The 115,343-nt window shown below is 35.4% G+C and carries 104 protein-coding genes and 1 pseudogene (2 of these 105 cut by a window edge); 46 read left to right on the plus strand and 59 right to left on the minus strand.

Annotated features, from left to right (window positions below; all coding sequences use genetic code 11):
* Nucleotides 1–786: the 5' portion of a c-type cytochrome gene (locus BW983_RS11090; protein WP_076552019.1), read on the minus strand. Its footprint begins 573 nt before the window's first position; the window shows 786 of its 1,359 coding nt (coding positions 1–786); its start codon is at nucleotides 784–786; the stop codon falls past the left edge of the window.
* Between the two features lie 184 nt (nucleotides 787–970).
* Here BW983_RS11090 and BW983_RS11095 point away from each other — a divergent pair, with 184 nt between their 5' ends.
* A complete protein-coding gene (locus BW983_RS11095) occupies nucleotides 971–1,528 on the plus strand; it encodes an SPOR domain-containing protein (protein ID WP_076552020.1) in 558 nt (185 codons plus the stop codon).
* A 56-nt stretch (nucleotides 1,529–1,584) separates the two neighbouring features.
* On the opposite strand, the gene BW983_RS11100 is transcribed toward BW983_RS11095, so the two are convergent.
* From BW983_RS11100 to BW983_RS11120, 5 genes are all read right to left on the minus strand, one after another.
* Complete coding sequence (locus BW983_RS11100; protein ID WP_228408999.1) at nucleotides 1,585–2,862, minus strand: DUF6080 domain-containing protein; 1,278 nt, start codon at nucleotides 2,860–2,862, stop codon at nucleotides 1,585–1,587.
* A gap of 70 nt (nucleotides 2,863–2,932) precedes the next feature.
* The gene (locus BW983_RS11105) at nucleotides 2,933–4,474 is read right to left on the minus strand and encodes a protein adenylyltransferase SelO (protein ID WP_076552021.1); all 1,542 of its coding nucleotides are present in this window, start codon (nucleotides 4,472–4,474) and stop codon (nucleotides 2,933–2,935) included.
* Nucleotides 4,475–4,549: 75 nt separating this feature from the next.
* Complete coding sequence (locus tag BW983_RS11110; RefSeq protein WP_076552022.1) at nucleotides 4,550–6,928, minus strand: transglycosylase domain-containing protein; 2,379 nt, start codon at nucleotides 6,926–6,928, stop codon at nucleotides 4,550–4,552.
* Nucleotides 6,929–6,934: 6 nt separating this feature from the next.
* A complete protein-coding gene (locus BW983_RS11115; RefSeq protein ID WP_076552023.1) occupies nucleotides 6,935–7,399 on the minus strand; it encodes a gliding motility lipoprotein GldH in 465 nt (154 codons plus the stop codon).
* Nucleotides 7,392–8,807: a PSP1 domain-containing protein gene (locus BW983_RS11120; protein WP_076552024.1), complete on the minus strand. Its 1,416-nt coding sequence runs from the start codon at nucleotides 8,805–8,807 to the stop codon at nucleotides 7,392–7,394. The genes BW983_RS11115 and BW983_RS11120 overlap by 8 nt, the downstream gene beginning before the upstream one ends.
* A gap of 477 nt (nucleotides 8,808–9,284) precedes the next feature.
* Here BW983_RS11120 and BW983_RS11125 point away from each other — a divergent pair, with 477 nt between their 5' ends.
* The 5 genes from BW983_RS11125 to BW983_RS11145 all read left to right on the plus strand — a co-directional run bounded on the left by BW983_RS11125 (nucleotide 9,285) and on the right by BW983_RS11145 (nucleotide 15,243).
* Nucleotides 9,285–10,523: an OmpP1/FadL family transporter gene (locus tag BW983_RS11125; protein ID WP_076552025.1), complete on the plus strand. Its 1,239-nt coding sequence runs from the start codon at nucleotides 9,285–9,287 to the stop codon at nucleotides 10,521–10,523.
* A gap of 15 nt (nucleotides 10,524–10,538) precedes the next feature.
* The gene (locus BW983_RS11130; RefSeq protein WP_076552026.1) at nucleotides 10,539–11,987 is read left to right on the plus strand and encodes an SGNH/GDSL hydrolase family protein; all 1,449 of its coding nucleotides are present in this window, start codon (nucleotides 10,539–10,541) and stop codon (nucleotides 11,985–11,987) included.
* A gap of 86 nt (nucleotides 11,988–12,073) precedes the next feature.
* On the plus strand, nucleotides 12,074–13,012 hold the full coding sequence (locus BW983_RS11135; RefSeq protein ID WP_076552027.1) for a ribose-phosphate pyrophosphokinase: 939 nt from the start codon (nucleotides 12,074–12,076) through the stop codon (nucleotides 13,010–13,012).
* A gap of 55 nt (nucleotides 13,013–13,067) precedes the next feature.
* Nucleotides 13,068–13,721, plus strand: coding sequence for a 50S ribosomal protein L25/general stress protein Ctc (locus BW983_RS11140; protein WP_076552028.1), 654 nt, complete (start codon nucleotides 13,068–13,070; stop codon nucleotides 13,719–13,721).
* Nucleotides 13,722–14,022: 301 nt separating this feature from the next.
* Nucleotides 14,023–15,243: an aminotransferase class V-fold PLP-dependent enzyme gene (locus tag BW983_RS11145; RefSeq protein ID WP_076552029.1), complete on the plus strand. Its 1,221-nt coding sequence runs from the start codon at nucleotides 14,023–14,025 to the stop codon at nucleotides 15,241–15,243.
* Nucleotides 15,244–15,334: 91 nt separating this feature from the next.
* Here the strand turns inward: BW983_RS11145 and hemE are convergent, their stop codons facing one another.
* From hemE to hemA, 4 genes are read right to left on the minus strand one after another with little or no spacing between them, the layout of a single operon-like run.
* The gene (gene hemE, locus BW983_RS11150) at nucleotides 15,335–16,366 is read right to left on the minus strand and encodes a uroporphyrinogen decarboxylase (RefSeq protein ID WP_076552030.1); all 1,032 of its coding nucleotides are present in this window, start codon (nucleotides 16,364–16,366) and stop codon (nucleotides 15,335–15,337) included.
* A 44-nt stretch (nucleotides 16,367–16,410) separates the two neighbouring features.
* Nucleotides 16,411–17,094, minus strand: a complete 684-nt coding sequence (locus BW983_RS11155) for a uroporphyrinogen-III synthase (protein ID WP_076552031.1) — start codon at nucleotides 17,092–17,094, stop codon at nucleotides 16,411–16,413.
* Between the two features lie 60 nt (nucleotides 17,095–17,154).
* A complete protein-coding gene (gene hemC, locus BW983_RS11160) occupies nucleotides 17,155–18,063 on the minus strand; it encodes a hydroxymethylbilane synthase (RefSeq protein WP_076552032.1) in 909 nt (302 codons plus the stop codon).
* Nucleotides 18,050–19,324, minus strand: coding sequence for a glutamyl-tRNA reductase (hemA, locus tag BW983_RS11165; RefSeq protein WP_076552033.1), 1,275 nt, complete (start codon nucleotides 19,322–19,324; stop codon nucleotides 18,050–18,052). Before hemA ends, hemC begins: the two co-directional genes overlap by 14 nt.
* Nucleotides 19,325–19,687: 363 nt before the next feature.
* Here hemA and BW983_RS11170 point away from each other — a divergent pair, with 363 nt between their 5' ends.
* The 6 genes from BW983_RS11170 to BW983_RS11195 all read left to right on the plus strand — a co-directional run bounded on the left by BW983_RS11170 (nucleotide 19,688) and on the right by BW983_RS11195 (nucleotide 26,027).
* Nucleotides 19,688–20,713, plus strand: coding sequence for a rod shape-determining protein (locus BW983_RS11170; RefSeq protein WP_002982450.1), 1,026 nt, complete (start codon nucleotides 19,688–19,690; stop codon nucleotides 20,711–20,713).
* A 28-nt stretch (nucleotides 20,714–20,741) separates the two neighbouring features.
* Nucleotides 20,742–21,596: a rod shape-determining protein MreC gene (mreC, locus tag BW983_RS11175; protein ID WP_076552034.1), complete on the plus strand. Its 855-nt coding sequence runs from the start codon at nucleotides 20,742–20,744 to the stop codon at nucleotides 21,594–21,596.
* Nucleotides 21,589–22,095, plus strand: coding sequence for a rod shape-determining protein MreD (locus BW983_RS11180; RefSeq protein ID WP_065395698.1), 507 nt, complete (start codon nucleotides 21,589–21,591; stop codon nucleotides 22,093–22,095). The genes mreC and BW983_RS11180 overlap by 8 nt, the downstream gene beginning before the upstream one ends.
* A complete protein-coding gene (locus BW983_RS11185; RefSeq protein ID WP_076552035.1) occupies nucleotides 22,092–24,137 on the plus strand; it encodes a peptidoglycan D,D-transpeptidase FtsI family protein in 2,046 nt (681 codons plus the stop codon). The genes BW983_RS11180 and BW983_RS11185 overlap by 4 nt, the downstream gene beginning before the upstream one ends.
* Nucleotides 24,134–25,363 carry a rod shape-determining protein RodA gene (rodA, locus tag BW983_RS11190; RefSeq protein WP_076552036.1) on the plus strand — a complete coding sequence of 410 codons (1,230 nt, stop codon included), beginning with the start codon at nucleotides 24,134–24,136 and terminating at the stop codon, nucleotides 25,361–25,363. Before BW983_RS11185 ends, rodA begins: the two co-directional genes overlap by 4 nt.
* Nucleotides 25,364–25,445: 82 nt before the next feature.
* Nucleotides 25,446–26,027, plus strand: coding sequence for a pentapeptide repeat-containing protein (locus BW983_RS11195; protein ID WP_076552037.1), 582 nt, complete (start codon nucleotides 25,446–25,448; stop codon nucleotides 26,025–26,027).
* A 219-nt stretch (nucleotides 26,028–26,246) separates the two neighbouring features.
* Here the strand turns inward: BW983_RS11195 and BW983_RS11200 are convergent, their stop codons facing one another.
* Both BW983_RS11200 and BW983_RS11205 read right to left on the minus strand, forming a co-directional pair.
* Nucleotides 26,247–26,957 carry a C40 family peptidase gene (locus BW983_RS11200; protein ID WP_076552038.1) on the minus strand — a complete coding sequence of 237 codons (711 nt, stop codon included), beginning with the start codon at nucleotides 26,955–26,957 and terminating at the stop codon, nucleotides 26,247–26,249.
* A gap of 498 nt (nucleotides 26,958–27,455) precedes the next feature.
* The gene (locus tag BW983_RS11205; RefSeq protein WP_065395703.1) at nucleotides 27,456–29,651 is read right to left on the minus strand and encodes a glutamine synthetase III family protein; all 2,196 of its coding nucleotides are present in this window, start codon (nucleotides 29,649–29,651) and stop codon (nucleotides 27,456–27,458) included.
* Nucleotides 29,652–29,957: 306 nt separating this feature from the next.
* On the opposite strand from BW983_RS11205, the gene BW983_RS11210 reads away from it, so the two are divergent.
* From BW983_RS11210 to BW983_RS11225, 4 genes are all read left to right on the plus strand, one after another.
* Entirely contained in the window at nucleotides 29,958–31,649 is a 1,692-nt protein-coding gene (locus BW983_RS11210; RefSeq protein ID WP_076552039.1) for a DUF6909 family protein, read from the plus strand.
* Nucleotides 31,650–31,883: 234 nt separating this feature from the next.
* Nucleotides 31,884–33,722, plus strand: a complete 1,839-nt coding sequence (locus tag BW983_RS11215; RefSeq protein ID WP_076552040.1) for a M1 family metallopeptidase — start codon at nucleotides 31,884–31,886, stop codon at nucleotides 33,720–33,722.
* Nucleotides 33,723–33,825: 103 nt separating this feature from the next.
* Nucleotides 33,826–34,584, plus strand: coding sequence for a type III pantothenate kinase (locus BW983_RS11220; protein WP_065395706.1), 759 nt, complete (start codon nucleotides 33,826–33,828; stop codon nucleotides 34,582–34,584).
* A 21-nt stretch (nucleotides 34,585–34,605) separates the two neighbouring features.
* Nucleotides 34,606–35,151 carry a GNAT family N-acetyltransferase gene (locus BW983_RS11225; RefSeq protein WP_084184437.1) on the plus strand — a complete coding sequence of 182 codons (546 nt, stop codon included), beginning with the start codon at nucleotides 34,606–34,608 and terminating at the stop codon, nucleotides 35,149–35,151.
* Nucleotides 35,152–35,200: 49 nt separating this feature from the next.
* Here BW983_RS11225 and BW983_RS23855 read toward each other — a convergent pair whose 3' ends face one another.
* The 17 genes from BW983_RS23855 to BW983_RS11300 all read right to left on the minus strand — a co-directional run bounded on the left by BW983_RS23855 (nucleotide 35,201) and on the right by BW983_RS11300 (nucleotide 44,350).
* Nucleotides 35,201–35,383: a hypothetical protein gene (locus tag BW983_RS23855; protein ID WP_123862161.1), complete on the minus strand. Its 183-nt coding sequence runs from the start codon at nucleotides 35,381–35,383 to the stop codon at nucleotides 35,201–35,203.
* 31 nt (nucleotides 35,384–35,414) lie between these two features.
* A complete protein-coding gene (locus BW983_RS11230) occupies nucleotides 35,415–35,606 on the minus strand; it encodes a hypothetical protein (RefSeq protein ID WP_065395708.1) in 192 nt (63 codons plus the stop codon).
* Nucleotides 35,607–35,697: 91 nt separating this feature from the next.
* A complete protein-coding gene (locus BW983_RS11235) occupies nucleotides 35,698–36,129 on the minus strand; it encodes a nucleoside deaminase (RefSeq protein WP_076552042.1) in 432 nt (143 codons plus the stop codon).
* 7 nt (nucleotides 36,130–36,136) lie between these two features.
* Nucleotides 36,137–36,652 carry a hypothetical protein gene (locus BW983_RS11240; RefSeq protein WP_076552276.1) on the minus strand — a complete coding sequence of 172 codons (516 nt, stop codon included), beginning with the start codon at nucleotides 36,650–36,652 and terminating at the stop codon, nucleotides 36,137–36,139.
* Nucleotides 36,653–36,815: 163 nt separating this feature from the next.
* Entirely contained in the window at nucleotides 36,816–37,736 is a 921-nt protein-coding gene (locus BW983_RS11245; RefSeq protein ID WP_065395710.1) for a helix-turn-helix transcriptional regulator, read from the minus strand.
* A gap of 100 nt (nucleotides 37,737–37,836) precedes the next feature.
* Nucleotides 37,837–38,127, minus strand: a complete 291-nt coding sequence (locus BW983_RS11250) for a hypothetical protein (protein ID WP_076552043.1) — start codon at nucleotides 38,125–38,127, stop codon at nucleotides 37,837–37,839.
* Between the two features lie 49 nt (nucleotides 38,128–38,176).
* Nucleotides 38,177–38,731 carry a hypothetical protein gene (locus BW983_RS11255; RefSeq protein ID WP_076552044.1) on the minus strand — a complete coding sequence of 185 codons (555 nt, stop codon included), beginning with the start codon at nucleotides 38,729–38,731 and terminating at the stop codon, nucleotides 38,177–38,179.
* Nucleotides 38,732–38,743: 12 nt separating this feature from the next.
* Nucleotides 38,744–39,037 (minus strand): hypothetical protein, encoded by a 294-nt coding sequence (locus tag BW983_RS11260; RefSeq protein ID WP_076552045.1) that lies wholly within the window; start codon nucleotides 39,035–39,037, stop codon nucleotides 38,744–38,746.
* A 28-nt stretch (nucleotides 39,038–39,065) separates the two neighbouring features.
* Nucleotides 39,066–39,524 (minus strand): hypothetical protein, encoded by a 459-nt coding sequence (locus tag BW983_RS11265; RefSeq protein ID WP_076552046.1) that lies wholly within the window; start codon nucleotides 39,522–39,524, stop codon nucleotides 39,066–39,068.
* 36 nt (nucleotides 39,525–39,560) lie between these two features.
* Entirely contained in the window at nucleotides 39,561–39,968 is a 408-nt protein-coding gene (locus BW983_RS11270; RefSeq protein ID WP_076552047.1) for an SMI1/KNR4 family protein, read from the minus strand.
* 37 nt (nucleotides 39,969–40,005) lie between these two features.
* Nucleotides 40,006–40,416, minus strand: a complete 411-nt coding sequence (locus tag BW983_RS11275) for a hypothetical protein (protein ID WP_139329259.1) — start codon at nucleotides 40,414–40,416, stop codon at nucleotides 40,006–40,008.
* Nucleotides 40,417–40,433: 17 nt separating this feature from the next.
* Complete coding sequence (locus BW983_RS11280; protein WP_076552049.1) at nucleotides 40,434–40,985, minus strand: hypothetical protein; 552 nt, start codon at nucleotides 40,983–40,985, stop codon at nucleotides 40,434–40,436.
* Nucleotides 40,986–41,158: 173 nt separating this feature from the next.
* Nucleotides 41,159–41,386 carry a hypothetical protein gene (locus BW983_RS11285; RefSeq protein ID WP_076552050.1) on the minus strand — a complete coding sequence of 76 codons (228 nt, stop codon included), beginning with the start codon at nucleotides 41,384–41,386 and terminating at the stop codon, nucleotides 41,159–41,161.
* Nucleotides 41,377–41,859 carry a hypothetical protein gene (locus BW983_RS11290; protein ID WP_076552051.1) on the minus strand — a complete coding sequence of 161 codons (483 nt, stop codon included), beginning with the start codon at nucleotides 41,857–41,859 and terminating at the stop codon, nucleotides 41,377–41,379. Before BW983_RS11290 ends, BW983_RS11285 begins: the two co-directional genes overlap by 10 nt.
* A 255-nt stretch (nucleotides 41,860–42,114) precedes the next feature.
* Nucleotides 42,115–42,285 (minus strand): hypothetical protein, encoded by a 171-nt coding sequence (locus BW983_RS24035; RefSeq protein ID WP_167369981.1) that lies wholly within the window; start codon nucleotides 42,283–42,285, stop codon nucleotides 42,115–42,117.
* Between the two features lie 233 nt (nucleotides 42,286–42,518).
* Entirely contained in the window at nucleotides 42,519–43,556 is a 1,038-nt protein-coding gene (locus BW983_RS11295) for a patatin-like phospholipase family protein (protein ID WP_076552052.1), read from the minus strand.
* A gap of 293 nt (nucleotides 43,557–43,849) precedes the next feature.
* Nucleotides 43,850–44,350, minus strand: coding sequence for a M15 family metallopeptidase (locus BW983_RS11300; protein WP_076552053.1), 501 nt, complete (start codon nucleotides 44,348–44,350; stop codon nucleotides 43,850–43,852).
* A gap of 264 nt (nucleotides 44,351–44,614) precedes the next feature.
* On the opposite strand from BW983_RS11300, the gene BW983_RS11305 reads away from it, so the two are divergent.
* Complete coding sequence (locus BW983_RS11305; protein WP_076552054.1) at nucleotides 44,615–45,886, plus strand: Y-family DNA polymerase; 1,272 nt, start codon at nucleotides 44,615–44,617, stop codon at nucleotides 45,884–45,886.
* Nucleotides 45,887–45,922: 36 nt separating this feature from the next.
* On the opposite strand, the gene BW983_RS11310 is transcribed toward BW983_RS11305, so the two are convergent.
* The 4 genes from BW983_RS11310 to BW983_RS11325 all read right to left on the minus strand — a co-directional run bounded on the left by BW983_RS11310 (nucleotide 45,923) and on the right by BW983_RS11325 (nucleotide 50,385).
* Nucleotides 45,923–46,534 (minus strand): YdeI/OmpD-associated family protein, encoded by a 612-nt coding sequence (locus BW983_RS11310; RefSeq protein ID WP_076552055.1) that lies wholly within the window; start codon nucleotides 46,532–46,534, stop codon nucleotides 45,923–45,925.
* A 5-nt stretch (nucleotides 46,535–46,539) separates the two neighbouring features.
* Entirely contained in the window at nucleotides 46,540–47,673 is a 1,134-nt protein-coding gene (locus BW983_RS11315) for a serine hydrolase domain-containing protein (protein ID WP_084184439.1), read from the minus strand.
* A gap of 236 nt (nucleotides 47,674–47,909) precedes the next feature.
* Nucleotides 47,910–48,737: a hypothetical protein gene (locus tag BW983_RS11320; protein WP_076552056.1), complete on the minus strand. Its 828-nt coding sequence runs from the start codon at nucleotides 48,735–48,737 to the stop codon at nucleotides 47,910–47,912.
* Nucleotides 48,738–48,843: 106 nt separating this feature from the next.
* Nucleotides 48,844–50,385: a glycine--tRNA ligase gene (locus BW983_RS11325; protein ID WP_065395720.1), complete on the minus strand. Its 1,542-nt coding sequence runs from the start codon at nucleotides 50,383–50,385 to the stop codon at nucleotides 48,844–48,846.
* A gap of 204 nt (nucleotides 50,386–50,589) precedes the next feature.
* On the opposite strand from BW983_RS11325, the gene BW983_RS11330 reads away from it, so the two are divergent.
* Nucleotides 50,590–51,285: a pseudouridine synthase gene (locus BW983_RS11330; RefSeq protein WP_076552057.1), complete on the plus strand. Its 696-nt coding sequence runs from the start codon at nucleotides 50,590–50,592 to the stop codon at nucleotides 51,283–51,285.
* 427 nt (nucleotides 51,286–51,712) lie between these two features.
* The gene (locus BW983_RS11335) at nucleotides 51,713–52,750 is read left to right on the plus strand and encodes a quinone-dependent dihydroorotate dehydrogenase (protein WP_076552058.1); all 1,038 of its coding nucleotides are present in this window, start codon (nucleotides 51,713–51,715) and stop codon (nucleotides 52,748–52,750) included.
* 390 nt (nucleotides 52,751–53,140) lie between these two features.
* On the opposite strand, the gene BW983_RS11340 is transcribed toward BW983_RS11335, so the two are convergent.
* Both BW983_RS11340 and BW983_RS11345 read right to left on the minus strand, forming a co-directional pair.
* Nucleotides 53,141–54,031 (minus strand): alpha/beta hydrolase family protein, encoded by an 891-nt coding sequence (locus BW983_RS11340; RefSeq protein ID WP_076552059.1) that lies wholly within the window; start codon nucleotides 54,029–54,031, stop codon nucleotides 53,141–53,143.
* Nucleotides 54,032–54,056: 25 nt separating this feature from the next.
* Nucleotides 54,057–55,301, minus strand: coding sequence for a DUF445 domain-containing protein (locus BW983_RS11345; RefSeq protein WP_076552060.1), 1,245 nt, complete (start codon nucleotides 55,299–55,301; stop codon nucleotides 54,057–54,059).
* A gap of 118 nt (nucleotides 55,302–55,419) precedes the next feature.
* Between BW983_RS11345 and msrB the strand changes: the two genes are divergently transcribed.
* Nucleotides 55,420–55,947, plus strand: coding sequence for a peptide-methionine (R)-S-oxide reductase MsrB (gene msrB, locus BW983_RS11350; RefSeq protein ID WP_076552061.1), 528 nt, complete (start codon nucleotides 55,420–55,422; stop codon nucleotides 55,945–55,947).
* Nucleotides 55,948–56,076: 129 nt separating this feature from the next.
* Nucleotides 56,077–56,838 carry a murein L,D-transpeptidase catalytic domain family protein gene (locus tag BW983_RS11355; RefSeq protein ID WP_076552062.1) on the plus strand — a complete coding sequence of 254 codons (762 nt, stop codon included), beginning with the start codon at nucleotides 56,077–56,079 and terminating at the stop codon, nucleotides 56,836–56,838.
* A 15-nt stretch (nucleotides 56,839–56,853) separates the two neighbouring features.
* On the opposite strand, the gene BW983_RS11360 is transcribed toward BW983_RS11355, so the two are convergent.
* Nucleotides 56,854–58,233 (minus strand): sensor histidine kinase, encoded by a 1,380-nt coding sequence (locus BW983_RS11360; protein WP_076552063.1) that lies wholly within the window; start codon nucleotides 58,231–58,233, stop codon nucleotides 56,854–56,856.
* A complete protein-coding gene (locus BW983_RS11365) occupies nucleotides 58,230–58,916 on the minus strand; it encodes a response regulator transcription factor (protein ID WP_076552064.1) in 687 nt (228 codons plus the stop codon). The genes BW983_RS11360 and BW983_RS11365 overlap by 4 nt, the downstream gene beginning before the upstream one ends.
* Before the next feature lie 240 nt (nucleotides 58,917–59,156).
* Between BW983_RS11365 and BW983_RS11370 the strand changes: the two genes are divergently transcribed.
* Genes BW983_RS11370 through BW983_RS11380 form a run of 3 tightly spaced genes read left to right on the plus strand, consistent with a single transcriptional unit; the run spans nucleotide 59,157 to nucleotide 61,416 of the window.
* Nucleotides 59,157–60,485, plus strand: a complete 1,329-nt coding sequence (locus BW983_RS11370) for a hypothetical protein (RefSeq protein ID WP_076552065.1) — start codon at nucleotides 59,157–59,159, stop codon at nucleotides 60,483–60,485.
* Nucleotides 60,486–60,496: 11 nt separating this feature from the next.
* A complete protein-coding gene (locus BW983_RS11375) occupies nucleotides 60,497–60,916 on the plus strand; it encodes a Dabb family protein (protein ID WP_076552278.1) in 420 nt (139 codons plus the stop codon).
* Nucleotides 60,917–60,936: 20 nt separating this feature from the next.
* The gene (locus BW983_RS11380; protein ID WP_228394027.1) at nucleotides 60,937–61,416 is read left to right on the plus strand and encodes a cupin domain-containing protein; all 480 of its coding nucleotides are present in this window, start codon (nucleotides 60,937–60,939) and stop codon (nucleotides 61,414–61,416) included.
* Nucleotides 61,417–61,576: 160 nt separating this feature from the next.
* On the opposite strand, the gene fabF is transcribed toward BW983_RS11380, so the two are convergent.
* The 4 genes from fabF to BW983_RS11400 form a co-directional block, all read right to left on the minus strand.
* Entirely contained in the window at nucleotides 61,577–62,818 is a 1,242-nt protein-coding gene (gene fabF / locus BW983_RS11385; protein ID WP_076552066.1) for a beta-ketoacyl-ACP synthase II, read from the minus strand.
* A gap of 190 nt (nucleotides 62,819–63,008) precedes the next feature.
* Nucleotides 63,009–64,277, minus strand: coding sequence for an acetyl-CoA C-acetyltransferase (locus tag BW983_RS11390; RefSeq protein ID WP_076552067.1), 1,269 nt, complete (start codon nucleotides 64,275–64,277; stop codon nucleotides 63,009–63,011).
* Nucleotides 64,278–64,287: 10 nt separating this feature from the next.
* On the minus strand, nucleotides 64,288–64,893 hold the full coding sequence (locus BW983_RS11395) for a TetR/AcrR family transcriptional regulator (RefSeq protein WP_076552068.1): 606 nt from the start codon (nucleotides 64,891–64,893) through the stop codon (nucleotides 64,288–64,290).
* A gap of 119 nt (nucleotides 64,894–65,012) precedes the next feature.
* Nucleotides 65,013–65,429, minus strand: a complete 417-nt coding sequence (locus BW983_RS11400) for an OsmC family protein (protein ID WP_065395734.1) — start codon at nucleotides 65,427–65,429, stop codon at nucleotides 65,013–65,015.
* A gap of 244 nt (nucleotides 65,430–65,673) precedes the next feature.
* On the opposite strand from BW983_RS11400, the gene BW983_RS11405 reads away from it, so the two are divergent.
* The 11 genes and pseudogenes from BW983_RS11405 to BW983_RS11455 all read left to right on the plus strand — a co-directional run bounded on the left by BW983_RS11405 (nucleotide 65,674) and on the right by BW983_RS11455 (nucleotide 84,058).
* Nucleotides 65,674–66,552, plus strand: a complete 879-nt coding sequence (locus BW983_RS11405; RefSeq protein ID WP_076552069.1) for an AraC family transcriptional regulator — start codon at nucleotides 65,674–65,676, stop codon at nucleotides 66,550–66,552.
* Between the two features lie 396 nt (nucleotides 66,553–66,948).
* Complete coding sequence (locus tag BW983_RS11410; protein WP_084184443.1) at nucleotides 66,949–69,909, plus strand: SusC/RagA family TonB-linked outer membrane protein; 2,961 nt, start codon at nucleotides 66,949–66,951, stop codon at nucleotides 69,907–69,909.
* A gap of 17 nt (nucleotides 69,910–69,926) precedes the next feature.
* A complete protein-coding gene (locus tag BW983_RS11415; protein ID WP_076552070.1) occupies nucleotides 69,927–71,555 on the plus strand; it encodes a SusD/RagB family nutrient-binding outer membrane lipoprotein in 1,629 nt (542 codons plus the stop codon).
* A 272-nt stretch (nucleotides 71,556–71,827) separates the two neighbouring features.
* Nucleotides 71,828–72,905, plus strand: a pseudogene (locus BW983_RS11420) (MFS transporter).
* 43 nt (nucleotides 72,906–72,948) lie between these two features.
* Nucleotides 72,949–73,920 carry a glycoside hydrolase family 130 protein gene (locus BW983_RS11425; RefSeq protein WP_076552071.1) on the plus strand — a complete coding sequence of 324 codons (972 nt, stop codon included), beginning with the start codon at nucleotides 72,949–72,951 and terminating at the stop codon, nucleotides 73,918–73,920.
* 122 nt (nucleotides 73,921–74,042) lie between these two features.
* Entirely contained in the window at nucleotides 74,043–76,274 is a 2,232-nt protein-coding gene (locus BW983_RS11430; protein ID WP_076552072.1) for a GH92 family glycosyl hydrolase, read from the plus strand.
* Between the two features lie 32 nt (nucleotides 76,275–76,306).
* A complete protein-coding gene (locus tag BW983_RS11435; RefSeq protein ID WP_076552073.1) occupies nucleotides 76,307–77,734 on the plus strand; it encodes a glycoside hydrolase family 125 protein in 1,428 nt (475 codons plus the stop codon).
* A gap of 113 nt (nucleotides 77,735–77,847) precedes the next feature.
* Nucleotides 77,848–80,250: an endo-beta-N-acetylglucosaminidase H gene (locus BW983_RS11440; protein ID WP_076552074.1), complete on the plus strand. Its 2,403-nt coding sequence runs from the start codon at nucleotides 77,848–77,850 to the stop codon at nucleotides 80,248–80,250.
* Nucleotides 80,251–80,365: 115 nt separating this feature from the next.
* Nucleotides 80,366–81,232: an ROK family protein gene (locus BW983_RS11445; protein ID WP_076552075.1), complete on the plus strand. Its 867-nt coding sequence runs from the start codon at nucleotides 80,366–80,368 to the stop codon at nucleotides 81,230–81,232.
* Between the two features lie 16 nt (nucleotides 81,233–81,248).
* Nucleotides 81,249–83,531 (plus strand): GH92 family glycosyl hydrolase, encoded by a 2,283-nt coding sequence (locus BW983_RS11450; RefSeq protein ID WP_076552076.1) that lies wholly within the window; start codon nucleotides 81,249–81,251, stop codon nucleotides 83,529–83,531.
* 29 nt (nucleotides 83,532–83,560) lie between these two features.
* Nucleotides 83,561–84,058 carry a cupin domain-containing protein gene (locus BW983_RS11455; protein WP_076552077.1) on the plus strand — a complete coding sequence of 166 codons (498 nt, stop codon included), beginning with the start codon at nucleotides 83,561–83,563 and terminating at the stop codon, nucleotides 84,056–84,058.
* Nucleotides 84,059–84,310: 252 nt separating this feature from the next.
* On the opposite strand, the gene BW983_RS11460 is transcribed toward BW983_RS11455, so the two are convergent.
* From BW983_RS11460 to BW983_RS11480, 5 genes are all read right to left on the minus strand, one after another.
* On the minus strand, nucleotides 84,311–87,016 hold the full coding sequence (locus tag BW983_RS11460; protein ID WP_076552078.1) for a TonB-dependent receptor domain-containing protein: 2,706 nt from the start codon (nucleotides 87,014–87,016) through the stop codon (nucleotides 84,311–84,313).
* Nucleotides 87,017–87,085: 69 nt separating this feature from the next.
* Nucleotides 87,086–87,448 (minus strand): hypothetical protein, encoded by a 363-nt coding sequence (locus tag BW983_RS11465; protein WP_076552079.1) that lies wholly within the window; start codon nucleotides 87,446–87,448, stop codon nucleotides 87,086–87,088.
* 19 nt (nucleotides 87,449–87,467) lie between these two features.
* Nucleotides 87,468–88,112: a hypothetical protein gene (locus tag BW983_RS11470; RefSeq protein ID WP_076552080.1), complete on the minus strand. Its 645-nt coding sequence runs from the start codon at nucleotides 88,110–88,112 to the stop codon at nucleotides 87,468–87,470.
* 71 nt (nucleotides 88,113–88,183) lie between these two features.
* Complete coding sequence (locus BW983_RS11475) at nucleotides 88,184–88,870, minus strand: response regulator transcription factor (RefSeq protein ID WP_002982671.1); 687 nt, start codon at nucleotides 88,868–88,870, stop codon at nucleotides 88,184–88,186.
* 152 nt (nucleotides 88,871–89,022) lie between these two features.
* The gene (locus tag BW983_RS11480) at nucleotides 89,023–90,561 is read right to left on the minus strand and encodes a sensor histidine kinase (protein WP_076552081.1); all 1,539 of its coding nucleotides are present in this window, start codon (nucleotides 90,559–90,561) and stop codon (nucleotides 89,023–89,025) included.
* Between the two features lie 200 nt (nucleotides 90,562–90,761).
* Between BW983_RS11480 and BW983_RS11485 the strand changes: the two genes are divergently transcribed.
* The gene (locus tag BW983_RS11485; protein WP_076552082.1) at nucleotides 90,762–91,259 is read left to right on the plus strand and encodes an SRPBCC family protein; all 498 of its coding nucleotides are present in this window, start codon (nucleotides 90,762–90,764) and stop codon (nucleotides 91,257–91,259) included.
* Nucleotides 91,260–91,382: 123 nt separating this feature from the next.
* On the opposite strand, the gene BW983_RS11490 is transcribed toward BW983_RS11485, so the two are convergent.
* The 8 genes from BW983_RS11490 to BW983_RS11525 form a co-directional block, all read right to left on the minus strand.
* On the minus strand, nucleotides 91,383–92,210 hold the full coding sequence (locus tag BW983_RS11490; protein WP_076552083.1) for a hypothetical protein: 828 nt from the start codon (nucleotides 92,208–92,210) through the stop codon (nucleotides 91,383–91,385).
* A 1-nt stretch (nucleotide 92,211) separates the two neighbouring features.
* The gene (locus tag BW983_RS11495; RefSeq protein ID WP_076552084.1) at nucleotides 92,212–93,051 is read right to left on the minus strand and encodes a hypothetical protein; all 840 of its coding nucleotides are present in this window, start codon (nucleotides 93,049–93,051) and stop codon (nucleotides 92,212–92,214) included.
* Nucleotide 93,052: 1 nt separating this feature from the next.
* Nucleotides 93,053–93,940, minus strand: coding sequence for a hypothetical protein (locus BW983_RS11500; RefSeq protein WP_076552085.1), 888 nt, complete (start codon nucleotides 93,938–93,940; stop codon nucleotides 93,053–93,055).
* A gap of 556 nt (nucleotides 93,941–94,496) precedes the next feature.
* On the minus strand, nucleotides 94,497–94,835 hold the full coding sequence (locus BW983_RS11505; protein ID WP_076552086.1) for a hypothetical protein: 339 nt from the start codon (nucleotides 94,833–94,835) through the stop codon (nucleotides 94,497–94,499).
* A gap of 56 nt (nucleotides 94,836–94,891) precedes the next feature.
* Nucleotides 94,892–96,937: a S9 family peptidase gene (locus BW983_RS11510; protein ID WP_076552087.1), complete on the minus strand. Its 2,046-nt coding sequence runs from the start codon at nucleotides 96,935–96,937 to the stop codon at nucleotides 94,892–94,894.
* Between the two features lie 128 nt (nucleotides 96,938–97,065).
* Nucleotides 97,066–99,006: a T9SS type A sorting domain-containing protein gene (locus BW983_RS11515; RefSeq protein WP_076552088.1), complete on the minus strand. Its 1,941-nt coding sequence runs from the start codon at nucleotides 99,004–99,006 to the stop codon at nucleotides 97,066–97,068.
* Nucleotides 99,007–99,176: 170 nt separating this feature from the next.
* Complete coding sequence (locus BW983_RS11520) at nucleotides 99,177–99,917, minus strand: uroporphyrinogen-III synthase (RefSeq protein WP_076552280.1); 741 nt, start codon at nucleotides 99,915–99,917, stop codon at nucleotides 99,177–99,179.
* Nucleotides 99,918–99,929: 12 nt separating this feature from the next.
* On the minus strand, nucleotides 99,930–100,598 hold the full coding sequence (locus BW983_RS11525; RefSeq protein WP_084184445.1) for a DUF4271 domain-containing protein: 669 nt from the start codon (nucleotides 100,596–100,598) through the stop codon (nucleotides 99,930–99,932).
* Nucleotides 100,599–100,839: 241 nt separating this feature from the next.
* Between BW983_RS11525 and BW983_RS11530 the strand changes: the two genes are divergently transcribed.
* The 4 genes from BW983_RS11530 to BW983_RS11545 all read left to right on the plus strand — a co-directional run bounded on the left by BW983_RS11530 (nucleotide 100,840) and on the right by BW983_RS11545 (nucleotide 104,237).
* Nucleotides 100,840–101,556 (plus strand): polyprenol monophosphomannose synthase, encoded by a 717-nt coding sequence (locus tag BW983_RS11530; protein ID WP_076552089.1) that lies wholly within the window; start codon nucleotides 100,840–100,842, stop codon nucleotides 101,554–101,556.
* The gene (locus tag BW983_RS11535) at nucleotides 101,553–101,921 is read left to right on the plus strand and encodes a DUF4296 domain-containing protein (protein WP_076552282.1); all 369 of its coding nucleotides are present in this window, start codon (nucleotides 101,553–101,555) and stop codon (nucleotides 101,919–101,921) included. The genes BW983_RS11530 and BW983_RS11535 overlap by 4 nt, the downstream gene beginning before the upstream one ends.
* 65 nt (nucleotides 101,922–101,986) lie before the next feature.
* Complete coding sequence (tgt, locus tag BW983_RS11540) at nucleotides 101,987–103,117, plus strand: tRNA guanosine(34) transglycosylase Tgt (protein WP_065395758.1); 1,131 nt, start codon at nucleotides 101,987–101,989, stop codon at nucleotides 103,115–103,117.
* Between the two features lie 7 nt (nucleotides 103,118–103,124).
* Nucleotides 103,125–104,237, plus strand: a complete 1,113-nt coding sequence (locus tag BW983_RS11545; protein WP_076552090.1) for an LptF/LptG family permease — start codon at nucleotides 103,125–103,127, stop codon at nucleotides 104,235–104,237.
* Here BW983_RS11545 and BW983_RS11550 read toward each other — a convergent pair.
* Nucleotides 104,231–104,944, minus strand: coding sequence for a biotin--[acetyl-CoA-carboxylase] ligase (locus tag BW983_RS11550; protein WP_076552091.1), 714 nt, complete (start codon nucleotides 104,942–104,944; stop codon nucleotides 104,231–104,233). The two genes, BW983_RS11545 and BW983_RS11550, sit on opposite strands and share 7 nt — an antisense overlap.
* 87 nt (nucleotides 104,945–105,031) lie before the next feature.
* Here BW983_RS11550 and rsfS point away from each other — a divergent pair, with 87 nt between their 5' ends.
* The 5 genes from rsfS to BW983_RS11575 all read left to right on the plus strand — a co-directional run bounded on the left by rsfS (nucleotide 105,032) and on the right by BW983_RS11575 (nucleotide 109,711).
* Nucleotides 105,032–105,397 (plus strand): ribosome silencing factor, encoded by a 366-nt coding sequence (gene rsfS / locus BW983_RS11555; RefSeq protein ID WP_065395761.1) that lies wholly within the window; start codon nucleotides 105,032–105,034, stop codon nucleotides 105,395–105,397.
* A gap of 21 nt (nucleotides 105,398–105,418) precedes the next feature.
* Nucleotides 105,419–107,440 carry an ATP-dependent zinc metalloprotease FtsH gene (gene ftsH / locus BW983_RS11560; protein WP_076552092.1) on the plus strand — a complete coding sequence of 674 codons (2,022 nt, stop codon included), beginning with the start codon at nucleotides 105,419–105,421 and terminating at the stop codon, nucleotides 107,438–107,440.
* Nucleotides 107,441–107,574: 134 nt separating this feature from the next.
* Nucleotides 107,575–108,156 carry an LUD domain-containing protein gene (locus tag BW983_RS11565; protein ID WP_076552093.1) on the plus strand — a complete coding sequence of 194 codons (582 nt, stop codon included), beginning with the start codon at nucleotides 107,575–107,577 and terminating at the stop codon, nucleotides 108,154–108,156.
* 24 nt (nucleotides 108,157–108,180) lie between these two features.
* Nucleotides 108,181–109,053, plus strand: coding sequence for a phosphatidate cytidylyltransferase (locus BW983_RS11570; RefSeq protein WP_076552094.1), 873 nt, complete (start codon nucleotides 108,181–108,183; stop codon nucleotides 109,051–109,053).
* A gap of 4 nt (nucleotides 109,054–109,057) precedes the next feature.
* A complete protein-coding gene (locus tag BW983_RS11575) occupies nucleotides 109,058–109,711 on the plus strand; it encodes a phosphatidylserine decarboxylase family protein (RefSeq protein ID WP_076552095.1) in 654 nt (217 codons plus the stop codon).
* A gap of 139 nt (nucleotides 109,712–109,850) precedes the next feature.
* Here BW983_RS11575 and BW983_RS11580 read toward each other — a convergent pair whose 3' ends face one another.
* The 4 genes from BW983_RS11580 to BW983_RS11595 form a co-directional block, all read right to left on the minus strand.
* Nucleotides 109,851–110,201 carry a hypothetical protein gene (locus tag BW983_RS11580; protein ID WP_076552096.1) on the minus strand — a complete coding sequence of 117 codons (351 nt, stop codon included), beginning with the start codon at nucleotides 110,199–110,201 and terminating at the stop codon, nucleotides 109,851–109,853.
* Between the two features lie 20 nt (nucleotides 110,202–110,221).
* Complete coding sequence (locus tag BW983_RS11585; RefSeq protein WP_076552097.1) at nucleotides 110,222–112,060, minus strand: ABC transporter ATP-binding protein; 1,839 nt, start codon at nucleotides 112,058–112,060, stop codon at nucleotides 110,222–110,224.
* A gap of 342 nt (nucleotides 112,061–112,402) precedes the next feature.
* Nucleotides 112,403–113,323: a M28 family metallopeptidase gene (locus BW983_RS11590; protein ID WP_076552098.1), complete on the minus strand. Its 921-nt coding sequence runs from the start codon at nucleotides 113,321–113,323 to the stop codon at nucleotides 112,403–112,405.
* A gap of 107 nt (nucleotides 113,324–113,430) precedes the next feature.
* Entirely contained in the window at nucleotides 113,431–113,820 is a 390-nt protein-coding gene (locus BW983_RS11595; RefSeq protein WP_076552099.1) for a DUF4293 family protein, read from the minus strand.
* Nucleotides 113,821–113,964: 144 nt separating this feature from the next.
* On the opposite strand from BW983_RS11595, the gene rho reads away from it, so the two are divergent.
* A protein-coding gene (rho, locus tag BW983_RS11600; RefSeq protein ID WP_076552100.1) for a transcription termination factor Rho crosses the window boundary here: on the plus strand, nucleotides 113,965–115,343 show its 5' portion. The gene runs 436 nt beyond the window's last position; only the first 1,379 of its 1,815 coding nucleotides appear in the window; the start codon lies at nucleotides 113,965–113,967; its stop codon lies off the right edge, out of view.

The following is a 115,343-nucleotide window of genomic DNA, read 5'->3' on the forward strand; positions in this document are numbered from 1 at the left end:
GTGACATAATTGACAGTCAATTTTTTGTTCTCCAGCGTGGATTTTGTGTGAGAAGTAGATAGGCTGCTCAGGCTTATAACCTTTGTAAACACCGATCCACATTAGCCAGTTCCAAACTCCGTAAGCAGCAAGAATAGCAAGAATAGCTATTAATCCTTTTCCTACATAGTGGAACTTCTCATACATTTCCTTGAACGAACGAACTCTCGTTTCGTTAAGCCCTGTCAGTTCTTCAGATTGACCCAGTTTCACTAATTGTCTTAGTTTCACCAAAATCCAAACTAATAAACCAGCGATTGCTAATAAGGAAATGATTACAATGTTTGTAGTAGATTTGTCTGCAGGAGCTGCTGTATCAGCGCCAGCTGCAGGAGTTGCTTCCGTTTTTTTCTCTTCCGGAGCTGGTGGATTAGTAGTGAAAGCTAAAATGTCGTCTATATCCTTATCTGTAAGATTTGGAAAGACCTGCATTTCAGTCTTATTATACTTTTCAAAAATCTCATTGGCGTATTTATCCCCAGAAGCTCTAAGAGCTTTGTTGTCTTTGATCCACTTGTGAAGCCAATCTTTGTCTACACCACCTTCTGTCTTTACACGTTCTACAACCCCTTTTAATGGAGGTCCTACAACTTGTTTGTCCAGCGCGTGACATGCAGTACAATTCGCTTTGAAAAGTTTCTCTCCGTTTTTAGGATCGCCGTCTTGCCCGTAAAATGAAGCACTGGTTGATAGCAATAAGCCTATTGCGATCAACGTTTTTTTATAATGCTTTCTCCAACTAATCATTTAAATTATCTTATGTTAGTAAATTATTGAACATTCAATCAATTCCGCAAAAATAATATTTTTAACAGAAATTTAACGGCATATCTAAAAGGGAAAATATCATTTACGTTTAATTTGTATTGATTCTAAATAACCTGTTTGGTATAGTTTTTTAATTTGTATAAATTTGCGGAAACAAGTTTAAATGAGAAATTTGATCAAAATATTTTCGATATTATCATTATTTGGTTTTTATAGTATTGAAGCCCAGCAGGTTGTTAAAAAAGATACGCTTTCAGGAACGGAGCTTGTCATGACAATGGATTCTAAAATAAGTGCAGCCTTGGAAGGAATCGAAGGCAAATGTTCTAAGGTGGCTACAAATAATTCCACCAAAGATTATAGCAATAATGATTCTGCTATCTCTTCAGGAGCGATTACCAAACCTCCAAAGATTTATGTACCGAATAGGGAATTGACTAACGCTGAAATCTGTAAGAAAAATCCTAGAATTTTGGGATATAAAATTCAGATTACAACGGTGAAAAGTAATGAAGAAGCAAACGAAGTAAAGTCTTATTTCAGGAAGAGATTTCCTAATCTGAAAGTAGAAACAGATGCTTCTTTAAGACCGAATTATAAAATTCTGGCAGGAAGTTATTTCACTAAACAAAGTGCTTCTGGAGATCTTTCAAGAATCAGAGAATACTTCAAATCTGCGGTTGCTGTACAATATAGAATTTTCTGTGCTGAAGCAAAATAGAATGAATAAATTTAGGTGTAAGAAATATAAAAGCTGAGAATTTTCTCAGCTTTTTTTTATTGATAATAAGTTTCTAAAAACCAAAAAAATTCTGACATTCTAGTGATGTTATTTGAAAGTAAATAGACGAATAATATACTGACTGTTAAAGTTAAGAATGCAGTCATTTTTGATGATGATCTGTAAGTGTAGAACAGCCATCCTATGAGTATTGGGTATACGAAAACGAAGTGTCCGCCATAGATATAAGAAGTATGCAACCCGAATCTCATGATGCAATGAATGATGATGTCTATGAAAAATGAAATGGCGATTATCTGCACCCATTTATTTTTAAAATTCTTTATATAACTCCAACTTACCAGCAGTAATATTACGGATACAAAAATATAAGGAAATACTGATGAATAAAGGTCCATATAAAGAGCTTTAAAGTGAAATCCTTTCATATTGTGCTTGTCTGAAATAATGAAACTCGGAAATAATATATTGCCTCCGAAAAAGAAAGAAATAATCATGTCCCAGGTTGGCATAGACTCTACATTGGAAAACTTTTCATATTGTTGGTTTGTCTTTGAAAAGATATTCTGATACTTGAAATCAATTCTGTTGAGATAGAGTAATGCGTATATGATGATAGCGATTGATCCTCTTAAAATGGCGCTTGCTATTTTCTTCCAATCTTTAAAAAGTTCTTTTTCAAATAATACAGGAATAAAAACTTTTACAATGTTTGTAACGGTAAGTCCCCCGATCGTAATACTTGCCATTGATAGTGCTCCTGCAGGTATTTTTTGTTCCCTTTTTAGCTTTATGGCAGCGTAGTAATTGTAAAGTGAAAGGAAAAATAGGGTGTAAGTAAAATTTTCCGGAGTAAAAGAAAGAATAATATTTGTTGAAAATATTCCGAAGAATAAAGTAATCAAAAGACTGTAAAATAAGGGAAGCCGGATAATGTTCTTTAGGTATTTAAAGATCTGAACAATATTTAACGTAATGATAATATTGCTCAACCAAGCTAATGTAAGTCTGAAATTTACATCCATTTTTCCACCTGATATGAAAAGACAGAATTCTCTGATCCAATTGAAAAAATAATAAGAGAGCGGGTGTCTTTCAAAACTACCTCCGGTCATTAGAATTGATTTGTTATCAAAGCTGAAATAGGCATCCCATGGAATTCTGCTGTCAAAGATGATTCTGTAATGGACAGCAATGTAAGAACCCAAAATTCCATAACAGGTAATGAAAAAAAGGAAAACAGCTAATTCTGTATAGGAGGATGGGAAAACCAACCTGAAAAAATGAATGAATTTTGTTTTGATAAGAGACACGGGTCAAATTTTTTGCAAAAGTAAAATAAAAAACCACCAAAGTAGGTGGTTTTATTAATATTGTTAATTACTAAGAGCTGCAAGAAAGAGTAGAGCACCCCGCTGTGTCATCATAACCGGAAGGTCTTTTGGAGGAAAACTCAGGGAATAACTCCTGATATGGATTTTTAAGCGCCTTGGTTAATTTTTCAAGCAGTTCTGTTTTTCCGTTTTCAATTTCCTCAATGCATTCATAAAGAAGATAATTTCTCAAAGTGAATTTTGGATTCGATCTTTCCATCATTTTTAGAGATTCTTCTCTTGAAATTGTATTAGATTTCAATCGTGATTCGTAGCTTTCAATGAAGTTTTTAAGTTTATTACTATTTTCTTCATTCAAAAAAGTGTAGGAAGCATTACTGAAATGCTCTTTGATGTCAACGTTTGAAGTTAATTTTTCCAATTGATTAAAAAATAGGGTGTAGTCAAATTGAAGTTCCTGCATCAATCCCTGCCAGTTGGTGAAAAATTCTTCATCGTTTTTTTTCAGTTCATCAAAGCCGAATTTTCTGCAAAGCATTTTGTCGTGGGCTTCCCAGAAATAATTTCCATATCTGTTTAAAGTGTCTTCCAAAAATTTTTCATCTTTGATCATAGGGTGGAGTGCATTGGCGAGTTGCCAAAGATTCCACTGGGAAATCTGTCCTTGTTTTCCAAAGGCATATCTTCTTCCCGGAAGATCGGTGGTATTTGGTGTGAAATTTAAATCATATTCATCCATCATTGAATAAGGACCATAATCGATCGTTAATCCTAAAATGGACATATTATCGGTATTCATAACACCGTGTACGAATCCTACTCTGAACCATTCTACCATAAGGTTGGCAGTTCGGGTACAGATATTTTCAAAAAAGTCCTTGTATTTTTGGGAGTCTGTGGAAGTAATTTCAGGAAAATAATTTTCAATGGTAAAATCCAGCAATTCTTCCAGGGTGTTGTATTCTCTTTGGGCAGACATGAGTTCAAAATGACCAAAGCGCAGAAAACTTTCAGCTGTTCTTATGACTACTGCTCCTTTTTCCAATTGAGGATTTCCGTTATACATAATATCACGAACGACCTCTTCACCTGTGAATGCAAGGCTTAAAGCTCTTGTTGTAGGAACTCCTAAATGAAACATTGCTTCACTCATCAGATATTCTCTTACCGAAGATCTGAGAACGGCTCTTCCGTCTGCATGTCTGGAATAAGGTGTCGCGCCGGCTCCTTTCCATTGGATTTCTGTTCTTTTTCCTGCATCATTTGTAATCTCTCCCGCTAAAATTGCTCTTCCGTCTCCAAGTTGTCCTGCCCAGTTTCCAAACTGATGTCCTGCGTAGGCTGTAGCATAGGTCTGAATATTTTCAGGAAGATGATTTCCAACGAGAAAATCAAGGTCTTTTTTTTCGTACTTTCCTAATCCTATTTCTTCTGATAATGCTTCATTAAAAGCTATTAGCTGTGGTTTTTCAAAGCCGGCCGGCTTAATTGTAGAGAATAAAACTTTTGGAGTATTTCTCTGCATTGGATTGTTGGAAGTGTCTCCTGGAAATATTTTGATGAAAGGCTGTTGGATGCGTTCGATATTCATACATCAAAGGTATTAATTATAAAAGAAAAGACCTTCCAAATTATTGAAAGGTCTTATGTATATCTAAAAGAGAATTTATTTATTGAAGTCTACCTCATCGTTAGAATGAAGGTTTTCATTGATGTTTTCTTCTTTCTTTTCTGTAGGTTTCTTGGGAGTAGGGTCTGCTGCTCTTGGATTTTTGATCTCGTCAATCGTTTGAAGACTTCCGTCATCGCCGTATCCGCCGCCTAGTCCTTTAAGGTTTGAACAGCCGTCTTTCCAGTCAGAAGGCTTGATAAACTTATCATCAGGAGTTACTCCCAGTGTTTTGTCTGCCCAAACTTTCTTCATGAAGATTGCCCAGATTGGTAATGCCATTCTCGCACCCTGTCCTTCACCGGTTCCGAAGAAGTGGGTTGCTCTGTCTTCCCATCCAACCCAAGCTCCTGTTGCCAGTTTTGGTGTAATACCCATGAACCAACCGTCTGAGTTATTCTGTGTAGTACCCGTTTTGGCAGCAATTTCAACTGCTTTTGAGATTCCTCTTCTTCCAAGTTCTCCTGATGCAGTACCGTATTGTGCAACACCTTTCATCAATTCGATCATTGTGTAGGCATACATTGGGTTCATTACTTCTTTAGGCTCTACGTTTACCTCTTTGATAACTCTACCATTGGCATCTTCAATTCTCCAGATCATTTCCGGTTTGTTGTGGTTACCGTAGTTTGCGAAGGTACTGTAGGCACCTAGCATTTCGTAGATTGTAATATCTGATGAACCTAAGGCGATGGTATTGTTTCTAGGAATATCTTCCGTTACTCCTAGATCTCTTGCTGTCTGGATAACGGCATCTACCCCTGTCATTTCAATAAGTCTTGCTGCAATCGGGTTTTGAGAGTGTGCTAAACCATCTTTTAATGTAAGCATTCCTCCTCTTCCCGGTACATGCCATCCGTTGTGGTCATATGTTCCGTTGGAAACTGTAGAACAAGGTGTCATGCCTAATTTCATAATTGCTGTTGCATATACGAAAGGCTTGAAGGTAGATCCTACCTGTCTTTTACCTTGTTTAATGTGATCATATTGGAAGTGTTGCCAGTCAATACCACCTACCCAAGCTTTGATCTCTCCGGTTCCTGGAACCATTGACATTAAACCTGCCTGTGCAATTTGTTTGTGGTATCTGATAGAGTCCCAAGGTGACATTTCAACCTCTTCCTCACCATTCCATGTAAATCTTGAAGTTTTGATAGGCTTTTTGAATTCCATCATAATGGAATCATCCGGCATGCCATCAGCTTTTAACAGTTTGTAACGTCCGGTTCTTTTCATTGCCTGAACCATTACATCTTTGATTTGTTTATCTGTAAGGTAATAGAAAGGTCTGTTCTTTCTTCCTCTTTGTTCAGCATCAAATCTTTTCTGAAGATCAGTTAAGTGCTCCTTGATTGCTTCTTCTGCATATTTTTGCATTTTAGAATCAAGAGTAACATAGATTTTTAAACCGTCTTTGTAAAGATTAAGTTTTTTACCTGTTTCTTTTTCGTGAGATTCAAGGTATTTATCAATCTCTTTTCTAAGATAGAACTTATAATAAGCGGAATATCCGTCAGTAATGCTCTTAATAGGGTGGAAGTCTACTTCAATAGGAGTGTTCGCTGCTTTTTCATAAGTTTCAGCATTGATATATCCGGTTTTCTGCATCTGATCCAATACCACATTTCTTCTTTCCTTTGCTCTTTCAGGATATCTGTAAGGGTTGTTTTTTCTTGGGTTTTCAAGCATTGCTACAAAAGTTGCAGCTTCCGGTAATGTAAGCTCAGAAGTTTTCTTATTGAAGTAAACTCTTGATGCCATTTCAATACCGTTTGCATTGAATAAGAAGTCGAACTTATTGAAGTAAAGAGTGATAATTTCTTCTTTAGTATATCTTTTTTCAAGACTTACTGCCACTACCCATTCTTTTAACTTTTGAAATGCTCTTTCAAATTTGTTTTGAGAAGCTGTTCCTGTGAAAAGAAGTTTAGCAAGCTGCTGAGTAATGGTAGATCCACCACCACGACCACCACCGTACACTACGGCTCTGGCAACTGAGTATAAGTCAATTCCTGAGTGCTCTTTAAAACGCTCATCTTCTTTAGCCTGAAGGGCATAGATAAGGTAAGGAGGAAGATCCTTATAAACGATAGGCTGAGTTTTTTCTTTCTCAAATTTACCTAATGTTACCCCGTCTGAAGAAATAATTTCAGAAGCAACAAAGATGTCCGGGTTTTCAAGTTCTTTTACATCTGGCATTTCTCCAAGGAATCCTTGAGAAACAGAAAAGAAAAGTCCTGAAACTCCTAAAACTACCGCAATGAGTGCAATCCAAATAAATGAAACCCATTTTTTCCAGGAGGTATCTTTCTTTTTTTTGGGAGGCAGAGGAAATGTTTTCCCCTTGCTTCCTGCATTTTTTTTGTTTTCTTCCATTTATGGTTACGGTTTAGCCGTTTCTATTTTTATCCCAACATCCTCAATTCCCGGAAGGTTATCATTTCTCATTGCCTGTGTAAGATCAATTTCATATTTTCCTTTACCTTGGAATTTGTAATTTACTTTGTATTGAAACAATGTTTCCTTCGTATCACCAAAGCCTGTACCAAGCCATTCTCCGTTTGGTTTTGCCAGAACATAATTCAGGGTGTCTGTTTCCTTTTTCTTGCTCTGTAGGTTTGTGAAATTCACAATAAATCTTATATTACTATAAGGATAATTGTTGTTGTTTCTTACGACAAATATAATATTTTTAGGATTCTGCGGATCTGAAATTTCAAGATTAAATTTCTGTTCACTTTTCTTATTCCACTTATTGTCAACGGAATTCATGATTACATCCTCTCCTGAAGAAGAGTTGCAGCTAAAGAAAAGAATAAAGGTCAGTAATCCTAAAAATTTACTCATTTTTATCTTTTTTGGGAGGATATTTCTTTTTAAATTTTTTCTTGTTCGGGTTGCTTTGTGGTGCTTTCTCTGTACCAGGATTAGTTTCAGCTTTTACCTTTTCCACAGGTGCTTTTGGCTGTTGCTGTGGCTTGGGTTGTCTCGGCTGATTTCCGGAATTAGCATTAGCAATAGGGTTTTCAGGCTTTTCAGATCTGTTAGGTCTCTCTTGTCTTTCAGGTCTGTTTTTCTTTGGTCCTTGTCCTTGAGGTTGCGCTCCTTGTCCCTGATTGTTATTATTTGGCTTATTCTGGTTGTTTCTGTTTCTATTGTTTCTGTTTTTCTTTTCGAAACGGTCCACATTATTTTCCTGAATAAGATCAATGCTTTGGTGTGATGTCTCAGGTTGTTTCAGGTCTTCTAAAGGAAGTGTTTTTTCACCTCTTTTATTCTTTGAAATTAATTTCTTAACAAGATCAATATCAAAGTCATACCAAGCGATAGAGCTTTCAACGTAGGCAAACCACATTTTCTTTTTAAAGACATCTATTTTGATGCAAAATGCTTTTCCTTTTTCGGTTTCCAGAGTGGTAGACGAAGAAGGGAAGTTGCTTAATGCATCCAGATAGCTATCAAGTTCGTAGTTAAGACAACATTTAAGCTTACCACATTGTCCCGCAAGTTTCTGAGGGTTAATGCTTAATTGTTGGTATCTTGCCACATTAGTGTTTACAGATCTGAAATCTGTAAGCCATGTTGAACAGCAAAGTTCACGTCCACAAGATCCGATTCCTCCTACTTTTGCCGCTTCCTGTCTGAACCCGATCTGCTTCATGTCGATCTTTGTTCTGAAAGCTCCTGCGTAATCTTTGATTAATTGTCTGAAATCTACTCGGTTATCAGCTGTGTAGTAGAACGTGATCTTTGAAGAATCACCCTGATATTCAACATCTGTAACTTTCATTTCAAGACCAATTCTTTGAGCTATTTTTCTAGCCTCCAGCTTTACTGCGTCTTCTTTTTTTCTAACTTCCTGCCATACCTCAAGATCCTTTTGGTTGGCTTGTCTGTATATTTTAAGTGCCAATTCTTCAGAAAATTTCTTCTTTTTCATCTGAATTTTTACTAATTCTCCCGTAAGGCTTACTACGCCTACATCGTGTCCCGGACTAGATTCTACTGTAACTACGCTACCTATATGTAAAGGAATATTATTTACATTCTTATAAAACGATTTCCTGTCATTTTTAAATCTAACTTCTACAAAATCACACCTGTTTGGTGCCGGATTGTTGATGTTAGAAAGCCAGTCAAAAACACTTAATTTATAACTATTCCCGCAGGTATTTACATTTTCACAACCAGTTGCGGTTTTTTTAGGACCGCAAGAATGTGCAGAATCGCCGGATGTTTTACATCCACAACTCATATTACTATTATTTATAATCTTGCAAATTTATGTATTTTTATCTTTATGCAATTCTAAAATACTGAAATAACCTGAATTCGGATAAAACATTTCTGTATTTTAAGAATGGATAGAAGTTTTGGTCTGGTAGAAAACAAGTTATGAGTACTTTAAAGAAATAATTGTTTTGCTGTTTCTCAAGATTTAAAAAGTTTTACCAGATAAAATTTTCATTTATAGTTTTTCTTTCTCAATTCCAATTTTAAGCTTTAGGAAAATATTAACATGATTTTGTTAAACGATAGTTTAATATTAAACAGTTGAATAATGTTTGTTTTATTGTTTAATTAAATGCTTATTATATATTGTTTTATGGTTTATTATGTTTAGGATGTTATTTTAAACATAGTTTTCTTTTGGCTTATTGTTTAAAATATTAGGAAATATTAACAGACGTATTCAAAATAATTTTATATTTGAATTATATAATAATAGTCTATGAAAAAAATATTAGTATCAACTGCTTTATTGGCGGGCGTTCTATCTTACGCGGGAGGCTTCAGAGTTTCCTTGCAAGGGGTAAAACAATTGGCAATGGCGCATACTAGTGCTCATGCCGAAGATGCGAGTGTGACATTCTTTAACCCGGCGGGTATGTCATTTATCCCTACAAAGCTGAGTGTAGTAGCTGGAGGGTTTGGCGCAGGTAATAAAGTTACTTTTCAAAACTTAAATACCTTACAGAGTACAGAGACGGATAATCCAATAGGAACCCCAATCTATGCAGCGATTACTTATAAACCAATAGAAAATCTTTCCGTAGGTTTTAGTTTTTCAACTCCTTTTGGAAGCACAATTAAATGGCCTGAAAACTGGGAAGGCAGAGAGCTTGTACAGAAAATGGAACTGAAAAGTTACTACTTCCAGCCAATGGTTTCTGTAAAACTGGCGGATTGGGTATCTTTCGGAGCGAGCTATATCTATGCTAGAGGAAAGGTAGATTGGGATAAGGCTGTTACACAATTCAGCGGACAGGTAAATATCAATGATGAAAAAGCAAGCGGACATGGATATGGTTTCGGTTTCTATTTCAGACCTGATCCAAAATTGGATGTTAGTATTGCGTACCGTTCAGCAATCGATATGAAAGCAAAGAATGGAACAGCTACATTCAAATTCCCAACACAATCTCCTTATTCTTTATTAAAATTAAACGCTGCGGGACAGGATGCTTTCACTGCAACCCTTCCTTTAGTTGAGGAGTATACAATTGGTTTAACGTATAAGATTACTCCAAAATGGTTAGTGTCAGCAGACTTTAACTATCACGGATGGGAAAGATACAGTAAACTTACTTTAGATTTTGCGAATGCACCTATCGGAAACCAACCTTCAGATCCTACGGTTCTTGTAAACCCTAAGAATTTTAAAAATTCAAAAACATTCAGATTGGGTACTCAGTATGCATTCTCTAGTATAATTTATGGACGTTTAGGAGCTTATTATGATGAGGCACCTTATACTACAGATAATTTTATTCCTGAAACACCTTCATTCGATACATTTGTGCTTACAGGTGGGGTAGGATTTAAGTTGAAACAATTCGGAATTGATGTAGCAGGAGGATATGCAATGCCTAAGTCCAGAGATGTGAACAATGCTAATATTGGATTTTATGGACAGGCTAAGGCAACAGCATTTTACTTTGGTCTAGGTTTATCTTATAACCCTTTTTAAATTAAAAGAAAGACTATGAAAAAAATTATAATGTCAACAATCGCAGTATCTGCAGTTCTTTTTACTCTATCCAGCTGTAAAACAGATTTTGATACTGATGTAAAAGATATTCAGGTAACAAGCGGAGAAGCGGATTTTTCAAGATATATTTCATTAGGAAACTCATTGACAGCAGGATATAGAGACGGTACTCTTTATAGCAGTGGACAAAGTGAATCTTATCCAAGTATGATTGCAGGACAAATGCAATTAGCAGGTGGAGGAGCTTTCAAACAACCTATGATGCCTAATGATGTAGGAGGGTTTACAGGAATTCCTGGTTTTTCAGGAAAATTGACTCTTCAGATGGTTAACGGAAGCTTAGTGCCGGTAGAAAGTGCTCCAGCAGCAGCATTAGATAATGTTACAGCAGGTGGTCCGTACCAAAATATGGGGGTGCCTGGGGCAAGAGTAGCACATTTATTGGCTGATGGATATGGAAACCCTGCGGGATTGAATCCACTTGCACCTACTGCAAATCCATATTTTGTAAGATTTGCATCTACACCTGGTACTTCTGTGGTGAAAGATGCTTTAAAACAAGATCCTACTTTTATTTCTTTATGGATTGGTAATAATGACGTCCTATTATATGCTACTTCCGGCGGAGCAGATCCTAATGCACCGATCACTCCTGTAGATGGACCGGTAGGTGTTGGATTTAGCAATACATATGCATTTTTAGCAGATCAATTATTCCCTGCAGGAACAAAAAGAAAGGGTGTCGTTGCGAATATTCCGACAGTGACCAATGTTCCTTACTTTACAAGAGTTCCGGCTATGCCACTTACTGGATTAACGGACGCTCAGGTAAATCAATTGAATACAGGATATGCTACATATAATGCAGGTTTGCTTCAGGCAAAAAGCTTAGGAGCTATCAATGATGCTGAATATCAGAAAAGACTTATCAAGTTTACGGCAGGTGCTGTAGCTAACGGTGCTGTTATTGTAGATAAAGATTTATCAACTGTTCCTGGGCTTCCAAAATACAGACAAACTACAGTTAAAGATTTAATTCTTTTACCAGCAAGTAAAGTTCTTACTCCACAAGCAGGAGGTGGAACATCAGTTCCTTTAGATGATAAATATGTATTGACTGAAGTTGAAACAGCAAAAGTATTGACAGCTACCACTGCATATAATGCAGCTATTAGGAAAGCAGCTACAGATAAAAATCTGGCTTTTGTAGATATGGACGCTAAAATGAAAGAACTAAACTCTCAGTCCGGAATTATCTGGGATGGTGTAAGATATACTGCAGCATTCGTTACAGGAGGAGCTTTCTCTCTTGATGGAGTTCACCTTACGGGTAGAGGATACGGTATTGTTGCAAATGAATTTATTAAGACGATCAACATGAGGTATAAATCTACATTACCACAGGTAAATCCAAGTAAATATTCAGGAGTTACATTCCCATAATTATTTGATTAAATAAAAACTTAAAAACCACAGGAGTAAATCTTGTGGTTTTTTTTTAAATTTGCAAAATCTTTTAAAAAGTAAAAATGGCCGATCAGTTAAGTTATCTATTTTGTACAAGAACCAGCAGGGACTTGGCAGAGAAAATTGCCCAGAGTTATGGGAAAGAATTAGGGAAAATCAACTTTCAGGAGTTCAGCGACGGGGAATTTGAGCCTGTTTTGGACGAATCTGTAAGAGGAGGAAGAGTTTTCCTAATCGGATCTACGTTCCCACCTGCAGACAATCTTTTAGAGCTTCTTCTAATGATTGATGCAGCGAAAAGAGCTTCTGCAAAGAGCATTACCGTTGTAATTCCTTACTTCGGACTTGCCAGACAGGACAGAAAAGACAAACCAAGAGCGCCGATCGGTGCTAAGTTAGTTGCAAACCTTCTTACTGCAGCGGGAGCAACAAGAGTGATGACAATGGATCTTCACGCGGATCAAATTCAAGGATTCTTCGAAATTCCTGTAGATCACCTTTATGCATCTACGATTTTCGTTGATTATATTAAATCCTTAAATCTTGACAACCTTACCATTGCTTCTCCGGATATGGGAGGTGCAAAAAGAGCGAAAAACTACGCAGGTCACTTAGGTGCAGAAGTAGTAATTGCTTATAAGGAAAGAAAGAAAGCAAATGTTGTAGAAGAAATGTTCCTTATTGGGGATGTGACAGGAAAGAACGTAATCCTTATCGATGATATGATTGATACTGCAGGGACACTTTGTAAAGCAGCAGACATCTTAATTGAAAAAGGAGCAAAAACAGTAAGAGCAATGGCAACTCACGGAGTGCTTTCAGGAAAGGCTTACGAGAATATTGAGAACTCAAAAATCTTGGAAGTTATTGTAACTGACTCAATTCCTGTTAAAAATAATTTGTCAACTAAAATAAAAGTGCTATCTTGCGCCCCATTATTCGCGGACGTTATGACAATGGTTCATGAGCACAAATCAATTAGTAGTAAATTTGTTATTTAATTGATTTTAAATAGTTTGCAAATTAAAATTAGAACAATTTTTTAAATTTTTATAAATGAAATCTATTACAATTCAAGGTACAAAAAGAGAAAGCGTGGGCAAAAAGTCTACAAAAGCTTTACGTGATGCTGAATTAGTTCCTTGTGTTGTTTATGGAGGTGAGGCACCTTTAAACTTCTCTGCTGAAGAGAGAGCTTTCAAAGGATTAGTATACACTCCTGAAGCACACACGGTATCTATTGAAATTGACGGGGAAACTATTCCTGCTGTTCTTCAAGATATTCAGTTCCACCCAATTACGGACAAAATTCTTCACATTGACTTCTATCAATTATCTGACGATAAGCCAGTTGTTATGGAAGTTCCAGTAAGAATTACAGGACGTTCTAAAGGTGTTGTTGCTGGTGGTGTTTTACGTCAGTCTTTCAGAAAACTAAAAGTAAAAGCTATCCCTGCTAACCTTCCTGACGAAATCGTTGTTGATGTTACTCCATTGAGAATCGGAAACAAACTTTATGTAGGAGGAATCAAAGCTGAAGGATATTCTTTCATGCACCCAGACAACGCAGTAGTAGTTGCTGTTAAGATGTCTAGAAATGCAATGAAAGGTGGTGCTGCTGCAATGGATGATGAAGATGAAGAAGAAGCAGAAGAAGTTGCAACTCAATCTCCTGACGTTCCAACAACAGAAGAGAAATCTGCAGAATAAGAATTGCTTATTTCAACAAAATAGAACCCGTCATTTTTTGGCGGGTTTTTTTATTGAATTGACAATAAAAAATAAAAGGAGTTTAGATAGGTAGAGAAGGTAAATGTAGTAAGGTTTTTATTGAAACAATATTTTATATTTCTTAGATTGCCCTTCCCTCATCAGCTTTCTTTATTATAAACCATCGAATATTTCTATCAGCTGACAACTATCACCCTTCAACTCCATGCTTCCTTTCAAAAAAAAAGCCGTAAATTTGAAGGGTTCTAAATAAGAACGTTTTAATTTAAAAAATAAATAAATGTTTGACATTCAGGAAATAAGAAGCCAGTTTTCTATATTGGACAGAGAAGTGAACGGTAAACCATTGGTTTATCTGGATAATGCAGCTACATCTCAAAAGCCAAATTCGGTTTTAGAAGTCTGTCACGCATACTATACGGAGCTTAATGCTAATGTTCACAGAGGAATTCACACATTAAGTCAATTAGCAACAGAAGAAATGGAGCTTTCCAGAAGAAAGATCCAGAAGTTCATTAATGCTGAACATGATTTTGAAGTAATCTTTACCAAAGGGACAACAGAAGGGTTGAACCTTATTGCCTATATTTTAACACAAAAATTGCAGAAAGACGATGAGATTATCATTTCATATCTTGAGCATCACTCTAATATTGTTCCATGGCAAATGCTTTGTGAAAGAACAGGAGCAAAACTTCGTGTTATTCCTATTGACGAAAATGGAGTTCTTCAATTAGATTATCTTGACCAGTTTCTAAGCGAAAAAACGAAGGTTGTTTCTGTAAACCAAGTTTCTAATGCATTGGGAATTGTAAATCCTATTGAAGAGATTATTGCTAAAACCAGAAAGAATTCAGATGCGTATATTGTAATTGATGGTGCTCAGTCTGCTCCACATTTCAATATTGATGTTCAGAAAATGGATTGTGATTTCTTTGTTTTCTCAGGACATAAAATGTATGCTCCGATGGGAACAGGTGTTTTGTACGGAAAACGTGAAATTCTTGAAGCCTTACCGCCATTCCATGGAGGGGGAGAGATGATTGCAACATGTTCTTTTGAAGGAACAACATATGCAGGACTTCCATTTAAATATGAAGCGGGTACTCCGAACGTAGGAGGGAATATTGCTTTAGGTGCAGCCGTTGACTTTATGCAGAAAGTGGGTCATCAGAATATTCAGAATCATGAAAATGCATTATTGGAATATGCTCAAAGACAGCTTTTAGAACTTGAAGGAATTAAAATCTACGGTGAAAAAGCTCATAGAACAGGAGTAGTTTCCTTTAATCTTGAAGGAATCGGTATTTCTTCCGATGTAGGAATGATCCTGGATAAAATGGGGATTGCAGTGAGAACAGGACACCATTGTACACAACCGATCATGAACTTCTTTAATATTGCAGGTACGGTAAGAGCGAGTTTTGCTGTTTATAATACTTTTGAAGAGATTGATGCCTTGGTAGAAGGTGTTAAAAAAGCTCAGAGAATGTTAAGCTAGTTTTAGAGAAAATATATAACAAAGCCCTGTCAGTAATGATAGGGCTTTGTTTTTTTATTCTAAACTCTCTTTTTGAAAGTTAAATTTTATTTTATAGGTTTGGTTTCCAGTCCACAACGGCTCTGATGAATGCCTCTGCATTTTCTACAGGTACATTTGGAAGAATACCATGTCCTAGGTTGGCGATATATCTGTCCTTTCCGAAACGGTTAATCATTTCAGTAACCATTTTCTTGATTGTTTCAGGAGTAGAATGCAGCCTTGCAGGATCAAAGTTTCCTTGAAGAGTCATTGTATGGTTTGTTAAAGTTCTTGCGAATTCAGGTTTGATTGTCCAGTCAACACCAAGAGCAGACGCTTTAGACATCGTCATGTCTTCTAATGCAAACCAGCATCCTTTTCCAAATACGACAACATGAGTAAGCGGACTTAATGCTTCAACGATTTGATTGATGTATTGCCAAGAGAATTCCTGGTAATCTGTTGGGGAAAGCATTCCACCCCAAGAATCAAAAATCTGAACCGCAGAAACACCTTTTTCTACTTTTCTCTTTAAATAAGCAATAGTCGTATCAGTGATCTTCTGAAGTAATAAATGAGCAGCTTCAGGTTGTTGGAAACAGAAAGATTTTGCAATATCAAATGCCTTACTTCCTTTTCCTTCTACACAATAGCAAAGAATCGTCCATGGAGATCCAGCAAAACCGATCAATGGTATTTCATTGTCTAATTTCAGAAGAGTAAGTTCAATAGCATCAAAAACGTATCCTAAAGTATCATTCACATCCGGAGTTTCGATATTCTGAACCTGTTCCATTGTTCTGATCGGAGTATCCAACCAAGGACCAACGGATTCTTTCATTTTGAAATCGATTCCCATTGCCTGAGGAACTACCAAAATATCAGAAAACAGAATCGCAGCATCTAAAGGAAATCTGCGGATAGGTTGTAATGTAATTTCAGCAGCAAGTTCAGGTGTCTGACATCTTGTAAAGAAATCATATTTGTCTCTTAAAGCAATGAATTCCGGCAGATATCTTCCAGCCTGCCTCATCATCCAGACAGGAGGTCTTTCAACGGTTTCTCCGCGAAGTGCTTTTAAATATAGGTCGTTTTTTATCATAATCTATTAAACTAATATTACCGTCATTTCCGGTAACAGATATTTTAAAATCTACTTCCAATTTCCTTTTTTATCAATCCGAAGATCGATGTCAAGGTGTTTTCTTCAGAAGTGAAAATATTATTATGGGTATATTTTCTCAATTCCCCGGATGTGGTTTCTCCTATAGAAAACAGCTTCATCTCTTTCAGGGAATTTTGCTTTGCAAAACTACGAACTCCGCTTGGACTAAAAAATACTGCAGCATGATATTTTTCAGGTATTAAAGGATTGATTTCCTCCGTGTTGTAGATCGTAATTTTTTTATACTTAATATTCTGAAGCGGAAGTTCCTTGTCCAGTACATTGATCGCCAAGTTACCACAAAAGTGAAGAAACTGTTCGTGCTGGCAGTTTCCGATAATGAATCTGGAAAGTGTGTCAGCATTTTTCAATACCTTAAATGTTCCAAAGCCGTGTCTTCTCAACGCTTTCTTTGTCTTTTCACCCACGCAGTAAATCTTGTTGTAATTTTTTGCCGTGAAATTTTCATTAGGCTTGAATCTGTTTTTAAAAAACGAAGCCACGCCATTCACGCTGGTGAAAATCAGAGAGTAGTTTTTAAGATCAAAAGGGCTAATCATGATAGGTTTGGTCTTAATTACCTCAACACAGTCAACCAAGATATCCTCTCCTAATTCTTTGGATATAATTGACGGGTCTATATTTTTGGTAAATAAGATTTTCATGACTGTTGGGTTAGAAAATGAAAAGAAATAAAAAAAGAATTGATAAATATAAGGTAACCCTTAGATTTGGCTTTTGATTTCTGCCATTAATTCTTTTCCACCATTTTCAAGAACAACTTTCGCAAACTTCTCTCCAAAATTTTCCGATGGATCATATTCGAAGTTCTCATCGATAGCAATGCAGTTTTTACCATCTAAAGAACAAAGCGATGCTGTAAAACGAATCTGATCTTCAATAATTTCAGCAAAAGCTCCGATAGGTGCTGTACATCCTCCTTCTAATGTGCTTAAGAAGTTTCTTTCGATCTCTACACAGATCTGAGTAGGTGCGTGGTTGATTTGTTTCAGTATTTCATTGATCTCTGGCTTATCAGAATGTCCTGCAACGGCAATTACGCCTTGTGATGGTGCAGATATCATTACCGGAAGCATTTCATAATCAATTTCCATTTTCATTCTTTTGATTCCTGCCAAAGATAATATGGTAGCATCAAAATCTCCATCTTCAAGTTTTTGAAGGCGAGTCTGAATATTTCCACGGATGTCTGAAAATTCGGTAGTAGGGAAGTGTCTTAGCCAGAAAGCTCTTCTTCTCAAACTACTTGTAGCAAGTTTAAGTTCGTGAAGTTCTTTATTTTTAGCTGATTCTTTTCTGATCAGGATATCTTGAGGGTAATCTCTTTCCAGATAAGCAATCATCTCAATATTATGAGGTAATTGAGTAGGAACATCCTTTAAAGAATGAACGGCAATATCTATTTCATCATTCAATAAGGCTACATCAAGGTCTCTTGTGAAAACCCCTGTGATACCCAGTGAATATAATGGTTGATTAAGGTTCTTATCGCCAGAAGAAACGATAGGAACGATTTCCGTTAAATAATTATTGTTCTGAAGATGTCTCGCGACTTCTCTAGCCTGCCAAAGTGCAAGTGCGGAATTTCTTGTTCCGATTCTAATGCTTTTCATTGAATTCGTTGTTTGGTTGTTCAACTAATATTTCGTGCATTAATTTACTAATTTCTTCAGCTTTTAAAGGATTGTCTATGATATATTTTGCAAAACGGTTGGTGATTTTCTGAATCATTTTGTCTGAAAGTTCCATATCCGTGATACCTATATACTTGTTTTTCTTATAAAAGTTATGCATTTCATTGCGTTCCATGTTCTTTAAAACCGCTTTGAAATGATGAATATTTGGTGCTAGTTTTCTTTTTTTCTCCCATTCAATGAAGTCTTTCATCAGTTCCTTGATAATTTTTTCAGCTTTTGGAATTTCTCTTTCTCTTTGCTGAATTGTTTCCTGGATCTGTTTTGAAAGCTCATCCACATCAATGAGCGTTACATTTTCATTTTCCGTCACATTCTTTTCAACGTTATGTGGAATAGAAAGATCAATCACTAATGTTTCCTTTCCGTTAGGGAAATGAGACCGATTGATAATAGGGTGTTTTGCTCCCGTTGCAACGATAAGAATGTCTGTATTTTTTAATTCCTTGTCAAAATCAGAATAATCAACGTGAGGAATATTATATTTCTCGGAAATCTTTTCTGCTTTCTCCTGAGTTCTGTTCGCAATTTTAATTTTTGGCTGATAAACATGTTTTACCAGATTATCGACAGTATTCTGCCCGATTTCACCAACGCCTAAAAGAAGAATGTTTTTTTCAGTAATTCTCTTCTGGCTGTTTAAAATATAATGAACTGCTGCATAAGAAACAGATGCCGCTCCATTAGAAATTCCGGTTTCATTCTTGATCCTTTTTGAAATCTGAATCGCGGCATTAATCGCTCTTTCCAGATAAGGATTAGAATTCTGTCTTTCCTTTTTGAAACGGTTGTATGCTTTTTTGATCTGCCCGATAATTTCAAAATCTCCAATGATTTGACTCTCAAGTCCGGCTGCTACTCTGAAAAGGTGAATCAAAGCCTCTTCTTTGGTAAGGATATTGGCAAACTGAAGAAAATCCGTAAGGTTTACTCCGATAGTTTTGCAATATTCTTCAGCCACTAAAAGATAATTGGAAGATGTTGTATAGATTTCGGTCCTGTTACATGTGGAAACCACAAATGCATCTCCCAGATCTTCGTTATGAACCCTGGAGACAAAGTTTTTGATGTTTTCATCAAAGAATGCAAATTTTCCTCTCGTTTCTACATCAGCCTTTTCGTAGCTGATAGAAAGCACGGCAAAATTCGATGTTTGATGGATGTTGGAATACTGTAACATAAGCAGTCGCAAATTTACGATTTTTTTAATTAATCACCCTCTGAAAGTGTATATGATAATTATCGTAAAAAACTATATTGTGAAAAGTAAATTTTGTCAAAATGAAAAGCTCAAAAGTAAAGCTGGCAAAGGTCTTTTTCTAAATCTGTGTATTGAGCTGTTTGTTTTCTTTGTTTTTCTTCATGTTTTCATGGTCAAAATCCTTCGTTAATTTTGGTTGAAATCAAACTCTGTAATTGTCTAAACAGAAAGTTAATAAAGAATTATAAATTTTAATAAAATTTTAACCAAATTATGTTGTGTGGAAATTTCTTTCGTAGTCTTAAATTTATATCTTTGTAAACTTAAAATCAGAAGAAAAATATGAGTTTATTTGATATGTTTACGCAAGAAATTGCGATAGACCTGGGAACAGCTAATACCCTTATCATCCATAATAATAAAATTGTTATAGATCAACCTTCGATTGTTGCAATCGAACGTTCGTCGGGTAAACCTATTGCTGTGGGTGAACAGGCTAAACATATGCAAGGTAAAACTCATGAGGATATCAAGACAATCCGCCCTTTGAAAGATGGGGTAATTGCAGATTTCCACGCTTCTGAACATATGATTAAGGAATTTATCAAAAAAATTCCTGGAATTAAAGGTAAATTCATACAGCCTGCATTAAGAATTGTAATCTGTATCCCTTCTGGTATTACTGAAGTTGAAAAAAGAGCGGTAAGAGACTCCGCTCAGAAAGTAAACGCAAAAGAAGTAAGATTGATCTACGAACCAATGGCAGCCGCTATAGGAGTTGGAATCGATGTACAGAAGCCTGAAGGAAATATGATCATCGATATAGGTGGTGGTACTACAGAGATTGCTGTTGTTGCTTTAGGAGGTATTGTATGTGACAAATCTGTGAAAATCGCAGGTGATGTATTTACAAATGATATTGCTTATTACTTAAGAACTCACCATAATCTTTACATTGGAGAAAGAACTGCCGAAAGAATCAAAATTGAAGTAGGTTCAGCTGTAGAAGATCTTGATGTAGATATTGAAGATATCCCGGTACAAGGTAGAGACCTTATCACTGGTAAGCCTAAAGAAATTATGGTTGGATACAAAGAGATTGCACGTGCATTAGACAAATCTATTATCAGAATTGAAGATGCTGTAATGGAAACACTTTCTCTTACTCCACCGGAATTGGCAGCTGATATTTATAAAACAGGTATTTATCTAGCAGGAGGAGGTGCGTTACTAAGAGGTCTTGCGGACAGAATTCACAAAAAGACAGGTCTTCCTGTATTTGTAGCTGAAGACCCGCTAAGAGCTGTAGTTCGCGGAACTGGTATTGCACTTAAGAATATGGATAAATTCAATTTCTTAATTAAATAATTTTAACTTTTTACGACTATATATCTGAATGGGATTTTTGCTGAGATTATTTTCGAAGAACACACTCTTTGTCTTCTTTATATTCCTGCAAATTATTGCTCTGGTTCTGATATTCTCTAGAAACGCCATGCAGAAATCCTGGATTGCCGGGCAAACTGCTGCATTTAATTCGTGGGTTTCAGGATATATTGATGAAGGAGTGTCTTATCTGAAGCTAAAACAGATCAACGAAGATCTTGTAGTTCAGAATAAAGCCCTTATGACTGAACTCTACGGAAAAGATGGGGCCAAAAATCCAGTTTTCAAAAGAGTTCACGATACTATCGGAGGTGGTCAGATCTATACTTTTGTTGATGGAGAAATTGTTTTCAACAGTATCAACAGAAGAAATAATTATTTTACAATTAACCGTGGTCGCAGAGATGGTGTTTTCCCACAAATGGGGGTAATGGCACCAAGAGGGATTGCGGGGATCGTTATTAATTCTACTGACAGCTATGCGTTGGTTCAATCTGTATTAAGTGTAAACAAGATCAGAATTAATGCAGCACTGAAAAACTCAGGATATTTTGGTACTTTAACCTGGAATGGAGATAATTCAAGGGTAATGCACCTCGCTGATATTCCTAAATATGTTGCTTTGAAAGTAGGTGATACCGTTGTTACAGACGGGAAATCTGCGATCTTCCCGAAGGGAGTGGCAATAGGAACCATTGCAGGATATTCGGTAGATAATAAAACCGGCTTTTGGGATATTTCCGTAGAGCTGAGTGAAAAGATGGGAGCGTTGAATAAAGTGTATGTAGTAAAGAATCTTAAGAAAGCAGAAGTGCAGAAGATTCAGGATACTATGCAAGCTGTAATAAAAAAAGAAAATGATTAGCAGGACTTTATTTACCGACATATTGATTATGATTTTTCTTGTGGCATTACAGGTTTTTGTATTGAACAGGATTACTCTTTTCGGGAAATATACTCCGGTATTATATCCTGTGTTCGTCATGTTTTATCCTTTCTTTAGAAATAAATTCCAATTTCTTGCTTTAAGCTTTTTAATGGGGTTGGCTATTGATGGATTCCTTTACTCATGGGGAATCAATGCTTTTGCAACAACCTTAATTGCTTACTTTAGAACCTTAATATTCAGGACGTCTACAGATACGTCTACAGACTTTTTCTCTTTTCAGTCCCTTCAATGGGCGCAGTTTTTGCTGTTTTTATTTTCAAGTATTTTCCTGCATCAGCTTTTAGTACAGTATATTGAGTTCTTTAAGTTTAGCAGGTTTTTTGAAATATTATTTAATGTGTTGGTGACAAGTGTAATTTCATTTATATTTATAGTTATTTACGCATTAATATTTAAAATCAAACAAAAAGTTTGAACACACGTTATTTAAAAATCTTTTCCGTCCTTGTTGTAATCGCCCTTATTTTTGTGGCGAGGCTTGCTTATTTGCAGTTGTTTACAGATCGTTATGCGCTGAATGCAGCCAATACTTCTATTAAAATTGAATATGTAATTCCCCAACGTGGAGTTATTTTTGACCGAAACGGAAAGATCATGGTAGGAAATCAGCCTGCTTATGAAGTTTCTTTTACTCAGGCTTTAATGAAACCTGATTTTGATACATTAGGCTTTTGCAGTCTGATGAAGATCAATAAAGCGGATTTCATCAACAGGATCAATATTATTAAAAAAGAAAAATACTATTCTAAGCTGACTCCTATGACTTTTTTAAAGGATCTCAGCAGAGAAGATATTGCAAGAGTACAGGAGATTATTTTTAAATATCCTGCATTTAATATTGTACAGAGACCTCAGCGTCAATATGAAGTTTCTACTTCCGGAAACCTTTTAGGGTATACCAGTGAAGTAAACGAAAGAGAAATTAAAAAAGACTCAATTTACTATTTACCAGGTGATTTTATCGGGAAAACCGGAGTAGAAAAATCTTATGAAAAGGAACTTCGTGGGGTGAAAGGAATGAAGTACATTCAGAAAGATATCAGGCTACGAAACATCGGATCTTATAAAAACGGAGCTCTGGATAAGGATGTGATTACCGGTAAAGACATTACTTTAACCATTGATTACGATCTTCAGAGAACCGCTGAAGAAATGCTGGTTAACAAACACGGAGCAATTGTAGCTATCGACCCTAATAACGGGGAAGTATTAGTTGCTGCTACCGGACCGGATATTGATCCCAATCTATTTACCGGACCATATAAATCTAAAAATTTATACGCCTTATCAAAAGATACACTTTATGAAAATAAGCCTACTTTTGATCGTTCTTTACAGGCGGGCTATCCTCCAGGTTCTACCTTCAAACTGTTAACTGCTTTGGCAGCTATGCAGATGGAAGTAATGGATGAAAAGACTATTTTCCCTTGTGGTGGAGGTTTCTTCTATAAAGGTAAAAGAATCAAAGGTCATGGTGGAGCAGATCCGCTAATCCCTTCTATTCAGGTTTCCAGTAACTGTTTTTTCACATATGCATTTATTGCAATCATCAAAAAATATCCGGGAAACCCCTCAAAAGGTGTTGATGAATGGAAAAAGATCATGAGCAGCTTTGGAGTTGGAGAGTTTTTAAATAATGACTTTGCGGTGGGAGCGAAGGGTAGAATTCCTTCCGGAGACTTTTACGAAAAAAGGTTTAAAGCCATCATGAAAGCAAGCGGATCCCAAAGAACTGATTTTAAAAACTGGGATGAAATGTCAACCGGTGCTATTTATAATGGAATGGGACAGGGAGACGTCTTGGTAACGCCTATTCAGCTGGCCAATTATGTGGCTGCTATTGCCAACAGAGGATGGTACTACACACCTCATATCGTAAAAGCAATTGACGGAAAGGCAAATCCTGATCCAAGATTTAAGGTTAAGCATCAGACTTTGGTAGATCCAAAACACTTTGATCCTGTTTTAAAAGGGATGGAAGCCGTAGTTCTGAGAGGAACAGCAAGAGGATTGAAATCCAATGATTTTACACAATTAGCTAAGACAGGTACAGCACAGGTTCCACAAGGAAAGGATAATTCCATCTTTGTATTGATTGCTCCTGCCGATAAACCGAAAATTGTTGTAGTTGCAGTAATGGAACACGCCGGATTTGGTGCTACGTGGGCAGGACCAGCTTGTACAGTGATTGCTGAAAAATATATTACCGGAGATCTGAAAAGAGAGAATCTGTATAAGAAAATGATTACCTCGAGTTTCATGCCGGAATACAAAAGACAATGGATTGCAGATTTGAAACGTAAAGGACTTTATAAAGACCCTAAACCGGATTCAATAAAGCAAAAAAGGATAAAGGACAGCCTGGAGCTTGTAAAACAACAAAAAGCCAAGCTTCAAAAGAAAATAGAAGACGAAGCCAAAAATAATAACACTGCTAAAAAACCTACTAAGCAATGAAATGGACAGAAGGAATAGATAAACTAGGTCTTGGACTGTATTTCCTGCTTTGCATTTTTGCCATTGCCAATATTTACAGTGTTGATCAGAAGCTGGGAGAAAAACAGTTGATGTTCTTCTGTATATCCGTTTTTGTAGGATTGGTCATATTTGTAGGAAGAAGTAAGTTCTTTGAAAATATGGCTGGAATCATTTACATAGGAGGTGTTTTGCTGTTAATCGGGCTTTTCCCTTTTGGTAAAGAAATCTTGGGGCAGAAGAACTGGTATAAATTCGGAAGTTTTACTATGCAGCCCGTGGAGTTTGCAAAAATCGGAACTGCATTGATGCTTGCCAACTATGTTTCAGGACCGGACTTTAATCTCAAAAACAGGAAGTCTTTATTAACAGCCTTAGGAATTATCGGTGTTCCGGCAGCTGTAGTGCTAGCTATTCCTGATGTGGGATCTATGTTGGTATTTATTGCATTCTTTATCGCTTTGTACAGAGAAGGATTAAGTGGAATGCTGTTTGGGATAGGCTTTATTTTTGCTGCTGTTTTTTTAGTAGCTCTAGCAATTCCTCCAGTATATGTAGCTGCCGCTATTTTAATTATTGCCGGTGTTCTGATTGCTATGAATTATCATAGAATGTCCTGGGATGTAATCTCTATTTCAGGGATTTCAGGATCTATTCTTTTACTTTGCGGACTGGCATTCGGTTCTCCATATATTTTAGAAAAACTTCCAAAACACCAGAGAGAAAGAATTGAGGTTCTTTATAAAGGGGAAAAAGCATTCAGAGATACATCGGGATACAATTTATTATATTCTAAAACAGCAATCGGTTCCGGAGGGCTTATGGGAAAAGGATATCGAGAAGGTTCCGTTACCCAGGGAAAATTTGTTCCCGAGCAGGAAACCGATTATATTTTTTGTACTGTAGGCGAAGAATGGGGATTTATCGGAAGCGCCGTTCTTGTTTTGTGTTATATGGTATATATTGGACGAATCTATTATCTTGCTGAGAGACAGAAATCCACTTTTAATCGTGTATTTGGGTATTGCTTTGCTTCGATTCTTTTAATGCACTTTTCGATCAATTTAGGGATGGTTATGGGGCTTTTTCCAACGGTAGGGATTCCCCTTCCTTATTTTAGTTATGGAGGAAGTTCTTTACTTGCCTTTTCTATTATGACCTTTATTTTCTTTAAACTTAATTATTCTGACAAAAACAGTTTAGTATAATTTTCAGACTTAAAATTAAAAGTTATCTTATTTCCGTATTTAGCGGAGAGTATCATTGTATCCATTAATCATTTATTCTATTATGAAAGAAGCTTATGTCTTAGATCAAAACTTTGAAAGTACAGATTTTACTCAGCTTCCTTTGGAAAAAGGAGAATATGAAAACTGTACGTTTAGAAACTGCAATCTTGAATTTGTGGATTTATCAGGCTTCAGCTTTACAGGTTGTGAATTTATAGAATGTAATCTCAGTATGGCAAGGCTTGCAGGAACAGCATTTCGAGATATTATATTTAAAGAATGTAAAATGCTTGGTCTGCAGTTCAGTGATTGTAATCGATTTGGTTTGTCTTTCCGATTTGATGGCTGTATTCTTAATAATTCAACTTTCTATCAAACGACAATCAGAAAAACAGTTTTTAATAATTCCAGACTGATTGAAGTTGACTTTACGGATTCCGATTTATCTAATTCAATAATTTTTGGCTGTGATCTTTCAGGCGCAGTTTTCGATACTACTAACCTTGAGAAGGCAGATTTGAGAACATCAGTCAATTATATGATAGATCCTGCTTTAAATAAGCTTAAAAAGGCTAAGTTTTCGCTTTCAGAAGTACATGGACTCCTGTATAAGCTAGATATTGAAATAGACAGGAATGGCTAGGTTCTAAAGGCTGATGCTGGTTGCTGATATTTCTGAAACCCTTTTTTAACCAAAGGTATTTAACCGTTAATCATCAAATTCAATAAAAGAGGAATTTAGCTCACTTTTTTATATCAATATGTTCCATTGGCTTTAGCCAAAATTTAATAGGAAGTATGATACATAAAAAAGCCATCAAAATCTTGATGGCTTCATTATTTAAATCAATTATTTATAAAATTAAAAATTTGCTGGTGTAGCTGAAGTAACAGCGGCTAGGTTGTTGTAAGCTTCTCCTTGTTCGTTAATTACTCTTTTTGCGAATCTGTATTTAGGTCCCCAATAAGAATCATTAAGTGAAGAAACCATTACACCTTTAGAGGTTGCTGCGTGGATAAATTTAATCTCTCCTTCTTCAGTAACACTTTCTACAATACCTACGTGAGAAATTCTTCTTCCGTGAGAAAAGAAAATCAAATCTCCTTTCTGTAGGTTTTCTTTTTCAATTCTTTCACCTTCCTGAGCCTGAGAAGCAGCTACTCTTGGTAAAGTAAGACCTGCAGCAGCTCCGAATACAGAAAGAACAAAAGCTGAACAATCAATACCTCTTCTTGTAGTTCCTCCATATCTGTAAGGAGTTCCTAGGTATGTTTCAGCTTCAGTAAGAATACCATCAATGGTTTTATTATATTTGATTGCTTTTGCAATCTCAGAATTCTTAATTGCTTTTTTAGCATTTGCTATAGATGCAGCCTTTTCAGCTAAGAAAGAGTCGATAAGTTTCTGCTTATCCTGCTCCATTTTTTTGTTATCTATAGAAGCTAGTTTGGCATCTGTTTTGTATTCTTTTGTGTAAGTTGCTGGTTTTGAAACCACATAATTTGTAGCACACGATTGCAATGATACTGTAGTAACTAAAGCAACTAAATAAAACAAAACTCTTTTCTTCATATATATTTGATTATCCGTGTTAAAAAGGAATATTTATTTTCAAAAGCATTACAAAAGTAGAGATTCCGAGCAAAAGACCCCTGATATGATAATTGTCAGGAACTTATTTTAACACTATTTAACATATTAATTACATATGTTAAAGAAAAATAAACCGCAACAGCCTATTTTTGGTAAGTGTGCGGTTTTTTTTATTAAGATTCTTTAACAAACTCTATCGATATTCTTCTATAAATCGGGATTTGTGATCTAAAACTCTAATTTTCAGGGCTGTTAAAAAAACAAAATGAATTTAATGAAAACATTGTATTGATAGTGCTTTTAGCGTTGTTTCGGTTATTTTCCCAAATTATATCTCATATTACTGTATGAATAGAATTTGAATTAATGTTTTTGTTTAACAAACTATAAATATTAACAAATAGAATTGGTCTGGGATATAATAAAAATTCCCCGGAAAAACCGAGGAATTTAAACTAATATGGAACTTTACAGATGTTATTTTGTAAACAACATTTCTCTGTATTTTGTCATCGGCCAAAGCTCGTCATCTACCATCATTTCAAGGTTGTCAGAAGCATCTCTGATCCCGTCAAATAAAGGTTTTACTTTGTTACAATATGCTTCTGCCTGCTTTTGGCTGTCTGTTATGCTTTTTGCTGCTTCTCTGGCTTTAAGAAGTTCTTCAACGCCAAGTTTAATTATAGAAACATTTTCAGAAATGCTGGTAATTAAGCTCATTTGTTCTTTTGCTAAAGATTTGAATTCTTTATCTCCAAAGATTTCTTTAAGACCTTTTACGTTTTCAATTAATCTGTTCTGATAATTTAAAGCTGAAGGAATGATGTGATTTCTTGCGATATCACTTAATACTCTCGCTTCGATATCGATTACAGTAGAGTACTTTTCTAATTTGATTTCGTTTCTTGCTTCAACTTCTCTGTGGTTAAAGATTCCCATTTCCTCATAAAGGTCAAGGAATTTTTTGTCCATTTCCTGTTTTAAAGCTTCAGGAGTTGTTTTAAGGTTGTTCAATCCTCTTTTCTCGGCTTCTTTTGCCCAGTCATCAGAATATCCATCTCCTTCAAACATAATGTTTTTACACTGCTTGATGTATTCTCTCAATACATTAAAGATAGCTTCGTCTTTCTTAAGACCTGTTTCAATTAAAGCATCAACTTCTTTTTTGAAATCATTAAGCTGTTTTGCGGCAATCGTATTCATTACCGTCATAGATTCTGCGCAGTTTGCAGATGATCCTACGGCTCTGATCTCAAATTTATTTCCTGTAAATGCAAATGGAGAAGTTCTGTTTCTATCTGTGTTATCTAATAGAATTTCAGGAATTTTTCCAACAACATTTAATTTTAATTCTGTTTTCTCTTCCGGAGATAGTTTTCCGTTCGTTACTTTTTCAAGTTCTTCTAAAACGCTGAATAACTGGCTTCCGATAAATACAGAAATAATTGCCGGTGGAGCTTCGTTGGCACCTAATCTGTGATCGTTGCTTGCAGAGGCAATACTTGCTCTTAAAAGGTCTGCATATTCATGTACAGCTTTAATAGTATTCACGAAGAATGTTAAGAACTGTAGGTTTTTCTTAGGGTTTTTTCCTGGGCTTAATAGGTTTTCCCCAGTGTCAGTAGCTAAAGACCAGTTGTTGTGCTTCCCGCTTCCGTTTACACCAGCAAATGGTTTTTCGTGGAAAAGGATGTGGAAGTGGTGTTTGTGAGCCACTCTCGCCATGATATCCATCAATAAAGAGTTGTGATCCACAGCAACGTTTACTTCTTCAAACATTGGAGCCAGCTCAAATTGGTTTGGAGCTACCTCATTGTGTCTTGTTGTTGCAGGAATTCCAAGCTTCATACATTCGATTTCCAATTCTTTCATGAAGTTCATTACCCTTGTCGGGATAGAACCGAAATAGTGGTCATCCAATTGTTGTCCTTTTGCAGGAGAATGTCCTAATAAAGTCTTTCCTGTTAATACAAGGTCAGGACGAGATTGGTATAATGCTGAGTCAACCAGGAAATATTCTTGCTCCCAACCTAAAGTAGGAGTTACTTTCGTTACATTTTTATCAAAATACTGCATTACATTAGTTGCAGCCTCATCTACAGCATTCAAAGCTCTTAATAATGGAGCCTTATAATCTAATGTTTCTCCCGTATAAGAAATGAAGATCGATGGAATACATAAAGTTGTTCCCATGATAAATGCAGGAGATGTAGGATCCCAAGCAGTATATCCTCTTGCTTCAAAAGTATTTCTGATTCCTCCGTTCGGGAAAGAAGATGCATCCGGTTCCTGTTGGATCAATAAGTTTCCACTGAATCTTTCGATTGCTCTACCTCCTTCAATAGGTGTAAAGAATGAATCATGCTTTTCAGCAGTAGTACCTGTCAAAGGCTGAAACCAGTGAGTATAGTGAGTTACTCCTTTGCTCATTGCCCAATCCTTCATTGCTACAGCAACCTGATCTGCAATGTGCCTCTGGATTTTAGTCCCTTTTTTTACTGCATCCATAATAGACTGGAATGCTTCTTTCGTTAAATATTCTCTCATTGTTTCTTCTGAGAAAACATTTTGGCAGAATAGTTCTGACAATTTCGCTGGGATTTCGACATTGTTGTCTTTTCTGAAATCCTTAAATGGAAGGGTTTCTAATGCTTTGAATCTTAAGGTTGACATATTTGGATGAATTTTGATAGGGCAAATTTACAAAAAAAATGAAACGAAAATGATTTGACCCTAAAAAATTTAGGGGTGTTTTCAAATTTTACACAAATTAAACAATTGTTTGGTGTGTTTTTGATAGGGGTTGTCTGTTGTTTCTTGTTTAAAGCTGAATATCCAAGGCACTTTTAAAAGAGACGAGTCTGGTAAATACATTTTACATGATACATCATGGAATCCTGTGCGAATAAGGTGGTTTAATTAAAAGATAGTTAAAATAAAATGGGCAAAGATTTTGTATATTTGTGTGAAATTTATTTTATGACAAATTCTAGAGCAAGAGAAACAACAGAAGCTATTGAAAGACTATATATCTCTATGAGACACTTATTTTATAGAGGATTTTTCAAGCCGGCTGGGGTTTCAGGAGAAAGTATCAGAAGCTTGTTGAAAACCATCAATCCGGAAATTTATGGAACCATGAATATTCCAAGTAAACTTGAACTTGATGGTTTAATGTATGTATTAGACAGGCTTCCGGAAGGGATTGAGGAATGTGCTTTTATTCATCTTACATCAGATGAAGGGTTTGATAAAGGAAGTTTCGAACCTATTGTTCCAAAAAAGAGAAGAAGAAACTGTTATAGAATAGACGAACACCAGATGAATATAGAAGTTCTTTTGGGACGTTCTGAAATTTATGACATTCTTACCCACCTTACGTTCCTATTTATAGAAGCAGATAAAATCCGTCACCTGGCATTCATCCAAGATGAAAACTGGAAGCCTACACGTGCTTTTAAGATTATTGAAGAGGTAGTAAAGGGAGAAAAGAAATTCAGCAGAAAAGAAAAAGAAGTGGCATTGATCCACCTTTCTTCTTTAATAGGTAGATCTTTTGATGAAACATTAAGAGCTTATAATACTTTTGGTGATGATAATAATCCTGACCGTTTATTCAAGATCATCTACAACCTTGGTAAAGTAAGTCTTGAAGATGCTAAAGGTGCCAGAGAAAGAGAAATTTATTTCAGTGCTATATTAAAAGAAAGAGTAGGACATCACTATTTTGGTGAGAAATGGGCGAATAAAGTAAAAGAAGTTTTATTTGAGAATAATCTTCACATGCGTCCATTACATATTATTTCGGCAAATATGCACTCGGTAAAAAATATGCTGTATGCCAATGAGGCTCTTAAAAAGAAGCATAATAATGAGGTGGATTATAAACTGTATGAAGAAATTTCAAATAAGAAAGACCTTCGTGATAAAGTATTGAAGTATGCTTTAGATGAAGGAATGATTCATATTGCAGATAAAAGCGGAAGTAATATCGATGTTCAGATCATTGACCTTAGCAAAATGAACCTAAAGAATACTCCATTTGCAGATTGTAAGTTTTCCGGAGATGATGTTGTGATGGTATTTGACTATGCATTCGGAGAGCAGGCTTTTGAAGTAATGGATGAGCTGTTGAAACCTTTTGAACATAAAGGAGAGGTATACATGATGCATGTGAAATCTGTGTCTATTATGGGGAAAGCAGGGATTCTTACAGGAGAAAAAGGAGATATCATGATTCCGACTTCTCATATTTTTGAAGGAACTGCAGATAACTATCCTTTTGAAAATGCATTGAAGCTTGATGATTTTGTAGATGATGAGCTGAAAGCTTTTGAAGGTCCTATGATTACAGTTTTAGGAACATCACTTCAGAATAAAGACATTCTTTCCTACTTTATGAATACTTCTTGGAAGGCTATAGGTCTTGAAATGGAAGGAGCGCATTACCAGAAAGCAATTCAGGTAGCATCTAAGATCAGACATCATATCTCACCGGATTTATTCGTTTGTTATGCTTATTATGCTTCGGATAATCCTTTGGAGACAGGAAGTACATTATCTTCAGGTGGTTTAGGTCTTACGGGTGTAAAACCAACTTATCTGATTACTTTAAGAATTCTTGAAAAGATTTTAAGAAGCGGGAAAAAAGAAGCTTCTGCAAAGAAGTAATCTTAATTTTCTATTAAAATATAAACCTCAGCTGTTTCTATAGCTGAGGTTTTTTTGTTGCCACTTTATTCTCTGTAAAATAAGTAAGGATTTAAAAAAGACACAATCTTATTTAACAAATCAAATAAAAAAGTATCTAAAATCATATTAAAAAGAGAACAAAAACCCTGTTATAACTCCACGTTTGAGGGTTTTGTTTAAAATACCTACCTTTAGAAAAAAATAAAATTTTAAATGAGAAAATCGGCTGCAATCATTTTTGCGTTTATCATTTCACAATTTCATGCTCAGCAAGGAGCTTATTATCAGCAGGCTGCAAAGTACAAGATGGATATCGATGTGAATGCTGAAAAATTTACCTACCAGGGAAAACAAACCTTAGAATACACGAATAACTCACCCGATGAGTTGAATGTGGTATATTTCCACCTGTATTGGAATGCTTTTAAGCCAAATTCCATGATGGATCAGAGAGTGTCTTCGCAAGGGAAAAATGGTGACGGAAGATTGCAAAAAAACGGTATTTCAACACTTTCTTCTATTCCGAAAGATCAGGAAGGTTCCCAAAATATTCACTGGATAAAACAGAACGGGAAGGATCTGAAATTTGAAGTTCAGGAAACTATTATGAAGGTTTATCTTGCAGAATCTATTAAACCAAATTCTACAACAATTTTTACGATGGATTGGGATGCTGTAATTCCTCAGCAGATCAGAAGAAGTGGGAGAAACAACAGAGAAGGAGTAGATATGACGATGACGCAATGGTATCCAAAAATTGCAGAATATGATTATGACGGATGGGCTACTTTTGATTATCTGGGAAGAGAGTTTCATGCACCATTCTCAGATTTTGATGTAACCATTAAAATTAATAAAGACTATGTAGTAGGTGCTGGTGGTATCCTTGAAAACCCAACAGAGGTAAAGGGATATGATGCCGCAGCTAAGATAAAAACAGAAAAAGACAAAAAAACAACCTGGAAATGGACTGCAAAAAATATCCTTGATTTTGCATGGAGTGCAGACAGAGATTATTCTGTAGAAAGTTTCAATGTTCCGGAAGGTCCTAAAGTCTATTTGGTATATCAGAAAAATGATAAAACTAAAGCTTGGGGAGAATCTCAGCCTTATATCACCAAGTATTTCCAGATCATGAACAATCATTTTGGGAAATATGTATATCCTACGTATGCTTTCATTCAAGGAGGTGATGGCGGAATGGAGTACGGAATGTGTACGATGATTCTTGGAGAAGCTAAAAATATTAAAGACTTAATGGGCTTAATGGCTCACGAAGGGTCTCACTCTTGGTATCAGCAAATGCTTGCTACGAATGAATCTGTACGTCCGTGGATGGATGAAGGGTTTACAAGCTACGCAGAAGGCTACACTATGTACCAGTTATTCCCTGAACAACTACCAAATCCTTTCATTGAAAGATTGAATGCTTACAGAAACTTTGTTAAAAAAGGAATCGAAGAACCTGCCGTATGGTTAGGAGATCACCATGACAACGGAACAGCTTACACATATGCATCTTATGTAAAAGGAGAATTGTATCTTGTACAGTTAGGTTACATCATGGGTGAGCAGAATCTTGCAGAAACATTAAAGCAATATTATGATCAGTGGAGTATGAAACATCCTTCAGACAGAGATTTCCTTCATATTGCTCAAAAAGTGTCAGGAATGGATTTGAAATGGTTCCATAATTACTGGATTAATACTACTAAGACAATTGATTACGGAATTAAAGATGTAAAATATGATGATAAGTCTACAACGATTACGTTGATCAACAAAGGGCAAGTTCCAATGCCTATAGATTTCAGTGTAATGACTAAGGATAAAAAAGTGGTTACTTATCAGATTCCGTTAAATATGACCCATACATGGAAAGAAAAAGATATCTATGGTGAGTTTAAAACAATGCCATACTGGGCATGGACGCAAAAGGAATATACAATCACTGTTCCATATAACAAATCTCAATTATCGGCTTTAGGGATTGATTTCAGCCAGAGAATTGCTGACGTAAATCCTGAAGATAACTTTGTAGAAGTAAAATAAAAAGATAAACATATAGATAAAAGGAGTATTTGGAAGTACTCCTTTTATTTTTTTATAAATTTGGGATTCAAATTTTTTCAAATCATAGCCTGCTAAAATATAAATGAATTCAATTGTAATAAACGTAGGAAACAGTAATATCAGATTTGGTCTTTTTAATGGCGATAATTGTGATATTTCCTGGGTAATCAACACGAAGCCTTACAGAACGGCTGATGAACTGTATGTACAGATGCTGATGCTTTATCAGACTTATAAGGTAGAACCTAAAGAAATTGATAAAGTAATTATCGGATCTGTGGTACCTCAGCTTACCAAAGTGATGAGCTCTGGAATTAAGAAAATTCACGGAATTACTCCGGTTATTGTTGATAGAACCACTCCGTCAGCTGTAGTGGCAAAATCAAAGCAAATGGGAACAGATATCTATGCCAATCTTGTAGCAGCTCACAATCTGTATCCTAATAAAAAGAAAATCGTTATTGATTTCGGTACCGCTCTTACCGCAAGCTGTGTTGCTGAAACCGGAGAAACATTAGGAGTGATTATTGCTCCGGGAATTGTTACTTCTTTAAATTCTCTCATCAGCCAGACGGCGCAACTTCCGGAAATAGAACTTAAAAAACCAAAAACAGTTTTAGGGTTAGATACCGTTACCTGCATGCAAAGCGGAATGGTATATGGTTTCCTTGGAATGGTAGAAGGATTTATTGATCGTATTAACGATGAAGTGAATGAAGACTGTTTCGTTGTAGCGACAGGAGGGGTTTCACATGTTTATAAGCCTTTAACAGATAAAATTCATGTGATGGATAGACTTCATACTCTGAAAGGGCTTTATTTCCTTGGAAAGGATTTATAAGTAATATCATTAACACTAGCCATGAGCACAATGCAAGAATTAACAGAATTCCCAAGAATAGAAACAGAAAGACTTATTCTCTCTCAATTGGAAGAGAAAGATACTCCTTTTATTATTGAGCTTTTACAGCACAGGATTTTTTCAGATCTTACATCTAATATTCCTTATCCTTACACGGAAGATGATGCAAAATTTTGGTTAAAAATGTCGAAAGAAACGTTTGAAGAAAAAAGCGGCTATACTTTTGGAATTCGAAACAAAGAAGGACATCTTATTGGTGCCATCGGACTTCATGACAGAGAAGATGATAAAGCCGAATTGGGTTATTGGATGGGAATTCCTTATTGGAACAAAGGATACGTTACTGAAGCAGCGAAAGCTATTGTAGATTTTGGTTTTAAAGAATTAAAACTTAATAAAATTTTTGCAACTCACTTTCCTCATAATCCTGCTTCCGGTAAGATAATGCAAAAGATAGGAATGGAAAAAGAAGCGCTTTTAAAAGAACATGTAAAGAAGGATGATGAGTATTTTGATCTTGTCATGTATTCTATCTTTAAAGATTAATTTAGATAAGACTTTATAAAAATGAAAAACAGCCCGAAAGGCTGTTTTTTTATCTGCATGGCTGGCACTCTTGTCCTGGAGTAGGATATGTCCACCCTCCACAGCAATCAGGAACTGGGCGCAACAGGCATCCTAGTTTTGAGTGTCCCGTTTCTGGATCTGTATAAATACATTGACCGATTCCAACGCTACCATTAATTTTGGCAGCTTCTTTTCGTGTTAACTTTTTCATTGTTGTTTAAATGGAATTAGTTTATTGATCTCTAAAGCCCTCCTGTACATGGCTGGCATGCATACTCAGGATTTGGATAAATCCATCCTCCACAACAGTCTGGAATAGGTTCCAATTGACATCCAAGTTTTCTTTTACCTGTATTAGGGTCAGTGTAAAAACATTGTCCAGGTGCGATACCACCATTGATTTTAGCTGTTTCTTTTCTTGTTAACTTTTTCATATTGTTTTAATTTGAATGTATATCAAATGTAATTAATTATTTGATTACTTGTATCTTATTTATTCAATATGTGGTGAAGAAAAAGAAAGATTTATCTTTTGCTTTTGAAAAAATTTTTAACAATAGCAGAGCATTCATTTTCCATAACGCCTGTGATAACTTCAGTTTTCGGATGTAAAGTAAGATGTTTGTTGATGAAACCTCTCTGCTCATCTCTGGCTCCAATAACGACCTTTGAAATCTGTGACCATGAAAGAGCCCCGGAACACATAACGCATGGCTCCATGGTAACATAAAGAGTACAGTCTTTTAAATACTTTCCCCCTAAAAAGTTGGCGGCAGAAGTTATAGCCTGCATCTCTGCATGGGCGGTAACATCATTTAATGTTTCAGTAAGGTTGTGAGCTCTGGCAATAATACGGTTATTGGAAACTACTACACACCCAATAGGAACCTCATCCTGTTCCAATGCGGCTTCTGCTTCTTGCAGTGCCATTTTCATATAATATTCGTCAGTAAACATAATCAAATCAATCAACCATCGTTAAAGTCAAAGGAATTCTGAAACGGAATCTAGCCGGATCGCCTTTTACCAAAGCTGGGGAAAATTTTTCGGTAATAGAGTAGAGGGCAATCTCTGCCTGTCTGTTAAAAGTAAAATTGTCTCCTTGCGCATGAACATTGCTCACGCTTCCATCTTTTTCTACAACGAAGACAACATCTGTTTTCACTGTTTTTAAATCCGAATTTACCCCGTCTACATAAAGCAGATCCGCAACTTCCTGTCTCAGAGTATTTATTCCACCAGGATAATCGGCAATTTTTTCTACATCAGCAGGTTTATCTGTCAGATTTTTAGAAATTTTCGTCGTTTTTAGAACCTCAAGATCTTCGATATTTCGAACTCTTAATAAAGCGCCAATTAAAGCGGTATTTTCAATACTATCCATCTTTTTCATAAAAAAGACAAAGTCTCCTTTAATAGCTTCTTTTTTGAAAGTATTGGTTTCTGCATCAAATTTTTTCTTGAATTCTTTATTCAGCATGCTTCTGTGCTGGTTGTAATAGTTTTTTACAAGCCGGAATTCTTCTTTCTGCTGTGATAAACAAAACGAAGAAATGATACAGCAAATACAAATGAATAAAGTTCTCAATAAAGGTATATTTATGTAAATATACTTAAAAAATGTGAGAAATATTTAAGATATATTAGCTTTCCAGATAACGATTTAAGGATTCCTGAAGGTGGTTTCGGATATCATCAACTAAAGCTTTCGGCTCCAAAACAGTTACTTCTTTTCCATAGGATAGAATCTCCTGCATAAAGTCGTAAGTAGGATGGAGGAAAAACTCGAAATAGATTTCTTCTGGAGTTTCTTTAGTCTCTTTTTGCGATTGATGAAGAGGGAAACTTCTGATATATTCACCTTGATGACGGCTACACTTTAATACTATATTCTGTGGTTTCTGTTCCGCCAGATTCATTACCCCAAAAGCATTTTTGAAATGTTCTCTGAAATTATATTTGTACTTTTCTCTAAATTGATTTTTTGCTACATCCAGATAATTGATTCTATCCAATCCGAATGATTTTAAAATTTTATCCTTGGTGTCAATGGCGATGAGATACCATCTGTCTTTAGATTCTTTTAATGCTAAAGGGTGAACCTTTCTGGAAGTCATCAACTTATTTTTATAATTGTAATGCTCAAAGCTTACGACTCTTTTATTACGGATCGCAAAGAACAGATCATAAAAATGTTCTATACCTGTTGGTTTACGGCTTTCAAAGAAAATAAAGTCTGAAAAATCCGGATGAAGGTTCAATGCATTGCTTACCTGGAAAGACTCAAGAAGCTTTTGGTTGTATTCATCTACCTCCATGATCGGGCGACTTTCTATATAATATCGATTGTCACCTTTTTTCTTGTTGTGAATAGAAAGATTGAAAAGATCTGAAATCTCACGGATATCTCGCTGCAAGGTACGGATAGAGTAGCTCTTGATATCCGCATCCTGGAACTCAAAAGAATTTAAAAGATATTCCTCCATCTGCGAATAAGTAGCAGGAGAACTTTCTAATCTTTTAATAATTAAGGCATATCTTGTCAGATAAAAATCTTTCTTCATGGTAAAATTTTGTACCACAAATATATGGGCTTAATGCGACAAAACGTGTCGTGTTTTATTTTTTGTAGGAAAATATATCTTAAATAATATATTCCGCTTTTTAATAATAATTTCCATTATTGTTTTTTTTTATTTCATGAATTGAGTGTTTGGACTGTATATACAATGGTTCCCCGGTAATATCTGAAAATACTAAAAAATCAAGTGAATCAAAAACAGGTTCGTTTATAATAACTACCCAGGTATTGATAATTTTACCAGCGGGTCTGGCTACTTCATCTTTTTCGTTGTATACCACACTGCTGATATTTCCTTCATTAAAATAAGCAGGGTTTAAATCTTTTAAAACCTTTTTTGCTTTTAATAATATTTTTTCTTTAGTATAATTCATTCTATTTTTAATGATTTAGTCCAGTGATCTAAAAATTGTTGATATTTACTTATTGTCCATAATCAATAAAAGAATTCTTATCTATAAATAAACGGAAGGTGGCTGGTGTAAGTTCTATTTTTGTGATAGGGCTGTTGGCAATAGTGAGAATAGTTTTATCATGTGAGGTTTCTTCAGTAAATGATTTTCCTTTCAAACCAGTCTTTATTATACTTTTTAATGTTTGCAACGGTTCTGGAAATTCTATGAATACATTATCCAAATATTCAGTATTGGCTCCAAAGACAGTTTCTACACCATATTTAAAATCAAATTGTATTTTCTTAATATCTTTTCTTTTAGAAGACTCTTTTTTTGTTTTTATTTCATAATCTACAATTCCTGTCCAGACAGGCAATGGGTTGGCATACTTTTCCTTGAAAATTATTATTAAAGTAGAAATTAATTCAGAGAGCGTGCATTTTAATAATAATTCCTCCAATACCTCTTCTTTATTTAAATTCTCCATTGCTTTGGGATCATATTGTTGTTGATCTAATGCAGTAGCTCTGTATTGTTTTGGTGTTACATAATATAACACGTCATAATCTTCATCTGTGATCATTATTTCTCGATTTTATAGTTCATCATCATCTTCCCATTCTTCAGCATAGCCATGCTTGGTATAGGTACAATGTACTTCACCTGTTTCTGCATCTACAATAACAAATTGAGGGATAGGTTCTTGATAACCTTCAAGGTAGTAAGTTACCACAAAAATATTCCTTATCTTATCTTCATACTTTCCATAATTTATCATTTTTTGTTCTTGATAATAAATCTCATCTTTCTCATCAATAGAAATATATTCTCTCTTGCGATCTTGTAAGTATTGTTTGACGATTTCTAATGCTTGTTCTTTTGTTATCATTATTAGTTTTTTAGGGGCAATTATAAATTTAAAAAGGAATATTATTTTTTATTCTTCTTATACTTTCATTGATTAGCTCAGAGAAATTCCAGTTATTAGCCTTTAGTAGTGGCTGAGAGCCTTCTTGGGCTAAAAATGGCATCAGTAAATACACTTTTGGATCTGAACCTACTTCATCTAAAAGAATAATGTTATATATACTATCTAGAACACTAAATGCGAAAAAAGGTTTAGTGATTTTTTGACCAGCCATTTCTAAATCCTCTTTAGCATATTGTTGAAGTTCTACTATTCCTTCAATATCGTCAAATCCCCAATTATTAAAATCTCCAGCAAGGAATAAAAATTCTCTAAAAGCTTTAGGAAATTCTTTTCCTGCATTAAATGTTTGTTCAATCTTTTTGATCTTATCTAATGAAAACCCCTTGTTAATAAAACCATTTAATGAAGGATTCTCTTTTGTTTGTAGCAAATATTCGATATTCATATATTATTTTACTCTAAGATTATTTTCTTAGTGGGTTCAGAGTTCATCTATGGATCTTATCGCTAAGAAATCTTCCAGACTAGCATTGTAAAGTACAGGATTCATTTCATCATAACGGAAAAGATATATTTTTCCATTGTTATTAGAGCTTCCTGTGTTGATACAGATGATATGACCAACAGGAGTTGTTGCAAAAGGAAGGTATTCCCGGGGTATATGCTCTTCGGTAATCTGAAAACTATCGATATTTTCTTCCATTCGTGAATTTCCATATTTAATACTATCTAAATCATAGGAATCTTCGCCAATATCTAAAATACCACCATTATATTTTAAATACAGTTTTTTAAGATTTTCAGGCATTTTAAAATTAAACTGATTTTCAATTTGCTGTATATCAGATAATGTAATACTTTGCTCTTGCTTTGTAATTTTCGTTTTCATGATTAGGTAATAAGGAAGATTAAAAGTAAATAAATTTCTATGCCTCTAATTTCATGATTATTTTCTCAAACTCATTCTTCTGTATAATTTGGATCTCGTCGCTCATTCTTATAAAGAAATAATTCAAATGCTTACTTTCTATTGAAAATGCCGATATTTCATTAATATGTTTATCATAAAACTGAAGTATATTGCTGATATATATAGTTTCTTCTATAGCTGGAATAAGTGTGATGTGAGGCGATTCATATTCTCCATCAATCTTAAATTCATCTTCAATTTTCAGAACTTCTAAAGATTGTTGAGTGGTCAATATCTGAAAAGTTTCTTCTCCTTTTAATATAATTGAATCTTCAAGAATATATTGAGTTTCATCTTCTAATAGAGCTATTCTATAGACACCATTAAAGGTTTTATCTTTTAATTCTGATAAATGTTTAATTTTCAATTTTTTAATTTTATTTTTCAATATCTTCCGTAATCTATAAAAGAATTTTTATTGATAAACATGTGAAAGCTATTGCTTGTAATTTCAATTTTTTGAATCGGACTATTACTAATATAAAAAACAGTTTTGCTATTATTAAAGTCTTTATTTAAAACCTTTCCCTTAAGAGAAGCTACTATTGTATTTTCTAATTCTGGTAATACACTATCAAATTCTATGAATAAATTATTAAGATAGTCTTTTTTAACATTAGCAATGTTTTTTACTTCATTTCTAAAATCAAATACTACGTTTTTTAGATCTTTTCTTAAAGGAGTCTGTGTCTTAGATACTATATCATAATCAATGGTTATAAGCCAGATGTTTTGAGCGTTAGCATATTTGTTTTTAAAAACCTTTATTATTGTTTCAATAAATTCATATTTGGAGCATTTTAAAAGTTTTTGTTGCAATTGTTTTTTCTTTTCATAATTAAGAGATGCGTTAGGATCCTTACCACCATCTAGCTTAAATCTATATTTCTCAGGAGTTATATAGTACAGAAAATCTAAATCTTTATCTGTGATCATTATTTCTCGATTTTATAGTTCTTCTTCTCATTTTTCAGCGTTACCATAGGGCGTTGAGGTGAAAAAAATATGTATCCCTCTTCGGTATCTGTAATATATGCTCGATCTTGCAAGTATTGTTTGGCGATTTCCAATACTTGTTCTTTATCAATGCCTATGCCTTTCCCTATTTTTTACCAACCTTCTTCCCATATTTTAAAGGCTGTGGCTATTTTTTTCTCAATAAAAGTACTGAAATTTACCCGTAAGGATTTAATTTCTCTTTTATGATCATCAATGAGAGAATAGTCTGCCAGATAGACGGTTGGGTTGTTCCCTTCATCTCCTGAAACTTCTTTATTAGTGGTTGCCTGGAGCTTTTTTAAATATTCTATGCATCTAACAAAATGTACTATTTCCAAAATTCCTGAAAGAAATCCTTTTCAATTTTTAAAGCCTCTTCTTCAGTCATTTGAATTGTTTCTTTATTGCTTAAAACCTGTTTTACAAATTCAGGGTTAAGCTTTATATTGGGATATTTTTTTATATATTCAATGATGTACTGTGGCCATAACCATATTCCATCAGTATAGATTGTATAGTAGGCTACAAAGCTTTTATCGTTGTAGTGATCCGTTTCAAATAAGGGATCTTTTGCATTTTCAACACATCCCATTAAAGGAATCACCATACTTCCCTTTTGTAAATACTCAAGTACTTTATCTTTATTGCCATCTATATGAGTATAGCTTGAAATAAGGTCATGAATACTTTCTGATACAGGGTAATCATCATGTTCTTTTATAAATCCAAAATATTTCATATTACCAGAATGATTAAAGGTCGTTTTTATATTGTGAAAGGTATGGTATTCCAATCTTATTTTGGATATCATTTTTTTACAATGAGTTTGTAAAAAAATAAACCACAGATTTACTGTGGCTTATTGGTTATTAGTCAAGGTATTATTCTATCCAATATTAGGAAAGAAGAGAATTGTTATTTTTTAGACATTGTTCTGGCTGTCCAGCATCTTGTGAATGGTGAATTCAAAGGAAATTGAGAATGTTTAATGAGATTGCTTGTGCGGATTATTGAGCTTTCAAGGTATTAGTGGACAGCGCAGAACTTGTCATATTTAGAAAATATATTAGAATGTGTCTTCTTCGATTACATCATTTTCAAAATCTTTTCTGAAGAAGTTTTCAATGTCATTGAGATAATTTTCATAATCCATCTCAGCATTTTCGATATCGCTCCACTCAATGGTGTAAAGGTCCTCATTGAAGACTGTGTCGGTGTTGTGATCTGGTGTTTTCATGTTTTGTGTTATGATTGGGTGTTGGTTATATTTTGAACACGCTTTTGGCTGTTCTGCATTAATGAATGGTGTATTCAAATGTTATCTGAGTTTTATGTTTATTATTTCTATGACTTTATTTATACTCCAAAAGTAGTAGGGAGAAGCGACAAAACTTGACGTGTTAAAAAAAGATTTTATTTTTTTTATTATAATCTTTGAAGCTTATATTGAACGTTTATAAGTTAAAAAGCTTATATTTTATTTTTGATGAGCTTCTGTACAATCTGATTCAGTGTTTCTCTATTATCATCAATATAGCTTAATCCGGCTTGTATAAGGTTTTCAATATTGGATCGTTTTACATTATCCATTGCAGGAGAAGCATTTTTCAGAGATGGATTCAAACGATAATAATTCTTTTGATTTCTTAAACCTAAAGTTTGGAACATTTGAGCCAGTTGATAATCCACTGTTTCCGCATTGGCAGACATCAGAATATCAATAATTGGGTTTACCCAGCCTATTTTTCCTGCTTTTTCCAGTTTTTTAAAAGAATAAGATTTGGCTTCAATTCCCGTTCCGATTGAGATGATAATCATATCATTCACGCTGGGATGGTTCGTTTTCTGATGATTTTTTAAAACCTCTGCAAAAGGTATTTTTCTTGCCTCTGCGTAAGCGCAAAGTGCCGGATTATTTGCAAACATACCACCGTCAATCAGGCTGAAAATCTGCCCGTACATCGATTTGATCTGTACCGGGCTAAAATAAGTGGGTGCTGCTGAAGTTGCTCTGCAAATATCCTTTACATAAAAATTGTCAGTGCTGAGATGAGCTTCCCAAGAGTTGAAAAGCTTAGCTCTTCTGTTTTCTATATCATAACTTGTTATTAAACAGGGTTTTATTAATTCTTTTAGTTCCAGATTTCCAAAAAAGTCGTTCAGGTTTTTTTGAAGTGCTTCCTGAGAAATCTTTTCATTCAACAATCCGAATGGATTCACCAGTTTTTCCCAAAAAGAAACCTGGAAGATATCACCGCCTTTTTCAGCGTACAGTTCTAATCCCTTTTGAATAGAATACTTTGCTTTACGCAATTCGTCAGGACACAGAATAATAGATGCGATCAGACCTCCTGTGCTGCTGCCAGCTACCAAATCAAAATAATCTCCAAGCTTGGCACTCGGTTTATCATAATACTGGAGCTGTTCTTCTATGTAGCGTAGAATAATACAAGTGATAATTCCTCTTATTCCGCCTCCGTCTAAAGAAAGAATGGTTGTCTTTTTCATGTGATATTTTTAATTGTTTTTTTTAAGAATACATGTAGTGTTGAATCAATGGAATCTATTGTTTATTAAAAAAAATATTTTATTTTAAACGGTTGATTTTCATTGTCTTTTGGCTGTTTTCTTATAAATCAAAGATAGGACGGAGAAGCGACAGAACTTGACGCATTATATAAAATCGATTAAAAATTTTAAAAAAAAATAACTCTGAAAATGAATAGTTTACATTTTGTATTTATGAATTTTCTTTCAATAAAATTGAGTTGGAAAATAACACTGCCAAAGGTTCTGTTTTGTTATAATACAACATATCCGGATTTATCTCTGGTCATCTTTATAAATGCTCTCCAGCTGGTTTTTATCAATCCTTTTTTTGATGGAATATTTTTCTTTTCAAAATGAGGCAAATCTTTGAAGGTTTTCCAGTTTCCGCCCCAGTCCCAGCCATGTCTGGCGAATATTTTTACACATTCATACCAATCGGCAACTTTATCATTATCCCAGTCTTTTACAGTGTCCCAACTTGCTGTTTTTCCATCAATCATAAGGCAAATATCTACCGCAAGTCCGTAATTGTGGATACTTTGCCCAGCTTTTGCGTTTGTTACCTTTTTTCCTGAAGTAATTCTTCCGATGGCATATAATTTTTCCTGTTCCTCAAAAGATCTTAATCCTTGAGTAATTCTGATTTTTGCTCTTCCTGTAAGCGCATCATCACATTCCTTAATGATTTGCTTCATTTCATCCCTTACAAACGGATGGAGCTTCTGAATTCTTTCGAGTGTTACTTTGTCCATAATTTTTATTGCTTTGAGACAAAAGTAGGAGTGGACAGCGTCAAAAATTGTCGTGTTTTAATATAAATTGATTGGCAAGAAGTATTTTTTAAGGAAATGTTTTTGAAAACAAAGCTATAAGGCTAATGCGACAAAAGATGTCGTGTTTTAAAATATTATCCATTTGTTTTTCAGATTGTTAAATATGGTGTTAAAACTTGATTAAAGGAAGATTTTATTCTTTAAAAACGATAATTTTGTACATATATTTCCAATACAATCATCATGTATGCGCTGGTAGATTGCAATAACTTCTTTGTATCCTGTGAAAGGACTTTGTATCCTGAGCTGGAAGGCAAACCTGTTGTGGTTCTTTCGAACAACGATGGATGCGTCGTGTCCAGAAGTAAGGAAGCAAAAGATTTGGGAATTCCCATGGCAGCGCCAGCTTTCAAATACAAGGAACTCTTTAAACAGCATGATGTAAAATGCTTTTCTGCTAAATTTGAGCTGTACAATTACAAAAGTCAGCAGGTGATTCATATTGCGAGCTCTTACGTTGTGGATTATGAAATTTATAGCATAGATGAGTTATTTCTTGACCTTACCGGTTTTAAATACATAGATATTCATGAGTATTGTCTTAAAATTAAGGATGAGATTTTGGAAAAAGAGAATATTCCGGTGAGTATAGGAATTGCACCCAGTAAAACACTATGTAAAGTTGCGAACAGGATTGTAAAGGATTTTCCGGAACAGTTTAATGGGGTTTATATTATGGACACTCCGGAGAAAATAGAAAAAGCGTTGAAGTGGCTTAATATAGGAGATGTATGGGGAATAGGGCGAAAGTTGGCAGTGAAAATGAATGACAGTGGAGTATATAAAGCCTGGGATCTTCTTCAGAAGCCGGAAATGTGGGTGAGAAAAGTTATGGGTATTCACGGAGTAAGGATGTTGAATGAATTAAAAGGAATTCGTCAGTTGGATCTGGATGCTCCTTCACCTAAAAAATCAATTGCGGTCACCAGAAGCTTTATGGAAATGCTTACCGATAAAGAAGCTGTTCGGGAAAGAGTGGAAACTTTTGGAATGTATTGCTCGGAAAGATTGCGAAAGCAGAATACCTGCTGTAAAATGATTACCGTATTTGTACAAACCAATCGTTTCAGAAAAGATCTTCCTGAATACAGAAACGCTATGACTCAAATTCTTCCAAATCCTACCAATTCATCTATTTTGATAGGAAGAGTAGTTAACGAACTTTTTGAGGCTATTTATAAAGAAGGATTTCATTATAAAAGGGCAGGAGTGATGGTCAATGATTTTGTTCCGGAAGATCAGAGACAGATCAGCCTTTTTGAGGATGATATTCAAAATCAACACCTTCCTGTAATGAAAGCAATGGATGCCATGAATCGCAAATTCGGAAAAGATAAAGTACGTTTGGGAAGTATGAGTGGGGAGAATACTTTCGGTCGTGCTCAGCTATCACCAGAATACGAAGCTTTTTTAAAAAATAATACTTTACCTGAAGCGAACTTTAGATTTCATTAAAGGAGGTTCTAGTTATGAAATTAGGAAAACAGGAATTTATTTCTTCTCATACTTCCAATTTCTTCCTTTTCCTTCAGCAATCCATTCTAAAGCCTGTTCCATTCTTTTATTTCTGGTGGCTTCTGTTTTTGCTTCTGTTATCCAGTTGATGTATTCTTTTCTGAAGGATGGTGAAGCTTTTTCGAAAACGTCAAATGTTTTTGGTTGTTCCTGTAATGCAGATAAAAAGTAACTGGGAATTTCTACCTCCGTTTTTGACGGAGCTGCTTTTTTCATCGTTACTCCAATATCCGTAAGTTCCATTGCTTCTTTGATTGCTTTTTTAAGCTGAGGTTTTGATGGAAGATCTTCAACCTTTGTGATTTTTCCTAAACTGAACATTGATGTTTTTTCAATATCCTGAGTTATTTCCTGCATGGTTTTCATTTCTTTTTCCAGCCAGAATCCAAAGGTACAATGTTGCTTGAATGATGCCATAGCACAAAGATTTTTTCCCTTGTAAGTAAAATGTGGAAAGCTCCATTTCATCGTTTCCTCTGCATCAGGACAAAACTCATGAACGATCTCTCGAATATAAGTAAGAATTGGCTTTGCAAAATCCTGAGATTTCTCAATATAAGTATCTATTTGTGAGCTGTATTTATCCATACTTTTTATTGAAATAATTGAACCGTTTCATTGACAAGGAACTTTACCTGATCGGGTCTTCCTCTGTCATTCTTCGGATTGTTAACATAGCTTCCTGTTTTTACAATTACCATATTATGTTCCGGAACCATAATGATATATTGACCTTGTAAGCCAAGAAAATAATAATGCTTTATTGGATTGTCATGATTGATCCAGAGTCCCATACCATAAATATTCTCAGATTTCTCAGTTGGAGTTCGCATTTGCTCAATAAAATCAGTGTTAAGAATCTGTTCTTCTCCCACTTTACCATCGTCCAGAAACAATTGTCCCAATTTTGCAAAATCTCTTGCATTAGAATGAATACAGCAATATGTTTTTTCCATTCCATAGTTATCTGTGCTCCATTTTGCATTTTGTTCCATCCCTAAAGGAATCCAGAATTTTTGGGATAAATAATCTGATAATGATTGTTTCAATGCTTTTTTCAGCGCAAAACCAAGAAGTTGGGTTGATCCGCTTTGATATTCAAATCTGGTTCCGGGCTGCTCTTTGAATTTTCTCGAAAATACAGCTTTTACAAGATTTTTCCCATAATAGGCTTTGGCGTTAGGAAGGAAAGGACTGTTGTAGTTTTCATCCCAATCAAGTCCGGCTTCCATTTGGGCTAAGTTTTTTAATGTGACTTCATTGCCCAATGGCTTTTCTTTAAACTCAGCATAAAAATCTGAAATCCTTTCATTAATATCATGAATAGTTCCTTCTTCAAGAGCTTTACCTAAAAGCATTACTGTAACTGCTTTTGCCATGGAAAAAGAATTGGTCTGAGAAAGCTGATTATACCCATCCCAATATTGTTCATGAAGGATTTTACCATTTTTAATGACAACAAAAGCTGCTGCTTTGGAATGTTTTAAGTCTTCAACTAAATGTTTAGGTAATTCTTTTTTATTGTATTCTGAATCCTCTTCCCAAAGCTTGGGAGATGTAGTGGTAATGGGATTGCTGGGAAACAGGTCTCCATCATCAATATAAGCACTTGATTTTCCTTTAAGGTAAGTTTTGGAAATACCGCTGAATAAATAATCATATCCAAAAAAATAAGCCGCTGCTGCTCCGGCTACAGCGCCTCCTATCATGTACTTTAGTATTCTCATATTGTATCAATCGATCTTTAACAAATTTAAAATAATTTGGTTGAAAAAATAAAAATGATCTGTAAATAAGTTGTTTTTATTTATTTGATGAAAATGATCTCTGAAAATCTATGAGAATGTCTGATTTTTAAATGTTGAGGTTGCCATGTTTTGCTTCTTGGAAGGCTAGAGAAAGGAGAGGTATAAAAAAGCCTCGAATAAAATTCAAGGCTAAGTATAATAAATAAGTAATCTTATTATTTGTTGTATTCGTAATTATAAGTATGATTGTTAGATCCGAAAGATGAACTTGTAAACTTCATAATAACCTTAGTTGGATATTTGGCACTGTTAAGTGTGTATTCTCCTTTTATTGAGCCTGTTCCGTTTAAGGCTCCTACGTGATTTCTACTTTGACTTATCAGATTATTGTGTCCAAGTTCAGTATCATAGAACATGTTAATTTTTACATATCCTTTTACATTCCTCATTGGGTTGTTATCATTATCAAAGGTGTTGTTCAAATAATAGGTCGTTCCATTATTAGTATATTTAGTGGAAGCTAAATTACCATTGCTTGATAAAGAAGCTTCTACATCATCAAAAACAGCAGTATAACCTCCTGATGGATTTACAGTAGCTCCAGCATATCGATTAAACTTAACTTGAGTACTAGTAAGATACTGATAATTGACTGTATACACCATCATTTGTGAAGTGGTAGGATCTGCTTTAGAAGTTACTTTCTCAGCAGTAAGCTTTCCGTTCAGATAAGTAAATTCTCTCTTTTGTTCTAGAGTTGTTCCAGCATATGTTTCTGCTGTTGCAATATTATCACCAGCATATGTGTAAGCAATTCTTCTGTTTTGAGTGATATTTTTCTCTTCAATGATTTTGTCTCCGTCGTATTTGTATTCAGTTACAATAACTTGGTTGTCCTGAGTAGTTTCAGTAAACTTTTTTACAAGATAAGGAGTATTGATCGTATTGTCGATACCGTTGATGATTTCAGAAACCTCATCATTTGTAGAGCTACAACTTGTAATCACCGCTATTGCCAGTGACGACATTATTAATTTTTTCATGGTTAACTTTTTTAAGTTTTTAGTCAGCCAAAATTAATAATTTTCATGACATATCATTCAATAATGTTAAAATAAAAAAACGCCCTGAATTTCAGGGCGTTTTTGATTATATTTTAGAAAGTAAATTTCTGAAGTTAGTCTTCTCATCAATGATTCTTCTTAACTCTGAAACAGGAACTCTTTCCTGCTGCATCGTATCTCTGTCTCTGATGGTTACTGTGTGATCCGTCAATGAATCGTGATCTACCGTGATACAGTATGGAGTACCAATCGCATCCTGTCTTCTGTAACGTTTTCCGATCGCGTCTTTTTCTTCGTAGAATAAGTTGAAATCGTATTTCAGATCGTTGAAAATTTTCTCTGCATATTCTGCTAATCCATCTTTCTTCATTAATGGAAGAATAGCAGCTTTAATTGGTGCTAAGGCTGGAGGTAAAGATAATACTGTTCTTTCTGAACCATCTTCCAATACTTCATCTTTTAAGCAGTGAGAGAAGATAGAAAGGAATAATCTGTCTAAACCTACAGACGTTTCCACTACATAAGGTACATAGTTTTCATTTCTTTCAGGATCGAAGAACTGTAGTTTTCTTCCTGAGAATTTTTCATGCGCTTTTAAATCGAAATCCGTTCTTGAGTGAATACCTTCCAATTCTTTGAAACCAAATGGAAAGTTGAATTCAATATCTGCTGCAGCATTCGCATAGTGAGCTAATTTCTCATGATCATGGAATCTGTAGTTGTCATTACCTAAACCTAATGCTAAGTGCCAGTTCAGACGTTTTTGCTTCCACTGCTCATAGAATTCAAGTTCTGTACCCGGAGCTACAAAGAACTGCATTTCCATTTGTTCGAATTCACGCATTCTGAAGATAAACTGTCTTGCAACAATTTCGTTTCTGAATGCTTTACCAATCTGTGCAATACCGAAAGGAAGTCTGTGACGTGAAGTTTTCTGAACATTTAAATAGTTCACAAAAATACCCTGAGCCGTTTCCGGTCTTAAGTAAAGATCCATCGCGCTGTCTGCAGAAGCTCCAAGCTTAGTTCCGAACATCAGGTTGAACTGTCTTACTTCCGTCCAGTTTTTAGAACCTGTATCAGGATCAGCAATTTCAAGCTCTTCAATCAAAGCTTTTACGTCAGCAAGGTCTTCGTTTTCCAGAGATTTTGCCAATCTGGAAAGAATAGCCTCTCTTTTTGCTCTGTACTCCAAAATTTTTGGATTCGTAGCCACAAACTGATCTTTATCGAAAGCCTCTCCAAATCTTTTCGCAGCTTTTTCAATTTCTTTATTCTCTTTATCTTCAATTTTAGCACAATAATCTTCCACCAAAACGTCTGCTCTGAAACGCTTTTTAGAATCTTTATTGTCAATCAATGGATCGTTGAAAGCGTCTACGTGACCCGATGCCTTCCATGTTGTAGGGTGCATAAGGATTGCCGAATCAATACCCACAATATTTTCGTTAAGCTGTACCATAGCTTTCCACCAGTATTGTTTGATATTATTTTTAAGTTCAGCCCCGTTCTGTCCATAGTCATAAACAGCGGATAAACCATCATAGATCTCACTGGAAGGGAAAATAAACCCGTATTCTTTAGCGTGAGAAATTACTTTCTTGAAAACATCTTCTTGCTTTGCCATAATTTTTTTACGTCTGAAATGCAAAAATATGAATTTGGAATCAAAATCATGAGTTTCAATAAAAAAAGCAGTTAATAAACAGACAAATATTTACATTTTAATTTTGTAAGAGCCGGGAACCTGCTTTTCACTATATCTTTTGCTTGGCAAAAGGATGCCGTTACAATCAGGGCTAGATCGGTTGAAAATTTCTACTTTTGCACCATGTTAGAAATTCTTTATCGTGACGAGCATATAATTGCCATCAACAAACCCAGCGGATTACTGGTTCATAAATCTTTCTATGCGGGAGAAGCCGATACCTATGCTATTCAAGAGCTGAGAAAACAGATTGGACAAAAAGTGTTTCCTGTACATCGTTTAGATCGAAAAACTTCAGGTGTTCTGCTGTTTACGTTAGATAAAGATACCCTTAGAATAATGAGCGAACAGTTTGCATCACGCGAAGTGGAGAAAAAATATCTGGCAATTCTCCGTGGCTGGACAAAAGAAGAAGAAACAATTGATTATGATTTAATTAATGAAAATGAAGTCAAGCAAAATGCAGTTACCTACTATCGCCGTTTGCAGACCTCAGAAATAGATTTACCTTTTTTAAAGCATCAGACTTCGAGATATTCTTTGGTAGAAGCAATTCCTGAAACAGGAAGGTTTCATCAGCTAAGAAAACATTTTAAACATATCCTGCATCCTATTTTAGGTTGTAGAAAACATGGCTGTAATAAACAAAACAAGTTATGGCTTCAAACATTTGAAATCAACAAAATGACGCTTCACGCCCATCAATTGATTTTTAATCATCCTATTTCTAACGAAAGAATTACGGTAAATGCTACTGTAGATGAAGAATTTAAAAGAGTAGGAGATATTCTGAAATTTGATTTGAGCCAGTATTCTTAACCGATAACCAAAAGAAAGGCAAAGCCTAGATCCTTGTCAAAGTTTTAAACCTTGAAAGGATGATGTTTCTAAGTGCCTGAAAAGTATCCTTAGTGGATAGTGGTGATATTTCTCTGTGCTTATTGTTTTAACACGATGTTCGCAAAGTTTTTATGATTAAATGATTTTTATTTTTCGATCGCTGAGGCACTTCGTTCAGCAAAGATTGATAGTGCGTACTTCGCTTAGTGAAACGCCCTTGCAAACCCAAATGTTTTCAGGATGGTTATGTTTCTTTGCGATGGTAGCGTTAAAAAATCTCACTGATTTGTTGAATATATAGTTGTTTTCCAGCTTATAGATACTATATATCAGACATTTTGATAAAATGTCATAGGTTAATCTATTATTAATTTTAAAATGAGTAATTTTGTAAAACTTTTTTTCAATGTACAAATCGCTCATTCGTCCGATTCTTTTCAAATTTGACCCTGAAGATGTTCATCACTTTACATTTTCAATGCTAAAGAATTTTGGATTTCTTACTAAATTATTTTTTCCAAAACCTATTGAAGACAAACGTCTGGAAAGAGAAGTTTTCGGATTAAAGTTTAAAAATCCTGTAGGACTTGCAGCAGGTTTCGATAAAAATGCGACACTTTTTAATGAGTTGGGTGATCTTGGTTTCGGATTTGTAGAAATTGGGACTGTGACACCAAGAGCTCAGGCTGGAAACCCTAAACAGAGACTGTTCCGTTTAATAGAAGATGGCGGAATTATCAATAGAATGGGATTCAATAATGATGGTCTTGAAGCAGCTATTGAAAAGCTGAAATCTAATAAAGGAAAAATAATCATCGGTGGAAACATCGGAAAAAATACAGATACAAAACCGGAAAACTATACCCAGGATTATCTGGATTGTTTTGAAGGACTTCATCCGCATGTAGATTATTTTGTACTGAATGTAAGCTGCCCGAATGTAGGAAGCCACGCGAAACTGGAAGATGTAGAATATCTTCGCGAGTTGATTACTGAAGTAAAGAAGATCAATGAGTCGAAATCTGTAAAGAAACCAATATTGCTGAAAATTGCACCAGATCTTAATAATGCTCAATTGGATGAGATTGTAGATCTTATTGCAGAAACAAAAATAGACGGAGTAATTGTTTCCAATACTTCAGTAAACAGAGAAGGGCTGAAAACTTCAGCTGAAACTTTAGCACAGATAGGAAATGGAGGATTAAGCGGAAAACCGATTCGTGAGAGAAGTACAAAAATGATCAAATATCTTTCTGATAAAAGCAACAGAGCGTTCCCGATCATTGGGGTAGGAGGAATTCATTCAGCAAAAGATGCTATTGAAAAACTGGATGCCGGTGCAAGTCTGGTTCAGTTATATACCGGGTTTATTTATGAAGGACCTGAGCTGATCAATGAGATCAACAAAGAGATTCTAAAAAGAGCAAGCAGATTGCCAAGATAATATTGAGAGACCGTTTGGTCTCTTTTTTTGTTTTAGCCACTAATGCACGAATTTTCTTTGTTGTGTTTTTGTAAATTTGCTAGGAAATTTTATTTCAAAGAAGGTTACTTAAAAAAAAATGTCATGAAATACAATCATTGTTTTTGAGCATACAAAATAAAAATTCGTGCATTAGTGGCAAAATAAAGTGTTACCTTTTACTTAAATTTTAGGATAGAATATTTTTTTAATAGTCACTAATGCACGAATGATCTTTGTGGTTTTTTGTAAATTCACAAGGATATTCTGCTTCAAAGTGGTTACTTAAAAAGACTGTAATCAATTACGATCTATACTTTTAGAATATGTAATAAAAATTTGTGCATCCGTGGCAAAATAAAATGTAACCCTTTACTTTGACTTTACAATAGAAGAATTTTTTGTGTCAACCGTCAAAGTATAAGAAGGTGAAGAATATGATTTTGGGATTTTAAACTGAAGGACATTCGGGTCTTTGGTTTTCACCTTTTGAGTTTCAAATATACCTTCACGGCAACTTTCTGTTAAATACTCTGCATAGTTTTTATAATTCCAGTCTTTGGTAAAATAAAGCACTCTATATCCTTTTTCTCCATCACTGGCTCCGCACATTCCACAGAAGTTAAAATTGGAAACTTCTTCAAAATAAAGCAGAATTCTGTTCGTATTACTTTCTGATGTATATGAAATCAACTGATTACCACCAGCTTTGTTAATAATGTCATACGTGTTGATCTTTTTATTGTTTGGTAAGGTCAGATAGTTATTATAACGGTAAATCATATCATTACCGGTGAAAAGTTTTGCGGGATGTATTTTTTTATTCAGTTGAAAGTACCCGGAAATAATATTTCCTTTGGATGAAGAATGTTCAAAGATGAGTGACTCCTGAGGTGCTAATGTTTGTGCTATTTCATCCGTTTTTTCTATTTTTTGTCGGGATGTAATTTGTTCTTTAAGATTTTTAGAGTTTATTTTTTGCTTATTACCAAAGTTATACAAGGATAGATTTCCATAAAAATCATAGATTCCTGTTAAAGGAATTTTCTTCTGATACTTATCATAATAATACCATCCGTCTACATAATGCTGATACTGGTCACAATCTACAATTCCTGTGTAATTAAGCATAATGGTAATAGGAACGCCTGCAATTTCTCCTTTAAAAGTCTGAGAAGAATCAGTCACAGCTTTTAATTCAACCTTTTGACTTTTCCCGGAAAAGAAAAAAGATAGAAAGAGAAGAACAAAGATTTTTTTCATGGTTGTGAAGTCAGTATTTTATTTTTTAGATGAAAAAATGAGCAATTGTGTAGATAATTAATCCAACCAAGCCGCCTACGAGAGTTCCGTTTACACGTATAAACTGTAGATCTTTTCCTACTTCCAGTTCCAGCTTTTCACTGAGTTCTTTTCCTTGCCAGTTGCCGACGGTGGTACTGATGAGGTTTCCGAATTGATGTGTGTTTTTCAGAATGTATTTGTATGCCGTCACACGAACCCAATGATCAATTTTATTTTGAAGATTTTCATCCGTTTTTAAATTTTGCGAAAACTCATTCAAATTTTTAGAGAGATAATTTTTGAGAGCAGAATGATCTTCCTGTAATTCTTTCATTAGCGTTTTCTTGATGGAAACCCAGATGTCATTGGAATATTCATCCAGCTTATCATTTTTCAGGAGCCCGTTTTTAATCGTTTTAAACTCGTCATCCCATTTAGTATCTTCCTTAAGATCTACTGAGAATTCATGAATTTTTTGAGTAATTAATGCTCTTACTTCATGTTCCGGATTTTCCTCAATTTCTTTAAAGAAATCAGACAGCCCATCGGCAATCTTATCAGCAATCTTATTATCTACAAAAGATGGAATAAACGAGTAGCTTCCTTGCTTTACACGATCTTTGATCATCTCATCATTGGCGATAATATATTCCTTAATTTGTTTTGAGAGATTGGTAACAATTCTTTGATGGTCATTTTTTTCCAGAATATAATTGATCCCGTTTCCTACGACTTTATTAAGTTTAATGTCATCGGTCATATCAGATACTTTTTTACTGATAAATTGACTTACTGTAGAATCATCAAGTTTGTTGAGAATATCAAGAATGATGTCTGAAATGTTTTTGATCAGAATCTCCTGGCTTTTTTCCTTTCCAAGCCATTCTCCTACAAAATTGGAAATTTTAAGTTTTTGAATATAAGGACGAATATTTTGTGGTGAAAGAAAGTTACTTACTACAAAACTTCCCAGATTATCCCCCAGTTTTTGCTTACTGTTTTCAATCAGATTGGTATGAGGAATAGGAAGCCCAAGCGGATGACGGAATAAAGCGGTTACAGCAAACCAGTCTGCTAGAGCACCTACCATAGCTGCTTCTGCAAAAGCACGTACATAGCCGATCCAATGAGAATCATTAGACTTCTGGAGAATTGTCGTAACAATAAAAATAAGAGCCATCAGAACAAATAGTCCTGTAGCAAATGCTTTATATTTCCTGAGCTGTTTTCTTTTTGCTTCGTCATTCATATTCTCAAATTTACTAAATTTGGTTATCAAATCATCCAATATTTAAACCACAATAGAACCAAGAGTTTTAAATATACTATCACTTTTGTGGTTAAGAAATAAATAATTAAAATTTGTGATGAAATTTTTAGTTTCAATCATCATATTAATCTTTCTGCAGGCTTGTAAGCAGAAACAGCAACCCATTAAAATTACTTCTATGGAAAATACAGATGCAAAAAATAATCCATACTATTCAAGAACTGATACCACAAAACTGAATGTTTCCAACGATGAATGGAAAAAAATTCTTGCTCCAGATCTTTACGCAATATCCAGAGAAGCTGCAACAGAAAGGGCTTTTACCGGAAAATACAATGAATTTGATGAAGTGGGAGATTACTATTGTGCTGTTTGTGGAAACCATCTTTTCCGTTCTACCTCCAAATTTGCAAGCAGTTGTGGCTGGCCAAGTTTCTTTGAGGCAGATAAAGAAGGTGTTTATTATAAAAGAGATCAAACCTACGGAATGGATAGGGTAGAAGTGCTTTGTAAGAGATGTGATTCTCATTTGGGACATGTCTTTGATGACGGTCCAAAGCCTACTGGGCTGAGGTATTGCATGAATTCTGTGAGCCTGGAGTTTGTAGGAGATTCACAAAAATAATGAGCTTTATTTCACAGAATCAGGACGTTAAAGTTTCTTAAATTGAGTTAAACTTTGTAGAGTTATAACTTGTTGATAGCTATGTTTTTATAATTTTGCCCCACTAATTTGGAATTAATATATTATTGAATGAAAGGATTTTACGGCGTATTAAGCCTTGTTTACATGGTGTCGACTTCATTCTATCTTTCTCCAAGAATGGTGGTAAAGAATGAAAATGTCAACACAACAAAAACCGAAAAAGTAGCTGAAACGAAATCTGGGAAGAATACCACAACTGTTGCTGTGTCTTCGTCAGAAGCATTATACCAATCAATTGAATTTGATCCGGAACATGAACTTAACTATGAAGTTTTCTCTAAAGCATTAACGGGATTTGAAAATCTTAAAAAAGCAGGATTGCTTACCGATGAGTCGCATTTATTGACTATCTGCGATTTTTCTATGTCTTCTAATACGAAAAGACTTTGGGTAATTGATCTTAATGACAAAAAAGTACTGTTCAACTCATTGGTTGCCCACGGTAAAAATACAGGCGAAGAATTTGCTACGAATTTTTCTAACACGGAAAGTTCGCGGCAGAGCAGCATGGGATTTTATATCACAGATGCAACATACCAGGGAGATAACGGATATTCATTAAGATTATTAGGAATGGATAAAGGATTCAATGATGCAGCGTATAGAAGGGCTATTGTCATGCATGGAGCAGATTATGTAAGTGATACATTTGCTACAATACATAAGAGAATTGGAAGAAGTTGGGGATGTCCGGCAGTTCCTAGAGAATTATCACAATCCATGATCAATACAATAAAAGGGAGAAATTTACTTTTCATTTATTATCCTGATCAAAATTACCTTTCCTCTTCGGAATGGTTAAAAGCATAAGAAAAAGCAGTCTAATCAGACTGCTTTTTTATTTTTAAATGAAAACTCTATGGTAAATATACTTCCTTTAGAAATCTTCGAATCTACATAAAGATTTCCACCATGAATTTCTACAATTCTTTTTACAATAGAAAGCCCAATTCCGTTTCCTTTTTCAAAATTTTTATTGGAACCTCTGTAAAACAATTCAAATATTTTTGATAGATCCTGTTCTGATATTCCTATACCATGATCTATAAAACGGATTTTTATAGATTGGCTGTGTGCTTCAATTTCTACACGGCAGCTTTTGTCTTCAGAATATTTACAGGCATTTTCCATAAGATTTGAAAAGGCAACTTGCAGTAGATAAGGGTTGCCATACCAATCATAATTGCTTTCTTCTTCATCATTACTTATATAATTGATCCCGATTTTATAATGGGTGTTTTTTTTAATCAGTGCCAGCTTTGCTTCTGCTAAAATTTCATCTAAACGAATATTGGCAAAACTAATCTGTGAAACGTCATAACTAGCTCTCGCAAAATCTAAAAGTGCTGATGAAAGTTCTGATGCATCATTAGCATCCTGAAGAGCATTGTCAATAGAAAGTTTATAGTCATCCAATGTTACATTCAGCTCTTTCGCAAGTTCCAGTTCTGCAATAAGGATAGAAAGCGGCGTCCGAAATTCATGAGAAATGGTAGTAACAAATTGTTTATGATTATTAAACGACTTTTCCAGCCTGTTAAAAGTAGAGTTGAACGTTTCTGTAAGTTCGTAAATTTCATCTTTGGCTTTTGGAATATCAAGACGTTTGTTGAGATTATGTTCTGAAATATCACGGATTTGAAGAATGATGTCTTTTAAAGGTTTCAAAGTATAATATGAAAAAAGAAACCCGATAATAAAAATAACAATAACCGAACTAATATAAATGATAATAATATCTTTCTTAAACTCTGCGATATGAGCATTTCCCGTTACATCCACTGCGCTTCCGATGATATAATAATCTTCTCCTGCTGATTTGAATTTAATAGCGATGTATTGGCGGTCACCCTGTTGCCAGAATATTCTGTTTTTGTTGGATTTGATGATTTTATCAAGATACTTTTCATTGCTTTTCAATGGTGGAATATCCGTAAATGTCAGATCTTTTTTACTGTTATAAACACTGATATCAGCCTCATTCAATAATTTCTGATTTCTCTGGTGCAGTTCACGGATTTTTTCATCACTGATTCGGACATCAAAAATAAATTCAGAACGCCAGATTACTTTATATCCTAAACGATCATTAAACTCATCTTCCCTGTTTTTTTCAGAAACAACATAAAGGACATAGGCAAACATAAAGAGAATACCTGCTGTAAGGATTGCGTAAATTAATGCTGTTCTGGTTGCTATTTTCATAATTCTGAAGCGAAAATAAATCCTACACCCGGCTTGGTGTGAATAAGTTTAGTATCAAAATTTTTATCAATTTTTTTTCGTAGATAGGCTATGTAGACATCAATGTAGTTGGTTCCGGTATCAAAATGATTTCCCCAAACATTATCGGCAATTTCTTCACGGGTGAGAATTCTTTCCGCATTGCTTACCAGAAAAACAAGGAGTTTGAATTCTTTCGGCGTAAGTTCTATTTCTTCGCTGTTTCTGAAGACACGATTGATTTTTTTATTAATCTTAAGATCATGATATTCCAGATCGTTGAGGTAGGTTTCTTTGGTTTTGTTTGAGCTTCTTTGGAGAATGGCTTTTATTCTGACAAAAAGTTCTCTTATTTCAAAGGGCTTTACCATATAATCACCAGCTCCTGCATCAAATCCTTCTACCTTCTCATCAATTGTTCCTAATGCTGTAAGCATGATAACCGGTAAGTCAGGATATTTCTGTTTAATAAATTTGCATAAATCTATTCCGTTCATTTTGGGAAGCATAATGTCTGTAATTGCCAGATCAAAGGTTAATTTATTAAGCAAAACGACAGCATCTTCCGCGTCTTCTGAAATGTATACCTGATAGTCCTGGCTTTCAAGACCTCGCTTTAATAAACTTGAAACCCGTGAATTATCTTCTATTATTAAAATTCTCATAAGGAAATATTAAGGGTGTTGAAGGCTGATATTCAGGTTAGTATTTTGTTTTTAAAATATTGATTCTCAGATTGCCTTAAGCCCTTTGCAAAGGTATTTCTTATTTTCTTTTTATGGTAACAGATTAACTCTTTTAATAGTTTTCTATAAGGTTTCTAATAGTTTTCTAATAACGGTACCGGCTTTCCCGATCTAATTTTGTCCCGTTGAAATCAACAAAAAAGATTAGAACAGAAAAATATGAAGACAAGATCTTTCAGAACCGGAATCGCTTTATTTGTCCTGTTGGGAATTGCGGGAAAATTAGAAGCTCAGAAAAAAAATGATTTTAATAATCCGGGATTGACTCATTATTTTAATGATGAACATTCACGTTATATTTCCCTGAGCGGTTATGCAGAATTATGGGCAAGATATACCCAGCTTAACCCTGGGAGCCTTATCAATAACGAAGCTAAATCAGATGCTTCCGACCTTTCTCTTCGCAGAGTTCGGGTAAAAATGACGTATAAACCTACTGAAAAATTAATGTTTGTATTACAGGGAGGAACTACCAATGTCAATGTCAATGCAAAAGGTAGTAATTACTTTGATTTATTGGATGCTTATGCAGAATATGCTTTTAGTGATAAAATAGCTTTTGGGGCTGGGCGTTCTACATGGAGAGGGCTTTCAAGATTTACCACAGGTCCTTTGAATACACTGCTGTATGATTTACCGGCATATGCGACATCTAATGCAGGTGCTACCGATTATACTGTACGTGAACTCAGTGCTTATATTAAAGGGCAGCTTGGTAAATTTGATTATCGATTGGTTGTTGCGGATCCTTATACCATGGCTACTTCAGATCCTAAATTTAATGTGGCTACTTTCAGTAAAAATTCCCCAGGAAAAGATTTTTCAGGTTATTTCAGATATGCTTTTTTGGATAAAGAAAATATTTCAACACCTTTTAATTCAGGTACCTATGTTGGAAAAAAGAATGTGTTGAGTCTGGGAGTAGGTTTTGATTATATCCATAATGCTTTATGGCACCAGGATGCTGCTAAGAATACTGTGAATGATGATATGAAGAGTTTTGCAGTAGACTTGTTTTATGATGCTCCTTTAAATAAAGAGAAAGGAACCTCGGTAAGTGCGTATGGAATGGCAATGCATAACGACTATGGACCTAATTATATCCGCTATGTAGGGACAAACAACCCAGCTACTTCAGTAGACGTCACACAAGCCAGTCTAAACGGTCCCGGAAATGCTATGCCGGTGATTGGAACAGGAAATACCTATTATTTACAATTAGGAGGAACGCTTCCTTATTTAGATAAAGAAAAGAAAAACCTTCAGCTTCAGCCTGCTGTTGGAGTACAGTTGTCCGATTTAAAAGGGCTTCATGATAATGCTGTAGTCTATGATGCAGGAATATCACTATTGATGAATGGAATGTCTTCGAGATTAACCTTTGATGCTCAGAATAGACCTGTCTACGCTAATGATCCTTCGAATAATGCGGTTGTTTCAGATAGAAAATGGCAATTTGTCCTTAAATACAGAATTGATTTTAATTAAAATATATGACTATGGAGAGAAGAAAGTTTTTATTCCGGTCGGTACAGGCTTCAGCTTTGTTACTTATTTCCGGAAATATGTTTGCCTCTGCTTTACCAATGTTTAATCCTATAAAAAAGAAAAAAATGTACTTCCATTATTTATTATTCTGGCTCAGAAAAGACCTTTCGGAGCAAGAAGTTAAAGAGTTTGAAAATTTTTTTGAAGGTCTTAAAAAACTTCCTTACCAGAAAAATCTCCGTTACGGAAAGCCCGCCGCTTCAAGCCCGCGAGATGTTCTGGACAATACGTTTACCTATAATGCATCTATGGAATTTGACAGCCTGGAAGAACTGGAAGCTTATGGGCAACTTCCTGAACATCTTGCATTGGTGCAAAAATACAAACCATTCTTTGAAAGAATGTTAGTTCATGATACTGTATATAATTAAAAATAAAATTTAAATTTATAATGAAAAAAATCATTAAAGGCTTCAGCCTTGTTTTAGCATTAAGCACCGTAGGATTTATGAATGGACAACATAAAAATCATAAAAACGTAAGCGTAACCCCGGAAGAATCTACAGAGTTTATTCCTGCTATAAGATTAATTAATAATCCGGATGGCTCATGCTCTTTCGAAAAAGGAAAGATTCCGACTCTTAAACACATGAATACAACCACTTTCTGGATGAGCAACAAGACAGAAGAATGGGAGAAAAATGCCCATCCTGCTCCCAGAAGGCAGTATGTGATTACCATTAAAGGAAATATCAGATTTAAGGTAACTGATGGCTCTACTTTCATGATTAAACCAGGAGTGGTACTTCTTGCTGAAGACCTTAAAGGAACGGGACACAGCTGGGACATGGTGAAAAGTAAAGAGTGGGAAAGATTATATATTCCTATTGCGGAAAATGCGGATGACTTTTTCGTACGCGACGGACAATAACTTTTAATACAACTCTTTTATAGAGTATATTCGTTATGTTTTGAAGCAGCCAATGGGCTGCTTTTTCTTTATAATAAAATCTGCTTTATCTGCTCAATCAAGGAAACAAAATAAAAATCCCTATGCAAAAGCACAGGGATTAAAAATTATTATTTTAGAACTAGCTGAATTTTTTGAAAACTAAAGTAGCATTATGTCCTCCGAATCCGAAGGCATTACTTAATGCAAAATTGATATCTTTCTCTTTAGCCTCTCCGAATACAATATTTATATCTTTCGGAATAGCCTCATCAATACTATGAAGGTTAATCGTAGGAGGAATAATACCATTTTCAATAGCTTTAATAGAAAGAATTGCTTCAACAGCTCCTGCAGCTCCTAATAAGTGCCCTGTCATAGATTTTGTAGCGCTTATATCAAGCGTTTTATTTCCTTTAAATGCCTTATTGATCGCTTTTAATTCAATCAGATCACCTAATGGAGTAGAAGTTGCATGCGGATTGATATAATCAATGTCTTCCATATTAGCACCTGCTTCTTTTACAGCTAACTGCATGGCTTTGATCGCTCCCACTCCTTCCGGATGAGGTGCCGTCATATGATAGGCATCTGCTGTCATTGCTGCTCCGGCTAATTCTGCATAGATCTTTGCTCCTCTTGCTTTAGCATGTTCGTATTCTTCAAGAATTAATGCACCTGCACCTTCACCCATTACGAAACCGTCTCTGTCTGCGTCATAAGGACGGCTGGCTGTCGCAAAATCATCATTTCTGGTAGACATTGCCTTCATGATAGAGAAACCTCCTATTGAAGCTGGTGTAATGGCTGCTTCGGAACCTCCACTGATGATTACTTTTGCTTTTCCAAGACGAATATAATTGAAAGCATCCATTAATGCTGTATTTCCTGTAGCACATGCAGAAACCGTTGTATAATTGATTCCCTGAAGTCCATATTTCATAGAGATCATTCCTGAAGCCATATTGGCAATAAACTTAGGAACAAAGAAAGGATTGAAACGTGGTGAACCATCACCTTGTGCAAAATCCATTACTTCCTTTTCAAAAGTCCACATTCCGCCTTGCCCTGTTCCCCAGATCACTCCAGTGTCAAATGGATCCATAGTTTCAAGCTCCAGACCTGAATCCTGCAAAGCCTCAGCAGAAGCATACATCGCATATTGTGTAAAGAGATCACTTCTTTTGATCTCGTTGTGATTAAGATATACCTTTGGATCAAAATTTTTCAGCTCACAAGCGAAGTGTACCTTAAATTTTTCTGAATCGAAATGAGTGATTAATCCCGCTCCACTAGCTCCGTTAATGCTATTTTGCCAAAAATCTTCGACATTGTTTCCCAGGGGCGTCACTGCTCCCAATCCTGTAATGACAACTCTCTTCATATTAGTTATTAATTTAAACAGATTAGATTTTCATGCGGTAAATCCGATTTACCCATGCTTCATTTCACGTCTTTCTTCTATCGTTGTGTTTTTGCGTTTGCAATATTATCATTTTAATTTCGCTACGAACGAATATTTCAGTGTATTATTTGTAGCATAACGAATTTTATTTTGAAAAAATCACTATTTCTTACTTTTCTATGATCATCGTTACTCCCTGTCCACGAGCTGCACATATAGAAATAAAGCCTTTTCCACTACCTTTTTCATTCAATAGTTTATCTAATGTTGCAATGATTCTTCCACCGGTAGCCGCAAAAGGGTGAGCGACAGCAAGGCTCCCTCCTTTTACATTAAGTTTGCTTCTATCAATCTTACCCAGTGCTTTCTCCAATCCGAATTGTTTCGCCAGATCGTCATTTTCCCAGATCTTTATAGTTGCTAAAACCTGTGCTGCGAAAGCTTCATGGATTTCATAATAATCAAAGTCTTCCAGATTCATCTCTGCTTTTTTCAACATTCTTTCTGCGGCAAATACAGGTGCTAATAATAGATTCTGTCTGTTTTCTACATATTCTATTCCAGCAAGTTCAGAAAAGGTAATATATGCCAGAACCGGAAGATTATTGGCTTTTGCCCATTCTTCACTAGCTAATAAGACCGCTGAGGCACCATCGGTAAAAGGGGTAGAATTTCCAGCAGTTAAAGTCCCGTTTTGTTTATCAAAGGCAGGTTTTAATTGTGAGAGTTTTTCAAGGCTGGTATCACGACGCAGATTATTATCTTTATCCAAACCAAATGCAGGAGTAATCATATCATCAAAGAACCCTTCATCATAAGCTTTTGACATATTTTGATGGCTCTTCAGTGCTAATTCGTCTTGCTCTTCTCTTGAAATATTGTAATATTTTGCTGTAATCTCAGTATGTTCACCCATTACCAATCCTGTTTTAGGCTCCTGCCCCTTATAAGGAATAGGCATCCAGTCTTTCAGTTTTGGACTTAATAGCTGCTTTAGCTTTCCAAAGACAGACTTTTCTTTATTAGCATTTAAAAGAGCTTTTCTCAATCGGGGAGAAGATTCGAATGGAATATTGTTCATTGCCTCTACACCACAAGCGATACCGCTTTCTATTTGCCCTAAAGCTATTTTATTTCCAATGTAAATAGCTGCTTCTATTCCTGTATCACAAGCTTGTTGAAGATCACAGGCAGGAGTAGCGGGGTCTAATGATGTATTCATTACCGTTTCTCTGATGAGGTTACTTTCAGAAATATGTTTGATGACTGCACCGCCGGCAACTTCACCGAGTAATTTGCCTTTTAATTTATATTGATCTATCAATCCGTTAAGAGAAGCCAACAATAGATCCTGGTTTCCTTTTTCTGCGTAGGCTGTATTCATTCTTGCGAAAGGAATTCTGTTGTATCCTACAATTGCTACTTTTTTTGTTTCCATATTGTGTTATTTATAAAGGAAGAATAATTAATTCATATTCGATTATGTTTTTAATTTTATCTAATGCCTGATTCAGGAATTTTTCGTCATCCATTGTTTTTGAAAGTAAAATACCCCCCTCAATAAGCATAATAAACAAAGAAGCATATTCCTCTGCGTTTACTGATTTATTCAGTTCTCCGGATTGCTGTCCCTGTTTTATTACCAAAGAGATTCTTTCAGTCCATAATGTAAAAGATTGCTGAACACATTTTTTAAGGATGGGGAAGGAATCATCTGCTTCCGTTGCTGCATTCATTAACGGGCAACCTCCATTTGAAAACACAGAGCGCCAGTTTTTCCTGTAAAAAGCAACAAAAGCATTAAGTTTTTCCGTTGAGGTTGAATATTGTTCCCCAAGAGATTCATTCATTACTCTGCTTACAAGTCCGGCATTGTATTTATAGACTTCAATTGCCACCTGATCTTTATTCTCAAAGTTTCCATAAATACTTCCCTTAGTCAGCCCGGTTGCCTGGGTGATATCTGACAATGAGGTAGCACCATAGCCTTTAGTATTGAACAAAGTTGCTGTTTTCTCAATGATAAATTGTTTTGTCTTTTCTGCCTTTGACATTTTAAGTGCTTAATTATTATGCAAATATACAAAAATATACCAATCGGTATATTTTATTTTAAAATAGAGTCTGAGTACTTAATCAGAACCCAGACTTATTGTATTGGTATCTTTGAATTCTATGCTAAAGTAGCATTCAGAGTGATCTCAAAATTAAAGGCAGCACTTACAGGGCATCCTTCTTCTGCGATTTTAGCAAACTTTTGAAATTCTTCCTCAGAAATTCCAGGAACTTTTGCAGTCAATGTCAATTCTGATTTTGTAATTTTTCCTATGCTTGGGTCAAGAGTGATGACAGAAGTAGTTTTTAACTCTTCAGGGGTATAGCCGGCTTGTGAAAGTTCTGCATCCAGTTTCATCGTGAAACATCCGGCATGAGCAGCTGCCAGTAGCTCCTCAGGGTTGGTCCCTACGCCATCAGCAAAGCGGCTGCTAAAAGAATATTGCGTTTGGTTCAGAGCTGTGCTTTGAGTAGTTAAATGACCTTTACCTTCTTTGATTGTTCCGTTCCAAACGGCTGTTGCATTACGTTTCATACTATTATATTTTATTTAAAATTAATGTGATACTATGTCCTTTTTTGTAAAAAAAGCTTTTAATATTTTATTTAAAGATACAAAAAAGCATAATGTTAAACGCATCTAATTACTTAGAAGAAGCTCATTTATACGTTTCTTATGAAAAAAAGAAAATTGTATCGTTATATTAATAATATTTTATCAATTTTACGAAGACTTGTACTTTACTCCGAATTATATTAACCTTTTGAAAGTGGGCTGTATGAATGAATTAGAAAATATTCTACGAGAAATAACTCCACTATCTCCTGAAGATAGCTTTTTGGTATTTGACAGAATCAAGGAATCTTTTGAATTTCCATATCATTATCATCCTGAAATTGAGATCAATTTTGTGTACAAAGGAAAAGGTTACCGCAGAATGATAGGAGATCATACAGGAGAAATTGGGAACTTGGAATTGGTATTGGTGGGTCCCAATTTACCACATTGCTGGGCAAATTACAGATGCAAACATAGAAAGACCCATGAAATCACAATACAATTCAATCAGGATTTCTTTAATCAGTCTATGATGCAGAAGAATATCCTTAAGCCGATCAATAATCTGATGAAGGATTCCATAAGAGGGATTCTTTTTTCAACGGAAACTGCTGAGAAACTAAAAGATTCGTTTTTAAATCTTTCCAAGATGAATAGTTTTGAGTCCTTTATAGAAATAATGAAGATTCTCAACGAACTTGCCACAGCAGAAAACAAGACTTTACTATCTTCTTACAGTATAGAACTTGAAACTTTTGTAGATAATGATAAAATGAAGGTTATTCATGATTTTGTGCATGAAAATTTTGAAAATAAAATAACGCTTGATACCGTTGCTGCGCTCGTGAATATGAGTAATGTAACGTTCAACCGATTTATCAAAAAGAGAACCGGAAAAACATTTATCAATTATCTGAATGAAATAAGAATCAGCTATGCCGCAAGATGGCTGATGGAAAAAAATCTTACCGTTTTTGAAATCGCTTTCGAATCGGGATTTAATAATATTGCTAATTTCAACAAGGTTTTTAAGTCAATTAAAAATACTACTCCTACTGAATTCAGAGAGCAGTTTAAAGGAGTGAAAAAGATTGAATAAACTTCGTTCCATACTTATTTTCTTAGATGTAAACTTTTCTTATGATCAGAATATGATGAAAATAAAATAGATTATTTTCTGATTTGTTTAAAAAAAATATTAAGATAAATCCTCTTCTTTTGAGTGTTGTTATAAGAATGTATTTTATTGATAACCATATGTTTAATTGTGTGTTTTTGAAATTGCTGAAAAAATAATATCGTTTTATGATAAAATAGTATTATATCAGGCTGGTAACAAAATTTAGATTTGTGAATGTGAATTAAATCTTAACAGAATTTTAAATAATTTAATACATAAACGGCAAAATATTGCTTAAAACTTAATAAAGTATTTGTATTTAATTTGTAAAGCGATGTCATTGATTCTCAACTAAATCTAACTAATCTAAGCCTTATGAGAAAAGCAGTTATACCGGTTCTATTCGTTTTTTCACTTTCTGCCAATGCACAGGAGAAAAAGACAACCGATACTACGAAGACAACCGATATTCAGGAGGTCGTAGTTACCTCTTTGGGGGTTAAAAGACAGGCACGTTCACTTACTTACTCCAGCCAGCAAATTGGCGGCGATGAGCTGACAGAAGTGAAAACGCCTAACCTTTTAAATTCCATCAACGGAAAAGTTTCCAACGTACAAATCAATAGAACCAATGGTGTAGGAAGCTCGGTAAGGGTAATAATGAGAGGTAATAAATCTGTTTCTAATAGCCAGCCTCTCTATGTAATTGATGGTATTCCTATTATAAACGGAACAGGAAAATCAGCGGATATTGGACAGTATTCCAATATGCCGGACCCGGGAGATGTATTAAGTTCTATTAATCCTGATGATATTGAGAGTATCAATTTCCTTAAAGGGGCTTCTGCTTCTGCGTTATACGGTTCTGCCGGAGGAAATGGAGCCATCTTGATTACGACTAAAAAAGGAAAAATGGGCAAAAGTTCTATTACATATAGCACCAGCCTTACCGTAGAAAGAGCTTATAGTCTTCCAAAACTACAACACAGCTATTTATCATATGATCCATCTGTACCAGATCAGCAGCCTGGACAATCGATATACAGCTGGGGTGCAAAAGGAGCATCAAAAGATTATCTTAAAGATTTTCTGCAAACTGGAACTACATGGGTGAACAGCCTTTCTTTTCAGTCCGGAAATGAAAAATCAACAAATTATTTCTCTATCGGGAATACAACGAATAAAGGAGTGATTCCGATGTCTTATTTTGATCAGTATAATATCTCTTTTAGAAATTCAAGTAAGTTTCTGGATGATAAACTGACATTAGATGCTAATTTTATTGGATCATTACAGGAAAGTAAAAACAGACAGACTCCGGGAGCTTCTTTTTCTCCTTTAACGAGTTTATACTGGTTGCCAAGAGGAGTAAATTTTGATCAGTACGGTGCTGATAGCTATACTATTTGGGATAAAACAAGATATTTGCCTGCTCAGAATTGGTGGGAAGTTAATCCAAACGGATCTTTCAAAGGAAATCCGGCAACACAAAATCCTTATTGGATCTTAAATAGAAATCCGGTGACAGTGAGCAATAAAAATGCTTACGGTGCTCTTTCTCTATCTTATCAGATCAATCCATGGTTATCTGCAAGAGTAAGAGGGAACTATAGCTGGAATACATCAGACAGCCAACGTGATATTGCTGCTTTTTCAGCACCGAGCTTATTGGCAGAAGGGGCTAATGGAAGAATGCTTAAAAATATCTATGAAAACTCTTCTACTTATGGAGATGTCTTGCTAATAGGTAGCCCTAAGATAAATGATGCTCTTTCTTTAGATTTTACGGTAGGAGGAAGTATCAATACTACAAGAAACAAAATCACTCAGATTGATAATGCTTATCTGGCGGTTCCGAATCTTTTCGCAGCAAATAATCTTCAATGGAATGTGAACAGGGCGCCGGGAGATGGCTACCATAATATTTACACCAATATGAAAAAGCAGGTACAGTCTGTATTTGCAAGTGTTTCATTAGGATATAAAAATATGTTTTATGTAGATATGACATTCAGAAATGACTGGGATTCTACGTTAGCTTTGACAGATCAAAAAGGGGTTGATTACGAATCGGTAGGGGCAAATGCAATATTATCTTCTATTTTCAAACTTCCGGAAACGATCAATTTCTGGAAAGTAAGAGGATCATATGCCACTGTCGGATTAGGATTGCCTGCCAATATTTCCAATGCAATGGTAGAATACAGTAAAGGTTATACCTATGGAGTAGATGCGGGAACTATTGTATATCCTAAGAGTTCTTTTGCTACGGGAGCTGGTTTTGAAGCACTACTTCCAAGACCTGAACTTAATAAAACATTTGAAGCCGGAACCGAAATAAGGATGTTAAACAACAGACTTAGTTTTGATATTACTTATTATAATTCCAATACTAGTAACCAGCTGCTGGAAACTTCTATTTCTTCTAACTTAGGAGGATTGGCACCGGGATCATACTACATTAACGCAGGAAAGATCAGAAATACAGGTTTTGAGTCTTCTTTATCCTATAAAATCTTTAATTCTGAAAAATTTGGCTGGACAACGATGGTGAACGCATCGGCAAACAAAAATAAAATTGTTGAGCTTTTCCCATCAAGTTTGAGTATCAAAGAAGATCAGCTATTCTCATTGACGGGAGGAGGAGATTATACAAGGCTTAAACTGGGAGGATCTTTCGGAGATATTTATGGAATAAAATTCAAGAGAGATGATCAGGGACGTATTTTAGTGAATGAAAAAGGAGCTCCGTTAGCAGAAGGAACGCCTGCTTATCTTGGAAATCCGAACCCTAAATTTATCCTTGGATTTAATAATACATTTAACATCGGTAAACTTGGAGTTTCCTTCCTTATTGACGGAAAATTTGGAGGTCAAGTTCTTTCTCTTACAGAAAAAGCGAATGATTTATACGGAGTTAGTAAAGCTTCTGCCGATGCAAGAGATGCAGGTGGAGTGTCTATTCCCAATGCGGTATATGCACCGGGAACACCTAATGCAGGTCAGGCTTATACAGGCTTAACAAATCCTCAGGAATATTATAAGGCTGTAGGTACATCAGAAGGTTATGCAAAAGGAATAGATGAAGCTTATATGTACAGTGCTACAACAGTACGTTTACGTCAGGCTTCCGTTTCATATACTTTTGACATCAATTCAAAATACATGAAAAATGCTACAGTAAGCTTAGTGGGAACTAATTTATTTTTCTTCTACAAAAAAGCACCGTTTGATCCTGAACAAGTGTCCGGAAATACACCTGGAGGGGTAGGAGTAGATTCATTCGGACTACCGGTTACCCGTTCTATAGGACTATCATTAAAGGCAAACTTCTAACTTTTTACAATTACAAAATGAAAATAAATACCATTAAAATATTAACATTAGGAGCAGTAGCATTATTTTCTGCCATAGGATGTACCAATGACTTTGAAGAATATAATCAGGAGAAATTAGGAGGACCTGAAAACTTCTACGCAGATTTTTACGCCATAGTGGATCCTATGAAATCCATACAGAGAGGATTGCAGGCAGATTATCAGCGTTACCCCAACCTAAGTGCAGATATGTACAGTGGAATGTTCAGTACTGCAACGCCATTCAACAGTGGAGTAAATAATCTTACTTATTCTATGGTGGATGACTGGAACAGTAAAATCATTGCTAAGCAACAAGATATTTTCAATTACTCTATCATTATTGATAATACAGCTAAAGTAACTTACAAAGGAGTAGATTTTACAGGAACATTTGCGGTTAAAAAAATTCTGAAAGTTATTACTGCAGCAAGAGTAGCAGATAGCCATGGTCCTGTAGTATACAGTAAATACGAAACTCCAAATGCTAACGGAGTTACTGATTTTGATTCTCAGGAGCAAGCGTACAACTATTTCATCGCAGATCTTACAGCTGCAATCAATGACTTACAAAAAGTAATAGCAACACCGGCAACAGAAAGTGTAGAAGATAAGTCTGCATTGAAAAAAGCAGATCTGGTATACGGCGGAAGTATGATTAAATGGGCAAAACTTGCCAATTCGCTTAAGCTAAGACTGGCAATGAGAATGAGCTATGCAGACCCCGCAAAATCAAAACAATATGCAGAAGAAGCATTGTCTTCATCAGCAGGACTGATTACGGAAAATGCTGATAATGCTTTAATAAGTGTAGGGCAGTCTGAGTTGAGTTTTATTATTTATACGTATGGAGACTGTATGATAGGAGCACCTTTGATGGCTTATATGAATGGATATAAAGATCCGAGGCTTTCAGCGTATGCAATTCCTGCGACAGACACTCAGGTACAAGGAACGTTTATTGGAATACGTCAGGGAATAGATCTATTAAATGGTAAGACAACCTATGGCGGATTCTCTCAGCCTCAGGCAAAAGCAGCCTCAGGAGACTATTTCTCATCAACAGATGGTAAACTGAAATTATTCACAGCAGCAGAAACATGGTTCCTGAAAGCAGAAGCAGCCTTGAGAGGATATGGAGGAGCAGGAGATATAAAAACAAACTATCAAACCGGAGTTCAGCAATCCTTTGGAGAATGGGGAAAAAGTGCAGATGTTGTTAGCTATCTTGCCAATACAACAGATACTGAAGCACCATATGTTGATCCTAAAAATACAGCCAATAATATAAATGCAGGAGACTCTCAGCTTAGTACCATTACAATTGCATGGAATGATGCTGATTCTAATGAAAGAAAGCTGGAAAGAATCATTACTCAAAAATGGCTTTCTCTTTACCCGAACGGACCAGAAGCATGGGCTGAACAAAGAAGAACAGGATATCCAATCCTTTTCAAAGTGAGAAAAAATGATAGTGGAGGAACCATCAGTACAGAAGCAATGATTCGAAGACTTCCGTATACGATCAGTACAAAAACCTCACTTTACAATTATCAGCAGGCATTACAAATGCTTAACGGACCTGATACGGGAGGAACCAAGCTATGGTGGGATAAAAAATTATAATATCAACATCACGTAACAATACAGAGACATCTCAAGGTCAGATTGCATCTGATTCATTCAGATAGGAGAGTAACGTAGGCTCTCTGATAAATTTATAGTTTCGTTTTTAGCTGAATGAGCTTTGAGATGTTCTCTTTTTCTTTAGAATCTTATTTTTAAATATGGGAAAAAACAACTCCGGAACCCGTCGGATTCAGCCGATTCTTTGGATATCCACATTATATTTTGCAATGGGTGTGCCTTTTGTGACCATTAATGCGGTGTCGGGAATCATGTATAAAGATATGGGTGTTTCGGATTCACAGATCACTTTCTGGACGGCTCTTATTATGTTTTCATGGACATTGAAACCATTCTGGAGTCCTTTTTTGGAGATCTATAAAACCAAAAAATTCTTTGTTGTTTTTACCCAGTTTGCTATGGGAATTCTCTTTGCATTGGTGGCATTAAGCCTTCCTTTACATGATTTTTTCAAGTATAGTATTGCTCTTTTTGCTGTCGTTGCATTCTGTGGAGCAACCCATGATGTAGTGGCAGACGGAACTTATATTGGGTTTCTTACCAATAAAGAACAGGCAAAATATATTGGCTGGCAGGGAGCTTTTTATAACCTTGCTAAAATTATCAGTAGTGGAGCATTAGTCTATTTTGCAGGCATTTTAGAAAAAACAAAAGGATAAAAAAGATGAAAAAACAACAGGAAACGTCCGTAAAGAACTGTTGGATATCATTACCTCCTTTTTTACCAAAAAGAATATTCTATGGTCTGTACTGTTCATTATTTTGTATCGTTTTGCAGAAGGTTTTGCTATAAAAATTGCACCATTATTCTTTAAAGCATCCAGAACCTCAGGCGGGTTAGGCTTATCTACCTCAGATATTGGGCTTATTTATGGAACATACGGATCTGCAGCCTTTATTTTGGGATCTGTTCTTGCCGGGTATTTTATTTCCGCAAGAGGCTTGAAAAAATCGTTGATATGGCTGTGCTGTGCATTCAATATTCCTTTTGTGGTTTATGCCCTGTTAGCACATTATCAGCCGACAGAACTTTTACCTGTAGGAATTGCTGTAGTTGTGGAATATTTCGGGTATGGATTCGGTTTTGTGGGGTTGATGTTGTATATGATGCAGCAGATCGCACCAGGAAAACATAAAACAGCCCATTATGCCTTTGCAACAGGAATCATGAATCTTGGAGTAATGATTCCGGGAATGTTCAGTGGGATGATCAGTGACTGGATCGGGTATAAAATGTTTTTTATCTGGGTATTGGTCGCTACAATTCCTGCATTCCTTGTGACTTTATTTGTTCCTTTCCCTTATTCAGAAAATAAGAAAGAAGAATAAAATCAATTATTAAACAAAAATTAAATAAAAGTAAAAATACTTTATGACAACTCAATCAGTAATGATTCCTTGGCAGGATCGCCCGGAAGATTGTAATGATATTATGTGGAGGTTTTCGGAAAACCCTATCATTAACAGATATGCTATTCCTACATCGAACAGTATATTCAACAGTGCCGTAATTCCTTTTGAAGATGGATTTGCAGGAGTATTCCGTTGCGATAACAAAGCCGTACAGATGAATATTTTTGCAGGGTTCAGTAAAGATGGAATCAATTGGGATATCAATCATGATCCTATTGAAATGAAAGCCGGAAATACTGAAATGATCGAATCTGATTACAAATATGATCCTCGTGTCACCTTTATAGAAGACCGTTATTGGATCACATGGTGCAACGGATATAATGGTCCTACCATCGGAATAGGATATACTTTTGATTTTAAAGAATTCTTCCAGTGTGAAAATGCTTTCCTTCCTTTCAACAGAAACGGAGTGCTTTTTCCAGAGAAAATCAATGGTAAATATGCAATGTTGAGCCGTCCGAGTGATAATGGACATACTCCTTTCGGAGATATTTATATCAGCTACAGCCCTGATATGAAATACTGGGGAGAACATCGTTGTGTAATGAAAGTAACTCCTTTTGAAGACAGTGCATGGCAGTGTACGAAGATCGGGGGAGGTCCGGTTCCAATCAAAACAGAGGAAGGATGGCTGCTTTTCTATCACGGAGTAATCAATACCTGCAGAGGATTCAGATATTCAATGGGGGCAGCATTACTTGATCTTGAAGATCCTACAAAAGTATTGTACAGAACAAAACCATATCTATTGGCTCCTGCGGAAATCTATGAACTTACAGGTGACGTTCCGAATGTAGTTTTCCCTTGTGCTGCATTAACGGAAGGTGACAAAGTAACAGTATATTACGGTGCAGCCGATACTGTAGTGGCAATTGCCTTTGGTTATATTTCAGAAATCATTGATTTTATGAAAAAGAATTCAATCTAAACCATATAAAGTTTTTTTAATATGTTGAACGCCTTAATTTCCTTCATTTCTGTGATTTTTATTACGGTTTTCATATTTTTAAACCAATTTTATAATTAAAAAAAATCCTGACCTCTACTATCATGAAAAAAGAACTGCTTATTTCCCTTTTTACAGCTCTGGTTTTTACCGCAAATGCCCAGCAAAATAAAAATGACATTTTATCCTGGGTAGATCCTTTTATAGGAACAGGAGGACATGGGCATACGTTTCCGGGAGCAACTACACCCTTTGGAATGATTCAGTTAAGTCCGGATCAAAATACCAAAAGCGGAGACTGGGATTGGTGTTCCGGATATCATTACAGCAGCAAAACAATTATGGGATTCAGCCATAATCATCTGAGTGGAACAGGCTGGGCAGATCTTGGAGACATTTTAGTGATGCCAACGGTAGGACAGGTAAAAATGACTCCCGGATCGGAAGATCAACCAGGATCAGGATACCGTTCAACATTTAGTCATGATAAAGAAACAGCTTCTCCTGGTTATTATTCCGTGATGCTGGATAGCTATGGTGTGAAAGCTGAACTTACAGCTTCTCCAAGAGTGGGATTCCATAAATATACTTTTCCTAAAAGTGAAGAAGCCAATATCATTATTGATCCTACCAATAAAATTTTCGGAAATATTTACCATACTTTGGTGAGTGTAGAAGGGAATAACAAGATAAAAGGATATTGTTACAGCAATGGCTGGGGCGGAAAAAGGTTCGCTTATTTTGTAATGGAATTTTCGAAACCTTTTAAATCTTACGGAGTTTATGCAGAAGGAAAAATTAAAAACAATGAAAAGATTGCATTGGCAAAAGACGCTAAAGCATTTGTAAGATTCTCTACAGAAGACAGTGAAAGCATCGAAGTAAAAGTATCTTTATCTCCTGTAAGTACAGAGAATGCGCAGGCAAACTTTGATGAAGAAGCTAAAAATGTAGATTTTGCACAAGCGAAAGAAACAGCACAAAAAACATGGCGGGATCTTATCGGTAGATTTCAGGTATCAGGAGGTACAGACAGTCAAAGAAAGATTTTCTATACAGGCGTTTATCACACTTTTATAGCACCTAATCTTTACATGGATACCAACGGAGATTATGTTGCCGCTCAGGAAAACATGAACACGAAATGGTTCACAAATTACAGTACCTATTCCTATTGGGATGGCTTCAGAGCAACACATCCATTGCTTACTATTATGGATCAGAAGCATACTAAAGAATTTGCCAATTCTCTGATCAGCAGATATACAGATCGTAAAGATCACATGCCTATCTGGGAACTTTGTGGGTATGACAATTTCTGTATGCTTGGTTACCACAGTGTTTCCGTAATCTGGGATGCTATTTCTAAAGGAGTACCGGGAATTGATGGTGAAAAAGCTTTTGCTGCGATGAAAGATGCTTCTCTTACCGATAAAATGAGCAGTAGTGATGGTGGTGGAGGTCTTAATGATTATATTAAGCTTGGCTACAGCCCATCTGAAAATGGCGCTTCAGTTTCTGCAACTTTAGAATATGCCTACGACGATTGGTGTATCCAGCAGTTAGCTGAAAAATTAGGTAAAAAAGAAGAAGCAGAAGTTTATAAAAAACGATCTATGAACTTCCTGAATACGTTCAATAAAGAAAATAACCACTTTTGGCCAAGACAGAAAGACGGCAAATTCATTGCGGATTTTGCGCTTAATGACTGGAAAAAACTTCAGCCACATTGGGTTTCAGGAAATATCTGGGCTTACGATTTCTTTGTTCCGCACCAGATTGATGAAATGATGAATCTGTATGGTGGAAAAAAAGGATTTGAAGAAAAACTTGATAAAACCTTTACAGAAGCCTTGAATATGGAAGGAGAACAACATGTTGATATCTCAGGATTCATTGGTTCCTTAGGATTTGGAGATGAACCGGGACATCATGTTCCTTACTTGTATAACTATGCAGGAAGCCCATACAAAACTCAGAAGATGGTAAAATACATCCGTGATAATATGTATGCTGCAAAACCGGACGGAATTGTCAATAATGAAGATTGCGGACAAATGTCAGCTTGGTATATTTTCTCATCATTAGGATTTTATCCTGTTACACCAGGGAAACCTGTATATGCTATTGGAGCACCTCAGTTTCCAAAAGCTTCTCTTCAATTGGAAAATGGTAAAACATTCACTGTGATAGCAGATAAAATATCAGATAAAAATATCTACGTTCAGAAAATTTTCCTGAATGGAAAAGAATATAAAAGCTGGGAATTAAACCATGCCGACATCATGAATGGTGGTGAGTTGAGATTTGTAATGGGAAGTAAACCTGTAAAATAAGACTAATAAAAATAAACGAAACAAAAGTATCAATGGAAAGGAGAGATTTTATTAAAACAAGTGCATTGGCAGGAACCGGATTGCTGTTTACACAAAATGTTTTTGCTAAAAATTTGGTTACGGAAGGTTTTCCTGTAGTTCGTGTACCTAAAGATAAAAGACATTTTACCAGTGAATCCGTGGAAAATGCAATCGTGACTTTTAAAAAGAAAGTTAAAAATAAAGAATTAAGCTGGCTGTTTGAAAACTGCTTTCCCAATACATTGGATACTACCGTTTATTATACTGAAAAAAATGGTACTCCGGATACGTATGTGATTACAGGAGACATTGATGCCATGTGGCTTCGTGATAGCTCTGCACAGGTTTTTCCTTATCTGCGGTTCTCAAAACAGGATGAAAAGTTACACAAGTTGATATCAGGAGTTATTCATAAGCAAACGACATTCATACTGAAAGATCCTTATGCGAATGCGTTTTACAATGATGACAACAAAATAAGCAAGTGGAAAGAATATGACCACACCGATATGAAACCGGGAACCCATGAAAGAAAGTGGGAAATAGATTCATTGTGTTATCCTATCCGTTTAGCATATCACTTCTGGAAAACGACAGGAGATACTAAACCTTTTGATGATAATTGGTTAAAAGGAATTAAACTTACCCTACAAACTTTCATCGAACAGCAAAGAAAGAAAGACCTTGGACCTTACAAATTTGAGCGTACAACCGCTTGGGCAACCGATGGAGTTCCGATGGGAGGATATGGCTATCCTACGAAACCTGTGGGATTGATCAGTTCAATGTTCCGTCCAAGTGATGATGCTACAATCTATGGATTTCTGATCCCTTCCAATTTATTTGCGGTAGTAAGTTTACGCCAGGCAGCAGAAATGGTTTCTCAGATAAAAAATGATAAAGCATTGGCTCAACAGCTTACAGATCTTGCTGATGAGGTAGATGCTGCTATTAAGAAATACGGAATTTATAACCATCCTGAGTATGGAAAAATATATGCTTTTGAAGTAAATGGTTTTGGAAGTTATAACCTGATGGATGATGCCAACTGCCCAAGTTTGTTAGGATTACCTTATCTGAATGCTGTAAAAGCAGACGATCCTGTTTATCTGAATACAAGAAAATTTGTATGGTCAGAAAACAATCCTTTCTTCTTTAAAGGTAAGCTGGCGGAAGGAATAGGAGGACCACATATTGGGCTTGATATGATCTGGCCAATGAGTATCATTATGAAAGCACTCACTACTAATGATAAGAGTGAAATCAAATGGTGTATTGATACTTTGCAGAAAACACACGGTGGTACAGGTTTCATGCATGAATCCTTCCATAAAGACAATGATAAGAAATTCACCAGAGAATGGTTTGCCTGGTCAAATACCTTATTTGGAGAGCTGCTATGGAAGACCTTTAATGAAAACCCTGAGCTGCTGACGTAGATTTTTTTGAATTTATATTGACTTGATTTTTAAGCACTTCTCTTGATAAAAGAGAAGTGCTTAAGGATACCTATGTCAAATTTTAACACAAAACATTTCCAAAAAATTATATTATGAAAAAAAAATCCCTTCTTATTCCCCTGATGGCAATGATGCTTCATACAGGTTCTCAACTCAATGCACAGCAGCTCAATCCGCTTGGAGTTTGCTATGTGGAAGTGAATAATAACAATATGCTGAATGCAGGTTCTTATACACTTCAGAACACAAACAGGCAGCTTTTTGACGTTGCAATCATCTTTGCAGCCAATATCAATTATGATGTTTCCAAAAGCAGAGCCTATATTTCAAGTAACAATAACGTTACCAAAGTTTTGAATGATGTAAATACCTATGTGAAACCCCTACAGCAAAAAGGAATTAAAGTTCTTCTCGATATCTTAGGAAATCACCAGGGTGCGGGAATTTCTAATTTCCCCAATCGTGAAGCTGCAAAAGATTTCGCTTTACAGGTTGCCCACACCGTCAATACTTATGGACTGGATGGTGTAGATCTGGATGATGAATACGCCGGATACGGTAATAACGGAACAGGGCAGCCTAATAACAGTTCTTTTGTAATGCTATTACAGGAGCTTAGAGCGGCAATGCCGGACAAACTGATCACATTCTATTATTACGGACCAGCAGCATCAAGACAAAGTTATAACGGTAATGCAGCCGGAAACTACATCAATTACAGTTGGAATGCCGTGTATGGGACCTACAGCGTTCCAAATGTTCCTCCTCTTAATAAAACAAAGCTTTCTCCAGCCGCAATATGGATCCAAAATACCAACTCTGGCTCTACTTCCGCCTCTACACTGGCAAGTTTAGCAACAAGTACAAAAAATGATGGCTACGGTGTTTTCATGTGGTATGATTTGGGTTTCGCCAATGTTGCCAACTATCTGAGCACAGGCTCTAATATTCTTTATAACGAAAATACACAGCTCAGTGGACAGTTATACTCGTGGTCCCAAGGGCAAAGCTGTGATCCGCCATTGGGATTGGATATAAGTAACGTTACAGGAACTTCAGCAAAATTAAACTGGACTTCCAATGGATCGCAAACCTATAATATCGATTATAAGTCCGCAAATTCAACAGTTTGGACTAATGCAGCCACTAATTATTCGGGAAATAATGTAACGATCAATAACCTTACCTTGAATACCGATTACGACTGGAGAATACAATCCAATTGTTCGTCAACATTAACGAGTACTTATCTTTTTGCTCCAAGATTTAATTCAGGAAACGGATGCGCAACTCCTTCAGGGTTAACATCTGGTAGCTATCTCGGAAATACCACTCAATTATCCTGGACCGGAACAGCATCTTCTTATACATTACAATATAAAACAGCTGCGGCAACTACATGGAACGAGGTTCAGAATATTACCACAAATAATTATTCTCTACAAAACCTTACCCCTAATACAAACTATGTATGGAAAGTACAATCTGCCTGTAATGGAGGAACCACAAGCGCTTATTCAGCAGATGGAACATTCAATAGCGGTTTGGCTCCTATCACAAGCCCTGGTCCAAGATCACTTTCTTTCAACGGAAGTACAAATTATCTTAATGCAGGACAATTTAATCTGAGTGGGAATGCTTTGACATTTGAAGGTTGGGTAAAAGTAAATGCTTTTAAAACAACGTTTCCTAACATTTCATCTGTCATGGGAATTGAAGTGGGAGACAGTAATTCTGCAATGTTAAGATTTGGAGACGGAAATCTTGCCAATAACAAACTTCAGTTTATATTAAGCTTTGGATCATCACAGGTAAAGCTAAACAGTAATGCCTCATTTAATACAAATACATGGTACCATATCGCAGCAACATATGATGGAGCGTCCATGAAACTGTATGTGAATGGCAGTCTGGATGCAAGTTCGCAGGTAACAGGTAACTTTACTGCTAACGGAATTCTTTATCTTGGAAGAAACTATGATAACTCACGTACAATCAATGGTTCTTTGGATGAATTCAGAGTGTGGAAAAGAGCATTGTCTGCTCAGGAAATAGTAGATAATAAATGTAATGTTGCTCCCAATTCAACAAATCTTGAAGCCAACTGGAAAATGGATGAAGGAAGCGGAACGGCAGCACTGGATTCAACTCCAAATACACACTTTGCAACATTGGTGAGTATGACAGATGCTAATTGGAAAACAGATGTTCCCTGTGCAACGTCACTATCTGTGAGAGATACTGAAGTCTTAAAAGAAAGTGGTGTATATCCAAATCCAGTCAGAAAAGGAAATGACATTCATTTTACAATCAATGACAGCTCTGCTACTGAAGTGGCATTGTACGATAATGCCGGAAAACTATCAAAAAAACAGAATATTAGTCAAAATAATAATACAATCAATACACAGGATTTAATTAGTGGTACTTATATTTACAAAATTACATCCTCAAATAATAAAGTCTTGTCATCAGGTAAGATTATAGTAAAGTAAAATACAGATATAGAATGTTTTAACTAAAATATAGTTAAATTGTAAACAGGCAGACAGGTTGTATATTCTTGTTTGTCTGTTTTCAGTCATAAAGAATTGATTAAAATTAAAAACAATGCAGAATATATTAGGAATTGATATTGGCGGATCACACATTACGCTGGCACAGATAAATGCTGAAAAACGAGAAATTATTACTTCAACCTACGTAAGAGAACATGTCAATTCATTTGATAATAAAGAAATTATTTTCTCTGCATGGGTTTCAGCCATTGAAAAAGCCGCTCACGATCTTTCAAAAGATGACCTTTTAATTGGAATTGCAATGCCTGGACCGTTCGATTATAAAAACGGAATATCTTTGATGCAGCAAGGAAAATTCATCGATATTTATCAGGTTAATATTAAAGAAGAATTGGCAAAAAGGCTATCTGTTGATCAGAACCAGATTCATTTTGTAAATGATGCTGCTGCATTTATGGAAGGAGAAGTATTCGGAGGATGTGTTCAGGATTTCAAAAGAGTTTTTGGGATCACACTAGGGACAGGCTTGGGAACTACTTTTTACAACGGAGAAACAGCTACCGATGAAGACTTGTGGGATACCGCATTTAAAAATTCAATATCAGAAGATTATCTGGCAACGCGTTGGTTTGTTAATCGCTATGAAGAACTCACCGGTGAGCAAATTTCAGGAACCAAAGACTTATTGGATAAGCCAAAAGAGATTCAGGATCAGATATTTAATGAATATGCCGATTCCCTTTCGGAATTTATCATAAAATATGTAGCTCATTACACTCCTCAAGCCTTAGTTTTAGGAGGAAATATAGCAAAAGCCTATCCTTACTTTGAAGAAAGGTTTATTCAGAATTTAAAAAAGAATAATATTAATCTAGACGTAAAAATTTCTGCTATTTTTGAAGATGCTGCTATTTTAGGGGCGGCAAGTTATGCTTCGAAAAAAGTAACAATAAACTAATCAACGAAACGATATAATGAAGTCAATATTTTCTACTTTCTTTCTACTGGTACAGGCTTTGGCTTTCGGGCAAAACCTATCCCCTGTAGACTATGTAAATCCATTGATGGGAACCCAGTCAAAACCTTCCTTATCTACCGGAAACACTTATCCCGCAGTAGGATTGCCATGGGGAATGAATATCTGGACGCCCCAAACCGGAAAAATGGGTGACGGATGGGCTTATACTTATGATGCAGACAAGATTAAAGGATTCAAACAAACCCATCAGCCTTCTCCATGGATGAATGATTATGGTGCATTTTCTATCATGCCGGGAGTAGGTAAAGTTAAATTTAAAGAAGATGACAGGGCAAGCTGGTTCAGTCATAAAGCTGAGGTTTCAACTCCCTATTTCTATAGCGTATATCTGGCAGACATTAATGTGACTACTGAGTTTACTCCTACTGAAAGAGCATCCTTTTTTAAATTCGATTTTCCAAAAACAGACAGTGCTTACGTAGTAATTGATGCTTTAAACAAGGGTTCATACGTTAAGATTCTTCCTAAAGAAAGAAAAATTTTAGGATACACTACCAGATATTCTACAGGGAAATATGACAACTTTAAAAACTACTTTGTTATCCAGTTTGATAAAGACTTTGAACTGACAAGAGCATGGAAAGATGATAAATTTGTCAATGATCAGCTGGAAATTACAAGTGATCACGCAGGAGCGGTAGTAGGTTTTAAACTAAAAGATAAAGAATCGGTGTATGCTAAAGTAGCATCTTCCTTCATTAGCTTTGAGCAGGCAGAACTGAATCTTAAAAGAGAGATTGGAAACAGAAATTTTGAACAGGTAAAGACAGATGCTAAAAATATCTGGAATAAAACTTTAGGAAAAATAGAAGTAAAAGGAGGAACAGATCAACAGATGAGAACTTTTTACTCATCGTTATACAGAACCTTATTCTTTCCGCAAAAACTATACGAAATTGATGCTCAGAACAAAGTAAAACATTGGAGCCCATACAATGGGAAAATTCTGGACGGAAAAATGTTTGCAGGAACAGGATTTTGGGATACTTTCCGTGCATTATACCCTTTCCTAAACCTTGTTTATCCAAGTATTAATACTGAAATGCAGGAGGGACTAGTGAATGCTTACAAAGAAGGAGGGTTTTTACCGGAATGGAGCAGCCCTGGATATTCTGATATCATGATTGGGAACAATTCAGCATCAGTAGTTGCGGATGCTTATATTAAAGGACTTCGTGGTTACGATATAGAAACCCTTTGGCAGGCAGTAAAACATGGAGCTGATAATGAAGGACCAATAGAAGCAGTAGGGCGCGCAGGAGTAGAATATTACAATAAACTAGGTTATGTTCCTTACGATGTGAAGATTAATGAAAATGCAGCCAGAACATTAGAATATGCTTATGATGATTTTGCTATTTATAAATTAGGAAAAGCATTAGGAAAACCTGCGTCAGAAATTGATATTTATAAAAAAAGAGCGTATAATTACAAAAATCTGTTTGATAAAGAAACAGGTTTAATGCGTGGTAAAAATAAAGATGGTAATTTTCAAAAGCCTTTTAATCCATTTAAGTGGGGAGATGCTTTTACAGAAGGGAACAGCTGGCATTATACATGGTCGGTTTTCCAGGACGTGGATGGTCTTGCTGAGCTGATGGGAGGTAAAAAGAAATTTGAGGCTAAACTAGATGAGGTGTTTTCACTGCCACCTGTTTTTGATGACAGTTATTATGGTGGGGTAATCCACGAGATCAGAGAAATGCAAATCATGAATATGGGACAATATGCTCATGGAAATCAGCCTATTCAGCATATGATTTATTTGTATAATTATGCCGGAGCTCCTTATAAAACACAATATTGGGCAAGACAGGTGATGAACAAATTATATCAGCCGACACCTGATGGATATTGTGGTGATGAAGATAATGGGCAGACCTCTGCGTGGTATATTTTCTCAGCTTTAGGTTTTTACCCGGTAACACCAGCAACAGATCAATATGTATTGGGAGCACCATTATTTAAAGAAGCTACCATTCATTTGGAAAACGGAAAGAAAATTGAAGTGAAAGCACCGGAAAACAACACAGATAATTTATACGTAAAATCATTGAATGTAAATAAACAGCCTTATTCCAAAAATTGGTTAAGTCATCAGGAACTGATCAAAGGTGCTGTTCTGGATTTTAAAATGGATAGTAAGCCAAATAAAGAGAGAGGATCACAGGAGAAAGACTTCCCGTATTCAATGTCAAAAGAAGAATCAAGAAAATAAATATTAAATTAGAAATACCATATAACTGTATGAGTACAGAAAAAAAAGAAATATTCGATAGAGTAGAAGGCATGCTGCAGGCACAAGGTTTTACCATTGCAGCAAAAGATGATACAAGACCATGGGGTGGTTTTTTCGTAATTGATGAAATACAGGCACAGGATTTTGCCAATCAGTATTTTGATGGAATAGATGTAGAGAATCTTAGAATAGGAGGAAAGTTAAGTCCAAAAATTCTTATTGTAGCTCCCGAAGCTAGATTAAGCTGGCAATATCACCACAGAAGAGCAGAGATTTGGCAGGTAGTAGAAGGAACTGTAGGAATCAAAAGAAGTAATACCGATGAAGAAGGTGAACTTGCAGAATACAAACCGAAAGATCAGATCAAACTTCAGCAAGGCGAAAGACACAGGCTTATTGGTTTATCAGGCTGGGGAATTGTAGCAGAGATCTGGCAGCATACAGATGCATCCAATCCTTCAGATGAAGATGATATCGTAAGAGTACAGGATGACTTTGGAAGATAAAATAAAAAGCAGCATCAATTCTGATGCTGCTTTTTTATTTTGGTAAGGAAGCGGGGCGCGGGAAGAGGGAAGTTATTGGAGGTTTTATGAAAGGTCATTTTGGGAAATAATCTAATTGTTCAAACTGAAGTGAGCAGATAAAAAAATAAACGTTATAGGTTTCAAAAACCTATAACGTTTTATTTATATTAATGTATCGTAGCTAAAGCAGTCTGTCGGCAAAGAATACCTCCAGCCTCACTTTTCCTTCTTTTAGAACGTAACATCCAATCCTACATAGAAATTCGCTTTCATAATAGGAGCATATACCATTCCGCCATCAAAATAATTTCCGAAAGGATTTTTGAAGTCTATAATCGCATTTTTCTGATAATAAGAAGTAAGGTTTTCTCCTCCCAAATAAGCTCTAAGCTTCTTGTTGAAGTTTTTTGAAATCTGCGCATTCAATACAGCGTAAGAGTTGGAATAAACAGGTAATTGAAACTCTGCAGGATTCCCAGCCATATCAGGAAGTCTTTGCTTTCCAACCCAGTTTAAAGTCGTATCAAAACTCCAGAATCCACCCTTATCATTTTTATTGGTAGAATATGCCAGATTAACAAATCCTCTGTGTTTTGCCATAAACGGAACCTCTCTTCTTCCATCAATATAATCAGCCTGCACATCATAATATTTATAAGCAAGCCTTACATCAAAATTTTTGAATGGAGTGAAATCCCACTGAGTCTGGAATGAATTGGCAAATGATTTTCCATCAAGGTTATAAAACGTCAGCTGCTGAGGAGATCTATCCAAATCTACCAATACCTGATCCTGGAAATCCGTTCTGAAAAAATCTGCAATGATACTGGATTTTCTTCCGAAAAGCTTAAACTCCTGTTGTAAACTCGCTCCATAGTTCCATGCGATTTCTGGCTTTAATCCATAGATATTTCCTCCGTTTGGTAAGATGTTGATTGCTCTGTTTGATGCAAAATACTGTTGGTTTTCCGCAAATACATTCGCCGTTCTGAATCCTCTTCCCGCAGAAAGTCTTAAAATAGTCTGTGGCGTGAAATCATACTTGAAATTCACCCTTGGTGTAAACTGAGTACCCGCTAGATTATGAAAATCAACCCTTGTTCCAGCCACTAAAGTATATTTTAAACCTGTTAAAGTATATTCAGCAAAAATTCCCGGAACAATTTCGTTTCTCTTCATATTATCAATCAGATAATTCTCTTCATAGCCATCATATAAGAAACTTGCACCAGCTTTATACTTATGGTTGGTATTTCCTAGAATACTCTCAAATATTAAATTGGAATAATACGTATGCTGTTTTCCTGCATAGTTTCTCAAACCAAAAAAACTGTCTTGTTGATGATACACGTACTGGTTCATCCAGCCGATACTTTGGTAAGGTTTTCCTTTAAAGACATATCCTGTTTTATTCCAAACCTGAAATCTTGAAATATCAATACCTACTCCATAGGCAGGTTGCTTATCCTGAGCCAGTTTTTTATCAAAGCCAATCTGTCCTGCAGTTCTTTCATCTCTGATAAAATTGATTCCAAAGTGAGACCCGAATCCTGACTTTTCAAGATCATTATAATTTAATAAATAAGCTGCGTTGATCTGAGTTCCCTTTGGTCTGTCAAGGAAACCATCATCATTCATATCTGTATTCCCGAATGTTCCGTTTCCGTGAAGTAAAAAAGTCTGTGACCATTTATCATTGATAGGAGACACATTAGTAATATTGATTTCCGCTCTTCCGTTAAAATCTGAGAAAAGGTTCAATGACGTTTCCGGAGTTTTTGCATTTTTCAGAAGCTCTGTATTGATTTGTCCTGTGATACTCTCATAGCCATTTGTTACAGTACTTCCTCCTTTCGTTAGCTGAATACTTTCAATCCATCTTCCGGGAATGAAATTTAAACCATACGCAGAGGCCAGTCCTCTGATCTCAGGCAATTGTTCCTTTGTCAAACTGGTGTATTTCTGATCCAAACCAAGCATTTTCAGCTGTTTTGTACCCGTTACCGCATTACTGAAAGACACATCTACTGTTGCGTTCGTTTCAAAACTTTCAGATAGATTACAACATGCAGCTTTTAGTAGCTCCTTTTTATCAATATTAAAAACAAGCCCTGTTTCTTTTTTACTTACAGAAGTGGCAGCTTTAGAACCGGTTACCACAACACCTTCAATGTTTTTCTCATGCTTGCTGTGAGACTCATTATCAGATTGTGCCTGATGTTCTTTATGTTCATCATGTTTTGTTTCTTCTTCATAATGAACCTTTGGATTAGCTTCCCCAAAAGCAAAATCCCTATCGTACAAACAACATCCCGGCAACCCCTTATAAACATCATCGGCAGCCTTATATTTTTCATTATCGTGTCCTGCATCAGAAATTGACTTTAAAATCTTATCTGATGAGGTTTTTGAAGGATCGAAGTTTAGGATAACGGTTTGTTTCTCTGCATTCCATTCAGCTAGATCTGCGCCTGCATTTTTGGCTGCTTTTTCAATTCTTGCTTTACATGAAGCACAGTTTCCTCTTACATAAAACTCATTATTTTTTTTAGCTGGAGCAGCAGTATTGGCATGATGTTCATGGTGAGATTCTGCTTGCTCAGGTTGTAGATCTCTGTCATATAAACAACATCCCGGAAGGCTTTTGTAAACATCATCAGAAGCTTTGAATTTTTCATTGTCATGCCCTGCTTCTGCCACTTTTTTCAGAATGTCATCTGTAGAAACTTTATCTGTTTCTATGGTCAGTGTTTGAAGATCAATAGAGTAAACAGCAGTTTTTGCCCCTGCTTTTTTTGCAGCTCCTTCAATTCGGGTTTTGCACATTTCACAGTTTCCTTTTACCTTGAATTGGTTTTTGGAAAGATTTTGAGCCGATATAAATTGTGTAAATAAGAATAACGCACCAAGTATAAACCTGGAAATATATAATTTCATTTTGTTTAAAAGTTTAGATTAATTAAAAAACGGTTCATTACATGGTATAATGAACTCACAAAGCTTTAATTAACCTATTTTAGGCGGTTGCCAGATTTCCTTTAAACGGTCCGAAAGATGCGGAGCTGAGTATTGAAACTGTGGATTCTTATTCGTTTTGTAATAAGAAAGTTCCAGTCTTAGATTTTTTGAAAACGGAGTTTCAATAAAAGTGTAGCAGATAACACATGAAGAACAGCAGTCATCATTACAAGATGATTGTTTAGAATCATCTTTGCCGTCTTTTTTTGAAGAATGATTTTTACAGCAGTCACTCTTTTCAGATTTTGCTTTACAGCATGTATCCTGCATGGATTGAGTATAGAAGCTATCCTTGGGAACTAAAAAAATTCCCAGACAAAATACTATTGCAAGTATGTGAAACAGCTTCATAACTGCAAAATTACAAAATTTATAGCAATGGATCACCAACTTTTAGGGAACAGTTGTGCCAAGGTTCTCCATGTGCAGGGTTTAATTTTGGTTTTTCACCCTTTGCAATATTCTGAGTTGCCGGGGCAGGAGTAGGAGCCGGGGTTGTCTGTACGATATTTTGAGCCGGAGCAGATGTTGGAGCGGCTTTGCTGTTTAATGGCTGTCCTACAGGGATGTCACAACGGTGTCCTGGTTGTCCGTGAGGAGGATTCATTCCTGGAGCAGTTTTAGCCAGTCTGGCATTATTTGCAGCCACAAGATTTGCCGGTACAGTATTAGGGTCTACCTGAATAACATTCTTATTTCCAGTGCTGACATTTTGTGGAGAAGGAGTAGCTGCAGGTTGGCTGTTTAAAGGTTGTCCCACAGGAATATCACAACGGTGTCCAGGCTGTCCGTGCGGAGGATTCATTCCAGGAGCGGTTGCCATAGGTGCTGGAGCTGGGTTGGATTTAATTCCTGCCTGATCCATCAATGATGTTTTAGAAGTGTTGTTTATTGCTACTGAGGGTTGCTGAGAACCTGCTTCTTCTTTTAAATAAGTTGCTCTTTCATCCTTTTTACAAGAGACTGCTAATAATGATACGGTGATCAAACCTATAAATGTATTCTTCATATCCATTGGTATGAAACAAAATTAGCAAAACATTTTCAATTGTTTTGCTAATTTTATATTTATAATATGATTTTAGATTAATTTTTCACAAGAAGTCTGAATCCTTCTCCGTGAACGTTGATAATTTCCAATCCTTCATCATCTTTTAATAATTTACGAAGCTTAGCAATATAAACGTCCATACTTCTTGCAGTAAAGTAATTTTCTTTCTTCCAGATCTTTCTTAAAGCAAGATCTCTTGGCATGAAATCGTTTCTGTGAATGCAAAGAAGTTTCAATAATTCGTTTTCTTTTGGGGAAAGCTTATATTCTTTATCACCTACTTTCAATTGTCTCAGCATAGAATCAAAGAAAATATTGCTGATCTTAAACTGTTCCTGTTCTTCATTTTCAAGTGTAGAGCTTCTCTGAAGAATAGCTTTGATTTTATATAAAAGAAGTTCAGTGTCAAATGGCTTGGTGATATAATCGTCAGCTCCCAACTGATATCCCTTCAGGATGTCTTCTCTCATATTTCTTGCTGTAAGGAATATGATGGGTGTATTTTTATCAATTTTTTTTACGTCTTCAGCTAATGAAAATCCATCCTTCTTAGGCATCATTACATCAAATATACAGATGTCGAATTCATTTTCTGTAAATTCTTTAAGTCCCTGTTCTCCGTCAGTTGCAAGGGTAACTTCAAAATTATTGATTGTTAAATAATCTTTAAGCACCGCTCCGAAACTCTGATCGTCCTCTACTAATAATATTCTGTTGCTCATAACTTTTACTAATTAATAATTAACAATTAAGAATGAACTCACTCACTCTCTCTTCTTATATTTTGTTATTTGGTTTCTTATTTATAATGAATGAGGGTAAATAATATTTACATTTTATATTATTTATTACTCATCACTTATTACTTATGTTTTTAGCTCATTGGAAGTTTGATTGTAAACGTACTTCCTTTTCCTTTGTTGGAGTCTACAATAATCTGCCCTTTGTGCAGTTCTACAATTTTTTTAACATAGGAAAGACCTAATCCCTGTCCTTTTACATTGTGAATATTCCCGGTTTCTTCTCTGAAGAATTTTTCAAAGATCTTCGTTTTGTTCTGGGTTTCCATTCCCATTCCTTTATCAGAAATTTCAATCACATACCAATGTCCTTCATTTCTTGTTTCCACATGAATTTCCGGTGATTCAGGAGAGTATTTGTTCGCGTTATCCAAAAGGTTGACCAGCATATTCGAAATGTGGAACTCATCTATTTTAAAATTATAATGAGTTGCATTGAATTCTTGGGTAAGCGAACCATTTCTTTGCTGTACAATCAGGTTGAAAGACTCTGTAGTTCTCTTGATCAATTCTCTTACATTGGTTTCTTTCAGGAATAATTCCACTTCATTTCTTTCCAGCTTAGACATATTCAGTACATTTTCTACCTGTTTTTTCATCCTCAGGTTTTCCTGTTTGATTAATTCTGAATAATATTTTACCTTATCAGGATTGGTTGCAATCTTATCGTTCGCTAGTGAATCTGTTGCTACAGAAATGGTTGCCAAAGGAGTTTTAAACTCATGAGACATATTATTAATGAAATCTGTCTTTACTTCAGCAAGTTTTTTCTGCCTCATCATATAGTTGATAGAAATAATATAAATTCCTAAAATCGTTAATAAGGAAAGGAAAGTTCCCAACAGCATTGGCCAGTTGTTCATTGCCAAAGAGTATTCTTTTTTAGGGAAAACCAAAGCAAGGCTGTATAAAGTGTTGTACTTTTTATCCGTAAAAAGGGGATAACTGTAAGTGTTGCTGTCCTTTTTTTCTTTATATGCTTTATTGGCTATACTGGTAAGTTTATTGTCTTTATCAACGATTCCATACCCGAATTTTGCCGTAATTCCTCTGATCTTAAGCTCTTTTGCAATAACTGAGTCAAGGGTAGCGGGATTTACTCTTTGAGCAATAGGAAGATTATTTCCGTATACTTTTACGAATTCTTTTACTGCATAATCTCCGGTTTCAATATCCTGATTGATATCTGAAGTAAGAATTTCACGACTGGTAGTGTCTCTTTTTATTTTGTATGCTGCTTCATCGGTGTATAAAGTTGTAAGTTTTACAGAGTCACCTTTTTTAGAGATGGGAAGCTGTGCATTGGAAATAATATTCTTGGAATAGATGATTTGTCTTTGAGTACCGGAATCTTCTACCTGCTGAATCGTTGTAAGTGAAGGGTTTTTGCTGTTGGCAAGAATAGTACTTCTGTTGTCTTTGGTAAGGTATTTATCAGCTTCAATTTCCTCGACGGTTTTAGAGGTGTTTTCTAAAACAGAGTAAACTTTATTTGAAAAATCCTGTTCCAGTACACCGTAATACCCTTTCAGCCAATAAAATTGGAGCGTAACGAAGACAATCAGTGAGATCGTCATAAACACCGAAATTATTGGGATGAATTTATTATTCATTATTTAATTATATATGTTTTGAAAAAATGAATGTTAAAATTAATTGTTTTAAGATTACATAAACAAAAAACGAGCCAAAAAATTATGTTTTTTTTCTTAAAAGAGTCTTTTTTAACAATTATTTATGAATTAATAATTACTTGTCATATGAAAAGTCCTTTCAGTAAATAAAACGGTAACTTTATTAAAAATAATTACTTATGGAATCTAATATCGTTTTCAACAAAGATTTTGACTCTGACAGTGTGTATGTAATGAAAATTTACAAAGCTGATGTTTCAACAGTATGGAGCTATTTTACCCAATCCGGATTATTGGATCAGTGGTGGGGACCAAGACCTTGGAAATGTGAGACCGTAAAACAGGATTTTACAGAAGGAGGTGTATGGCATTATGCTATGGTAGGTCCCAATGGTGAAAAATCTTATTCCCAATCCAAGTACGGAGAAATCATGGAGCACAGAAGTTTTGACTGGATGAGCTCTTTCTGTGATGAAAATGGAAATATTAATAAAGATTTTCCAAGTTCCAATTGGCTATTTGGATTTACAGGAGTGGAAGAAGGAACGAAAGTAACCGTGAATATTCATTATCAATCACAGGAAATCATGAAAAAAATGCTGGATATGGGATTTGAAGAAGGTTTCAAAATGGGGCTTAATCAATTAGAAGAAATTTTGGAGAATTTGAAGAAATAATGATTTTGAACCGTTAAAGAGGAAGAAGAAAACAATGACGAAATTAATTTTGTATCATTATAAGAACAGAGCACTCCAGTGGAATACTCTGTTTTTATTTTTATTGCTTCGTTTTTACCGAAACTAGAGCTTTTCTATACTGATGAATGTTCCATCTGTAGGAACAATTTTGTAATTATCAGCTACGGTAAGGATAGAAACACCTCCGGATACCTGTACTTTAAGTTGATCGCCTTTATCAAACATTGCCAAAAACTCCATGGTTCCGACTCTGTTAGCTCCGGCTGTAATTAAAATTGCTTCGTTCAGAGAAACGTCATTTCTTGCCAGTACATTTCCGTTTTTTAATGCTCTGAAAGAGATCACTGGCGGGCTTACGTGTATTCCTGAGCTTTTTACTTTTAAGCTGATAAGAACTTTGTAAAATCCGGATTCTTTGAAGGTGAAATTATTAAAGTTACTATTTACTGCTCCCTGAGGATTAATAATTCCCAGTTTATCTGAGTCTAAAGAACTGTTATAAAAACCGAAAGGAACATCCTTTTCACCACACCCGATAAGGACACAGGTTACTGATGGAAAATCATTTTCTGCTGTTGCAGGATTCATGCTGGCTCTTGTCGTTCTTCCGCCACTTTCATAGAAGGTAGGTTTCCATTTTTCACCATCATATACAACGGCTCTTTTAATGTCTTTTTGATAGAATATCATTCCCTGCATGGTAGAGTCGTCATTGAAATGATCCGGCTGGCTGGCATTATACAAGGGTAGTTCTGTTTCGTTGTTTACTGTGGGAATCATCATTCCTTTAGAATTAGAAGCATTGTCTTCTTTATTCACCACACTGAATATAGAGTTTGTGCTTGGATTGTTGCTGTCACCCATGATGACTTGAGCAAAAGCTATCTTAGCTGTGAGCAAAAATGCTGTGAAGTATATTTTTTTTATCATCTTAGTTTAATTTTTCTATGTATAAAAATGTGTCTTTATCACTCATTTTAAAAGTAACCCCAGCTCCTACATTTAATCCTGTATCAGCCTGTATTCCTCCTCTTAATCGGATTTTATCGCCTGCTTTAAGAAATTTTGTGGTAGAAAAACTATTGATGGAGTTGGAGCTTCCGGCTGTGACTAATAATCCATATAATAGAAAACTGTTTTCATGAATTTTTTGCCATCCATCTCCTGAGGCATTTACATATAAAGCCTGAAGTGAGATAATGGTTGCGGCATTTCCTACTGAAAGACCTCCTGCATTGCTTGATTTTACTGAAGGATTGATTCTGTAGAACCCGTCCGAAGGAATTGTAATCTCTCCATCTGTATTGACTGCTAATCCTAAATTGTTGACATTGTTTCGTTCAAAATCATTTAATATTTGAAACTGTAACGTAGGACGTCCTGTGATTCCAAGTACATTGGCAACAGTTACATCTGCGGAACCTGATCCAAGGATGCTTAGATTTTTATAATTTTTTATACTTTTTTCGGTAGCAGCTATCCATCTGTATCCATCGTACTTTACAACATCTTTTATTTCTTTGCTGTAAAATATCAATCCATTATCTTCAGGTTTATTTTCATACAAATCTGGTTGTGAAGGATTATAATGAGGAAGTTGGGTGTGTTTCTCAACATTGGGTAGCATAATTCCTTTTGTGTTGTTCTCTACCTGTAACATCGCTCTGGGATGTACTGTTTCAGGTCTGTTACCGATTTTCACCTGAGCAAAAGCCATGCTTCCTATGGTGGCTACCATAAATATACTTAGTGTAATAGTTTTCTTAGTCATCTTAATCACTTACTTTGGTAAACATTATTTCTCTTGGATAGTATTGGGCAATGTTGTTATTGGTAGCAGCGGTAAGGGTAATTGCTACAGAAACTGTTGCTAATGGGGAATGTATCCTGGAAACGATATAATCTCCGGCATTTAAACGAATTCTGGTCGTTGTGAATGCAGCAGTATTATTATCGCCTCCAATTCCAAGGACGCCATAATAGTCAGGGAAGAACGTGGTGAGTTTTACTTCACTGTGAGTTCCGTTACTTTGTTTAAGATAGGCTCTCAGTTGATATTGCGGACCACTCGTTAACGAAACGGCGCCTCCCGTTTTTGAAGGTACATTTAAGTAAATGTCATAAACACCAGGTTCATTGATGGTGAATTTAGCATTGTCATAACTTTTGTCAATGTAGGCTCCACCGCCAGGAACTACCACGGTTTCTCTTGTAATGTTAAGATTGTTGTAAGATTTCTGCCCGTCTATAGGAGCACCGAAACTAAGCCCCACATGTCGTCCACAGCCAAGAAGTACACAAACTACACTTGTTTCTTCATTGGCAGTAGATAAAAATCTGGACTGTTTCATTTTGAAGTCTGCGGCGGTGGGTTCGTTGTTCCATTTGGCTCCATCATACGAGTAGAAGGTAGCATGGGTTTTTTCGAACATCATCATTCCTGTCATCTCACTATCGGCAGCAGATGGGTTGTATAATGGAAGATGATCCGGCTTGGATACCTCAGGGAGCATCATGCCGAGATTCATTCCTTCATATTTACCATCTATCTGTAAAATGGCTTTGTTGTGAATTTCAACAGTAGGATTTTTCGAAATGCCTACTTGTGAAAAAGCCAAATTAACAATGAGCAACATCAAAGAAGTGTTAATTTTTTTCATGGTTGATTTCTATTTAAATTTTAATCTGTTTTATCCAGAAGAATTTTTATCGAAATGCATAGTTTTTTCAGTTTTTAGTTTTTTTTATGTTTTTTCAATTCTTTTCCTTCCCGGCTCATAATCATAATATGAACTGGGTTCTTCATTTGTTTTGTGGTTTTTTTCAGCTTATACATCATGTGTAAACCTGAAAAATGGACCAATGTATTCTGAGGGAAATTGACCATAGGAGCAGGTCAAAAGAATGCGGTCTGTAAGTGTCTAAAATACAAATCTAATGTGGTATCAACCAACCAATTTGTGAAATATTCTATAGATTACCTTGAATATTGAGGAAATAAAATGATAATACGTTGTAAATGAATTGGTTTAAAATTTTAATTATTTTTTATATTTTAAAAAATATTTTTCGTTATTTAGGTAGTGGTATTAAAAAAAATAGAGATAAGTATAATCTTATCTCTATTGTATGTATGGGAAACTGTATTTTAGTTAAGGTTTTGATAAATAAGACATGTTTTCATTGTCAAATTTTCAAAGATTAACGTTTTTGGTTTTAGATCAATTCTTCCTCCTGAAAGTACTGAATAATCGCTTTTTTCATAAGCAATGCCTGTTCATTCGGTCTTAATTCAGGAAGTTCTTCCAATTTTTCGAATTGAGGCCATCCGTCTTCATAGTGTGTAAATTTATAATATCCAAACGGTTCAAGTAATCTGCATACTGCAATATGGATGAGATTTACTTTGTCATCTTTTGTATATTTCTGCTGCCCACTTCCCAGTTCCTGTAATCCTATTAAAAACAATAACGTTTCAATGGGAGGATTTTTTTCCGTTTGGAAATTATCTTCAAAGAACTGTTCTATTTTTTTCCAATATTCTGATTCGTTCATATGTTGATATCTGTCACTTTTTATAATGACGATATATTTTAAAATTTATTGTTTTCTTAATTCTTTTTATCAATTTTCAGAAGAAAAGCATATTCCAATGCATCTTCCTTCAATGATTCAAATCTACCACTTGCACCTCCATGCCCGGAACTCATATCAGTTTTAAAGACTAGAATATTGTCATTTGTCTTTAATTCTCTAAGTTTTGCCGTCCATTTTGCCGGTTCCCAGTATTGTACCTGAGAATCATGGAATCCAGTGGTGATCAGCATATGTGGATAGTCTTTAGCTTCTACATTGTCGTATGGAGAATATTCTTTCATATAGTGATAATATTCTTCATCATTTGGATTTCCCCATTCATCATACTCTCCGGTTGTTAAAGGGATTGTATCATCCAGCATGGTAGAAACAACATCCACAAAAGGTACCTGTGCTACAATTCCGTTAAATAATTGAGGTTCGTAGTTAGCAACGGCACCTACTAAAAGCCCTCCGGCACTTCCCCCCATCGCATAAAGATGCTGAGATGAAGTATAATTTTCTTTGATTAAATATTTTCCGGCATCGATAAAGTCGAAGAACGTATTTTTCTTGAATAACATTTTTCCATCTTCATACCATTCTCTTCCCAGATATTCACCACCTCGGATATGAGCAATGGCATAAATAAATCCACGGTCAAGGATCGATAGCCTTACATTGGAAAAACTAGCATCCACAGTGTGTCCATAACTTCCATAACCATATAAAAGAAGAGGAGTATCATCTGACTTTTTCGTGTCTTTATGATAAACCAAAGAAATAGGAATCTTCGTTTCTCCATCTCTGGAATCTGCCCATATTCTTTCTGAAATATAATTTTCCGGAATGAATTTACCACCCAAAACTTCCTGTTGCTTCAATAGCTTGGTTGTTTTGTCTTTCATGTTATACTCATAGGTAGAGCTTGGCTGCGTTAAAGAAGTGTAGCCATAGCGTAAAACTTCAGTATCAAACTCTAAATTGATTCCTATGTAAGTCGTATAAGTAGGATCAGAGAAAGGAAGATAATGAGACTCCTGTGTTTTTTCGTCAATAATTTTGATTTGAAGTAAACCTCTTTCTCTTTCTTCAAGAACCAGATAATCTTTGAAAATTTCAAAACCTTCTAACAGAACTTCAGCACGGTGAGGGATTACATCCACCCAGTTTTCCATACCACAGTTATTGATCTTTGTTTTAACGATTTTAAAATTCGTAGCATCATCAGCATTTGTGATGATATAGAACTCATCTTCGTAATGTTCCACTGAATATTCAAGATCATCAATTCTTGGCTGGATCACCGTCCAGTCTGCAAAAACATTGTCAGAAGGAATGAAGTGATGTTCATCCGAAATTGTACTTGAGCTTGCTATGAAAATATATTTTAAAGATTTTGTCTTAAAAACATTTACATCGAAGGTTTCATCCTTTTCGTGGAAAATCAGAATATCTTCGGAAGAATCGGTACCTAGTTCATGTCTATACACCTGGAATGCGCGAAGGCTTTTATCTTTTCTGATGTAAAAAATATGCTTGTTGTCATTAGCCCAAACTGCTTTTCCTGTAGTATTAAGAATTTTATCATCAAGGATCTCACCTGTTTTTAGGTTTTTGAAATTTAACGTATAAATTCTTCTTCCCACATTGTCTGATGAAAATGAAGCTAACTCATTATTCGGACTTACCGCCACACTTCCAACTTCAAAAAAATCCTCACCTTCTGCTAAAATATTAACATCCAGTACAATCTCTTCAGAATTGTCTAAACTCTTATGTCTTCTACAGAAAATAGGATATTCTTTACCTTCTTCATAACGTACGATATACCAATATCCGTTGAAGAAATAAGGTAGAGATTCATCATCCTTTTTGTAGCGTGCTTTCATCTCTTCGAAAAGCTCTTCCTGGAGCTCTTCCGTATCTTTCATGATGAATTCTTCGTAAGCATTTTCTTCCTCAAGATATTTGATGACTTCGGGATTTTCCCTTTCATTGAGCCAGAAGTAATGATCTGTTCTTCTGTCACCATGAGTTTCCAGTATTTTTTCTATTTTTTTTGCTTGTGGAGCTTTCATCCTATATTTTTAGTTGTTTGCGTTCTGTGTATTTTTCAGACACGCCATATTCAATATTAATTCTTGTTCAAATATAAGAAAGGCTACCAAATTTTTGATAGCCTTTTCATTAATATTGGATAATAGGGTTATTTTTTGATAGCCTTAATCGTTTTTTTACTTCCGTCCTTCATCTTTAATGTTACAAAATAAAGACCTTCTTTTAAATCATTAAGATAAAGAGAGGATGATGGTTTCTCTATAGTTTTGATCATTCTTCCTGAAGTATCCGTAATGAAAATTGAATTTACATTAGAAATATCGGAGATTGTGAGGGTATCATTAAAAGGGTTAGGGAACGCTGTAATCTCCTTTTCATTTTTGGAAATTTCGTGAGTTGATAATATAGAATCATCGTATGCTGAAATTAGGAACTTTCCATTGTAGCTATATGGATTGTATTTCCATACGCTTATATACAATGTGGTGCCAGGAGTCTGCGATGTTAAAGATATAGAAGAATAAAAATCCTGATTGCATTCTATTTCCGTTAAAGAGTTGCAGTCTCCACTATATACGGTAGGGAGTGGGTTGTAAAATGGTGAATCGGGAGCGTCATTTGTTTCAATTGTAAGATTTCCACTTGCTGGAACAATAACTTTAAACCAAACATTGTCTTTTGCCTCTGCATTACAACTAGGTAAAGTACCATCAGTAGTGGCTTCTGCATTGGTGGAAGTAATTACATTTGAATCAAAATCGGGTCCTACTGTTAAAAGTGTTGCCTGGGAGCAGTTATCATTAGTAGGTGGGATAGGATCGTAAGCGGAAATTTGAAACTCTCCATCTTCAATATTTTGATCTTTTTTCCATACACTAATATATATGGTTGTGCCTGGTACTTGACCTGTTAGTAATATGGATGAATAATCATAATCAACACTACAACCTATTTCAATTAAAGAATCACATGTGCCTGTATAAACACTAATGGTTGGGCTATGAAATAAAGATTCGGGAATGTTTTTGGTTACTATTTTTAACTGACCACTTTGAGGGATTACTGCGGTGAACCAAATATTATTAATAGAATATGGGTTACACGAAGGTGGGGTTCCATCACTAGTTGCTTCAAAATTATTGGCAGTAAATACGTGTGAATCAAAATCAGTTCCTACTGTTAGAGGTGTTGCCTGTGAGCAATTATCATTTCCTGGAGGTATAGGATCATAAGCTGAAATTTGAAACTCCCCATCGTCTATGTAAGAATCTTCTTTCGATGCACTTATGTAAATGACTGAACCTGGTGTTTTCCCTATTAATGATATTGTTGAATTAGTATTACAATCAATCTCTGTTAAAGAATCACACGTGCCATTATAAGCAGTAAGTGTAATTCCATAAAGTGATGAATTACTTGTGCTTAATGTAGTGACTTTAAGATTTCCACTTTGAGGAACTACTGCTGTAAACCATATGTTATTTAATGCATTTGGTGCACATGAAGGAGTTGGACCGTCAGTTGTTGCTCCCGTATTGTCTACAGTGGTTGCTCCGGTTGAAAAATCTACTCCTACTGTTAGAGATTTGGCTTCTGAACAGTTATCATTAGTAGGCGGAATGGGTTCATAAGCAGAAATTTGAAACTCCCCATCGTCTATTTCTGAATCATATTTCCATACACTTATATATAAAATAGCTCCTGGAGTCTGCCCTGTTAATTGGATCTTTGAAAGACTATTTTCATTACTATAATTATCATCATTACAGCTAACTTGACTGAGAGAACCACAGGTTCCACTGTATACGGTAAGTACAGAATCATCAAACGCAGAGTTGTCTGTTTTACGTGTTTCTATGGTGATTTTCCCACTTTGTGGTACTACAGCTGTAAACCATACGTTATCTACAGCATATGAAGCGCAGGAAGGAAGATTACCATCAGTAGTAGCTCCTGAATTGCTTGATGTAATGACATTTGAACTGAAGCTTGTTCCTACATTCAGAGTAATAGCTTCTGAACAATTGTCGTTTTGGGCACTGACAAATACAATTGTCAATAAAAATAGACAAAATAATAATTTTCTCATTCTAAAATTTTTTTTAAATATATATAAAAAAGATTGTCAATAGGGGAAAGGGGATAATATTCTAACTATTTGATTTTTATTGTGAAAATGTTAATTCTTGGTGTGTTTTATAATAAAAAAACCATCCTTTCGTACTGAAAAGATGGTTGATTATTTTATAAAAGTAAAGGCTATTTATGAAGAGCTTTTACATATTTCTCAAGAGCCATTGTCATGGAAGGAGTTTCCTTCGTTGGCGCCATTAAATCTACTTTTAATCCTGCTTCTTCTGCGGCAGCTAAAGTGGTGTTTCCGAAAACCCCAATCTTTGTTTCATCCTGTTTGAAGTCAGGGAAATTTTGTTGCAGAGACTTGATTCCTTGTGGGCTGAAGAAAATCAACATATCATAATCTTTAATGTTGATATCTGTAAGATCACTACATACCGTACGGTACATGATTGCTCTTGTCCACTCTACGTTTGCAGAATCTAAAGTTTTTACAATATCCGGGCTTAAAACATCTGAAGATGGTAACAGATATTTTTCAGTTGGAAATTTTTTGAACAGAGGAAGCAGATCCGAGAAGTTTTTCTCCCCAAAGCTGATTTTTCTTTTTCTGTAAACAATATGCTTCTGAAGGTAGTTGGCTATTGCTTCCGACTGGCAGATATATCTCATTGTATCCGGAACTGAAAAACGCAGCTCTTCTGCAAGTCTGAAGTAATGGTCAATCGCATTTTTACTGGTAAAAATGATACCTGTATATTGCGTCAGATCTATTTTCTGAGTTCTGAGCTCTTTATTGTCAACCCCTTCGACGTGGATAAATGGACGGAAATCAATCTTTATTTTTTCCTTCTTCGCTATATCCAGATATGGAGAAGACTCACTAGGCGCTGGTTGAGAAACCAATATAGACTTTATTCTCATCTTTGACATTTATTAAAAAAATAACAACTTCCAAAGCAGTAATAATGGTGCGATTTGGAGCGTGCAAATATACAAAAATTTATAATACCATTTCTCCGGAAGAATCTTGTTCTTGTGAAATAAATAGAAAAAAACTTTGAAAATGAATACAAAAGAAAAGAAGGAGACATAATATAAGAATATTTTATTTCTGTCTATAGGGAAGTAATAATGCATGATACACAAGATTATTAATAAAAAAGACAGGATAAAATAGAACTTTGTGGAGGTGAAATAAAATATGGTCCATTTTTTTCCATCCCCTATACTTTGGTAAAATAAAAATCCTAAAGCAGACTTTGTTAAATAAAAAAAGATAACTGCCATTAAAGTATAACCAAACTTATTAAGCTGATATCCCAACACTTGTAAATCTGCAATGTATTTTGGGACTACAGGGATATACTGCGAAATAAGAACAGAAAGTGTAAGCGTGATCACACAGGAGGTAATGATCCAGCTCGGCAGGTTATTACTGGCGTCAAAATACTTTTGAAGCAGAAAATCCTTAAGACTGGCATCCCTTTCTATAATGTTCATCATGAAAACATATAAAAATATACAGCCTATTAGTATAAAAATTACCCAATCGTTGTTCTCAGGTATTCTTACATGATTGATGAAGTTTTGTGATGACGGCAAATTTTAAGTTTTTTATTTTTTTATTTAACGATAAATAACACAACTTGGCATAGATTTTCTTTTGTTGCTTCACTTATGAAATTTATGCTAAAGTATATTTCTCCATTGATTTACATGCTATTCAAAACTGATAAATAAAGTTTTTGTTTATATGATATAATCTCTTCGAAATATTTTTGCAAAATTATAGATTATTTTGTATAAAATAAAAAGGTTAAATAAACTATCTTTGCAAACTGAAATGAAAAAACTCGTCATCATCCCGACATACAACGAAAAGGAAAATATTGAAAATATTATTTCCGCGGTTTTTGCATTGGAGGATGGCTTTCATGTTTTAGTAGTAGATGACTCTTCTCCGGACGGAACAGCAGAAGTAGTAAAAGACTTACAGCGAAAATATCCTCATCATTTACATTTGTCAATAAGGCATATCAAAGATGGTTTGGGAAAAGCATACATTCACGGGTTTAAGTGGGCTATTGAGAATAAATATGACTATATTTTTGAAATGGATGCCGACTTTTCTCATAATCCCAATGATCTGCCTAAACTTTTTGAAGCATGCCTGAATGCTGATATGGCAATCGGATCCCGTTATTCAAAAGGAGTAAATGTAGTAAACTGGCCTATGGGAAGAGTGTTGCTGTCTTACTTTGCTTCAAAGTATGTGAGATTTATTCTGGGACTTCCTATTCATGATACAACAGCCGGTTTTGTCTGTTTCTCCCGAAAAGTATTAGAAGAAATCGGATTGGATAATGTAAAGCTGAAAGGATATGGATTTCAGATTGAAATGAAATTCAGAGCTTTTAAAAAAGGCTTCAAAATTGTAGAAGTTCCTATTATATTTACCAATAGAATTTTAGGAGAAAGCAAAATGAACGGTGGAATTATTCATGAAGCTGTTTTTGGTGTCTTAAACCTAAAGTGGAAATCAATAATCAACAGGCTATGAAAAAACTGATCTTTATTTTCGTTTTGCTGAGTATGTTTTCATGCAGCGATTATATCGATAAGCCTAAAAACCTGATCGATCAGGATGTGATGGCTGAAGTAATTGCTGATCTTATGATTAATGACCAGGCGATTTTTACATATCAGGACAAGAATATGGAAGCCGGCACACGTTTCGTTTTAAAAGCTCATAACGTAAAACCTAGTGACTTTACAGAAAGTTTCAAATATTACGTGATCAAAGAGAAAATGAACGATATCACAAATAATGCACAGGAAATTTTACTCAAAAAAGATCCGAAGGCAGAGAAATATGTAAAGGAAAAATTGAAGCAAAGCGGAAACACTTCTCCTTTTGCACAATAAATAAATGATGAAACGGGGCTTCCCCGAAAAGATCGCTGATGGCGGTGAATTAAAATAGTATACAGATGAAATTTTTTAATATAGAAAAAACCTCTGAAGGAAAAGCTAGGGCAGGGGAGATTACTACAGATCACGGAAAGATTCAAACTCCTATTTTTATGCCTGTAGGAACTGTTGCAAGTGTAAAGACAGTTCATCAGAGAGAATTAAAAGAAGACATTAAAGCTCAGATTATTCTGGGAAATACTTACCACCTTTACCTTCGTCCTGGAATGGAAACAATGCAGGATGCCGGTGGATTACATAAATTCATGAACTGGGATCTTCCTATTCTTACAGATTCAGGAGGTTTTCAGGTGTTTTCATTAGCAAGTAACAGAAAAATGACAGAAGAAGGTGCGAGATTCAAATCTCACATCGATGGAAGCTATCATATGTTTTCTCCAGAAAGATCTATGGAAATCCAAAGACAAATCGGAGCAGATATTTTCATGGCTTTTGACGAATGTACACCTTATCCTTGTGATTATAACCAGGCAAAATCATCGATGGAACTTACACACCGTTGGTTGAAGAGATGTATTGAATGGACAAATGATAATCCTGAACTTTACGGACATAAGCAAAGACTTTTTCCAATCGTTCAGGGATCTACTTATTCAGACCTTAGAAAAATTTCTGCAGAAGTAATTTCTGAAGCCGGAGCAGAAGGAAATGCTATCGGAGGACTTTCTGTAGGAGAGCCTGAAGAAGAAATGTACAGAATTACCGATGAAGTAACAGATATCCTTCCGAAAGAAAAACCAAGATACCTTATGGGAGTAGGTACTCCTTGGAATATCCTTGAATCTATCGGATTGGGAATTGATATGATGGATTGTGTAATGCCTACCAGAAATGCCAGAAATGCAATGCTTTTCACATGGCAGGGGGTAATGAACCTTAGAAACGAAAAATGGAAGCGAGACTTTTCGCCTTTGGATGAGTTCGGAACCAGTTTTGTGGATAAAGAATATTCAAAAGCGTATCTTCGTCACCTGTTTGTGTCCAAAGAATATCTGGCAAAACAGATTGCTTCAATCCATAATCTTGCTTTCTATCTTGATTTGGTGAAAGTAGCAAGAGAACATATCCTTGCGGGAGATTTCTATGAGTGGAAAAACTCAGTAGTACCAATTCTTAGACAAAGACTGTAATAGAACTATGCTTAAAATTGTAGACAGATATATTATCAAAAAATACCTTGGAACTTTTAGTTTCATGCTGGTACTATTGTCTATAGTGGTGCTTGTCATCGATGTACAGCAAAAGATCCCAAGGATTGAAAATGCAAAAGCCCTTGATTCAAAGCTTGATCTTGGGTATTTTCTTATTCATTTTTATCCTTTCTGGATCATCAATCTTGTGGTGACCTTCCTTTCCATTCTTGTATTTATTACCGTGATTTATTTCACTTCAAGAATGGCAAATAATACTGAAATTGTAGCGATTATCAGTAGTGGGGCAAGTTTTCACAGGTTCTCAAAACCCTATCTGTATACTTCAATTTTAATTGCCTTGGTTGCACTTTTGGTGTATCATATGATACTTCCTTGGGCAAATATTAAAAAAAATGAGTTAGAGGCTTATACCTATAACGCAGCTAATAAAGAAAAAATATTAGGAACGGCTCCCGCTTCCTCACAGCTCAGCAAAACCGAATATATCTTTGTAGACTCTTGGAATAAAAGAGAAAAAAGAGGTTCCGGATTTGTCTATCAGAAGTTTGATAAAGGTAGAAAAATGACGTATGAGCTTAAAGCGAGTGACGTATATTGGGATCAGGAGAAAAAACAATTTGTCTTAAATAATTATTACGAAAAGACCATCAATAAAGATAACTCAGAAAAGCTGGGCAACGGAACAGAGCTTAGGAAAAACTATGGACATGCCCCTGAAGAACTTTTCCCGAATGAGCTTTTAGGACAAAATAAAACAACCCCAGAACTTCTGAAATTTATCGAAAGAGAAAAAGCAAGAGGAAACAGTAACCTGAATTCTTACCTGAATGAACTTCATCAGAGGACTTCCATGCCTGTTTCCATCATTATACTTACCTTTCTAGCACTTTCTCTGTCTTCTCAAAAGAAGAGAGGAGGATTGGGAATTAACCTTGCAATAGGTATCTCATTGGCATTCCTTTTTGTTTTCTCGTTTGAGGCTTTAAAAGTGGTTTCAGAGAATAAAAGTTTAACACCAGCATTGGCAATGTGGTTGCCAAATCTTGTATTCCTGCCGCTTACCCTTTATCTTTATCTTAAAAGAGCTAATCAATAAAGAAGTTTTACCTCTTTGTGATAAAAAGAGTGCATTCCGTCTTCCAGTTCGATCCAAAGATTACCTTTGTCATCTGCCTTTCGGATAATGCCATTTTGTCTTTGTTTGTCAATCTCAAAAACCGATATAGTGTCTTTTCTGAACAGGTTATCATTAAATCTTTCTAAAATTTCCTGGTCATTCGGAATATTTTTCAGTTTTTCAGAAAGAAATTCATGGTAGTTTAAAGTAAAGTCTTCAAGGTCAAATGCCTTACCTGTTTGCGTCAGAAGTGAGCCTGCATTGGATATCTCTTCAAATTTATCCTGGAGAACATTGATTCCGGTTCCGATAATGAAATAATTATTTTGATTAATTTTTTTCTTTTCAATTAAAATTCCAACGATTTTTTTACCTTTAAGGATGATATCATTCGGCCATTTAATCTTTGCGTCATTATCAGCCAAATTGGCAAGGAAATCCCTGACAATAATTGCGGTATAATAATTGAATATAAAGTCGGAGCACAGGATGTTTTGAGTATTCACTGCCAGCGTATACGCCAGGTTTTTTCCGGCAGTCGGAGTCCAGACATTTCCATACTGACCACGACCTTTTGTTTGATTGAAAGTATGCAATCCTATAAAATCTGAATTTTCATAAAGTAAAAACTTTGATATTTCGTCATTAGTAGAAGAACATTCTTTCAGAGAGAATAGTTGACTCATTTAAGAAAACTTTAAGACATTAAGGGAGTAAAAGTAAGGTTAAAGTAAAGAAAAAACAATAAATTTGCAGATTATAGTATTTTTTTAATGAATAAAACAGCAGAAAAACAAGCACTAATAGATAAAATCGTTGAAGCACTTCAAGATGTAAAAGGTGAAGATATTATGATCTTCGATCTTTCTAATATTGAAAACTCAGTAGCGGAGACGTTCGTAATATGTAGCGGTAACTCGAATACACAGGTCGCAGCATTAGCTGGTAGTGTAGAAAAAAAAGTGAGAAACGATCTTAAAGACAGACCTTGGCACGTAGAAGGTACGGAAAATGCAATGTGGGTATTGGTAGATTACGTTTCGGTAGTAGTTCATATATTTCAAAAAGATGTACGTGAGTACTATGATATAGAAGAGCTTTGGGGTGACGCAGTCATTACCAAAATTGAAAATGAATAATAAAAATTTTAAAAAGTATAAATGAATAATAAAGGATTCAACTGGTTCTTTCCTATTGTAATCGTAGCTCTTTTGCTATATTTTGGCTCCAATTTTTTAGGAGGAGATGTTGCAAAATCTATTGATGAAGATGGTTTCTTTAGAGAAATGCAGGCGGGGAAAGTCCAAAATATAATTATATACAAAGACATAGAGAAAGCTGATGTTTTCCTTACCAAAGAAGCGAAATCAGCAATGGTTTCTAAAACAGCTAAAGAAAACAACCCTCTTTCCGCGTTTGAAATGGCTCCTAAAGCAGATTATTCTGTGAAATTCGGAGACCTTCAACTTTTCCTTCAAAAATTTGAACAGATCAAAGCTACGGATCCGGCTATTAAAACGGCTAAAGATTACGGGACAGGTAAAAGTCCTTTTGCTGATATTTTAATCTCAGCATTGATCTGGATTGCTATTTTAGGATTATTCTACTTCCTTCTTTTCAGAAAGATGGGTGGAGGCGGAGGTCCTGGCGGACAGATCTTCTCTATCGGGAAATCTAAAGCTAAGCTTTTCGATGAAAAAGAAAGAATTCAGGTAACATTTAAAGATGTTGCAGGATTGGAAGGTGCTAAAGAAGAAGTTCAGGAAGTAGTAGATTTCTTGAAGAATTCTGAAAAATACACAAAATTAGGAGGTAAAATTCCTAAAGGAGTGCTATTGGTAGGTCCTCCGGGAACAGGTAAAACCTTATTGGCAAAAGCTGTTGCAGGAGAAGCTAAAGTACCTTTCTTCTCACTTTCAGGGTCAGATTTCGTGGAAATGTTTGTTGGGGTAGGAGCGTCAAGAGTAAGAGACCTTTTTGCTCAGGCTAAAGCTAAATCTCCGGCGATTATCTTCATCGATGAAATTGATGCTATCGGACGCGCAAGAGGAAAAAATAATTTCTCAGGCGGAAATGATGAAAGAGAGAATACATTGAACCAGCTTCTTACTGAAATGGATGGTTTCGGTACAGATACGAACGTTATCGTAATGGCAGCAACCAACAGAGCGGATATCCTTGATAAAGCTTTGATGAGAGCAGGACGTTTTGACCGTTCTATCTATGTAGACCTTCCGGAACTTCATGAAAGAAGACAGATCTTTGATGTTCATTTGAAGAAAATCAAACTTGATGGTGATGTAGACCGAGAATTCCTTGCTAAGCAAACTCCTGGATTCAGCGGAGCAGATATTGCAAATGTTTGTAACGAAGCAGCCCTTATTGCAGCAAGAAATAATCATACTTCAGTAACAAAACAGGATTTCCTTGATGCTGTAGACAGAATCATTGGTGGTCTTGAAAAGAAAAATAAAGCGATCAAACCTTCTGAAAAGAGAAGAGTGGCTTATCACGAAGCTGGACACGCAACTATTTCATGGTTGGTAGAACATGCTTCTCCACTTTTAAAAGTGACCATCGTTCCGAGAGGACGTTCACTAGGAGCAGCTTGGTATCTTCCAGAAGAAAGACAGCTTACAACTACTGAACAGATGTTGGACGAAATGTGTGCAACATTAGGAGGTAGAGCGGCTGAGCAGGTAATCTTCAACAATATTTCAACAGGAGCACTTTCTGACTTGGAAACTGTTACGAAGAGAGCGCAGGCAATGGTAACGATTTACGGATTAAGCCCGAATATCGGTAACATTTCTTACTATGACAGTTCAGGGCAGTCTGAATATTCATTCGGAAAACCTTATTCTGAAGAAACAGCCACTAAGATTGATGCAGAGATCAAATCAATTATTGAAAATCAATATGAGAGAGCGATCAGAATTCTTGCAGATAACAAAGATAAATTGGATGCTCTTGCGAATAAGCTTCTAGAAAAAGAAGTAATCTTCCGTGAAGACTTAGAAGAAATCTTTGGTAAAAGAGCTTGGGATCCTGAATTGACAGAGAAACCTGTTACCAATACAATTCCTGAAAAAGAACAACTGGAAGTATTGGAAACACCTCAGATTAAAGAAAAAGAGGAAGAAAGCGAAATACAGGCACCAGAAAGCCCAACACAGCTTTAAAATCCTTAAAAATTGGATATATAAAACCTGACAACTTTAAAATTGTCAGGTTTTTTCATATTTAAGGAGATATTTTGAAATCTATTGTAATTTATTTTCTATTTTTGTATAAAGTTGACTAAAAATAGATTAAGTTGAATTTATTCAAGAGGATTGTAAGCAAACTTACCAACCAGCCTGAGGAAGAAGACAAACAGAGCCTGGAAAAGCTAGGGGACTCGCTGAAAAATGCGGATCTTGACTATAAGTTTGCGCAATTATTTACGCATTCGGGGGGATTTTTTAATTATTGTGCAGATGAAGCGGAAGCTCTACAAACTTTAAATCAAATTATCAAAATAGAAGGTATAAACAACCTGTTCTGTTGGGATAAGGAACTTCAGAACTTCTTAAATGTAGTGAAGTCTCCTTACACTTTAGAACTGCAGTCATCCAATGATGCTGCATTTATCACATGTGAATACCTGATTGCATATGACGGAAGAATTATGCTTTCTCACAATAATATCCTTCATTATCATTCCTCAAGGCTACCTGAGAAAATTATTATCATAGCCAATGTTTCACAGATTGTAAACAACCTGAATGATGCCATGGGGAAAATAAAAAGGAACGGAAATATCAAGAACCTTACTTCCATCAGCGGAAGCCAGTCTAAAATGGATAGTTCTTCGAATTCCAATACAAAATTGTTTTTATTGCTGCTTGAAGATTAAGCACCCACATCTAAATTTTAAATTTTGGACAAAAACCTCATTCAAAGAACCATTTCAGGTCTAGTTTATGTAGCCATTATCATTCTTTGTACGACTCCACTGGGAGCGCAACTTATCAATAGTGTTTTTCCTGATCTTATTCAGCAACAGTATCTTTATCATGGTTTGATAAGCCTTTTGCTAGTTGTAGGGACATGGGAATGCATTAAAATAATGAAATTCGGGAAAGGATATGAAAAGTGGGTTGTTTACCCATTGGTTATTTTTATATTCTATATCTTTTCCAAACGATATTTTCACCATGATTTCTTTTTTGATTTCAGATTGAGTGAGATATTAGCACTGGCATTGATTGCGATTGCTGTAGTGACCTTATTTAAGTTTCCGAACGAATTATACTATGACAGCGGGAAATTGATTTTTACGGTCATTTATGTAGCTCTTCCGTTTAGTTTTGCTTTGGGATTACCAAAGTTCTCAAGTTATGATCATACTTTTTCACTGGAAGTCCTTTTTCTGTTTATTCTGATATGGAGTAGTGATACTTTTGCGTATCTGGTAGGAAAGTTCTTCGGAAAACATAAAATGGCTCCTAAAATTTCACCTAAAAAAACATGGGAAGGATATGCCGGAGGTGTTGTTTTAACATTGGTTTTATCTTATTTCATAGAACATTATCAGCCTGAGCTTCGTGCGAACTGGATGGTAGTTGGATTTTTAGTGGCTGCTTTTGCTCCACTAGGGGATTTGGTAGAGAGTCAATTGAAAAGAAATTTCGGCGTAAAAGACAGCGGAAACATCATTCCGGGACATGGAGGAGTATTAGATAGGCTGGATAGTTTTATTATCTGCGTTCCTGTCGTATATTTGTACTTTATTTTAGAAAAATTTATTTAGTCTCATGAAATTGCATAGAGAATCAAAAGGAACGATTACGGTAGCAACGATACTTTTTTTTGTATTGGGAGCTTTAGCCATCTATTTCCTTAAAATATGGTCATTATTGATCATCATGCCTTTGTTGGTAATTTACTGTCTGGTATTCTGGTTCTTCAGAGTTCCGAACCGTACTATTCTTGACCACAAAGAGAATGTAATAGCTCCGGTTGACGGAAAAGTAGTAATGATCAAGGAAGTGGAAGAAAATGAATTCCTAAAAGGAAAGGCAATTCAGGTTTCTATCTTCATGTCTCCGCTGAATGTACACATTTGTAGATATCCGGTTACCGGAAAAGTTATTTACAAAAAATACCACCCAGGGAAATATCTGGTAGCTTGGCATGAAAAGTCTTCTACAGAGAATGAAAGAACAACAGTAGCTGTAGAAACTGAAACAAACCATAAAGTGGTATTCAGACAGATTGCAGGATATGTAGCGAGAAGGATCGTGTTCTATTGTAACGAAGGAGATAAGGCAAGTGCCGGACATGAGTTCGGATTTATTAAATTCGGGTCAAGAATGGATGTATTCCTGCCTTTAGACACAGAAATCATCTGTAAGATTGGTGACATTACCAAAGGTGGTTTGGATGTGATCGCTAAATTGAAAGATTAAGATTTATAATCATCATACTAAAGACTGTTCTGAAAAGAGCAGTTTTTTCTGTTTTTAAATACTAATGACAGAAATAATTTAAACGAATATCACTAATAAAAAAAACGGAGACGATCTCCGTTTTATATATATCATAAACTTAAGCTTTAATATACTGCTTTATTTCATCTAATAAGCTTAATATAAAATCTACAGGCAGATCTCCCTTTGCATCAATTAAAAGGATTTTAAACTTCTTTCTGCCATCTTGGGTAAGCTCCGGATAATCCAGTTTATCACCGTGGTAAAAACTAAGATAATGTTTTTTATATTTTTTGCTATAGTAGAAATAGCACAGCATTTTCTTTTTGTACTTGATAAAAGGAAGTCCGAAACTGAATGTTTCTGTAATATTTTCAGTATCGGATGCCAGGATCTTTTCACGTAAAAAAAGAAGAGTACTTCTTTCAGGCTCTTCGATTCTGTAGAAATACTCTTGTATGGGATTCATTTAAAATTAATTAAAATGTTTTAGTCAAAGTTTTGTAGCTCAACAAGCTTGTTGTACATTCCTTTTCTGGCAATAAGATCATGGTGGGTGCCTTGTTCTACAATGGTTCCTTTTTCCATTACTACGATCCAATCTGCTTTTTGGATGGTTGAAAGTCTGTGGGCAATAACAAGAGACGTTCTGTTTTCCATCATCTTTTCAAGGGCATCCTGAACGAATCTTTCGGATTCTGTATCCAAAGCTGAAGTAGCTTCATCAAGGATCATGATCGGTGGATTTTTCAATACAGCTCTTGCGATAGAAACTCTTTGCTTCTGACCACCGGAAAGCTTATTTCCATCATCTCCGATATTGGTATCATAACCTTCAGAAAGACCGGTGATGAAAGTGTCTGCATTCGCAATTTTAGCAGCTGCAATTACTTCTTCTCTGGTTGCATCAGGTTTCCCCATTAGGATATTGTTATACACAGAATCATTGAATAATACGGATTCCTGTGTTACCATCCCAAGAAGCTGGCGGTATTCCTGTAATTTTAAATGTTTAATATCCGTTCCATCAATTAAGATTTCTCCTTCAGAAACATCATAAAATCTGGCTAAAAGATTGGCAATCGTTGTCTTACCACTTCCACTTTGTCCTACTAAAGCAACGGTTTTTCCTTTTGGAATCGTAAGATTGAAGTTTTTAAGGATCAGATTAGCTTTATCATAGTAGAATCCAATGTTCTTGAATTCAATATTATTCTGAAGTGTAGAAATAGAAACGGGTTCTGCAATTTCTTCAATTTTAACGTCGGCATCAAGGATTTCCAATACTCTTTTCAGAGAAGCTTCCCCTTTTTGTACATTAGAAATAGATGAAGATAAAGTTTTTGCCGGTGGTAAGATCTGGAAGAACATTCCTAGAAATACTAAGAAACCTGCTGGTGATAAACTTTGATCAACAATAATCTGTTTTCCTCCATACCATGCAATGATCAAAAAGGTAATAGAGCCTAGAAACTCACTCATTGGCGATGCTAATTCTTTCTTTCTTCCCAAGCTCATTGAACTTGAAATCCATCTGTTCATAGATTGCATAAATCGGCTATCCATGATCTTTTCAGCATTAAATATTTTAATAACCTTTGAAGATTTCAGTGTTTCATCTACAATGGAGAAGATGGTTCCCAATTCATGTTGTGCTTCATGAGAATCCTTTTTCAGGCTTTTTCCAATTAAAGCGATCATCGTTCCCATTACAGGCAGTACCAATAAAGAGAAAAGAGTCATTTCCGGACTTACAATAAATAAAGAGATCAAAGTACTGATCAACATAAAAGGAGCGTTGATTAATTCAACTAAGCTGCCTAAAATACTTCCTTCAACTTCTCCCACGTCGTTAGACATACGGGACATCATATCTCCTTTTCTGCTTTCGGTAAAAAAGGAAACAGGCAATGACAATATTTTTCTGTACATTGCTCCACGCAGATCTTTGGTAACCCCTACACGGTAATTGATCAAAAGTAATGCTCCTAAATATCTGAAAATATTTCTTAGAAGGAACATAAAGGCTGTAATAATACACAACCAGGCAAGAACTTTCAGAGAACCATACTCTGAAACTAAAGATTGTATATAATAAGTAGAATAATGCTTTGCATAAGAGAAGAAGTCTATGATTTCACCGGAATAAACTGGTGCAGAATCTTGTTTTTCTGATTGTATAGTGCCGAAAAGCATTCCTAAAACCGGTAAAATGGTTCCCAGAGAAGCAATCTGAAACACAGAATACAGAATATTGAAAAATAAACTTCCGTAAATATATTTTTGGTGGGGTCTCGCGAACCTCAGAATTTTTTTATACTCGTTCATTCAATGAAAAAATTGGATAGCAAAATTACGCAAAATTAAAAGATAAGACGTTCTTAATCTTGTTTTACTTTAATGGATATGTTTCAAAATAGATGTATTTGTTACAAATGACTGAATTTTAAATGTATAATATCAAAATCCGCATTCTGCATTGAAATGTAAGATACCTATTATGGAGAATAGTTTTATGCAAAAGTATGAAGTAGGAAAGTAGAAGAACACTCAGGAGAAAAGTGTTGAAACCCTTCTGTTTTAGATGGTTTTGCTTTTTTTTAGCCACAAATGCACGAATTATTTTTATTTGTGCATTTGTGGCAATTAAAATGTGGTATTGAGAATATTTTAAAATTTTACCTGATCATTATATTTTGGAGCGAAATTTTTAGGATTCAATTTTTCCAGCGATTTTCCAAAGTTATTGATGATCTGAGTCATATTGTCAAGGTTGACAACGCTCATGTCGTCCTTTTCATGATGATAATGAGTTGCTTTTGACATATCAACTGTTGAAAAGGAGTGGGCAATAATTTTCTTTTTTACAAAGCTTACATTATCTGAGCGGTAAAAAAGCTGTTGTCTGGCATATGGATCAGCATTTATTTTCAATCCATTTACTGCATATTTGTTGAATAGTTCATCAAGATCTGAAAACCCGTCACCCGTCATGTACAATGCGTTTTTTCCCCATTGAGACTCCGTAGCGACCATTTCAAAATTGAAAAGAGCTGTCATATTATTGTAAATCGGGTCTAGGTTTTGATCTGCAGAGATCGCTTTTGATCCCAGCATTCCTTTTTCTTCCCCATTAAAAGCCATGAAAACCATAGAAAACTCCGGTTTTTTATTTGTAAAATAATCGGCAATACCTACTAAAGTAGTAATTCCGCTGGCATCGTCATCTGCTCCATTATAAATATTATCACCTTCATTATTACTGGTTCCGATGTGATCAAAATGACCGGAGAATCCTAGAAATTTATTCGATTTACCCTTTTTTACGCCGCATACATTGTAAGCTGTTTTTCCTTTGTAATCAAAAGGAATCAGATAAGAGTTTCCTGTGCAGTATTCAAGTTTGTTTTCTTTGAAAAGACTTGCGATGTAGTTGGCTGCATTATCGTTTTCAGAAGTTCCGATTTCACGCCCTTTCATTTCATCGGATGCAAGCGTTGAGATTACTGTTTTTATTCTTTCCTGTGATACTTCCTGTGCAAAAGTAAAGGCTGAAAACAGAGATAAAGTGAGATAGGTTATTTTTTTCATATGGATATGATTGATATTATTTTTAATGATTATAAATATCTTATCGTGTAAAAATAAAAAAACAGCTCCAATAAGGAACTGTTCTCACTCAAAAAATCGTTGTAAGGCTATCGAAGTCTGTCTACAGATTTTACGAGCCTCTCATCTTTACGGATGTATATGTTTGCTATAAGCAGACAGATTACCGCAATTAATGGGAAAATCGGCTCAATACCCTTCTCAGGAAAATGAATTCCTCCGGATAAGTTTAGTAACCAGTACGCCAATACACCAATCAACAAAGCGTTTATAATGATGCTGATGGTATTCAGCAAAATTTGTCTTTTTCTGTTTTTGAAACTAAAAATACTTAATGCACCCATGATGACAAGTACTATTGCTCCGATATTAATTACCGGGATAGTGTCTGATAAAACAACATCCTGTCCCGTTATAAAAAGGAAAACAGCAGCTAAAACTGCTAATAAGGTCCATATAGTTTGTATTCTCTGTAGCATTGAATATTAAATTCTTGGCAAAAATAACATAAATTTTGCACAATTCAAAAATAAGTGTAGATTTGCATTATACAATGTACTTGAAAACAAAAGTCACCGGACTTACTTTTCTTACTCACAATTAATTACATTTTTACATTAAATATGTTTAACATAGAAACGTTAAGGTCAAAATCCGTAACGGAACTGACTAAAATCTTAAAGGATTTGGGCGTTAAAGTTGCAAGAAATAGCAATGAAAATGACAAGATCTTTGCAATTCTTGACTTTCAGGCTTCCAACCCAAAAGTCTCAAAAGATTATTTCAACGCCACTGAAACCAGCACAAATACTGAAGAAGCTCCAGCAGAAAAAACTGTAAAGGCTCCGGTAAAAAAGGCTGCCCCAAAGAAAGCACCAGCTAAACCAAGAGTGGCAGCAAAAGCTCAGACAGAACCAGTAGTAGAAGAAAAAGTAGAGGATAAAACGCCGGTTGCTGAAGAAATAAAAGCTGAAGAACCCAAAGCAGAAATAGTTGCAACAACAGACGAAACAGCTGCAGCAAATTCAGCCAAAAAGAAAAGAAAAAGAGTTCCTACCAATACTGGTAACACTGAAGTCTCACAAGAGAAACCAGAAGCTCCTAAAAACACAGAACCTCAAGAGCCTGCTCAGGCGGAAGAAAAGCCCAACACTCCTCAACAACAACAGGCTAATAAATCTCCAAGAGGAAACAATCACCCGCAAAACAGCGGAAACCAACATAAAAATCAACATCAGCATCAAAACCAAAACCCTAATCAGAATCAAAACAGACATTCTGAAAAGGCAGAGGAACATGCAGACCACAAAAAAGAGTTCAACTTTGATGGAATGGTAAGCATTGAAGGGGTGTTGGAAATTTTACCTGATAATTACGGATTCCTACGTTCATCAGACTTTAGCTATATCTCTTCTCCCGATGATGTGTATGTTTCTACAGCACAGATCAGAAACTTTGGTTTAAAAACCGGAGATACAGTAAAAGGAATCGTAAGATTGCCTAAAGAAGGTGAAAAGTATTTTTCATTATTAAGACCTACAGAAGTTAACGGACGTGATCTAGCGTTTATTAAAGACAGAGTAGCATTTGAATATCTTACGCCACTTTTCCCTGAGGAAAAATTCAACCTTGCGGGAAGCGGATCTACTGTTTCTACAAGAATCGTTGATTTATTTGCACCTATTGGTAAAGGACAAAGAGCAATGATTGTTGCACAGCCTAAAACAGGTAAGACAATGTTGCTTAAAGATATTGCTAACTCTATCGCAGCTAACCACCCGGAAGTATATATGATGGTTCTTCTGATTGACGAACGTCCGGAAGAGGTAACTGATATGGAAAGAAGCGTAAATGCAGAAGTAATTGCCTCTACATTTGACGAAGCTGCAGAAAAGCACGTGAAAGTTGCTAACCTTGTTCTTGCAAAAGCACAAAGAATGGTAGAATGCGGACATGATGTTGTAATTCTGTTAGACTCTATTACCAGATTGGCAAGAGCATA

This window comes from Chryseobacterium ureilyticum, from assembly GCF_900156735.1.
GTDB classification, from domain to species: Bacteria; Bacteroidota; Bacteroidia; order Flavobacteriales; family Weeksellaceae; genus Chryseobacterium; species Chryseobacterium ureilyticum.

What these genes read in the sequence shown, in the direction of transcription:
- BW983_RS11095 (WP_076552020.1), top strand. Translation starts at nt 971, where the DNA reads ATGAGAAATTTGATCAAAATATTTTCGATATTATCATTATTTGGTTTT.
- BW983_RS11105 (WP_076552021.1), bottom strand. Translation starts at nt 4,474, where the DNA reads ATGAATATCGAACGCATCCAACAGCCTTTCATCAAAATATTTCCAGGA.
- BW983_RS11110 (WP_076552022.1), bottom strand. Translation starts at nt 6,928, where the DNA reads ATGGAAGAAAACAAAAAAAATGCAGGAAGCAAGGGGAAAACATTTCCT.
- BW983_RS11115 (WP_076552023.1), bottom strand. Translation starts at nt 7,399, where the DNA reads ATGAGTAAATTTTTAGGATTACTGACCTTTATTCTTTTCTTTAGCTGC.
- BW983_RS11120 (WP_076552024.1), bottom strand. Translation starts at nt 8,807, where the DNA reads ATGAGTTGTGGATGTAAAACATCCGGCGATTCTGCACATTCTTGCGGT.
- BW983_RS11125 (WP_076552025.1), top strand. Translation starts at nt 9,285, where the DNA reads ATGAAAAAAATATTAGTATCAACTGCTTTATTGGCGGGCGTTCTATCT.
- BW983_RS11130 (WP_076552026.1), top strand. Translation starts at nt 10,539, where the DNA reads ATGAAAAAAATTATAATGTCAACAATCGCAGTATCTGCAGTTCTTTTT.
- BW983_RS11135 (WP_076552027.1), top strand. Translation starts at nt 12,074, where the DNA reads ATGGCCGATCAGTTAAGTTATCTATTTTGTACAAGAACCAGCAGGGAC.
- BW983_RS11140 (WP_076552028.1), top strand. Translation starts at nt 13,068, where the DNA reads ATGAAATCTATTACAATTCAAGGTACAAAAAGAGAAAGCGTGGGCAAA.
- BW983_RS11145 (WP_076552029.1), top strand. Translation starts at nt 14,023, where the DNA reads ATGTTTGACATTCAGGAAATAAGAAGCCAGTTTTCTATATTGGACAGA.
- hemE (WP_076552030.1), bottom strand. Translation starts at nt 16,366, where the DNA reads ATGATAAAAAACGACCTATATTTAAAAGCACTTCGCGGAGAAACCGTT.
- BW983_RS11155 (WP_076552031.1), bottom strand. Translation starts at nt 17,094, where the DNA reads ATGAAAATCTTATTTACCAAAAATATAGACCCGTCAATTATATCCAAA.
- hemC (WP_076552032.1), bottom strand. Translation starts at nt 18,063, where the DNA reads ATGAAAAGCATTAGAATCGGAACAAGAAATTCCGCACTTGCACTTTGG.
- hemA (WP_076552033.1), bottom strand. Translation starts at nt 19,324, where the DNA reads ATGTTACAGTATTCCAACATCCATCAAACATCGAATTTTGCCGTGCTT.
- BW983_RS11170 (WP_002982450.1), top strand. Translation starts at nt 19,688, where the DNA reads ATGAGTTTATTTGATATGTTTACGCAAGAAATTGCGATAGACCTGGGA.
- mreC (WP_076552034.1), top strand. Translation starts at nt 20,742, where the DNA reads ATGGGATTTTTGCTGAGATTATTTTCGAAGAACACACTCTTTGTCTTC.
- BW983_RS11180 (WP_065395698.1), top strand. Translation starts at nt 21,589, where the DNA reads ATGATTAGCAGGACTTTATTTACCGACATATTGATTATGATTTTTCTT.
- rodA (WP_076552036.1), top strand. Translation starts at nt 24,134, where the DNA reads ATGAAATGGACAGAAGGAATAGATAAACTAGGTCTTGGACTGTATTTC.
- BW983_RS11195 (WP_076552037.1), top strand. Translation starts at nt 25,446, where the DNA reads ATGAAAGAAGCTTATGTCTTAGATCAAAACTTTGAAAGTACAGATTTT.
- BW983_RS11200 (WP_076552038.1), bottom strand. Translation starts at nt 26,957, where the DNA reads ATGAAGAAAAGAGTTTTGTTTTATTTAGTTGCTTTAGTTACTACAGTA.
- BW983_RS11205 (WP_065395703.1), bottom strand. Translation starts at nt 29,651, where the DNA reads ATGTCAACCTTAAGATTCAAAGCATTAGAAACCCTTCCATTTAAGGAT.
- BW983_RS11210 (WP_076552039.1), top strand. Translation starts at nt 29,958, where the DNA reads ATGACAAATTCTAGAGCAAGAGAAACAACAGAAGCTATTGAAAGACTA.
- BW983_RS11215 (WP_076552040.1), top strand. Translation starts at nt 31,884, where the DNA reads ATGAGAAAATCGGCTGCAATCATTTTTGCGTTTATCATTTCACAATTT.
- BW983_RS11220 (WP_065395706.1), top strand. Translation starts at nt 33,826, where the DNA reads ATGAATTCAATTGTAATAAACGTAGGAAACAGTAATATCAGATTTGGT.
- BW983_RS11225 (WP_084184437.1), top strand. Translation starts at nt 34,606, where the DNA reads ATGAGCACAATGCAAGAATTAACAGAATTCCCAAGAATAGAAACAGAA.
- BW983_RS23855 (WP_123862161.1), bottom strand. Translation starts at nt 35,383, where the DNA reads ATGAAAAAGTTAACACGAAAAGAAGCTGCCAAAATTAATGGTAGCGTT.
- BW983_RS11230 (WP_065395708.1), bottom strand. Translation starts at nt 35,606, where the DNA reads ATGAAAAAGTTAACAAGAAAAGAAACAGCTAAAATCAATGGTGGTATC.
- BW983_RS11235 (WP_076552042.1), bottom strand. Translation starts at nt 36,129, where the DNA reads ATGTTTACTGACGAATATTATATGAAAATGGCACTGCAAGAAGCAGAA.
- BW983_RS11240 (WP_076552276.1), bottom strand. Translation starts at nt 36,652, where the DNA reads ATGCTGAATAAAGAATTCAAGAAAAAATTTGATGCAGAAACCAATACT.
- BW983_RS11245 (WP_065395710.1), bottom strand. Translation starts at nt 37,736, where the DNA reads ATGAAGAAAGATTTTTATCTGACAAGATATGCCTTAATTATTAAAAGA.
- BW983_RS11250 (WP_076552043.1), bottom strand. Translation starts at nt 38,127, where the DNA reads ATGAATTATACTAAAGAAAAAATATTATTAAAAGCAAAAAAGGTTTTA.
- BW983_RS11255 (WP_076552044.1), bottom strand. Translation starts at nt 38,731, where the DNA reads ATGATCACAGATGAAGATTATGACGTGTTATATTATGTAACACCAAAA.
- BW983_RS11260 (WP_076552045.1), bottom strand. Translation starts at nt 39,037, where the DNA reads ATGATAACAAAAGAACAAGCATTAGAAATCGTCAAACAATACTTACAA.
- BW983_RS11265 (WP_076552046.1), bottom strand. Translation starts at nt 39,524, where the DNA reads ATGAATATCGAATATTTGCTACAAACAAAAGAGAATCCTTCATTAAAT.
- BW983_RS11270 (WP_076552047.1), bottom strand. Translation starts at nt 39,968, where the DNA reads ATGAAAACGAAAATTACAAAGCAAGAGCAAAGTATTACATTATCTGAT.
- BW983_RS11280 (WP_076552049.1), bottom strand. Translation starts at nt 40,985, where the DNA reads ATGATCACAGATAAAGATTTAGATTTTCTGTACTATATAACTCCTGAG.
- BW983_RS11290 (WP_076552051.1), bottom strand. Translation starts at nt 41,859, where the DNA reads ATGATATCCAAAATAAGATTGGAATACCATACCTTTCACAATATAAAA.
- BW983_RS24035 (WP_167369981.1), bottom strand. Translation starts at nt 42,285, where the DNA reads ATGAAAACACCAGATCACAACACCGACACAGTCTTCAATGAGGACCTT.
- BW983_RS11295 (WP_076552052.1), bottom strand. Translation starts at nt 43,556, where the DNA reads ATGAAAAAGACAACCATTCTTTCTTTAGACGGAGGCGGAATAAGAGGA.
- BW983_RS11300 (WP_076552053.1), bottom strand. Translation starts at nt 44,350, where the DNA reads ATGGACAAAGTAACACTCGAAAGAATTCAGAAGCTCCATCCGTTTGTA.
- BW983_RS11305 (WP_076552054.1), top strand. Translation starts at nt 44,615, where the DNA reads ATGTATGCGCTGGTAGATTGCAATAACTTCTTTGTATCCTGTGAAAGG.
- BW983_RS11310 (WP_076552055.1), bottom strand. Translation starts at nt 46,534, where the DNA reads ATGGATAAATACAGCTCACAAATAGATACTTATATTGAGAAATCTCAG.
- BW983_RS11315 (WP_084184439.1), bottom strand. Translation starts at nt 47,673, where the DNA reads ATGAGAATACTAAAGTACATGATAGGAGGCGCTGTAGCCGGAGCAGCA.
- BW983_RS11320 (WP_076552056.1), bottom strand. Translation starts at nt 48,737, where the DNA reads ATGAAAAAATTAATAATGTCGTCACTGGCAATAGCGGTGATTACAAGT.
- BW983_RS11325 (WP_065395720.1), bottom strand. Translation starts at nt 50,385, where the DNA reads ATGGCAAAGCAAGAAGATGTTTTCAAGAAAGTAATTTCTCACGCTAAA.
- BW983_RS11330 (WP_076552057.1), top strand. Translation starts at nt 50,590, where the DNA reads ATGTTAGAAATTCTTTATCGTGACGAGCATATAATTGCCATCAACAAA.
- BW983_RS11335 (WP_076552058.1), top strand. Translation starts at nt 51,713, where the DNA reads ATGTACAAATCGCTCATTCGTCCGATTCTTTTCAAATTTGACCCTGAA.
- BW983_RS11340 (WP_076552059.1), bottom strand. Translation starts at nt 54,031, where the DNA reads ATGAAAAAAATCTTTGTTCTTCTCTTTCTATCTTTTTTCTTTTCCGGG.
- BW983_RS11345 (WP_076552060.1), bottom strand. Translation starts at nt 55,301, where the DNA reads ATGAATGACGAAGCAAAAAGAAAACAGCTCAGGAAATATAAAGCATTT.
- msrB (WP_076552061.1), top strand. Translation starts at nt 55,420, where the DNA reads ATGAAATTTTTAGTTTCAATCATCATATTAATCTTTCTGCAGGCTTGT.
- BW983_RS11355 (WP_076552062.1), top strand. Translation starts at nt 56,077, where the DNA reads ATGAAAGGATTTTACGGCGTATTAAGCCTTGTTTACATGGTGTCGACT.
- BW983_RS11360 (WP_076552063.1), bottom strand. Translation starts at nt 58,233, where the DNA reads ATGAAAATAGCAACCAGAACAGCATTAATTTACGCAATCCTTACAGCA.
- BW983_RS11365 (WP_076552064.1), bottom strand. Translation starts at nt 58,916, where the DNA reads ATGAGAATTTTAATAATAGAAGATAATTCACGGGTTTCAAGTTTATTA.
- BW983_RS11370 (WP_076552065.1), top strand. Translation starts at nt 59,157, where the DNA reads ATGAAGACAAGATCTTTCAGAACCGGAATCGCTTTATTTGTCCTGTTG.
- BW983_RS11375 (WP_076552278.1), top strand. Translation starts at nt 60,497, where the DNA reads ATGGAGAGAAGAAAGTTTTTATTCCGGTCGGTACAGGCTTCAGCTTTG.
- BW983_RS11380 (WP_228394027.1), top strand. Translation starts at nt 60,937, where the DNA reads ATGAAAAAAATCATTAAAGGCTTCAGCCTTGTTTTAGCATTAAGCACC.
- fabF (WP_076552066.1), bottom strand. Translation starts at nt 62,818, where the DNA reads ATGAAGAGAGTTGTCATTACAGGATTGGGAGCAGTGACGCCCCTGGGA.
- BW983_RS11390 (WP_076552067.1), bottom strand. Translation starts at nt 64,277, where the DNA reads ATGGAAACAAAAAAAGTAGCAATTGTAGGATACAACAGAATTCCTTTC.
- BW983_RS11395 (WP_076552068.1), bottom strand. Translation starts at nt 64,893, where the DNA reads ATGTCAAAGGCAGAAAAGACAAAACAATTTATCATTGAGAAAACAGCA.
- BW983_RS11400 (WP_065395734.1), bottom strand. Translation starts at nt 65,429, where the DNA reads ATGAAACGTAATGCAACAGCCGTTTGGAACGGAACAATCAAAGAAGGT.
- BW983_RS11405 (WP_076552069.1), top strand. Translation starts at nt 65,674, where the DNA reads ATGAATGAATTAGAAAATATTCTACGAGAAATAACTCCACTATCTCCT.
- BW983_RS11410 (WP_084184443.1), top strand. Translation starts at nt 66,949, where the DNA reads ATGAGAAAAGCAGTTATACCGGTTCTATTCGTTTTTTCACTTTCTGCC.
- BW983_RS11415 (WP_076552070.1), top strand. Translation starts at nt 69,927, where the DNA reads ATGAAAATAAATACCATTAAAATATTAACATTAGGAGCAGTAGCATTA.
- BW983_RS11425 (WP_076552071.1), top strand. Translation starts at nt 72,949, where the DNA reads ATGACAACTCAATCAGTAATGATTCCTTGGCAGGATCGCCCGGAAGAT.
- BW983_RS11430 (WP_076552072.1), top strand. Translation starts at nt 74,043, where the DNA reads ATGAAAAAAGAACTGCTTATTTCCCTTTTTACAGCTCTGGTTTTTACC.
- BW983_RS11435 (WP_076552073.1), top strand. Translation starts at nt 76,307, where the DNA reads ATGGAAAGGAGAGATTTTATTAAAACAAGTGCATTGGCAGGAACCGGA.
- BW983_RS11440 (WP_076552074.1), top strand. Translation starts at nt 77,848, where the DNA reads ATGAAAAAAAAATCCCTTCTTATTCCCCTGATGGCAATGATGCTTCAT.
- BW983_RS11445 (WP_076552075.1), top strand. Translation starts at nt 80,366, where the DNA reads ATGCAGAATATATTAGGAATTGATATTGGCGGATCACACATTACGCTG.
- BW983_RS11450 (WP_076552076.1), top strand. Translation starts at nt 81,249, where the DNA reads ATGAAGTCAATATTTTCTACTTTCTTTCTACTGGTACAGGCTTTGGCT.
- BW983_RS11455 (WP_076552077.1), top strand. Translation starts at nt 83,561, where the DNA reads ATGAGTACAGAAAAAAAAGAAATATTCGATAGAGTAGAAGGCATGCTG.
- BW983_RS11460 (WP_076552078.1), bottom strand. Translation starts at nt 87,016, where the DNA reads ATGAAATTATATATTTCCAGGTTTATACTTGGTGCGTTATTCTTATTT.
- BW983_RS11465 (WP_076552079.1), bottom strand. Translation starts at nt 87,448, where the DNA reads ATGAAGCTGTTTCACATACTTGCAATAGTATTTTGTCTGGGAATTTTT.
- BW983_RS11470 (WP_076552080.1), bottom strand. Translation starts at nt 88,112, where the DNA reads ATGGATATGAAGAATACATTTATAGGTTTGATCACCGTATCATTATTA.
- BW983_RS11475 (WP_002982671.1), bottom strand. Translation starts at nt 88,870, where the DNA reads ATGAGCAACAGAATATTATTAGTAGAGGACGATCAGAGTTTCGGAGCG.
- BW983_RS11480 (WP_076552081.1), bottom strand. Translation starts at nt 90,561, where the DNA reads ATGAATAATAAATTCATCCCAATAATTTCGGTGTTTATGACGATCTCA.
- BW983_RS11485 (WP_076552082.1), top strand. Translation starts at nt 90,762, where the DNA reads ATGGAATCTAATATCGTTTTCAACAAAGATTTTGACTCTGACAGTGTG.
- BW983_RS11490 (WP_076552083.1), bottom strand. Translation starts at nt 92,210, where the DNA reads ATGATAAAAAAAATATACTTCACAGCATTTTTGCTCACAGCTAAGATA.
- BW983_RS11495 (WP_076552084.1), bottom strand. Translation starts at nt 93,051, where the DNA reads ATGACTAAGAAAACTATTACACTAAGTATATTTATGGTAGCCACCATA.
- BW983_RS11500 (WP_076552085.1), bottom strand. Translation starts at nt 93,940, where the DNA reads ATGAAAAAAATTAACACTTCTTTGATGTTGCTCATTGTTAATTTGGCT.
- BW983_RS11505 (WP_076552086.1), bottom strand. Translation starts at nt 94,835, where the DNA reads ATGAACGAATCAGAATATTGGAAAAAAATAGAACAGTTCTTTGAAGAT.
- BW983_RS11510 (WP_076552087.1), bottom strand. Translation starts at nt 96,937, where the DNA reads ATGAAAGCTCCACAAGCAAAAAAAATAGAAAAAATACTGGAAACTCAT.
- BW983_RS11515 (WP_076552088.1), bottom strand. Translation starts at nt 99,006, where the DNA reads ATGAGAAAATTATTATTTTGTCTATTTTTATTGACAATTGTATTTGTC.
- BW983_RS11520 (WP_076552280.1), bottom strand. Translation starts at nt 99,917, where the DNA reads ATGAGAATAAAGTCTATATTGGTTTCTCAACCAGCGCCTAGTGAGTCT.
- BW983_RS11530 (WP_076552089.1), top strand. Translation starts at nt 100,840, where the DNA reads ATGAAAAAACTCGTCATCATCCCGACATACAACGAAAAGGAAAATATT.
- BW983_RS11535 (WP_076552282.1), top strand. Translation starts at nt 101,553, where the DNA reads ATGAAAAAACTGATCTTTATTTTCGTTTTGCTGAGTATGTTTTCATGC.
- tgt (WP_065395758.1), top strand. Translation starts at nt 101,987, where the DNA reads ATGAAATTTTTTAATATAGAAAAAACCTCTGAAGGAAAAGCTAGGGCA.
- BW983_RS11545 (WP_076552090.1), top strand. Translation starts at nt 103,125, where the DNA reads ATGCTTAAAATTGTAGACAGATATATTATCAAAAAATACCTTGGAACT.
- BW983_RS11550 (WP_076552091.1), bottom strand. Translation starts at nt 104,944, where the DNA reads ATGAGTCAACTATTCTCTCTGAAAGAATGTTCTTCTACTAATGACGAA.
- rsfS (WP_065395761.1), top strand. Translation starts at nt 105,032, where the DNA reads ATGAATAAAACAGCAGAAAAACAAGCACTAATAGATAAAATCGTTGAA.
- ftsH (WP_076552092.1), top strand. Translation starts at nt 105,419, where the DNA reads ATGAATAATAAAGGATTCAACTGGTTCTTTCCTATTGTAATCGTAGCT.
- BW983_RS11575 (WP_076552095.1), top strand. Translation starts at nt 109,058, where the DNA reads ATGAAATTGCATAGAGAATCAAAAGGAACGATTACGGTAGCAACGATA.
- BW983_RS11580 (WP_076552096.1), bottom strand. Translation starts at nt 110,201, where the DNA reads ATGAATCCCATACAAGAGTATTTCTACAGAATCGAAGAGCCTGAAAGA.
- BW983_RS11585 (WP_076552097.1), bottom strand. Translation starts at nt 112,060, where the DNA reads ATGAACGAGTATAAAAAAATTCTGAGGTTCGCGAGACCCCACCAAAAA.
- BW983_RS11590 (WP_076552098.1), bottom strand. Translation starts at nt 113,323, where the DNA reads ATGAAAAAAATAACCTATCTCACTTTATCTCTGTTTTCAGCCTTTACT.
- BW983_RS11595 (WP_076552099.1), bottom strand. Translation starts at nt 113,820, where the DNA reads ATGCTACAGAGAATACAAACTATATGGACCTTATTAGCAGTTTTAGCT.